Source organism: Bacillus sp. D48C, assembly GCF_053345735.1.
Genome location: NZ_JBKFAQ010000004.1, coordinates 1 through 115,343 on the forward strand (window position 1 = coordinate 1; position 115,343 = coordinate 115,343).

109 protein-coding genes, 4 pseudogenes and 1 other annotated feature (1 of these 114 running past the window's edge) are annotated in these 115,343 nt (G+C 35.7%); of the genes and pseudogenes, 36 read left to right on the top strand and 77 right to left on the bottom strand.

Annotation, left to right across the window (positions count from 1 at the left end; genetic code table 11):
* Nucleotides 1-119: 119 nt before the first annotated feature.
* From ACLBXA_RS11820 to ACLBXA_RS11840, 5 genes are all read right to left on the bottom strand, one after another.
* A complete protein-coding gene (locus ACLBXA_RS11820; protein ID WP_000166354.1) occupies nucleotides 120-1,055 on the bottom strand; it encodes an ABC transporter ATP-binding protein in 936 nt (311 codons plus the stop codon).
* Complete coding sequence (locus tag ACLBXA_RS11825) at nucleotides 1,048-2,091, bottom strand: ABC transporter ATP-binding protein (protein WP_000854341.1); 1,044 nt, start codon at nucleotides 2,089-2,091, stop codon at nucleotides 1,048-1,050. Before ACLBXA_RS11825 ends, ACLBXA_RS11820 begins: the two co-directional genes overlap by 8 nt.
* A gap of 20 nt (nucleotides 2,092-2,111) precedes the next feature.
* Nucleotides 2,112-3,128 carry an oligopeptide ABC transporter permease gene (gene opp3C, locus ACLBXA_RS11830; RefSeq protein WP_000974107.1) on the bottom strand — a complete coding sequence of 339 codons (1,017 nt, stop codon included), beginning with the start codon at nucleotides 3,126-3,128 and terminating at the stop codon, nucleotides 2,112-2,114.
* Nucleotides 3,125-4,054: an oligopeptide ABC transporter permease gene (opp3b, locus tag ACLBXA_RS11835; RefSeq protein ID WP_000534168.1), complete on the bottom strand. Its 930-nt coding sequence runs from the start codon at nucleotides 4,052-4,054 to the stop codon at nucleotides 3,125-3,127. The genes opp3C and opp3b overlap by 4 nt, the downstream gene beginning before the upstream one ends.
* 128 nt (nucleotides 4,055-4,182) lie before the next feature.
* Entirely contained in the window at nucleotides 4,183-5,838 is a 1,656-nt protein-coding gene (locus ACLBXA_RS11840; RefSeq protein ID WP_000727209.1) for a peptide ABC transporter substrate-binding protein, read from the bottom strand.
* A 319-nt stretch (nucleotides 5,839-6,157) separates the two neighbouring features.
* Here ACLBXA_RS11840 and ACLBXA_RS11845 point away from each other — a divergent pair, with 319 nt between their 5' ends.
* Nucleotides 6,158-6,538, top strand: coding sequence for a DUF3899 domain-containing protein (locus ACLBXA_RS11845; RefSeq protein ID WP_001045002.1), 381 nt, complete (start codon nucleotides 6,158-6,160; stop codon nucleotides 6,536-6,538).
* Nucleotides 6,539-6,643: 105 nt separating this feature from the next.
* Nucleotides 6,644-6,860 (top strand) — a binding site (T-box leader).
* A gap of 75 nt (nucleotides 6,861-6,935) precedes the next feature.
* Nucleotides 6,936-7,925, top strand: a complete 990-nt coding sequence (gene trpS, locus ACLBXA_RS11850; protein ID WP_000110979.1) for a tryptophan--tRNA ligase — start codon at nucleotides 6,936-6,938, stop codon at nucleotides 7,923-7,925.
* A 277-nt stretch (nucleotides 7,926-8,202) separates the two neighbouring features.
* On the opposite strand, the gene ACLBXA_RS11855 is transcribed toward trpS, so the two are convergent.
* From ACLBXA_RS11855 to ACLBXA_RS11885, 7 genes are all read right to left on the bottom strand, one after another.
* Nucleotides 8,203-8,949: a YjbA family protein gene (locus tag ACLBXA_RS11855; protein WP_000966119.1), complete on the bottom strand. Its 747-nt coding sequence runs from the start codon at nucleotides 8,947-8,949 to the stop codon at nucleotides 8,203-8,205.
* Nucleotides 8,950-9,092: 143 nt separating this feature from the next.
* Nucleotides 9,093-9,881, bottom strand: coding sequence for a DUF2268 domain-containing protein (locus ACLBXA_RS11860; RefSeq protein ID WP_000538198.1), 789 nt, complete (start codon nucleotides 9,879-9,881; stop codon nucleotides 9,093-9,095).
* Nucleotides 9,882-9,988: 107 nt separating this feature from the next.
* A complete protein-coding gene (gene fabF / locus ACLBXA_RS11865; protein WP_097825786.1) occupies nucleotides 9,989-11,227 on the bottom strand; it encodes a beta-ketoacyl-ACP synthase II in 1,239 nt (412 codons plus the stop codon).
* A 31-nt stretch (nucleotides 11,228-11,258) separates the two neighbouring features.
* Nucleotides 11,259-12,191, bottom strand: coding sequence for a beta-ketoacyl-ACP synthase III (gene fabH / locus ACLBXA_RS11870; protein ID WP_001100533.1), 933 nt, complete (start codon nucleotides 12,189-12,191; stop codon nucleotides 11,259-11,261).
* Between the two features lie 231 nt (nucleotides 12,192-12,422).
* The gene (locus ACLBXA_RS11875) at nucleotides 12,423-12,599 is read right to left on the bottom strand and encodes a ComZ family protein (RefSeq protein ID WP_001003335.1); all 177 of its coding nucleotides are present in this window, start codon (nucleotides 12,597-12,599) and stop codon (nucleotides 12,423-12,425) included.
* Between the two features lie 54 nt (nucleotides 12,600-12,653).
* A complete protein-coding gene (locus ACLBXA_RS11880; protein ID WP_000486171.1) occupies nucleotides 12,654-13,526 on the bottom strand; it encodes an NAD-dependent epimerase/dehydratase family protein in 873 nt (290 codons plus the stop codon).
* A 29-nt stretch (nucleotides 13,527-13,555) separates the two neighbouring features.
* A complete protein-coding gene (locus ACLBXA_RS11885) occupies nucleotides 13,556-14,290 on the bottom strand; it encodes a hypothetical protein (protein WP_000028706.1) in 735 nt (244 codons plus the stop codon).
* A gap of 156 nt (nucleotides 14,291-14,446) precedes the next feature.
* Between ACLBXA_RS11885 and ACLBXA_RS11890 the strand changes: the two genes are divergently transcribed.
* Nucleotides 14,447-14,629: a YjzD family protein gene (locus ACLBXA_RS11890; RefSeq protein WP_001211116.1), complete on the top strand. Its 183-nt coding sequence runs from the start codon at nucleotides 14,447-14,449 to the stop codon at nucleotides 14,627-14,629.
* Nucleotides 14,630-14,667: 38 nt separating this feature from the next.
* Here ACLBXA_RS11890 and clpB read toward each other — a convergent pair whose 3' ends face one another.
* Both clpB and ACLBXA_RS11900 read right to left on the bottom strand, forming a co-directional pair.
* The gene (gene clpB / locus ACLBXA_RS11895) at nucleotides 14,668-17,265 is read right to left on the bottom strand and encodes an ATP-dependent chaperone ClpB (RefSeq protein WP_447617226.1); all 2,598 of its coding nucleotides are present in this window, start codon (nucleotides 17,263-17,265) and stop codon (nucleotides 14,668-14,670) included.
* Between the two features lie 211 nt (nucleotides 17,266-17,476).
* A complete protein-coding gene (locus tag ACLBXA_RS11900; protein WP_000531422.1) occupies nucleotides 17,477-17,656 on the bottom strand; it encodes a YjzC family protein in 180 nt (59 codons plus the stop codon).
* Between the two features lie 490 nt (nucleotides 17,657-18,146).
* Between ACLBXA_RS11900 and ACLBXA_RS11905 the strand changes: the two genes are divergently transcribed.
* From ACLBXA_RS11905 to ACLBXA_RS11915, 3 genes are all read left to right on the top strand, one after another.
* A complete protein-coding gene (locus ACLBXA_RS11905) occupies nucleotides 18,147-18,956 on the top strand; it encodes a Cof-type HAD-IIB family hydrolase (RefSeq protein WP_001041241.1) in 810 nt (269 codons plus the stop codon).
* A 105-nt stretch (nucleotides 18,957-19,061) separates the two neighbouring features.
* Nucleotides 19,062-19,202 (top strand): hypothetical protein, encoded by a 141-nt coding sequence (locus ACLBXA_RS11910; RefSeq protein WP_000516816.1) that lies wholly within the window; start codon nucleotides 19,062-19,064, stop codon nucleotides 19,200-19,202.
* A complete protein-coding gene (locus tag ACLBXA_RS11915) occupies nucleotides 19,203-19,400 on the top strand; it encodes a DUF3813 domain-containing protein (RefSeq protein WP_000527408.1) in 198 nt (65 codons plus the stop codon). It begins immediately after the preceding gene.
* A gap of 25 nt (nucleotides 19,401-19,425) precedes the next feature.
* Here ACLBXA_RS11915 and ACLBXA_RS11920 read toward each other — a convergent pair whose 3' ends face one another.
* Complete coding sequence (locus tag ACLBXA_RS11920; RefSeq protein ID WP_000364431.1) at nucleotides 19,426-20,283, bottom strand: YitT family protein; 858 nt, start codon at nucleotides 20,281-20,283, stop codon at nucleotides 19,426-19,428.
* Between the two features lie 100 nt (nucleotides 20,284-20,383).
* Between ACLBXA_RS11920 and ACLBXA_RS11925 the strand changes: the two genes are divergently transcribed.
* Complete coding sequence (locus tag ACLBXA_RS11925) at nucleotides 20,384-20,515, top strand: DUF3941 domain-containing protein (protein ID WP_001120845.1); 132 nt, start codon at nucleotides 20,384-20,386, stop codon at nucleotides 20,513-20,515.
* Nucleotides 20,516-20,644: 129 nt separating this feature from the next.
* Nucleotides 20,645-21,502 (top strand): peptidylprolyl isomerase PrsA, encoded by an 858-nt coding sequence (gene prsA, locus ACLBXA_RS11930; RefSeq protein WP_001214385.1) that lies wholly within the window; start codon nucleotides 20,645-20,647, stop codon nucleotides 21,500-21,502.
* Nucleotides 21,503-21,556: 54 nt separating this feature from the next.
* On the opposite strand, the gene ACLBXA_RS11935 is transcribed toward prsA, so the two are convergent.
* Nucleotides 21,557-22,411, bottom strand: coding sequence for a CvfB family protein (locus tag ACLBXA_RS11935; RefSeq protein ID WP_000281261.1), 855 nt, complete (start codon nucleotides 22,409-22,411; stop codon nucleotides 21,557-21,559).
* 230 nt (nucleotides 22,412-22,641) lie between these two features.
* Between ACLBXA_RS11935 and ACLBXA_RS11940 the strand changes: the two genes are divergently transcribed.
* A complete protein-coding gene (locus tag ACLBXA_RS11940; RefSeq protein ID WP_001040146.1) occupies nucleotides 22,642-23,133 on the top strand; it encodes a YajQ family cyclic di-GMP-binding protein in 492 nt (163 codons plus the stop codon).
* Nucleotides 23,134-23,985: 852 nt separating this feature from the next.
* On the opposite strand, the gene ACLBXA_RS11945 is transcribed toward ACLBXA_RS11940, so the two are convergent.
* A complete protein-coding gene (locus ACLBXA_RS11945) occupies nucleotides 23,986-24,882 on the bottom strand; it encodes a helix-turn-helix domain-containing protein (RefSeq protein ID WP_000397873.1) in 897 nt (298 codons plus the stop codon).
* A 297-nt stretch (nucleotides 24,883-25,179) separates the two neighbouring features.
* Entirely contained in the window at nucleotides 25,180-26,535 is a 1,356-nt protein-coding gene (locus tag ACLBXA_RS11950) for an alpha-amylase family glycosyl hydrolase (protein WP_003309197.1), read from the bottom strand.
* A gap of 158 nt (nucleotides 26,536-26,693) precedes the next feature.
* Here ACLBXA_RS11950 and ACLBXA_RS11955 point away from each other — a divergent pair, with 158 nt between their 5' ends.
* Nucleotides 26,694-27,926 (top strand): ammonium transporter, encoded by a 1,233-nt coding sequence (locus ACLBXA_RS11955; RefSeq protein ID WP_001055851.1) that lies wholly within the window; start codon nucleotides 26,694-26,696, stop codon nucleotides 27,924-27,926.
* A 264-nt stretch (nucleotides 27,927-28,190) separates the two neighbouring features.
* On the opposite strand, the gene katB is transcribed toward ACLBXA_RS11955, so the two are convergent.
* The 3 genes from katB to asnB all read right to left on the bottom strand — a co-directional run bounded on the left by katB (nucleotide 28,191) and on the right by asnB (nucleotide 32,709).
* On the bottom strand, nucleotides 28,191-29,657 hold the full coding sequence (gene katB, locus ACLBXA_RS11960) for a catalase KatB (protein ID WP_001069166.1): 1,467 nt from the start codon (nucleotides 29,655-29,657) through the stop codon (nucleotides 28,191-28,193).
* A gap of 59 nt (nucleotides 29,658-29,716) precedes the next feature.
* Complete coding sequence (gene hemH, locus ACLBXA_RS11965) at nucleotides 29,717-30,676, bottom strand: ferrochelatase (protein ID WP_000159538.1); 960 nt, start codon at nucleotides 30,674-30,676, stop codon at nucleotides 29,717-29,719.
* 185 nt (nucleotides 30,677-30,861) lie between these two features.
* Nucleotides 30,862-32,709 (bottom strand): asparagine synthase (glutamine-hydrolyzing), encoded by a 1,848-nt coding sequence (asnB, locus tag ACLBXA_RS11970; RefSeq protein ID WP_000333993.1) that lies wholly within the window; start codon nucleotides 32,707-32,709, stop codon nucleotides 30,862-30,864.
* 239 nt (nucleotides 32,710-32,948) lie between these two features.
* Here asnB and ACLBXA_RS11975 point away from each other — a divergent pair, with 239 nt between their 5' ends.
* A complete protein-coding gene (locus ACLBXA_RS11975; RefSeq protein WP_000616051.1) occupies nucleotides 32,949-33,503 on the top strand; it encodes a DUF2777 domain-containing protein in 555 nt (184 codons plus the stop codon).
* Nucleotides 33,504-33,705: 202 nt separating this feature from the next.
* Here ACLBXA_RS11975 and ACLBXA_RS11980 read toward each other — a convergent pair whose 3' ends face one another.
* Nucleotides 33,706-34,071, bottom strand: coding sequence for a YisL family protein (locus ACLBXA_RS11980; RefSeq protein ID WP_000233496.1), 366 nt, complete (start codon nucleotides 34,069-34,071; stop codon nucleotides 33,706-33,708).
* 150 nt (nucleotides 34,072-34,221) lie between these two features.
* Here ACLBXA_RS11980 and rocD point away from each other — a divergent pair, with 150 nt between their 5' ends.
* Both rocD and ACLBXA_RS11990 read left to right on the top strand, forming a co-directional pair.
* Entirely contained in the window at nucleotides 34,222-35,412 is a 1,191-nt protein-coding gene (gene rocD, locus ACLBXA_RS11985; RefSeq protein ID WP_000616660.1) for an ornithine aminotransferase, read from the top strand.
* Nucleotides 35,413-35,522: 110 nt separating this feature from the next.
* A complete protein-coding gene (locus ACLBXA_RS11990) occupies nucleotides 35,523-35,807 on the top strand; it encodes a hypothetical protein (protein WP_000926870.1) in 285 nt (94 codons plus the stop codon).
* Nucleotides 35,808-35,842: 35 nt separating this feature from the next.
* Here the strand turns inward: ACLBXA_RS11990 and ACLBXA_RS11995 are convergent, their stop codons facing one another.
* Complete coding sequence (locus ACLBXA_RS11995) at nucleotides 35,843-36,742, bottom strand: fumarylacetoacetate hydrolase family protein (RefSeq protein ID WP_447617228.1); 900 nt, start codon at nucleotides 36,740-36,742, stop codon at nucleotides 35,843-35,845.
* A 246-nt stretch (nucleotides 36,743-36,988) separates the two neighbouring features.
* Between ACLBXA_RS11995 and ACLBXA_RS12000 the strand changes: the two genes are divergently transcribed.
* The 7 genes from ACLBXA_RS12000 to gerPF all read left to right on the top strand — a co-directional run bounded on the left by ACLBXA_RS12000 (nucleotide 36,989) and on the right by gerPF (nucleotide 39,250).
* Nucleotides 36,989-37,168, top strand: coding sequence for an aspartyl-phosphate phosphatase Spo0E family protein (locus tag ACLBXA_RS12000; RefSeq protein ID WP_000462848.1), 180 nt, complete (start codon nucleotides 36,989-36,991; stop codon nucleotides 37,166-37,168).
* 96 nt (nucleotides 37,169-37,264) lie between these two features.
* Nucleotides 37,265-37,486, top strand: coding sequence for a spore germination protein GerPA (gene gerPA / locus ACLBXA_RS12005; protein WP_001111188.1), 222 nt, complete (start codon nucleotides 37,265-37,267; stop codon nucleotides 37,484-37,486).
* A gap of 14 nt (nucleotides 37,487-37,500) precedes the next feature.
* Nucleotides 37,501-37,707, top strand: a complete 207-nt coding sequence (gerPB, locus tag ACLBXA_RS12010) for a spore germination protein GerPB (RefSeq protein ID WP_001012509.1) — start codon at nucleotides 37,501-37,503, stop codon at nucleotides 37,705-37,707.
* Nucleotides 37,708-37,774: 67 nt separating this feature from the next.
* Nucleotides 37,775-38,389 (top strand): spore germination protein GerPC, encoded by a 615-nt coding sequence (gene gerPC, locus ACLBXA_RS12015; RefSeq protein ID WP_001070761.1) that lies wholly within the window; start codon nucleotides 37,775-37,777, stop codon nucleotides 38,387-38,389.
* A 6-nt stretch (nucleotides 38,390-38,395) separates the two neighbouring features.
* Entirely contained in the window at nucleotides 38,396-38,590 is a 195-nt protein-coding gene (gerPD, locus tag ACLBXA_RS12020) for a spore germination protein GerPD (RefSeq protein WP_001052807.1), read from the top strand.
* A gap of 15 nt (nucleotides 38,591-38,605) precedes the next feature.
* Nucleotides 38,606-38,992 carry a spore germination protein GerPE gene (locus ACLBXA_RS12025; protein WP_000902327.1) on the top strand — a complete coding sequence of 129 codons (387 nt, stop codon included), beginning with the start codon at nucleotides 38,606-38,608 and terminating at the stop codon, nucleotides 38,990-38,992.
* A 42-nt stretch (nucleotides 38,993-39,034) separates the two neighbouring features.
* The gene (gene gerPF, locus ACLBXA_RS12030; protein WP_001141566.1) at nucleotides 39,035-39,250 is read left to right on the top strand and encodes a spore germination protein GerPF; all 216 of its coding nucleotides are present in this window, start codon (nucleotides 39,035-39,037) and stop codon (nucleotides 39,248-39,250) included.
* A gap of 137 nt (nucleotides 39,251-39,387) precedes the next feature.
* Here the strand turns inward: gerPF and ACLBXA_RS12035 are convergent, their stop codons facing one another.
* The 6 genes from ACLBXA_RS12035 to ACLBXA_RS12060 form a co-directional block, all read right to left on the bottom strand.
* Nucleotides 39,388-39,675, bottom strand: coding sequence for an RNA polymerase alpha subunit C-terminal domain-containing protein (locus tag ACLBXA_RS12035; RefSeq protein WP_000255717.1), 288 nt, complete (start codon nucleotides 39,673-39,675; stop codon nucleotides 39,388-39,390).
* 12 nt (nucleotides 39,676-39,687) lie between these two features.
* The gene (gene addA / locus ACLBXA_RS12040) at nucleotides 39,688-43,413 is read right to left on the bottom strand and encodes a helicase-exonuclease AddAB subunit AddA (RefSeq protein ID WP_242297054.1); all 3,726 of its coding nucleotides are present in this window, start codon (nucleotides 43,411-43,413) and stop codon (nucleotides 39,688-39,690) included.
* A complete protein-coding gene (gene addB / locus ACLBXA_RS12045; protein ID WP_242297053.1) occupies nucleotides 43,410-46,925 on the bottom strand; it encodes a helicase-exonuclease AddAB subunit AddB in 3,516 nt (1,171 codons plus the stop codon). The genes addA and addB overlap by 4 nt, the downstream gene beginning before the upstream one ends.
* A 115-nt stretch (nucleotides 46,926-47,040) precedes the next feature.
* Entirely contained in the window at nucleotides 47,041-47,604 is a 564-nt protein-coding gene (gene lepB / locus ACLBXA_RS12050) for a signal peptidase I (protein ID WP_000751896.1), read from the bottom strand.
* A gap of 56 nt (nucleotides 47,605-47,660) precedes the next feature.
* The gene (locus ACLBXA_RS12055) at nucleotides 47,661-48,254 is read right to left on the bottom strand and encodes a TVP38/TMEM64 family protein (protein WP_000347517.1); all 594 of its coding nucleotides are present in this window, start codon (nucleotides 48,252-48,254) and stop codon (nucleotides 47,661-47,663) included.
* Nucleotides 48,255-48,682: 428 nt separating this feature from the next.
* Nucleotides 48,683-49,264, bottom strand: coding sequence for a competence protein ComK (locus tag ACLBXA_RS12060; RefSeq protein WP_000444446.1), 582 nt, complete (start codon nucleotides 49,262-49,264; stop codon nucleotides 48,683-48,685).
* Nucleotides 49,265-49,547: 283 nt separating this feature from the next.
* On the opposite strand from ACLBXA_RS12060, the gene ACLBXA_RS12065 reads away from it, so the two are divergent.
* Together ACLBXA_RS12065 and ACLBXA_RS12070 are read left to right on the top strand one after the other, a co-directional pair.
* Nucleotides 49,548-49,733, top strand: coding sequence for a hypothetical protein (locus ACLBXA_RS12065; protein ID WP_000391375.1), 186 nt, complete (start codon nucleotides 49,548-49,550; stop codon nucleotides 49,731-49,733).
* A gap of 350 nt (nucleotides 49,734-50,083) precedes the next feature.
* The gene (locus ACLBXA_RS12070; RefSeq protein ID WP_000356915.1) at nucleotides 50,084-50,287 is read left to right on the top strand and encodes a hypothetical protein; all 204 of its coding nucleotides are present in this window, start codon (nucleotides 50,084-50,086) and stop codon (nucleotides 50,285-50,287) included.
* A gap of 201 nt (nucleotides 50,288-50,488) precedes the next feature.
* Here the strand turns inward: ACLBXA_RS12070 and cspA are convergent, their stop codons facing one another.
* A complete protein-coding gene (gene cspA, locus ACLBXA_RS12075; RefSeq protein WP_000301518.1) occupies nucleotides 50,489-50,692 on the bottom strand; it encodes an RNA chaperone/antiterminator CspA in 204 nt (67 codons plus the stop codon).
* A gap of 283 nt (nucleotides 50,693-50,975) precedes the next feature.
* Between cspA and ACLBXA_RS12080 the strand changes: the two genes are divergently transcribed.
* Both ACLBXA_RS12080 and ACLBXA_RS12085 read left to right on the top strand, forming a co-directional pair.
* Nucleotides 50,976-51,470 carry a DUF6584 family protein gene (locus tag ACLBXA_RS12080; RefSeq protein ID WP_001060337.1) on the top strand — a complete coding sequence of 165 codons (495 nt, stop codon included), beginning with the start codon at nucleotides 50,976-50,978 and terminating at the stop codon, nucleotides 51,468-51,470.
* Between the two features lie 19 nt (nucleotides 51,471-51,489).
* A complete protein-coding gene (locus ACLBXA_RS12085; protein ID WP_000073811.1) occupies nucleotides 51,490-52,281 on the top strand; it encodes a phosphotransferase in 792 nt (263 codons plus the stop codon).
* Between the two features lie 109 nt (nucleotides 52,282-52,390).
* Here ACLBXA_RS12085 and aceA read toward each other — a convergent pair whose 3' ends face one another.
* From aceA to ACLBXA_RS12140, 11 genes and pseudogenes are all read right to left on the bottom strand, one after another.
* Nucleotides 52,391-53,668 (bottom strand): isocitrate lyase, encoded by a 1,278-nt coding sequence (aceA, locus tag ACLBXA_RS12090; RefSeq protein WP_000787346.1) that lies wholly within the window; start codon nucleotides 53,666-53,668, stop codon nucleotides 52,391-52,393.
* A 23-nt stretch (nucleotides 53,669-53,691) separates the two neighbouring features.
* The gene (gene aceB, locus ACLBXA_RS12095; protein ID WP_000107342.1) at nucleotides 53,692-55,281 is read right to left on the bottom strand and encodes a malate synthase A; all 1,590 of its coding nucleotides are present in this window, start codon (nucleotides 55,279-55,281) and stop codon (nucleotides 53,692-53,694) included.
* 220 nt (nucleotides 55,282-55,501) lie between these two features.
* On the bottom strand, nucleotides 55,502-56,164 hold the full coding sequence (locus tag ACLBXA_RS12100; RefSeq protein WP_012614769.1) for an S-layer homology domain-containing protein: 663 nt from the start codon (nucleotides 56,162-56,164) through the stop codon (nucleotides 55,502-55,504).
* A gap of 241 nt (nucleotides 56,165-56,405) precedes the next feature.
* A complete protein-coding gene (locus tag ACLBXA_RS12105; RefSeq protein ID WP_000727105.1) occupies nucleotides 56,406-57,062 on the bottom strand; it encodes an S-layer homology domain-containing protein in 657 nt (218 codons plus the stop codon).
* Between the two features lie 281 nt (nucleotides 57,063-57,343).
* A pseudogene (locus ACLBXA_RS12110) lies at nucleotides 57,344-57,645 on the bottom strand (EamA family transporter); the annotation flags it as partial.
* Between the two features lie 58 nt (nucleotides 57,646-57,703).
* Nucleotides 57,704-58,657 (bottom strand): methyl-accepting chemotaxis protein, encoded by a 954-nt coding sequence (locus tag ACLBXA_RS12115; RefSeq protein ID WP_413790633.1) that lies wholly within the window; start codon nucleotides 58,655-58,657, stop codon nucleotides 57,704-57,706.
* Nucleotides 58,652-59,431, bottom strand: a pseudogene (locus tag ACLBXA_RS12120) (MCP four helix bundle domain-containing protein); the annotation flags it as partial. The pseudogene ACLBXA_RS12120 and the gene ACLBXA_RS12115, both read right to left, overlap by 6 nt.
* A 136-nt stretch (nucleotides 59,432-59,567) precedes the next feature.
* A complete protein-coding gene (locus tag ACLBXA_RS12125; protein ID WP_001233314.1) occupies nucleotides 59,568-60,836 on the bottom strand; it encodes a M48 family metallopeptidase in 1,269 nt (422 codons plus the stop codon).
* A gap of 362 nt (nucleotides 60,837-61,198) precedes the next feature.
* Complete coding sequence (locus ACLBXA_RS12130; protein ID WP_001006051.1) at nucleotides 61,199-61,498, bottom strand: DUF2101 family protein; 300 nt, start codon at nucleotides 61,496-61,498, stop codon at nucleotides 61,199-61,201.
* Nucleotides 61,499-61,529: 31 nt separating this feature from the next.
* Complete coding sequence (locus ACLBXA_RS12135; RefSeq protein WP_000754347.1) at nucleotides 61,530-61,886, bottom strand: hypothetical protein; 357 nt, start codon at nucleotides 61,884-61,886, stop codon at nucleotides 61,530-61,532.
* A gap of 1 nt (nucleotide 61,887) precedes the next feature.
* On the bottom strand, nucleotides 61,888-62,736 hold the full coding sequence (locus ACLBXA_RS12140; protein WP_001067982.1) for a CPBP family intramembrane glutamic endopeptidase: 849 nt from the start codon (nucleotides 62,734-62,736) through the stop codon (nucleotides 61,888-61,890).
* Between the two features lie 140 nt (nucleotides 62,737-62,876).
* Here ACLBXA_RS12140 and ACLBXA_RS12145 point away from each other — a divergent pair, with 140 nt between their 5' ends.
* Both ACLBXA_RS12145 and ACLBXA_RS12150 read left to right on the top strand, forming a co-directional pair.
* Entirely contained in the window at nucleotides 62,877-63,581 is a 705-nt protein-coding gene (locus tag ACLBXA_RS12145; protein ID WP_000283858.1) for a response regulator transcription factor, read from the top strand.
* Nucleotides 63,582-63,590: 9 nt separating this feature from the next.
* Nucleotides 63,591-65,333, top strand: a complete 1,743-nt coding sequence (locus ACLBXA_RS12150) for a sensor histidine kinase (protein ID WP_086390232.1) — start codon at nucleotides 63,591-63,593, stop codon at nucleotides 65,331-65,333.
* Nucleotides 65,334-65,676: 343 nt separating this feature from the next.
* On the opposite strand, the gene ACLBXA_RS12155 is transcribed toward ACLBXA_RS12150, so the two are convergent.
* The 3 genes from ACLBXA_RS12155 to ACLBXA_RS12165 all read right to left on the bottom strand — a co-directional run bounded on the left by ACLBXA_RS12155 (nucleotide 65,677) and on the right by ACLBXA_RS12165 (nucleotide 67,340).
* Entirely contained in the window at nucleotides 65,677-65,829 is a 153-nt protein-coding gene (locus ACLBXA_RS12155; protein WP_000394945.1) for a hypothetical protein, read from the bottom strand.
* 182 nt (nucleotides 65,830-66,011) lie between these two features.
* Nucleotides 66,012-66,377 carry a VOC family protein gene (locus ACLBXA_RS12160; protein ID WP_000473636.1) on the bottom strand — a complete coding sequence of 122 codons (366 nt, stop codon included), beginning with the start codon at nucleotides 66,375-66,377 and terminating at the stop codon, nucleotides 66,012-66,014.
* 60 nt (nucleotides 66,378-66,437) lie between these two features.
* The gene (locus ACLBXA_RS12165; protein ID WP_000446857.1) at nucleotides 66,438-67,340 is read right to left on the bottom strand and encodes an AraC family transcriptional regulator; all 903 of its coding nucleotides are present in this window, start codon (nucleotides 67,338-67,340) and stop codon (nucleotides 66,438-66,440) included.
* A gap of 168 nt (nucleotides 67,341-67,508) precedes the next feature.
* Between ACLBXA_RS12165 and ACLBXA_RS12170 the strand changes: the two genes are divergently transcribed.
* Nucleotides 67,509-67,952: an RNA polymerase sigma factor gene (locus ACLBXA_RS12170; protein ID WP_098900025.1), complete on the top strand. Its 444-nt coding sequence runs from the start codon at nucleotides 67,509-67,511 to the stop codon at nucleotides 67,950-67,952.
* A 5-nt stretch (nucleotides 67,953-67,957) separates the two neighbouring features.
* On the top strand, nucleotides 67,958-69,082 hold the full coding sequence (locus ACLBXA_RS12175) for an anti-sigma factor (RefSeq protein ID WP_098900024.1): 1,125 nt from the start codon (nucleotides 67,958-67,960) through the stop codon (nucleotides 69,080-69,082).
* A 43-nt stretch (nucleotides 69,083-69,125) separates the two neighbouring features.
* Here ACLBXA_RS12175 and ACLBXA_RS12180 read toward each other — a convergent pair whose 3' ends face one another.
* From ACLBXA_RS12180 to ACLBXA_RS12190, 3 genes are all read right to left on the bottom strand, one after another.
* Nucleotides 69,126-70,103: an HD domain-containing protein gene (locus ACLBXA_RS12180; protein WP_081143837.1), complete on the bottom strand. Its 978-nt coding sequence runs from the start codon at nucleotides 70,101-70,103 to the stop codon at nucleotides 69,126-69,128.
* A 120-nt stretch (nucleotides 70,104-70,223) separates the two neighbouring features.
* Entirely contained in the window at nucleotides 70,224-71,330 is a 1,107-nt protein-coding gene (locus tag ACLBXA_RS12185) for a metallophosphoesterase (protein WP_063675083.1), read from the bottom strand.
* Nucleotides 71,331-71,476: 146 nt separating this feature from the next.
* Nucleotides 71,477-72,394, bottom strand: coding sequence for an alpha/beta hydrolase (locus tag ACLBXA_RS12190; protein WP_000301546.1), 918 nt, complete (start codon nucleotides 72,392-72,394; stop codon nucleotides 71,477-71,479).
* 169 nt (nucleotides 72,395-72,563) lie between these two features.
* Here ACLBXA_RS12190 and ACLBXA_RS12195 point away from each other — a divergent pair, with 169 nt between their 5' ends.
* Complete coding sequence (locus ACLBXA_RS12195) at nucleotides 72,564-73,109, top strand: TetR/AcrR family transcriptional regulator C-terminal domain-containing protein (protein WP_086398432.1); 546 nt, start codon at nucleotides 72,564-72,566, stop codon at nucleotides 73,107-73,109.
* A 157-nt stretch (nucleotides 73,110-73,266) separates the two neighbouring features.
* A complete protein-coding gene (cytK2, locus tag ACLBXA_RS12200) occupies nucleotides 73,267-74,277 on the top strand; it encodes a beta-channel forming cytolysin CytK2 (RefSeq protein WP_017762901.1) in 1,011 nt (336 codons plus the stop codon).
* A gap of 42 nt (nucleotides 74,278-74,319) precedes the next feature.
* Here the strand turns inward: cytK2 and ACLBXA_RS12205 are convergent, their stop codons facing one another.
* From ACLBXA_RS12205 to ACLBXA_RS12240, 8 genes and pseudogenes are all read right to left on the bottom strand, one after another.
* On the bottom strand, nucleotides 74,320-74,484 hold the full coding sequence (locus tag ACLBXA_RS12205) for a hypothetical protein (protein ID WP_000011711.1): 165 nt from the start codon (nucleotides 74,482-74,484) through the stop codon (nucleotides 74,320-74,322).
* A gap of 136 nt (nucleotides 74,485-74,620) precedes the next feature.
* Nucleotides 74,621-75,103, bottom strand: a complete 483-nt coding sequence (locus ACLBXA_RS12210) for a hypothetical protein (RefSeq protein ID WP_001005736.1) — start codon at nucleotides 75,101-75,103, stop codon at nucleotides 74,621-74,623.
* A gap of 209 nt (nucleotides 75,104-75,312) precedes the next feature.
* The gene (locus ACLBXA_RS12215; protein ID WP_000895167.1) at nucleotides 75,313-75,987 is read right to left on the bottom strand and encodes a hypothetical protein; all 675 of its coding nucleotides are present in this window, start codon (nucleotides 75,985-75,987) and stop codon (nucleotides 75,313-75,315) included.
* Between the two features lie 118 nt (nucleotides 75,988-76,105).
* On the bottom strand, nucleotides 76,106-76,570 hold the full coding sequence (locus ACLBXA_RS12220) for a DUF6882 domain-containing protein (RefSeq protein ID WP_017762900.1): 465 nt from the start codon (nucleotides 76,568-76,570) through the stop codon (nucleotides 76,106-76,108).
* A gap of 267 nt (nucleotides 76,571-76,837) precedes the next feature.
* Nucleotides 76,838-77,155 carry a ribonuclease E inhibitor RraB gene (locus tag ACLBXA_RS12225; RefSeq protein ID WP_000671650.1) on the bottom strand — a complete coding sequence of 106 codons (318 nt, stop codon included), beginning with the start codon at nucleotides 77,153-77,155 and terminating at the stop codon, nucleotides 76,838-76,840.
* 76 nt (nucleotides 77,156-77,231) lie between these two features.
* A complete protein-coding gene (locus ACLBXA_RS12230) occupies nucleotides 77,232-77,672 on the bottom strand; it encodes a DUF7832 domain-containing protein (RefSeq protein WP_000487868.1) in 441 nt (146 codons plus the stop codon).
* Nucleotides 77,673-78,162: 490 nt separating this feature from the next.
* Nucleotides 78,163-78,798 (bottom strand): DUF4304 domain-containing protein, encoded by a 636-nt coding sequence (locus ACLBXA_RS12235; RefSeq protein WP_017762899.1) that lies wholly within the window; start codon nucleotides 78,796-78,798, stop codon nucleotides 78,163-78,165.
* A 14-nt stretch (nucleotides 78,799-78,812) separates the two neighbouring features.
* A pseudogene (locus ACLBXA_RS12240) lies at nucleotides 78,813-80,118 on the bottom strand (RHS repeat-associated core domain-containing protein); the annotation flags it as partial.
* 155 nt (nucleotides 80,119-80,273) lie between these two features.
* Here ACLBXA_RS12240 and ACLBXA_RS12245 point away from each other — a divergent pair.
* Nucleotides 80,274-80,861, top strand: coding sequence for a hypothetical protein (locus ACLBXA_RS12245; protein ID WP_000566763.1), 588 nt, complete (start codon nucleotides 80,274-80,276; stop codon nucleotides 80,859-80,861).
* Nucleotides 80,862-81,038: 177 nt separating this feature from the next.
* Here the strand turns inward: ACLBXA_RS12245 and ACLBXA_RS12250 are convergent, their stop codons facing one another.
* From ACLBXA_RS12250 to ACLBXA_RS12265, 4 genes are all read right to left on the bottom strand, one after another.
* Complete coding sequence (locus ACLBXA_RS12250; RefSeq protein WP_001055145.1) at nucleotides 81,039-82,571, bottom strand: fatty acid--CoA ligase family protein; 1,533 nt, start codon at nucleotides 82,569-82,571, stop codon at nucleotides 81,039-81,041.
* Nucleotides 82,572-82,732: 161 nt separating this feature from the next.
* Nucleotides 82,733-83,161 carry a hypothetical protein gene (locus ACLBXA_RS12255; RefSeq protein WP_000832633.1) on the bottom strand — a complete coding sequence of 143 codons (429 nt, stop codon included), beginning with the start codon at nucleotides 83,159-83,161 and terminating at the stop codon, nucleotides 82,733-82,735.
* A 171-nt stretch (nucleotides 83,162-83,332) separates the two neighbouring features.
* Nucleotides 83,333-84,322, bottom strand: a complete 990-nt coding sequence (locus ACLBXA_RS12260) for a lipoate--protein ligase (RefSeq protein ID WP_000897261.1) — start codon at nucleotides 84,320-84,322, stop codon at nucleotides 83,333-83,335.
* 9 nt (nucleotides 84,323-84,331) lie between these two features.
* On the bottom strand, nucleotides 84,332-85,066 hold the full coding sequence (locus ACLBXA_RS12265) for an MBL fold metallo-hydrolase (protein ID WP_000784692.1): 735 nt from the start codon (nucleotides 85,064-85,066) through the stop codon (nucleotides 84,332-84,334).
* Nucleotides 85,067-85,246: 180 nt separating this feature from the next.
* On the opposite strand from ACLBXA_RS12265, the gene yhfH reads away from it, so the two are divergent.
* Complete coding sequence (gene yhfH, locus ACLBXA_RS12270) at nucleotides 85,247-85,375, top strand: protein YhfH (RefSeq protein WP_000567010.1); 129 nt, start codon at nucleotides 85,247-85,249, stop codon at nucleotides 85,373-85,375.
* A 39-nt stretch (nucleotides 85,376-85,414) separates the two neighbouring features.
* Here yhfH and ACLBXA_RS12275 read toward each other — a convergent pair whose 3' ends face one another.
* Nucleotides 85,415-86,431 (bottom strand): LacI family DNA-binding transcriptional regulator, encoded by a 1,017-nt coding sequence (locus ACLBXA_RS12275; protein WP_000103710.1) that lies wholly within the window; start codon nucleotides 86,429-86,431, stop codon nucleotides 85,415-85,417.
* A gap of 194 nt (nucleotides 86,432-86,625) precedes the next feature.
* The gene (locus tag ACLBXA_RS12280; protein WP_000620471.1) at nucleotides 86,626-87,135 is read right to left on the bottom strand and encodes a GNAT family N-acetyltransferase; all 510 of its coding nucleotides are present in this window, start codon (nucleotides 87,133-87,135) and stop codon (nucleotides 86,626-86,628) included.
* Between the two features lie 133 nt (nucleotides 87,136-87,268).
* Here ACLBXA_RS12280 and ACLBXA_RS12285 point away from each other — a divergent pair, with 133 nt between their 5' ends.
* On the top strand, nucleotides 87,269-87,622 hold the full coding sequence (locus tag ACLBXA_RS12285; protein ID WP_001068229.1) for a PH domain-containing protein: 354 nt from the start codon (nucleotides 87,269-87,271) through the stop codon (nucleotides 87,620-87,622).
* 26 nt (nucleotides 87,623-87,648) lie between these two features.
* On the opposite strand, the gene ACLBXA_RS12290 is transcribed toward ACLBXA_RS12285, so the two are convergent.
* From ACLBXA_RS12290 to ACLBXA_RS12305, 4 genes are all read right to left on the bottom strand, one after another.
* Entirely contained in the window at nucleotides 87,649-87,954 is a 306-nt protein-coding gene (locus ACLBXA_RS12290) for a DUF2087 domain-containing protein (RefSeq protein WP_000140302.1), read from the bottom strand.
* Between the two features lie 34 nt (nucleotides 87,955-87,988).
* Nucleotides 87,989-88,204 (bottom strand): hypothetical protein, encoded by a 216-nt coding sequence (locus ACLBXA_RS12295; RefSeq protein WP_002083046.1) that lies wholly within the window; start codon nucleotides 88,202-88,204, stop codon nucleotides 87,989-87,991.
* A 142-nt stretch (nucleotides 88,205-88,346) separates the two neighbouring features.
* Nucleotides 88,347-91,688: a YhgE/Pip domain-containing protein gene (locus tag ACLBXA_RS12300; protein WP_098900021.1), complete on the bottom strand. Its 3,342-nt coding sequence runs from the start codon at nucleotides 91,686-91,688 to the stop codon at nucleotides 88,347-88,349.
* Nucleotides 91,689-91,905: 217 nt separating this feature from the next.
* The gene (locus tag ACLBXA_RS12305; RefSeq protein ID WP_000963381.1) at nucleotides 91,906-92,478 is read right to left on the bottom strand and encodes a TetR/AcrR family transcriptional regulator; all 573 of its coding nucleotides are present in this window, start codon (nucleotides 92,476-92,478) and stop codon (nucleotides 91,906-91,908) included.
* Between the two features lie 327 nt (nucleotides 92,479-92,805).
* Between ACLBXA_RS12305 and ACLBXA_RS12310 the strand changes: the two genes are divergently transcribed.
* The gene (locus ACLBXA_RS12310) at nucleotides 92,806-93,651 is read left to right on the top strand and encodes a hypothetical protein (RefSeq protein WP_000984163.1); all 846 of its coding nucleotides are present in this window, start codon (nucleotides 92,806-92,808) and stop codon (nucleotides 93,649-93,651) included.
* A gap of 54 nt (nucleotides 93,652-93,705) precedes the next feature.
* Here ACLBXA_RS12310 and ACLBXA_RS12315 read toward each other — a convergent pair whose 3' ends face one another.
* Both ACLBXA_RS12315 and ACLBXA_RS12320 read right to left on the bottom strand, forming a co-directional pair.
* Entirely contained in the window at nucleotides 93,706-94,005 is a 300-nt protein-coding gene (locus tag ACLBXA_RS12315; RefSeq protein ID WP_001148894.1) for a hypothetical protein, read from the bottom strand.
* 126 nt (nucleotides 94,006-94,131) lie between these two features.
* Nucleotides 94,132-96,498: a DUF6359 domain-containing protein gene (locus ACLBXA_RS12320; protein ID WP_447617232.1), complete on the bottom strand. Its 2,367-nt coding sequence runs from the start codon at nucleotides 96,496-96,498 to the stop codon at nucleotides 94,132-94,134.
* A 241-nt stretch (nucleotides 96,499-96,739) separates the two neighbouring features.
* Here ACLBXA_RS12320 and ACLBXA_RS12325 point away from each other — a divergent pair, with 241 nt between their 5' ends.
* A complete protein-coding gene (locus ACLBXA_RS12325; RefSeq protein WP_000453727.1) occupies nucleotides 96,740-98,092 on the top strand; it encodes a DUF4026 domain-containing protein in 1,353 nt (450 codons plus the stop codon).
* A gap of 51 nt (nucleotides 98,093-98,143) precedes the next feature.
* On the opposite strand, the gene hemY is transcribed toward ACLBXA_RS12325, so the two are convergent.
* The 4 genes from hemY to ACLBXA_RS12345 form a co-directional block, all read right to left on the bottom strand.
* Complete coding sequence (gene hemY / locus ACLBXA_RS12330) at nucleotides 98,144-99,565, bottom strand: protoporphyrinogen oxidase (RefSeq protein WP_001228109.1); 1,422 nt, start codon at nucleotides 99,563-99,565, stop codon at nucleotides 98,144-98,146.
* A gap of 19 nt (nucleotides 99,566-99,584) precedes the next feature.
* Nucleotides 99,585-100,520, bottom strand: a complete 936-nt coding sequence (gene hemH, locus ACLBXA_RS12335) for a ferrochelatase (RefSeq protein WP_000726782.1) — start codon at nucleotides 100,518-100,520, stop codon at nucleotides 99,585-99,587.
* Between the two features lie 14 nt (nucleotides 100,521-100,534).
* Nucleotides 100,535-101,581, bottom strand: a complete 1,047-nt coding sequence (hemE, locus tag ACLBXA_RS12340) for a uroporphyrinogen decarboxylase (protein WP_000252608.1) — start codon at nucleotides 101,579-101,581, stop codon at nucleotides 100,535-100,537.
* Between the two features lie 177 nt (nucleotides 101,582-101,758).
* Nucleotides 101,759-103,876, bottom strand: a complete 2,118-nt coding sequence (locus ACLBXA_RS12345) for a transglycosylase domain-containing protein (protein WP_042597272.1) — start codon at nucleotides 103,874-103,876, stop codon at nucleotides 101,759-101,761.
* Nucleotides 103,877-104,003: 127 nt separating this feature from the next.
* Between ACLBXA_RS12345 and hmoB the strand changes: the two genes are divergently transcribed.
* Nucleotides 104,004-104,507, top strand: coding sequence for a heme-degrading monooxygenase HmoB (gene hmoB, locus ACLBXA_RS12350; RefSeq protein WP_079245157.1), 504 nt, complete (start codon nucleotides 104,004-104,006; stop codon nucleotides 104,505-104,507).
* A gap of 171 nt (nucleotides 104,508-104,678) precedes the next feature.
* Here hmoB and ACLBXA_RS12355 read toward each other — a convergent pair whose 3' ends face one another.
* The 6 genes and pseudogenes from ACLBXA_RS12355 to ACLBXA_RS12380 form a co-directional block, all read right to left on the bottom strand.
* Entirely contained in the window at nucleotides 104,679-106,094 is a 1,416-nt protein-coding gene (locus ACLBXA_RS12355; protein WP_000278153.1) for a PH domain-containing protein, read from the bottom strand.
* Nucleotides 106,087-106,564, bottom strand: a pseudogene (locus tag ACLBXA_RS12360) (PH domain-containing protein). The gene ACLBXA_RS12355 and the pseudogene ACLBXA_RS12360 overlap by 8 nt, the downstream one beginning before the upstream one ends.
* 206 nt (nucleotides 106,565-106,770) lie before the next feature.
* The gene (locus ACLBXA_RS12365) at nucleotides 106,771-107,712 is read right to left on the bottom strand and encodes a DMT family transporter (protein ID WP_000486852.1); all 942 of its coding nucleotides are present in this window, start codon (nucleotides 107,710-107,712) and stop codon (nucleotides 106,771-106,773) included.
* 89 nt (nucleotides 107,713-107,801) lie between these two features.
* Entirely contained in the window at nucleotides 107,802-108,548 is a 747-nt protein-coding gene (locus ACLBXA_RS12370; protein ID WP_141403426.1) for an SDR family NAD(P)-dependent oxidoreductase, read from the bottom strand.
* Nucleotides 108,545-109,282 carry a 2OG-Fe dioxygenase family protein gene (locus ACLBXA_RS12375; protein WP_000144818.1) on the bottom strand — a complete coding sequence of 246 codons (738 nt, stop codon included), beginning with the start codon at nucleotides 109,280-109,282 and terminating at the stop codon, nucleotides 108,545-108,547. The genes ACLBXA_RS12370 and ACLBXA_RS12375 overlap by 4 nt, the downstream gene beginning before the upstream one ends.
* A 478-nt stretch (nucleotides 109,283-109,760) precedes the next feature.
* A protein-coding gene (locus ACLBXA_RS12380) for a SpaA isopeptide-forming pilin-related protein (protein ID WP_447617233.1) crosses the window boundary here: on the bottom strand, nucleotides 109,761-115,343 show its 3' portion. 909 nt of this gene lie beyond the right edge of the window; the window shows 5,583 of its 6,492 coding nt (coding positions 910-6,492); the start codon falls outside the window, past its right edge; it ends in the stop codon at nucleotides 109,761-109,763.

Genomic DNA, 115,343 nt, shown 5'->3' on the forward strand with positions numbered 1-115,343 from the left:
GGCAAAATTAAAAATGAGCCCGGTACAATACCGGACTCACTTTTATCAAGCTGCCTAATGAAATAACCGTGTCTAACTTTTAGGGGTCACTTCATCCGCAATGGAAGAATGGCTCTTTTTTATTGATAGATTTCTTTATATTTCTTATACTCTGCTTCAGAACATAGTACGAAATGTCCTGGACGAATTTCACGCATTGTTGGCACTTCGCTACCGTAATCATGCTGCGATGGATCGTATACGATACGTTTACGATTACGCTCATAATCTGGATCTGGTAGCGGAATTGCTGATAATAGTGATTTCGTATATGGATGAACTGGATTCGCATATAACTCTTCACTTGTTGTCAGTTCTACAATTTGACCACGGTACATTACGCCGATGCGGTCACTAATGTATTTTACCATCGATAAATCATGGGCAATGAATAAGTATGTTAACCCTTTTTCTTTTTGTAACTTTTTCAGTAAGTTTACAACTTGCGCCTGAATCGATACGTCAAGTGCTGAGATCGGCTCATCGGCAATGATAAATTCTGGTTCTACAGCAAGCGCTCGAGCGATACCGATACGCTGACGTTGTCCACCTGAGAATTCGTGTGGGAAACGGTTTGCGTGCTCTTTATTTAAACCAACTGTGTTTAGTAGTTCATGAACACGGTCCATGCGCTCTTTTTTACTTTTCGCTAATCCGTGAATATCAATACCTTCTGCGATAATATCCCCTACTGTCATACGAGGATTTAGTGATGCGTATGGATCTTGGAAAATCATTTGCATTTTACGGTTGAATTTCTTCAATTCTGTGCGTGATTTCTTACCATGTACGTTTTCACCATCGAATAATACTTCACCAGCAGTTGCATCATATAAACGAATAATCGTTCTTCCAGTTGTTGATTTACCACAACCTGATTCTCCTACAAGACCAAATGTTTCTCCGCGGTAAATATCAAATGAAATATCATTAACCGCTTTGACAACACCACCACTCACGTCGAAGTGCTGCTTTACATTTTTTACTTCAATTAATTTCTCACGTTGTTTAGTCATGTTGTTCACCTGCTTTCATTTGAAGAATACGTTTTTCAACAACTGCCGGCGGTTTTACTTCTGGAGCTTGCTCGTGAAGTAACCAAGTTGCCGCATAGTGTGTATCACTTACTTTAAATAAAGGCGGTTCCATTTCAAAATCAATTTTCAGCGCCTGTGGGTTACGTGGTGCAAAAGCATCACCCTTTGGCGGCTTCAATAAATCCGGAGGCGTTCCAGGAATTGCGTATAACTCTTCCTCTGAACCATCTAAACTTGGCATAGATGCGATTAAGCCCCAAGTATATGGATGTTTCGGATTATAGAAAATTTCATCTACAGTTCCAATTTCAACAACTTTACCAGCATACATAACTGCCACTCGGTCAGCAACGTTTGCTACTACACCTAAGTCATGCGTAATGAAAATAATTGCCGCTTCTGTTTTTTGCTGAATGTCTTTCATAAGTTCTAAAATTTGTGCCTGAATCGTAACGTCTAGCGCTGTTGTCGGCTCATCGGCAATTAATAATTTCGGGTTACAAGCTAACGCCATCGCAATAACTACACGCTGTCTCATACCACCTGAGAATTGGTGAGGATATTGTTTTAAACGTGCTTCTGGATTTGGAATACCTACAAGGTCGATTAATTCTAACGCAACTTTACGTGCGTCTCCTCTACTCATCCCTTGGTGTTTAATAAGACCTTCCATAATTTGATTCCCAATTGTCATCGTTGGATTTAATGATGTCATTGGATCTTGGAAAATCATCGCGATATCTTTACCACGAACTTGCTGCATTTCTTTTTCCGTTAATTTCGTTAAATCACGACCGTCAAATACAATCTCTCCATTTTTAATACGGCCTGGAGGATTTGGGATTAACCCCATTAGCGCTTTAGAAGTAACTGATTTCCCAGAACCAGACTCTCCTACAATCGCTAATGTTTCCCCTTTTTTCAAATCAAAAGTAACTCCGCGCACTGCTTGTACTTCACCTGCATGTGTATCAAAGGAGACTTGTAAATCTTTTACCTCTAACAATGTTTTCATTTTTACTTCTCCCTCCTCATTTACTTACGCATTTTTGGATCTAACGCATCGCGTAATCCATCTGCCATTAAGTTGAATGCTAGAATTAACATACTGATGACAACCGCAGGGATGAACATCATGTGTGGATACGTTTGAATAGATTTATAACCATCATTTACAAGAGAACCAAGTGACGCGAATGGTGGCTGAATTCCTAAACCAATGAAACTTAAGAACGCTTCACCAAACACCGCTGATGGAATTGTGAACATTGTCATTACGATAATAGGTCCCATTACGTTTGGAATTAAATGTTTCACAATTAATTGTGTATTTGTTGCACCTAATGTACGAGATGCTAATACATATTCTTGGTTTTTTAACTTTAGGATTTGTCCACGAACAATCCGCGACATCCCTATCCAACCCGTAATCGCCATCGCGAGTGTAATTGACCAAATACCAGATCCCATAATGATTACCATTAAAATAACGATGATTAAGTATGGAATACCGTTAATAATCTCCATAATACGTTGCATAATATTATCTACTCTACCGCCGTAGAATGCTGAAATACCTCCGTATGCAACCCCAATTACTAAGTCAATTGCTGCTGCTAAAAGAGCGATATATAATGATACGCGTGTACCTTCCCATGTTCTTGTCCATAAGTCACGGCCAAGATCATCTGTACCAAACCAGAAGTACTCTTTAATATCACGTTTTTCATATTGGTCAACACCATATTGATCTGTACCGTCAAATGGTAACCAATGAACATTTTCAATAACTGGAATTTTTGGTGGTAATTTCGCACGACCTAAATCTTGCTCTTTATACGAGTGTTTACTTACCATCGGTCCAAAAATCGCTAATAGCGCAATGATTACTAATAATACAAGGCCAAGCATCGCACCTTTATGTTGGAACAAACGTCTTCTTACATCTTGCCAAAACGTTAAGCTTGGACGGGCAATGACTTCATTATCAACATTATTTTGATTGGCTTGTTGAAATAAATCTGGAGATAATTTTTGTACATCTTTCATCATTTTTTCCCTCCCGCTAAACGAATACGAGGATCAATAATTCCGTATAAAATATCGACAATGAAAATAACTAAAATGAAGATTGCACTATAGAAAATCGTAGTTCCCATAATAACTGTATAGTCATTTAAAGTAATCGATTTAACGAATTGTTCCCCAAGTCCTGGTACAGCATAAATTTGCTCGATAACAAGTGTTCCTGTAATTAATGCCGCAACCATTGGTCCTAAAATTGTTACAACTGGAATTAACGCGTTACGAAGTGCGTGTTTTACAATGATAACGCCTTGACTAATTCCTTTTGCTTTCGCTGTTAAAATATAGTCTGACTGCATAACTTCAATTAATTCTGCACGAGAGAAACGTGCGATTGTTGCGATAACTCCCATCGATAATGCAATTGTAGGCATTACAGTAAACTCTGGTCCTTTCCAGAATGCTACCGGGAACCAACCAAGTTTTACCCCTACGAAATATTGTAGTAATGCGGCGAATACGAATGATGGTACCGACATTCCGAGTACCGAAATAACTGTTGCACTATAATCCACCCACGTATTATTACGAAGTGCGGCAACAATACCTAAAATTAAACCGATAAATGTCCCTAATATAATCGCTTGTAAACCTAATTGGGCTGATGGTCCAATACGATCCACAATCATGTCTGTTACTGGGCGGTTATCATATTGGAATGATACCCCTAAATCACCTTTTGCTAAGTTACCTAAGTAACGTGCGTATTGAACTGGTACCGGATCATTTAATCCGTATTTTTCAAGAATGATTTCTTTTTGTGCCGGTGATAGCTTCTCCTGGTTTTTAAGCGGAGAACCCGGAAGTAATTTCATCAAAAAGAAAGTCAGTGTAGTAATTAAAAATAATGTCAAAGCCATGTACACGAAACGTTTTAATACATAACGTCCCATAGTCAAGCACCTCCCCGTTTTTCTCAAAAGCAATAAGATAGTTTAAAATATTCTTACTTTTATTTTTTTAAAATAAGAGCATATGCCCATCATAGGCATATACCCTTGTAAACGATGGAAAAAAAAGATTATTTTTGTTCAACAGATGCCCATTTGTAAGTTAATTTACCACCATAGTTAATTGGGATAATATCTTTTACGGCACCTTTTACTACATACGCTGAACCTTTTTGGAAGATTGGAGTGATAACTGCATCTTCTTTAATTAACATCTTCTCTACTTCTAGAAGGTTGTTCCAGCGAGCTTGTAAATCTTTTGTATCTGTTTTAGCTTTTAGGATTAACTCATCATACTTCTGATTAGAATACCCTGTTTTATTTTGAGAACCATTCGTAACAAACATATCTAAATATGAGATTGGATCTGGGAAATCTGGTCCCCAAATACCAAACGCAATATCATATTGCTGAGAATCTTCTAATTTATTTTTTTGTGCGAATGGTTGCTGTTTAATTTTAATTGATAAACCTGGTAAGTTCTTTTCTATCTCACCTTTTAAGAATTCACCAACTTTTTTAGCATCTTCATTATCAAAGTTTAAGAATTCTAGTTCGATTTTATCAGTTCCAAGCTCTTTCTTCGCTGTTTCCCAAAGCTTTTTCGCTTCTTTTGGATTTGTTTCAACTAGCTTTCCATTTTCAGCTCGGAAATCTTTTTTATTCGGACCTTCAGCGAAATCTTTTCCAACAAATCCGTAAGCTCCAATTGCACCGTTATTTAAAATAACTTTCGCAATGTTATCACGGTCAAAGGACATTGAAATTGCTTTTCTTAAGTTTTTATTACTTAAGTACTGATTACTTTGATTAAATCTTAAGTAAGCAACCCCTGCTTCTTTTCTTGTTTGGAACTCTGGGCTTTGTCTAAACTTATCAACAAATTCAGACGTTAAAGCCGCACGATCAATCGCGTTTGTCTCATATAAATTTACATCAGTTGCTGTATTTTTTACAATATTAAAGTTGATTTCTTCGATTTTAACCGTTTTATTATCCCAATATGAAGGATTCTTCTTGAATTGGAAACTTTGTTCATGTTTCCAATCACTCATAACGAATGGACCGTTATATAATGTTGTATTTGCCTCTAAACCAAACTTATCACCTTGTGCTTTTACAAAGTTTTCATTTAGCGGGTAAAATACTGGATAAACTGTTAAATCGATAAAGTAAGGAACGGGATTGTCTAATTCCACTTCTAATGTATAATCATCAATCGCTTTTACACCTAATTGGTCAGCAGGTAATTCTTTTTTATGAATTTTCTCTGCATTTTTAATATCGAACATAATGTACGAATACGTTGCTTTTGTATCTGGATTTACGGCTCTTTTCCATGAATACACAAAGTCTTTAGCTGTTACAGGTTCCCCATTTGACCATTTCGCATCTTTTCTTAATTTAAATATGTATTTCTTCCCATCATCTAGCTTTTCGACATCTTCTGCAACGCCAGGCATTCTCTTTTGATCTTTGCCAATACGATATAAACCTTCCATCGTATTATTTAATGCTGTAGAAGATGAAGAGTCAGATGCTAATGATGCATCCATTGACGGAATTTCAGATAACTCTGTTAAATTAAGAATCTGTTTTCCGTTACTACTACTCGTAGCGTTCTCTTTCCCTTTTGCTTTTGCATCATCTTTTTGGTAGCTACACGCGCCAAGCAACATACTTGCAGTTAAAGTTGATGCAAGTAATAACGGTATCTTTTTCTTCATGTTGTGTTGCCTCCCCTAATTGCACTTCCTGTACCCTCACTTGTTAAAAAGTAGAATTGAAAGAATAATCTCCAAGTTTCTACAATTTTCATTATACATATAATACGACGATTGTGAATATAGTTTTTTGTTTTTTTGTTAAAATTTTTAATAAAATGTTTATATTTTTAATTTTTCGTAAAGGGATACGTTAACATTGCTACCATCATCTTAAAATCAGACCTTTAATTGTGTATAATTTTCAAAAAATTATTTCTAGTACTTATTATAGCTTTTATAGTATAATAATTCTAGTAATATTTTGACGGAGGGGAATATTTTGAATAAAGTTTTTTTTCATACTTGTATACTAATTTTTATAGCGATGATTGCTTCTAGTATTGGTGCATTCCTCATTTCATCTCAATTTTTGTTGAACTTTGTCAACATCTCGTTTTATATCGCGCTATTTTTTATTCTGATAGGTGGTTTTTTATTCATATTTCAAAATGGATTTTTCAATGTAACTCTTTACGCTTTCCAGAGAGTATTTGGCACGAACAAAAAGATTGACTCTTTAATTGAAGAAGTCGAGGAACCTACAGATAAGAAAGAACGTATTTATAAAACATATTCATTCAAATGGACATATCCAATTTGTATTACAGGTATCGTTCTTGGGTTGTTCTCGACCCTCATTAGCTTTACTATTTTGATGTAGTTTGCAAACACTATCCCATATGATATAATAATCAGCAAAACATTTTGTTATAAAACTTTAGTTCTTTCATATTAAAAGAGCTCAAGTAACAATAAATAAATTTATATGTATGCGATGATAAAGAAGAGTACATATTGATGCAATTTCAGAGAGCTTGTGGTCGGTGTGAACAAGTAATTGTACAGTATGGAATGGGCTTTTGAGCACCAAACCGAACCGAAAGTAGTAGGCCTTGGCGTTATATCCAGACGTTACTATGGATTAGAGAGATTTCACAGTAGTGAAATAATTAGGGTGGTACCGCGGTCCATTCGTCCCTATAGTTTTTTGGGATGAATGGGCTTTTTTGTTTGCCTTCTCTTCCCTATCACGCATTCAAATTTAGGAGGAAATAATTATGTCAGTTATCTTTTCTGGTATTCAGCCAAGCGGAACGATTACACTTGGAAACTATTTAGGGGCTATGAAGCAATTTACAGAGCTTCAAAACGAACACGATTGCTATTTCTGTATTGTAAACCAACATGCCATTACAGTACCTCAAGATCCTATACAACTTCGCAAAAACATTCGTAGTCTTGCTGCACTTTATGTAGCATGCGGCATCGATCCTGAAAAAGCTACTTTATTTGTACAATCAGAAGTACCTGCACACGCTCAACTAGGATGGATCATGCAATCTGTTGCTTACGTTGGAGAATTAGAGCGTATGACACAATATAAAGATAAAGCTTCAGGTAGAGATTCAGTTCCAGCTGGATTACTTACGTATCCACCATTAATGGCTGCTGATATTTTACTTTATAACACAGAAATCGTACCTGTTGGTGATGACCAAAAACAACATATGGAATTAACACGTGATCTAGCAGAGCGTTTCAACAAACGCTTCCGTGAAGTGTTCATAGTTCCTGAAATTCGTATTCCAAAAGTAGGAGCTCGCGTTATGTCATTAACCGAACCTACGAAAAAAATGAGTAAATCTGATCCGAATCCAAAATCAATGATCAGTATGCTTGATGAACCAAAAACAATTGAAAAGAAAATTAAAAGTGCTGTAACAGATTCAGAAGGTATCGTGAAATTCGATAAAGAAAATAAACCTGGAATCTCTAACCTATTAACAATTTACTCTTCATTCTCAGGAAAAACAGTTGAAGAGATAGAAGCAATGTACGAAGGAAAAGGATACGGCGACTTCAAAGGCGACTTAGCACAAGTAGTCGTAGAAGCAATTCGCCCAATCCAAGACAAATATAACGAACTAATCAGCTCCCCAGAACTAGACGAAATTCTAGACAAAGGTGCCGAAAAAGCAAACCGCGTTGCATTCAAACAACTACGCAAAGTAGAAAACGCAATGGGACTAAGCAGAAAACGTAGGTAACATAAAAAGCGGAGGCGACTGCTTAGCCCTGACGGCTAAAGTTCTTTCCCACAGAAGGTGCTTTTTACCTTCTCGTGGGGAAGGTTCTTAGACGCGAAGGGCTAGGAGCCGGAGCTAAATTACATATAAAGTGGAAGCGGCTCGTTTAGAATGTGAGGGGGATGGAGCTCCTGACGTAAAGGCGCTTTTTGCCTCGCAGGAAGGCGCGAAGCCACCGAACATTCTTGCCGCTGGAGCTGGATTTCACCAAATTAAAAAACCGCCAATTGGCGGTTTTTTAATTTACCTTTTGCTCATTTTCCATTTCCCATAACTTTTCAAAAAACGGCTGTCCTTTTACAAGGCGCTCGCATAATTGTTCGTGCTTCTCAGACCAGCCTGATTTCGCTTCATCATATAGTCTTGCCCAAATATCTTCAAATTCCATATGTTGGACCGTTCCATATGCTGACGGATCCCACTCTGTGTACCAATAGCGAATTTCCGCTGTATTTTTCGTTGTATGTAATTGATCTAACGCCATAAATAATAATTGTTTTAGTTGTCTTTCTTTACGAGTCAAGCCATTCATAATGAAAGGCGATGGTGATAAAATGTGGTGTTCTTTTTCTGTTTCTTCTACTTGGAACTCATACTTTTCTGCTTGTACGTTTTCTACCATCTCATATACCATCTGCTCTTGCCGTGGTATAAGTCTGCTTTTACGAATAGGTACATTGTAACCAATTGTATCAATCGCAATAATTCCTTTTCCATCTGTAACAACAAAGCAATACTCTTGCTGCAAACGTTCATGATTTTTACGAATATAAGCCTTATGATGTACGTCTTCCAACAATTTTTGCGGAAGCTCTAACAATTCGTCCTCGATGTAATGATATAATGTGGCATCTACTTTTAATAATGGCACTTGATCTAATAGCTCAATCGTATCATCTTTCCGCCATTCGTAAAAATGACAAACGTTATACCCATTCTCTTCACCTTCAAACCAATTTACCCATACATCATGTAGATATAACATTCACTACCCCTCACTTCACTACTGTTTGTATCAATCATTATGTTCAATTTTTCTTAACTTTATTCCACCTAAGGAAATATATTCTAATTATTATTTTTTCTTCTATTAATACTAAAAAAACAGGAAATAGAGCTCCTGTTTTTTTATATATGAAATGTATTTGCTTTATTCAATATTTCTTTTGCATCTATAGATAATAAAGAAAGTGTATCTTCTCCTTCCAATGTTACACAATCTTTGACAATATGAAATCCAAGCGCATAGCCAAGCATCTTTGGATAAGAGTGAAATCCATTTAATAAGATGTCGTGCTCCCTTGTTCCTCGTTTTATACTTATTCTTTCATGTACAACATTTTTCCAATAATAAATAGCCTCTTCTTTTGAAAGATACATCGTCCACGGTGCATTGTTTTTTTCTGAATATCTTTCCGTTACCGCTTGCTCAGCTAGCCCTTCCATAATCATCGTATCAAGTAATGTATATTCTGTTTCTTTCGTCTCAATTTGATGTAACCTGCATATGTGATGATATTCATGCGCCAATAACACCTTTAATTCTTCCACCGAATTCCGTCCACATACAAATAAGAAAATAACATGACGCATAGATAATCCAGCCCTACCGTTATACTCTTCTTGTACAGTTCGATTATAGGAATCTGATAATAAAATAAAGACAGGGACATCCGGACCTTTCAACCAATTTTTCAATTTATCATACTCCAAGCTCAACTCTTTCCAAATTTCCTTTTCCTCTAATTCTTTAATTTCCTTTTCCCCATGCATGACCGGACGATACATCCCTTTTGAAATTAAAAAGCGATACAACCTTTCTTTTGGCAACGGAATATACTTCGTAAATTTCTCACAAAGTTTTTCTGGCCGTCCATAATATAAATGTAGCCATTCAGCTGTTTCAATAACCCCCATCTTTATCCCTCCTTTTTTCTTATGTATATGCTACAAGAGAAAAAGACGTAAAAATAAATAAGGAGTTTTTTCGTAATATGCTACGAAAAAACTCCTTATTTCATCTATTATTTATACGATTTAAATACTAATACTGCGTTATGACCACCGAATCCTAGTGAGTTACTTAATACTGCATTTACTTCTTGTTGTCTCGCTTGATTCGGTACGTAATCTAAGTCACATTCTGGATCTGGTGTTTCATAGTTAATTGTTGGAGGGATTACTCCGTCTGTAATTGATTTAATTGAGAAGATCGCTTCAACAGCACCAGCTGCTCCTAATAAGTGACCTGTCATTGATTTCGTTGAGCTAATTGCTACTTTGTACGCGTGCTCACCGAACGTTTCTTTAATTGCCATCGTTTCATACTTTTCATTCGCATCCGTACTTGTACCGTGCGCATTAATGTAATCAATATCTTCTGGCTGTAGACCTGCATCTGCTAAAGCTTGACGCATTGCACGCACGCCGCCTTCACCACCAGGAGCCGGCATTGTAATATGGAATGCATCACCAGTTGCACCGTAACCAGCGATTTCCGCATAAATGTGAGCACCACGAGCTACTGCGTGCTCTAATTCTTCAAGAATTAAAATACCTGAACCTTCACCCATTACGAAACCGCTACGGTTTTTATCAAATGGACGGCAAGCCGTTGCTGGGTCTTCATTAAATGTTAATGCTTTCGCTGAGCTAAATCCTGCGAATGCCATACTTGTTAACGGCGCTTCAGCTCCGCCTGTTATCATTGCATCAGCATCACCACGCTGAATTGCTTTAAATGCATCACCAATTGAGTTTGCACCAGATGCACAAGCCGTTACAGAGCAAGTGTTAATTCCTTTCGCTCCTGTTGCGATTGATACTTGACCTGCTGCCATATCTGGGATCATCATCGGCACGAAGAATGGGCTCACACGGCGCGGACCTTTCTCAGTAAAAATCTTAAATTGTTCTTCGTATGTCTCCATACCGCCAATACCAGATCCAATCCATACACCAATTCGAGGTCCGTTTTCTTCTGTAATTTCAAGCTTTGCATCTGCAACTGCCATTTTCGCTGCTGCTACTGCATATTGTGTAAAGCGATCCATACGGCGCGCTTCTTTTTTATCAATATATTTCTCGACTTCAAAGTCGTTAATTTCTGCTGCTACTTTTGCTGGAAATAGTTCCGGATCAATTCTTGTAAGTCGTCCGATTCCAGATACACCTTTTTTAATGTTTTCCCACGCTGTTTCAACATCTGTACCGATCGGTGTAACAGCTCCTAGCCCTGTAATTACGACCCTCTTTTTTTCCATACAAAATACACTCCTTTTTTTCTCTCAGTCCTTATTTACCCCAACGAAGAGCAACTGCTCCCCATGTTAATCCGCCGCCAAAACCAACAAGTATAATTAAATCACCATCTTGAATACGTCCATTTTGCAATTCCTCTACCATTGCAATTGGAATTGAAGAAGCTGATGTATTACCAAACTTTTCAATTGTCATACTCATTTTTTCTTGTGGTAAATTTAATCTCTCTCTTGCAGATTCCATAATACGAATGTTCGCTTGATGCGGTACTAAGAAATCCACATCCTCTTTCGTAAGACCAGCTTTATCCAGCACGCGAAGACAAGATTCACCAAGTTGACGAACGGCAAATTTAAACACTTCTCTGCCATTCATCATAACATACTCGTCTTGATAAAGATGCTTACCGCCACTTCCGTCTGCTCCTAATTCGAAAGATAGAACGCCTCTTCCTTCTGAAACAGCTCCCATTACGATAGCACCGGCTCCGTCTCCAAATAGTACCGCTGTATTTCGATCATTCCAGTCTACAATTTTAGATAGTTTATCACTACCAACTACTAATACATTTTTATAAGTTCCCGTTTGAATAAATTGCTGCGCTGTAATCATTCCGTACATAAAACCAGCACATGCTGCACCTACATCCATTGCAGCTGCATGTTTCGCTCCAATCGCTTCTTGAATGACACAAGCTACTGCTGGAAACGCACGATCTGGTGTTACTGTCGCCACCAAAATAAGATCGATATCTTCTCCGCTAACCCCTGCATCTTCAAGTGCTTTTTTAGCAGCCTCTACGGCCATATACGAAGTATCTATTGTATCATCGGCAATGCGTCTTTCGGCAATTCCCGTTCTCGTACGAATCCATTCATCGGATGTATCCATTATCTTCTCTAAATCGTGATTTGTGACTACTTTTTCCGGCACATATCTTCCGATCCCTAAAATGCCCACGTTCACATCGCAGCCCTCCGTTTTATATCAATTATTATGACTTGGTACTAATTTTAAAACATAAATGTATTTTTGTCTAGAATATATTTCAGCTAAAACATAAAGCTAGGCATTATTCACTTTATTGTTTATTAAAAGAAACAGAAACATACCTTCCCTGTTTCTTTTGAAATATAAAAAGGCTCGAACCGCTTCTCTCGACGGTTCGAGCCTCTTTCTCCTCAAAAAGAAAGGGTTTTATTGTTGATCTGCTTTCCCAAGCTCATATGCTTCGTTCATAACTTTCATCAATAACTCTAATACTGGTTGTGCTTTCTCCATATCAAGCGCAATTCCATTATCATCTAAAATGGCCTTTGCTTCTGGTAAATGCTTCATTGCGATTTGTAAAAACTGCATGCTTTTTTCGTTCATATTATACTCTTCCTCTCCATTAAAACTTTCACATACAATAGTGTAACACGCGTGCTACCCTTCGTATAACTCTTTATATTTTTTCATGTGTGCCAGTTGCTTATTTAAACCGTATTCTAACGGAGTATTTCTTTTTATCGAAATTACCTCGATAGCCTCATCTCTTACTTCGTTATTATTTTTATTTACTTTATCATCCGCGCGTAAAAGGTTCATACCTTTTTTCCATAATGACTTTTTACCACTAAGCAAATTGTATATACCGAGATGCTGCTCGTTCATTCCATTTTCCCATAAGTATTCACATACATCTTCCACGTACAGTAGATCACTTCCGTTTTCCTCACTCGCATAATAGCACTCTTTCTCATCCAGTTCTGATAAAATGAGCTGATGATACATCATAAAAGACGGTTGCCACGGTCCATATAATGTAGGAACTCGAAATACACTATATTGTAAATCCCCTTTTTTCAATCCTTCTTCTACTTTCAAAAATATGCGCTTATTTTCCGATTCATCTGTACTACCTACTTCAATAGAAGAAATTAAATTTAACTTCAATTTTTGTTCTTCACACATTCTTATAATTCGCTTTAAATATTGTAATATGACTCTTTCATTCCGAAATCCACATTGCTGATTTGGCTCATATAAGCAAAAGTAAACAGTATCGAATCTCTCTTCCTCTACTAATCTCCATCCATCTTCATCTCTTATCGAATAATACGTAAATAACGCATTTCGCCCAATTAACAATAACTTCTCTTCATTAATTTTGGTCATACTATTGAATTCATCAAAATCAAGACCATACACTTCTACTTCTTCTGCGATCATTTTATTCACAAGGTGATAACCTACAAACGTAAGTGCACCTATTATCAGCACGCGTTCCATACCACCAACCCTTTCTCCTTGAAACAAATAGCTCCTCATTTATGTATATGGGAGCTTCACAATTCTTCTTCATATTTTTTAAAGAAATCAGTCGTTTGCCTAACCATTTTATATTTCACATCTTGCAGATGGAACAAGACAGAAGTATCGCATTGATTTAATTGCCTCATTTTCTCATATTTACGCAACTGTTGTTTTCTTCCTCTTTTTTCTTGTGTTGATACGAAAACTTTGACAGGTACACAAGATGGCAGAAGCGTAAATGATTTCTTATTTATTTTTAAATCTAACTCTTCTTCTTTGGCATCATACGCCAAACTTAATTCCTTCACTAATCTTTTGTAAAAAAACTTATGCTCTTTCTCAAATTCCACATATTCTGGTAAATCTAAACATGGATTCAACATAATGACAGAACGAATACATTCAGGGTATTTGTTCATCATTTCAAGTGCTACAAGCGCACCCATACCATCTGCCATTATGTGCATTTTCGCATTTAACGTCTCTTTTCTCAAAACAACATCATATAAACGTTTTGCTAGACGAACAGATTGGTCGTTTCCCCAGTGCCTTCCGTATAAATTAGAAGAAAAGACTGTGTAGCCTTCCTCAATAAGGCCATGTAAAAAATAAGATCTTCCCGCATGCTGTGTCCATAAACTTGTACCATTCTCAATAAAGTAGTTGTAATCACCGAGGAGCATAACCGAAAATCCATTTGGCTTCTCCGGTAAATAAATGACACATGGTTCTTTTTCTAAGTAAAAAAAACGTTCCGTAATACTCATTTTTCCCCCGCCTTATTTTCTAAACATATAAAACCACTCTTTTATAATGTATGAACGGAATGCAAATTTGCGTTGAAAAATCTACAAATATTTTTCTATATTCTTTTTTCAATTGTGTTACAATAAGGACAGATTGAACGAATAGAGGTGTAAAATATGCGTTTCATTTGGGCATTAATTTGGTCGTTCTTACTTGTACATATGATGAGCTATGTAATCGGCTCTATGACTGGCGGTACATACGACTTTAACCAAGCGTCTATTTTCTCAGTTGTTCTTGCTGTATTAGTACTAGCGATTTCAGCTGCAATTCCAAACGAGCCAGTAGAACAACACTAAAAAAAGAGTCCGGATTTTATCCGAACTCTTTTTTATTTTTATTTCACATGAACAACTAATTCGTTATTTTCTACATCGACAACTACGTGACTATTGTCAGTAATTGTTCCTGCAATTAATTCTCGCGCTAATTTCGTTTCCACTTGACGTTGTACGTATCGTTTTAATGGACGAGCTCCATACATCGGATCAAAGCCAGCTTCTACAACAAATTCTTTTGCTGCGTCTGTTAATTCTACTGTAATGTGACGGTCAGCTAAACGCCCTTGTAATTCTTTTACAATTTTATCAACAATACCTTTAATTTCATTCGTTGTAAGAGGTTTAAATAAAATAATTTCATCAACACGGTTTAAAAATTCAGGGCGGAAATGTCCTCTTAATTGCCCCATTACAAGGTCTCTTGATTCCTCTTTAATCGAGCCATCTTCTTCTAATCCATCTAGTAAATGAGCAGATCCAATATTTGAAGTCATAATAATAACTGTGTTTTTAAAGTCCACTGTACGTCCTTGCGAATCTGTAATGCGTCCATCATCTAACATTTGTAATAAAATGTTGAATACTTCTGGATGTGCTTTTTCAATTTCATCTAATAAAATAACGGAATATGGTTTACGTCTTACCGCTTCTGTTAATTGACCGCCTTCTTCATATCCTACATATCCAGGAGGTGCACCAATTAAGCGTGACACTGCGTGTTTCTCCATATACTCAGACATATCAATACGAATCATTTGCTCTTCACTATCGAATAAAGACTGCGCTAACGTTTTTGCAAGTTCTGTTTTACCAACACCCGTAGGGCCTAAGAAAATGAAGGAACCAATCGGGCGGTTCGGATCTTTAATACCAGCGCGAGCACGAAGAACCGCGTCTGATACTAAGCTTACTGCTTCCTCTTGTCCGATGACACGCTCTGATAAGATTTGCTCTAAGCGTAGTAATTTCTCGCGTTCACCTTCAACGAGTTTAGCAACAGGAATACCAGTCCAGCGTGAAACAATATCTGCAATTTCTTCTTCACTTACTTCCTCACGTAATAAACGATTTTCTTGTTTATTATGCGCGCCCATTTCTTCCGCTTCTTTTAACTCTTTTTCAATTGCTGGAATTTTCCCGTGACGAAGTTCGGCTGCTTTATTTAAATCGTAATTACCTTCTGCTTCTTCTAATTCACGGCGCAGACGTTCTAAATGTTCACGTAAGTCACGAACTTTGTGAATGTCTTCTTTTTCTTTCTCCCATTTCGCTCTCATACCACTTGCAACTTCTTTTAAATCTGATAGTTCACGTTGCAACGTTTTAAGACGTTCTTGGCTACCACGATCTGTTTCTTTTCCAAGAGCTGCTTCCTCAATTTCTAACTGCATAATACGACGCGTTACTTCATCTAATTCTGTCGGCATAGAATCGATTTCTGTACGAATTGTTGCACACGCTTCATCGACAAGATCAATTGCTTTATCTGGTAAGAAACGGTCCGAAATATATCGATCTGATAAAACTGATGCTGCTACAATCGCGCGGTCATGAATATTTACACCATGATAAATTTCAAAACGCTCTTTTAAACCACGTAAAATGGAAATTGTATCTTCAACAGTTGGTTCTTCTGCTAATACTTGTTGGAAACGTCTTTCTAACGCCGGGTCTTTCTCAATATATTTACGATATTCATCTAATGTCGTCGCCCCAATACAGTGTAGTTCACCGCGAGCAAGCATCGGTTTTAACATATTCCCTGCATCCATCGCACCTTCTGTTTTACCGGCGCCAACGATTGTATGAAGTTCATCAATAAATAATAAAATACGCCCTTCACTCTTTTTAATTTCATTTAATACAGCTTGCAGACGCTCTTCGAACTCACCACGGAATTTCGCACCAGCTACGAGCGCACTCATATCTAACGCGAAGATCGTTCTATCTTTTAGCCCTTCAGGTACATCTTTTTTCACAATACGCTGCGCTAACCCTTCAACGATTGCTGTTTTACCAACACCTGGCTCACCAATTAAAACAGGGTTGTTTTTCGTTTTACGTGAAAGAATGCGAATGACACGTCGAATTTCACTATCCCGGCCAATAACAGGATCAATTTTCCCTGCTCTCACTTCTGCCACTAAATCACGGCCATATTTTTCTAACGCTTCATAAGTTGCTTCTGGATTTTGACTAGTCACTCTTTGATTCCCCCGAACTGTCATTAAAGACTGTAATAAGTTATCTTTCGTAATATGAAATCTTGTAAATAATTGATTGATATCGCCTTTTTCTTCAGAAAAAGCAAGCAATACATGTTCCACTGAAATGTAGTCATCTTGCAATTTCTCTGCTTCTTTTCCTGCTCTTACAAATAGTTGTTGCAGAGCACCTGTTATATATAATTTGCCTACTTCTGCACCGCTTCCCGTTACAGAAGGCTTTTTCTTAATTAAACTTTCGGCGCCTTGCTTTAACGCTTCTATATCGACATTCATTTTTTGAAAAATACGCACTGCTAACCCATCTTGCTCTTCTAATAATGTAAACAAGAGATGAACAGTATCTACTTCTTGATGATGAGATACCGCTAAAGATTGGGCACTCATAATCGCCTCTTGTGTTTTTGTTGTCATTTGATTTAAGTCCATCTTTACAGCCCTCCAAACGTTTGACTTTCTTTGACCTTTGATTTAATTATACGCCAACTGACTTTTTTATACAATAAATTCGCCTATGCATTTTCAAACTTATTATTGGAAAAAGAAAAAAGGAGCATTCATTATGCTATTAAAAAAAGTACGATAAATGAAACTACATTATGTAACAACAAAAAAGCCGCAATAAAGATTGCGGCTTCTGTTACGGTTTTCTTTTATATGTCCACTGGCGGTTATGATTCGTGTTATCTGGAAACTTTTCACCGGCAGTTAATTGTACCATTTGCGGATTTTTTACCATACTTCCCGTTTCACCAATTTCTACGTAAATGCCATCATTTGGCGCTTTTTGTCCAGAACGAAACCTGCGATTTTGTCCCATCTTCATTCTCCTTCCATGACGTCTTGCCTCATTAGTATATCCATTTTAAAAGAAAGGTTTTCTGTCATGTTTAGGAAACAAGTACTACATCTCATTCTTGTACATATACATGAATGACACAAGCTTAGGAAGGAATTCCTTTCCTATCTGTAGAAAAAAAGAAACCAACCTACTCTAGGCTAGTTTCAAAGGAGAGTCAAACATATACGAGAAGATTACATGTTCATTATATGCCTCATCATACGAGCAATGTAATCCTTTTCACATTTTGTACATAATGAAAGAAACATTATTTGAACTTTCTAAAAAGATGTTGACTTTTCTTAATTTCCAACGAGAAATAGTAGACACCATAGTACTTCGCGACGTAAGATGGATATATAGTGAAACCTCCATCTATGGTGGTCTCACCCAGTCTAACCTCTTATTTCTGCATATTAAAAACGGAAATACAGATAGAAACAAAAAAATTATTATAAGAGGTGAAATTATGAACAAACAACATTTAATCGCATTAGACTTAGACGGCACTTTATTAACAGACAACAAAATAATTTCCACTCGAACGAAACATACAATTGCAAAAGCAAAGGAACAAGGACACGTTGTCGTTATTTCAACAGGACGTCCATTCCGCGCTAGTTATGATTACTATAAAGAACTAGGTCTGAATACACCTATCGTAAACTTTAACGGTGCGTACGTGCACCATCCTCTTGATTCAAACTGGGGTATACATCACTCTCCTCTTGAGCTAGCAACAGCGCAAGAAATTGTACGAGCTTGTTTTGATTTCGGCGTAAAAAATATATACGCTGAAGTTATGGATGATGTGTATGTTCGTGAAATTGATGAAGATAAAAAACACATTTTCGAATTCGGTTCTCCTAAGATTTTTACAGGAGACTTATTAAATATTTTAAATGACCATCCAACTTGCTTATTAATTGACGCACATGACGAGCATTCTACTGCAATTCGTCAACATTTAACTGATATGCATGCGGAAGTAATCGACCATAGAAAATGGGGTGCACCTTGGCCGATTATTGAAATTGTAAAAAGCGGATTAAATAAAGCGGTCGGATTACAAAAAATTTCTAGTCATTACAACATTCCACAAGAGCGAATTATCGCTTTCGGTGACGAAGATAATGATTTTGAAATGATTGAATTTGCTGGTCACGGCATCGCAATGGGTAATGCCATCCCTGAATTAAAATCACTCGCAAACCATACTACGTTAACGAACGAAGAAGATGGTATTGCTTTATATTTAGAAGAGGTTCTTGGGTTGTAATCTAAAAATTCCCTACTTATAGTTTCCTGCCAAATGCCCATACTATAAGTAGGCGCATAAGACATCGCGTCGATTGTTTTCAGCTAAATAAAGGGGGTTTTTCGAATGGGTAAAAAGAACAAATCAAAACGTTTTATCCAACAAGGAGCCGATGCTGTTATGAAGCATGATGCAAGATTCCCGTACAGAGGTACATTAGCTGAGGCAGAAAAGGCAAGAAGTAACTCTTCTTTTGGAGGGGTTTAAATGGGGAACTTACTATTCCAACAAGCTAGAGATGCTGTTGAAAATGCCGTATCTTGTTCAAGCGGTACTGAGCAACAAGATCTCGTATATAGAGCAAAAAATGCTTTGCAATCCGCTTACGCAAACTCTTCAACTGCTGAAAAAGTTCAGCTCCGTGAAATGCAAGAGCAATTGCAAAACATTACGAATGTACATTAAAAAAGAGGACCAACTTTGGTCCTCTTTAATCTTTCCGAAACAATCCGAACACCCCAACTGTTTGCAGTATATTTGTAAATGCACCTGGGTCCACTTGTTTAATAATCCTCTCCAATTCGTATAACTCGTAACGGGTAATAACCATCATTAACATTTCTTTATTTTCATTCGTATAAGCACCTGTTGCTGGTATCGTTGTAATTCCTCTTACTAATCGCGAGTGAATCGCCTTTCTTACGTCCGCCCCATTCTTCGTAACAATTAATGCTGTAATCTTTACATGACGAGTATGAATTGCATCAATAATTCTCGTTGATACATATAAAGTCACTAACGTATATAACGCTTTTTCCCATCCATATACATAGCCAGCAGCGATAATGATAATTGCATTAAAAAAGAAAAAGTATGTACCGACAGGCTTATCTTTTATTTTTGATAAAATCATGGCGATAATATCTAATCCACCTGTAGAAGCACCCCACTTTAAAGCAATCCCTACTCCAATTGCCGAAATAATCCCGCCAAAAATCGCATTTAATATAATATCATTCGAAACCGCTCTAACAGGGATGATTTCTAGAAACAGAGTCATAAATATAACACAAAGAAAACTAAAAAAGGTGAAGGCCTTTCCAACCTTTTTCCACGCTAAAATAACGACAGGAATATTAAATAAGCTAAACAATACTCCCGTAGATATGTGAATCGATAAAAAATCACCTAATATTTGTGATAATAATTGAGACAATCCAGCAAAGCCGCTCGCATACACTTTTGCTGGTGTTAAAAATAAATTCATCCCAATCGCGTTTAATAAACCTGCGATGATTACAACGATTAACTTCTTTATAAGTTCAGTATAATTCAACTTCAAATCCATTTCGAATCCACCTTTACCCTTCATAAATGCACCGCTATACATAGTCTTTACGAAAAAGGAAATGATAAACGTACAACGTTTAGGAATGGAGTTGATACATATGCCACATACGAGTGATAACGACAAAAAAGCACGCGATAATAATGCAAAACGCGCACAAAAAAATGAGCAAGAACAAAAAAATATAGAGCAAGGTAAACGTGCATACTCTAAAAAGACCGATCACCTTTGATTCCACCGTACATCAGCAATTATGTTGATGTACTTTTTTTACATTTCACAGGAAAAAACATTAAAAATTCACTTCATGTTCACTTCTATATTCTACAATAGCGATAACATATTCGGATGAGGTGTTGGCATGAGAGGGAAACAAATTTTCATTATTACTGCACTAATAAGTATATTGATGCTATCTGCTTGCGGACAAAAAAACGAATCAGCTACAGTCGCCACAGCAACAGACTCAACCGTTACGAAGGACGACTTCGAAAAACAGTTGAAAGATCGTTACGGAAAAGACATGCTATACGAAATGATGGCACAAGACGTCATCACAAAAAAATATAAAGTATCTGATGAAGAGGTAAATAAAGAAGTAGAAAAAGTAAAAAAACAATATGGAGATCAATTCAAAAAAGTATTAGAAAATAATGGTTTAAAAGATGAAGAGGATTTCAAAAATCAAATTAAGTTCAAACTTGCTATGAATGAAGCGATTAAGAAAAGCATTACAGAGAAAGACGTAAAAGACCACTATAAGCCAGAAATTAAAGCGAGTCACATTTTAGTAAGTGACGAAAATGAAGCGAAAGAAATAAAGAGTAAACTAGATGCTGGTGCTTCATTTGAAGAATTAGCAAAACAAGAATCACAAGATCTACTATCAAAAGATAAAGGCGGAGACCTTGGATACTTCAATTCAGGTACAATGGCTCCTGAATTTGAAACGGCTGCCTACAAACTAAATGTTGGACAAATTAGCAACCCCGTAAAATCATCAAACGGTTATCACGTTATTAAATTAACTGATAAAAAAGATTTAAAACCTTACGATGAAGTAAAAAAATCTATTCGCAAAAACTTAGAAGAAGAACGTATCGCTGACCCTATATTCAGCAAAAAATTGTTACAAGAGGAATTAAAAAAGGCAAATATTAAAATAAACGATAGTGATTTGAAAGATACATTTACTCTTGTTTCTCCACAAGGAAATTAAAAAAGCACAACCTTATTTTTTTAAAAATAAGGTTGTGCTTTTTAATCTTCTATCTTATTTCTTAAAGTAAGTCCAACCTTCTTCTTGGTAAACTTTTTCTTCTTTCATCAACTTACCAAGTGCGCGCTTAAATGCAGCTTTACTCATGTTAAAGCGTTCTTTAATATCTTCTGGATGGCTCTTATCCCAAAACGGCATTGCTCCGCCTCGTTCTTCCATATATGCATAAATTACTGCCGCATCGTCTTCCATTCCTTCTTCTTTACGAGGAAGAAGTGAAATGTTAATTGTACCATCATCTTTCACGTCAATAATACGGCCCGTTACACGCTCCCCGATGCGGACTTGTTCTTTTCTTTCTGTATGGTGTAAGAAAGCACGGAAATGCTCATCAGTTAGTACGAATGAACCAACTTGAAGAGAACGATATACACGTCCATTTACGTTTTTATTACGCATAGATGGCGTTGCATCTACGATAATTTCTTGCATATCACTGTCTCTTGCCGGAAGAGCAATTAAACGATCACGATTCGTTAATTTTAACGTACAATATAATTCGTCGCCTACTTCTGGCCATACCGGCATATAAATCGGGAACTCATCAGCTGGAATTAGTATATCTTTTGATACACCAATATCAACAAACACACCTAAACTAGGAATGACTTCTACAACCTTTACCCAGTTCCAATCATACGTTGTAATAATTGGCTCCTTCATTGTTGCTGAAATACGATTTTGGTGATCAAGGTATAAGAATACATCAATCGTATCGCCTTCTTCAATTTCTCCAGCTACTTCGTTTTTATGTAGGAAAATTTCTTCTTCTTCATTCCCAACCATATATCCAATTTCCGTTTCGCGTAAAACAGTTACCTGTTCAATCGATCCTATTTGCAAATACATATTTTTTAATTCCCTTCTATATATATAAAATTATCTTTTTTATCATTCCAAACAAAAGTTAATTATAACATGATTTTTCCTGTATTTGTCCAACTGCCCAAAATTCACTATAATAAAGTGAGGTTACATGAATATAAGTATGAAAACACTTAAGTCTAGACTCGTTTTCAGCTATACTTTAGTATGTACAGTACATAACAAGATTAGAAATTTATTTGGAGGTGCTAACTATGGCAAAAGATAGTTCTTTTGACATCGTTTCGAAAGTAGAATTACCTGAAGTAACAAACGCAATTAATATCGCATTAAAAGAAATCCAAAACCGATATGACTTTAAAGGAAGTAAAAGTGATATTAAATTAGAAAAAGAAGTACTAGTTTTAACTTCTGACGACGAGTTCAAATTAGACCAAGTAAAAGACGTTTTAATTTCTAAACTTGTAAAACGTAACGTTCCAATTAAGAACTTAGATTACGGAAAAGTTGAAGCTGCAACTGGCAACACTGTTCGCCAACGCGCAACACTTCAACAAGGTATCGATAAAGATAACGCTAAAAAAATTAACAACATCATTAAAGAAATGAAATTAAAAGTAAAAACACAAGTACAAGACGATCAAGTACGTGTTACAGCGAAAAGCCGTGATGACTTACAAGCAGTAATTGCAGCTGTTCGTAGCGCTGATTTACCAATCGACGTACAGTTCATTAACTACCGCTAAAAAGAAAACTCCTCTTAATTAGAGGAGTTTTCTTTTTAGTTTTGTAGAGACAATAATTACAAGAACAAGCCATAGAAAAAAGGCATCTGCGGTGAAAATTGCTAAGTGAACAGAGTCTAACTATACGAATACTTCACAAGTGAATGCATGATTAAACTAGGCCTTATTGTAGAATTTGTTTCATACATGCATTTAGCAGACCTTATTGAAAATAAAAAAAAAGACAATTTAAGACGTTTCCCCTTCGATTTGAATTACTTTTCTTAGTAATTACATCCTAGGCCAAAGTCATCTTAAAAATCGCTGTAACTTATAATTTCTCTTCCCGCCAAAACGTAACAATTTATGAGTATAAGAATATTTCCCAACCTTTAATATAATGTAAAATTAATAAGGATCTTAAAAAATGTTAATTAAAAAAGAGTTAGAAGTGGTTATATGAAGAAATTAATATTATGGTTTTTATTGGCCACATTCTCCCTAAATACTGTAGGATGTTCTAATAATACGAATACACTAACGGATAAGTCTAACTGTATCAACAAAGCTTGGTACAAAAAAACTATGTCATGTAATCATTTAAAAAACATTAAATAGTTAATGATAAAAGTCATAAGAAAAGACACATCAAAGTGCCTTCCTCCGACTTGAACCATCTTAATTTTAATCATATTTGGATGGAGTTAAAAAGAAGCATAAATTGTTAATAAAGATGCAGACTTCAAAATAAAAAAGTACGTTAAGGACACTCTTATATTAAACACTAATATTTTAGAAGCAAGTTTATAAGTATAAAACCTACAGGGATTTCCCCTGTAGGTTTTATTATATTTCAAGTGATTTCCAAATGAATTATGAGTGGCTTTTTTCAGTTTGATTTTCAAAATATTTTTCTTTAACCATTTTTATCAGAGTTTCTTTTTCTGTTAGTTCAAATATAAATAATGCTTTTTTCATGTTATTTGCAATATCTTCTTCATTCTGTTGTTTAAATCTTAATAAATTCCATCCTTTTAAATAGTACAGTTCACCTAATAAGTATAAAGTATTTAGATTAATAGCTAATTTGATGCCCTTATCAATGTATTTTACCGCTTCTTCATATTGATAGGTCATACCTAAACATTTCGCTAAATTAAAAATGATTTTTAATTTAATCGCTTTATCTCTCGGAAAATCTAACTTATTAAAATTAGTTAAACATCTTCCTAATATAGTAATACTTTTATCATATTCTTTATTTTCCGCATAAAATATAGACATTGTCTGCATAATATCTATTTCTCTTTCTGATAAAAAATCAACATTGGTTAAAGTTAGTTTTAATGCATTATTTAAAAGTTTTAAAGCAGTTTTTATGGATCTGTTCACCTCAAATACAGCAATTGCTTCATGCCATAGGAGAAATTGTTTATCTTCTTTTGCTTGGAAATTTTTTTCATCTTTCTCTTTTTTCACTATTTCATAAAGTTCTTTATATTGTTTTTGCTTTAAGCAATCTTTTATTACGTATTTTACATTTTCTACATATTTAAATTTTTTGTTTTGAGTTAATGCAAATATATTATTCGGGTCAATACCAAGTCTTTCTGATAATTGATATAACAATATACTAGATGGATAAATCATACCTTTTTCTATTTTGCTAATTTGACTTTGCGAACATATTCCATGACATAATTCGGATTGTGATATATTTTTTTTAATTCTAAGCTCTTTAATGGTAATACCCAAATCGTAAAATTCCATTTTCCCACCTACTATTTAGCACTATATTAGTATAAGAGTATTCTCTAATTTTTAATGTAATATAAAATTAATATAGTTGCAATTATCGTTCGTTCCAAAGATCTTTCTCTATCCGTATTGACACAAAAACAGGCTAGGAAAAAGACTTTCTCCCTAACCTGGAACCCCCTCTCATTAGAGAAGTTTTCATTTTCGTATCGTTTCTCTTAAGAAATTTCATATCAACAGAATAAACACTATTGCCCCACCGAACAAACAAATACAATAAGAAGACATGAACATAGAACGAGCAACTTCTCATCTACGTTTCCTTTTAACTGCAATTAAAAACGCAATAAATAATACATTCACACCAACGATTAAGGAGATAAATAACCAATTCACACCTGTTTCTCCGTTAACTTTATACACGTTTGATTCTTCACGCTTTAAAACGAGATAAAATCCCCCATTTTCCTCTCTTATAATTTCATCCTCTAACAATCCTCTTAACTCTTGTTTTTCACCAATCGTACTTGCAGGTAAGGAGACTTTTTGTGTTTCTTTCGTATTATTAATTGCTACTAAAGTTACTTCATTTTTATATTTTCGTTTTAGTATGCTCATCCCGCTATTATCATACAATAGCTCAAACGTACCGCGTCGTAAAGACGGTCTCGCCTGTCTAAGTTCACCTAGTTTTGTTATGTGCTGCATAAATTTTTCGTCTGACTTAAAATCCATTAATCGTCTATTATCGGGTACACTTCCTCCATCTAATGCAATTTCAGTTCCGTAATAAAAATTCGGAATTCCAGGTGATGTTAACAGATATGTAAGCGCCAGTTTTAAACGTGATGGCGGATAATACATATTTTCTTTTGCAATACGCGCATATCTTTTTGTTTCTTGATCATCTAAGAACGTAACAAATTCTCCTTCTTTTTTACTCACATCGTATAACGATTTCACCGATACATCCGCTTTGGAAAACGATTCTACTATTTTTTCGTTGTATTCGCTATCCTCCTTTGTCATAATACGAAAATCTTTCTTTATCACTTGCATATCTTTTTGCGCGTTATCCCAAAAGGAACGCGGCTTTTTTTCACTATGTATAACATAACTTCCGTCTAAATCAACTTCTTTTATCCACCATTTCATTGCGTCAATTACCTGTTGTTCGTTTTCTCCAAGCGGAAATTGAAATACAACTTTCATTCCTTTTGCCTGAGCTTCTTTTACAAGTTCTTTCACATCATTTTCTGTCCCGAAATGTTCATTTACCTTTTTAAAATTTCGCACGTCTAATCCATCGTACTTTCCACTTTCAAAAAGTGGCGAAAGCATAACGGTAGTAAAACCCATTTCTTTTATGTAATCCAACCTTTTTATAATTCCTCTTATATCCCCGCCTTGATACCCTTCTAAATTACCAACTTCTAACTGTTTGTCATTTTTCGGTTCTCCATTATTGAAGCGATCAATCATAATGGAGTATATAACCTCATCTCGCCACTCTCTTTTTTCGTCTGCAAAAGTATGTATTGGTACAAACAAAACAACAGCTAAGCAAAAACAAATGAATAGTTTCCTAGTCCATATTTTTCCCACACGCATCCCCCAATTTTTTAATTGTAAGAATATTATACCAATTATCCAAGTGAAACGCATATGCCGATTTCAATCCTCACAAAATAATCTATGTTAGATTTTATGACATCACGTATATAATTTTCTGAATTTTTAGTTGATTTTTAGTTTTATTTCGAATATGATATGAAACATAACAAATAGATGTTATTTTTTCTAACATTCTAGGAGGAGAGATCATGAATATGGGAGATACGGTTTTTATGTTTGTGACGACAGTAATGGTCATGTTGATGACACCAGGATTGGCACTTTTTTATGGAGGTATGGTTCGTAGCAAAAACGTACTCAGTACAACGATGCATAGTTATAGTGCAATGGCTATCGTTTCGATTCAATGGATTGTTATCGGCTATTCTTTATCATTCGGGCCAGATTGGCACGGACTTATCGGTACACTTGATTGGTTCGGTCTAAACGGAGTTACCTACGCACCAAATCCAGACTACTCATCTACTATTCCTCACAATTTATTTATGATGTTTCAACTCATGTTCGCCATTTTAACTCCAGCTTTAATTTCAGGTGCATTCGCTGAAAGAATGCGATTTTCTGCCTTTCTTATTTTTATCCTTCTATGGACAACAATCGTTTACAATCCTGTCGCTCATTGGGTATGGGGCCTCGGTGGGTGGCTAAGGGAACTTGGTGCACTAGACTTCGCTGGCGGAAATGTCGTTCACATCACTTCCGGAGTTGCCGGTCTTGTATTAGCTATTTTCCTTGGAAAACGAAAAAACATAAATGGTTCTTCTCCTCACCATTTGCCATTTACAATGTTAGGCGCAGGCTTATTATGGTTTGGCTGGTTCGGTTTTAACGTTGGCAGCGCATTATCCTTAAACGACGTAGCTTTAACTGCATTTATTAATACAAATATAGCCGCTGCTGCCTCTGCTCTAACTTGGATGCTTTCTGAATGGTTCTTCCAATCAAAACCGACCGCGATGGGAGCTGCTTGCGGAGTTGTTTCTGGTCTAGTAGCTATTACACCAGCCTGCGGGTTCGTTACACCTTTCTCCGCCCTTCTTATCGGAGCAATTGGTGGTATAATATGCTTCGGCGCCGTTTTCTTCCTAAAAACAAAATTCGGGTATGACGATACACTTGATGCCTTTGGATGCCACGGCATCGGAGGAACTTGGGGCGGTATTGCAACAGGACTATTTGCAACTACTGCCGTAAACGGGGATGGCGCAAACGGATTATTTTACGGAAATGCCGCGTTACTGTTTAAACAACTTATAGCGATTGGCGCAACATATGCATTCACGATCATCATGACGTATGCCATTATTAAAGCGATCAACTTCTTCCTCCCCGTTCGCGTCGATGAACATGAAGAACACATGGGTCTTGATATTTCAATGCATGGCGAGAAGGCTTATGAACATGCAGAGCGAGTAAACTAAAAAAGAGATGCAATCTATTGATAGTAGATTGCATCTCTTTTTTGCGTACTAGGCAACATACCCCACCTAGTATAAATGTAAATATATCAACGGTTTTTTGGATATATCAACGATTTTTCAAATATATCGATTGTTTCTTTCAATATATCAACGGTCCGACACAACATATCGATTTACAAACAAATTCCGACATAATTTACAAGCAAAATACCCCACATAACGTTATACAAAAAAGACGACCGAAACCCGGTCGTCTTTTCCTATTTATTTTGGAGCATTTCCTACATATTGCGTAATATCAACATTTAACGCCTGCGCTAAACGCATACCGTATTCTTGATCTGCACGGAAGAAGTTACAAACAGCTAGTAATTTCGTGCGTTCATTTACGTCTTTCAAGTCATTTGTTAAGTTTGCAATTAAGTTATCTTGCTCTTCTTTAGAGAATGAACGGTAACGCTCACCTGCTTGTTTAAAGTCATTTGGTTTCTCGATTTTTTCACGAGATACATAGCCTTCTACTTTCATAGTCGAATCGCGGTAAGCTTTGTCTTCAACTGGATTCTCTGCATGACGGCTCGGTTCGTAGTTGATTGTAGATGGGTTTTGATTCATTTGCATCGCACCATCACGTTGTTGATTATGAACAGCTGCATATGGGCAGTTTACAGGAATTTGCAAGTAATTTGCACCAAGACGATAACGCTGTGTATCTGGGTAAGAGAATAAACGACCTTGTAATAATTTATCTTCCGATGGTTCAATACCATTTACAGTTGCACTTGGAGAGAACGCTACTTGTTCTACTTCTGCAAAGAAGTTTTTCGGATTACGATTTAACGTCATTGTCCCTACTTCAATTAACGGGAAGCGATCTTCTGGCCATACTTTCGTTGGATCTAGTGGATCAAAGTCTAAAGAATCCATTTCATCTAGTTGCATAACTTGTACGTGTAAATCCCATTTTGGATGATTTCCTTTTTCGATTGCGTCGAACAAATCACGAGTTGCATGATTGAAGTCTTTCCCCTGCACTTCTTGCACTTCTTTCGCATTTAAGTTACGTACACTTTGCTGCGGTTTCCAGTGGTATTTAATATAAACAATTTTACCTTCTTCATTAATCCATTTAAATGAATGGACACCGAAACCTTCCATTTCACGATAGCTTGCTGGTGTACCATAATCAGAAAATACCCATGTCATCATATGTGTAGACTCTGGAGTTAACGTCATGAAATCCCAATAACGATCTGGCGTTTGAATATTTGTATCCGGTGCTGGTTTTAAAGAATGAACCATGTCAGGGAATTTAATTGCATCACGAATGAAGAAAACTGGTAAATGATTACCTACGATATCGTAGTTTCCTTCTTCTGTATAAAATTTAACTGCGAAACCGCGTGGGTCACGAGCTGTTTCCGGAGAACCTTGACCATGAATAACCGTTGAAAAACGAACAAATACAGGTGTTTCAGTTCCTTCATTTTGTAAAAATGCTGCTTTCGTATATGGCTTCATGCTATTTTTCGTTACGAATACACCGTGAGCACCTGCACCACGTGCATGCACAACACGCTCCGGAATACGTTCACGATCAAAGTGTGCAAGTTTTTCTACTAAATGATAGTCTTCTAATAATACTGGTCCACGACGACCAGCTGTACGAGAATTTTGGTTGTCTCCAACTGGAGCACCTTGGTTTGTTGTTAAGCGATTATTTGGATTCATCTAGGGGGATCCTCCTCTTTCTTTCATGGTAATTATTATTAATTTAAAATTATTATAAATTAATTATTATTTAAAACTAAATCTTTGTCAACTATTTCCTTCACTTTTTTGGAAACAATTTCAGCCAAACAGTCGATAAATGCAGATTGTGCATTCGGCATATTTGGTCTAAAATATTTAGCATTTAATTCATCAGTTACAACTTTACATTCATAATCATTGTCATATAAAACTTCTAAATGCTCTGCCACAAAGCCAACTGGGCAATATATGAAAGATTCGTACCCATGCTCTTCATATAAATCTTTCGTTAAATCTTGCACATCTGGACCAATCCACGGATCTGGAGTATTCCCAGCACTTTGCCAACCCGTTGTATAGTTTTGAATATTGGCAGCCCCCGCAATTAAATCTGCTGTATGCTGCAATTGCTCCACATAAGGGTCCCCTGCTGCAATAATTGTTTCTGGCAAACTATGCGCCGAAAAAATTACAACTGTTTTCTCTTTATCTTCAATCTTTGTAAATGTTTCTTTTATTTGATCTGTCCAATACGAAATAAACTTCGGTTCATCGTACCATTGTTCAATTGGTTCAATCACAGGACCACCGATTTCTTTTGAAAGACGAATAGCACGGTCATTATACGCTTTAATGCTAAATGTAGAATAGTGCGGTGCTAATACGATACTAATCGCCTGCTCAATTCCATCTCGCTTCATTTCTTCTACAGCATCTTCTATAAATGGCGCAGTATGTTTTAAACCTAAGTAACAAGTAAATTCATACTCTGTAAATATGTTATTCATTGAATCTGTTAATTTATGCGCCTGCTCTTTCGTAATTTTTGCAAGCGGCGAAATTCCACCAATCGCTTTATAGCGCCCAATTAAATCTTCAAGCGCTTCTTCTGATGGCTTACGTCCGTGACGGATATGTGTATAATATGCCTCTACATCGTCTAATGATTCTGGTGTTCCATACGCCATTACGAGTAAACCTATTTTTTCCTTTGTCATCTATATAACACCTCAATTTTATAAATGAGAATCCTTTTCAGAACGTTTGTTTCAAATTATAACAAGTAATAATAAGTACGTCAAAATAATAATTCTAATTAAGTATTATTTATAAGGTGATTTTGAATTTTATATGACAATTTCTTTAATAAAAGCGACTTACATAATCGCAAGCCGCTTTTCTCCTATTCTTTAATATTTACCCCATACTCTTTAAACCAAACATGAATTTGTGCTAAATGAGCTAAAAGCTGTGGCCCAGTCATCAATTGACCAAACCACGGTGTTTGAAATGCACTGCCACCAGACTGAATCAATCCGCTCAACTGCTCTTTATCAAATAGTTCGTGTAAAATTGAACCTTTATCTGTTAATAGATTTTGAAGCCATACCGTTACTGCCTTTGTATAGTGTGGATTGTGCGTTTTCGGATAAGGACTCTTCTTCCTATATAAGATGTCATGTGGGAGTACATCTTCTAACGCTTTACGTAATAGACCTTTTTCGCGGTTTTTATACATTTTCATTTCCCAAGGAATATTCCACGCATATTCGACAAGACGATGATCTGCAAATGGAACGCGTACTTCTAAACTTGCCCCCATACTCATACGGTCTTTTCTGTCTAATAATGTTGTCATAAACCATACCATATTTAAATAAAATAATTGGCGTCTTTTTGCTTCTAGTGGACTTTCCCCCTCTAAAATAGGAACTTCTTGAATCGATTCCTCATAACGCCTTTGTACATATTGTTGTAAATTTAGTTTATTTCTCCATTCTTTTTTTAGAAGTTGTTCACGTGCCTCTGTAGAACGCATCCACGGAAATGCACTCGATTGTAAATCATCTTCTCTATAAAACCACGGATATCCACCAAATATTTCATCTGCACATTCTCCAGATAAGCCAACGACAAAATCTTGTTTAATTTCTCGGCAAAACCATAATAATGACGAATCGATATCTGCCATACCAGGCAAATCACGAACGAGTACCGCTTCAGTTAAATACTCTGCTAATTGTTCATTCGAAATGACGCAGCGATGATGGGTTGTTTGAAATGTCTCAGTCATTAAATTAATAAACGGAGCATCTGAATTTGGCTGAAACGCATTCGCTTTAAAGTATTTGTCATTATCTTCATAATCAACAGAATATGTGTGTAATTGCCCTTTTCCTGACCTTGCATATTCTTTCGCAGCAATTGCTGTTATAGCGCTCGAATCTACACCGCCTGATAGAAAAGTACATAGTGGTACATCAGAAACGAGCTGCCTTGTAATCGCATCTTGTAATAAAAAGCGTGTTTTCTCTACTGTTTCTTCAAAGGAGTCTTCATGTTTTTTACTTTCCACATTCCAATATCTCCATATACATAAACCGTTCTTTGAAAATGTCATCGCATGACCTGGACGTAATTCTTTTATACCAGCATAAATACCGTGGCCAGGTGTTCTTGACGGTCCGAGTCCGAATATTTCTGATAATCCTTCTAATGTTACTTCTGCCTTCACATCTGGATGCGACAATATCGCTTTTAACTCCGAACCAAATAATAAGCGTCCGCTATCATATTTATAAAAAAGTGGCTTTACACCTAATCGATCTCTCGCAATAAATACTTGTTCTTTCTGTTCGTCCCATACTGCAAACGCATATATACCGTTTAAATGATCGACACATTCTTCTTTCCATTCAATATAAGAAGCTAATAATACTTCTGTATCAGAATGACCTTTGAACGTATATCCTCTTCTTAATAATTCCTTTCGAATGTCTTCTGTGTTATAAAGTTCACCGTTATAACAAATGGCATAATTCGTTTCATCTTTTAAACAAGTCATCGGTTGTTTACCACCCTCAGGATCAACAACGATTAACCGTTTATGCCCAAATGCGACATTACCTTTAATCCAAACTTTATTATCATCTGGACCGCGTTTCGCTAACGTCTCAGCCATCTTCGTAACGACATCTCTTTCTCCTTCTAATGAGCGTTTATAATCCACCCATCCTGTAATCCCGCACATATAAATCATCCTTCCATCTTATTTCTTTTCTTGAACGTGCAGTAATCCCCACCCTGTGAGTGCGGATCAAAAAAATGACAAACTTGACGATAACCTACTATCCACATTTGGAATAGCATTCTCACTCAGTAAAACGTGTTTTATTGTATGCCCACCTATGTTTAGATGTGTCTAGTTATAAAGAATGCACGAACTGTCTATAACAGGAATAACTACTTTTCATAAAGGAGAAATCGTGTATGATACAACGTAAACATATTTTATATAACCAGCCCCGTGCTCATACAGTCGGTAATGTAGAATATATAAACAATGAATGGGTATTCTTTGATGATGAAAATGATGAAGCGTTTTTATTAGAAGATATTGCCGAAGATGGGTTTGAAGTTTTATATAATAACAATTGGCTACCAGCCCGTTTCTATGAACAAGATGTATTACAAATCGCCAACGAACAACACCATTTGCAAAATGGTGAAATGATACGTATTCGAAAAAAGTTACTTCTTAGTTATAATGAATGGCTCGAGGAATTACCTGACTCCGTCTTCACATTATTAACTGAATCATTGCAATCACTTCACTACTCTTTATATGATTGCATGTATTGTCATAATTATTTATCTTTCTTACCGAAAGAGGAGTCACGCGAAGGAGTAAATATTCTTTTGTTTGATAACGAAGAGATGATTTGTACACTGCAGCACCATTTCGTCCGTCACACTACATCCAATAAAAATATGTTCCGTTTTACGAAAGTAAATGGGGAAGAGTTGCATATCGATGCGACATAAAGTGAAACTTTAATCAGTGGGGCAGCCCCACTGATTATTAGCCTTCACCAATCGGGTGTTTACGAGCAGTTGATCTCCCGCCTAACTTCTTTGCTTAAGCTGAATTTTGAGGTGGAAGTTTTACTGCCAGTTAATACGGGATAACGTAAAAAACCACCTTATCTCCCAAGTCTTTGAGATTATAAGGTGGTTTTATTTTTTATTAGAATACTTTCCAGCCAATCGGTAATTTCAGCCCAAGGTAAAATACTGCTACTAGCGCAACAATAAATAAGCCCCAAACCGCCCCTGTTGGTTTGTTTTTGCTCATTTTCACAAGAACCATTTCCATTCCACCGATAACTAAAATACCAGTTAACATTTTTAAGCCATACCACATGTGCATGCTACCTGTTGCTGTCTTCACAATACTCATGTACAACATGAAGCCTGTCACAATAATGATGATATACATTAGGCGAAGCCCCATATGTACACCTTTACCTTTTCTTCCTGCTGAATAAAGTGAATACGCAACGAAGAATAAAATTAAACCTAACGCCCATGCTGTAATATGCATATGTACCATCGTATCCCTTACCTCCTCTTTTCACACTTTTTCACTCTATATGATAACATGTTCATTTATTTTCAGGAAATGTTTCGCTTTTTTACATTTAAATGATATAATATTTAGAGTATTTACAAACTTCTTGTAATAACAAAAGGGGGAACAATCATGATTCAAACTAAGGATATTATCGAACTTACAGACACATACGGAGCAAATAACTATCACCCACTTCCAATCGTTATTTCTAAAGCAGAAGGTGTTTGGGTAGAAGATCCTGAAGGAAACCGCTATATGGACTTATTAAGTGCATATTCTGCAGTAAACCAAGGTCATCGTCACCCGAAAATTATTAACGCTTTAATTGACCAAGCTAATCGTGTTACGTTAACTTCTCGTGCTTTCCATAGCGATCAATTAGGTCCTTGGTACGAAAAAGTTGCGAAACTAACTAATAAAGAAATGGTACTTCCAATGAACACAGGTGCTGAAGCTGTTGAAACTGCAATTAAAACAGTTCGCCGCTGGGCTTATGATGTGAAGAAAGTAGAAGCAAACCGTGCTGAAATCATCGTTTGTGAAGATAACTTCCACGGACGTACAATGGGTTCTGTTTCTATGTCTTCAAATGAAGAGTACAAGCGTGGATTCGGTCCAATGCTTCCTGGCATCGTTGTAATTCCTTACGGTGATTTAGAAGCATTAAAAGCCGCAATTACACCAAACACAGCAGCATTCATTTTAGAACCGATTCAAGGTGAAGCTGGAATTAACATCCCACCAGCTGGTTACTTAAAAGAAGCTCTTGAAGTATGTAAAAAAGAAAACGTTTTATTCGTAGCCGATGAAATCCAAACAGGCTTAGGCCGTACTGGTAAAGTATTCGCTTGTGACTGGGACGATGTAACTCCTGACATGTACATACTTGGTAAAGCACTTGGTGGCGGTGTGTTCCCGATCTCTTGCGTTGCAGCAAACCGCGACATTTTAGGTGTATTTGAGCCAGGTTCTCACGGTTCTACATTCGGCGGTAACCCACTTGCATGTGCTGTATCTATCGCAGCTCTTGAAGTGTTAGAAGAAGAAAAATTAACAGAGCGTTCTCTTCAATTAGGAGAAAAATTAGTTGGGCAATTAAAAGAAATTGATAACCCAATGATCACTGAAGTTCGCGGTAAAGGTTTATTCATCGGTATCGAATTAAACGAGCCAGCTCGTCCTTACTGTGAACAACTAAAAGCAGCTGGTCTACTATGTAAAGAAACACACGAAAACGTAATTCGTATCGCACCACCTCTAGTAATCTCTGAAGAAGATTTAGAGTGGGCATTCCAAAAAATTAAAGCTGTATTATCATAATAATAGAGAGGTTGTCCGGCATGTTGGGACAACCTCTTTCTTTTTATATTCATTTATATTAAGATAAAATCGTAATTTTCTGTATTTTAAAATCGTAAAGGAGGTGCGATATGCTATTAAGATACGGTAAACAGATTAACTATTTAGCTACATCTTTTATTTTAGTTACATTCTGTGGCTTCCTACTTTCCACAACATGGCTTACTCACTACTCAACTCCTACTACATTCACACTACTGAAAGCATCATTTTGGACTGCTGTTATTCTTACTATCATTGGTTTTGGACGAGAAAAAAGTGCACTTACGGTTATACTATTTGGCATTTGTACACTTGCATTCATTGGCCTTTACACTTTTTCCGTTATCGATTACCTCTATAACCCAAGGCCATAAAAAAGAGCTATCTTTTAACAAGATAGCTCTTTTCTTTATTTCACTACATTTCGCAAAGTACCAATTCCTTCTATTGTAATGACCACTTCATCACCAGCATGTAAAAACTTCGGTGGTATAAAACCTTTTCCGACACCAGCCGGGGTTCCTGTTGCGATAATATCACCTGGTTCTAAAGTCATTCCTTTGCTTATCGTTGAAATAATTTCTTCTATCGAAAAAATCATTTTATTTGTGTTGGAAGTTTGCCTTACTTCTCCATTTACTACCGTTTCAATGTGTAATGCATTCGGCGCATTAACCACCGATTTATGAATTAAATACGGTCCCATCGGGCAAAATGTATCGAAGCTTTTCCCAAGGAAAAACTGTTTATGTTTTCTTTGAATGTCTCGAGCTGTTACATCATTTATAATCGTATAACCAAAAACATGCTCAAGCGCTTTTTCTTTTTTAATTTGCTTCCCTCGCTTACCTATAATGACAGCTAGTTCTCCTTCATAATCTAGTTCGTCCGTTGCGTGAGGGTGACCATTAATTTGCTCATTTATGCCAATAACTGTTGTTGGTGCTTTCGTAAAGATCATTATATTTTCTGGAATAGACTCTACTCCGCCCATTTCTACCGCATGCTCACGATAGTTTTTTCCAACGCACAAAATATTCTTTCTTGGCCTTGGAATCGGTGCTAATATTTTCACCTCTGTTAACGGATAATACGCCGCTTCCCCGTTCTCTTTTGCCCAATTTACAATTTCACATACTTTCTCAAAGCACTCAGTCCCTCTTTCAATACACTCTAACATTGTAATAGGGATTGTAACCTTTTCCCCTTTTTGTCTTTGCGCTTCTCTTAAGTGTAATACCTTTTCTTCTTCTTCATCCACAATACCTACAAATACCTTTTCTTCTTTCTTCGCCGTTACAAAACGCAATATTTCCACTCTCCATCCTAAAACTCATACCCTTTAATTGTATTCGCATCCGCAAGAAAAAAACCTTCTCATGCACGCTAATTTTTACAATATTCTTCTCACATCCTATTCGTTACCCCTCTACATTTGGCATAAAATGTAGAATTTTTACTTTTTTTAGCGAAGGTATTTCTTTTTTATGGAGTTTTTGTATAATATGTACTACATATATACTAAAAATTTCATTTAGAGATGGAGCCGATTTCAATGTTTGAGCAAGCGATTGAAAAAAAACGTGAAAAAATGATTTATTTTGCTGAACGCTATGGAATGACTTCTCAAAAAACAGTGGATTGTAGCCAAGAACTGGACAGGCTCTTAAATGTAATTTGGCATGTACATACGGATTTTCACTCAAATCAAACACTCAACACACACACGCAATAATGTGTGTGTTTCTTTTATTTCAAAAAAACACACATTTTATCGGAAACGCCCATACAATAGTAGAAAAGAAAATTTTAAAAACGAAGGGTGTTTTGTATGCCAGCTATGGTCGGACATATTCGTATCGTCAATATTGGATCAAGTGGTATTTTTCATATTGGAGATGTATTTGCGATTAGGCCTATTAGTTACTCACGTGCTTTCGCCGGGGCCGGCTCTTTTAATGTTGGAGATAATGTTTCTGTCTACAATTATCAAAGTGCAACGACTGTTAATGATTCAGATGTCGTTGATCAAGCGATAATTGGTTCAACTTAAAGGGGGCGATTGTATTGAATTTTTACGTAAACCAAAGCATTATCATTAACAGCATTAAAATTGATAGCATTACAACCTCTTCTGTATTCCAAATTGGCACTGCCGGAAGTATTAAAGCCCTATCCAAATTTTCAAATACGGGCGGATTTACGGAGCCGCTTCGCCCATTACAGGCAAACGGACAAATTATTTCTATCAAACCATCAACTAGTTCTTCTTAAGACATCCTTGTCATAAATATATAGCAGGAATATTTTTACCCTCCCTATTGAAAAGGAGGTTTCACAAATGAATCAAGATATATATACTTACTTACACCAACTTCAACAAGCTCTTCAAACACAACAAGCAGCCATCCTCAATTTAGAAGATCAAGTGCGTCAACTCCAAGAAGAGCTTAACGAATTAAAAAATCGCCCCTCCTCTTCTGTAGGAAAAGTGGAATACAAATTCGATCAATTAAAAGTCGAAAATTTAAATGGCACTTTAAATATTGGCTTAAACCCATTTTCAGCAAAAGGACAACAAATTGAAGATTTTCAAGTGGATACAGAAACATTGAAGGTAAATCCTGAAACCGAAACAAACCCAGACTTTTATCAAGGTATCCTCCAAGAAATGCATCGATACTTAGATGAAGAAGCATATAATCGTATTCTCCATTTTGAACAAGAAGAGAGAACACCGCTTGATGAAATGTATCGACAAATGATGGTGGATGACATAAAAAAACAGATGGAGCATCGACTCCCTTATTATTTATCACAAGTTCAATCATATGAAGGTATTTCAACAGATCCAGATTATTTACGAGATATCATTATCCAGGCAATGAAACAAGATATTGACAAAGCCTTTCTCTCATTTATTCAGCACATACCGGGAAATTTCCGAAAGGAGTAAGTATGTATGAACCTTAACGTTGTAAACCGTGAGTTAAAAGTCGGACAGATTAAAATGAACGGTGTATCGTCGTCCGCACTCTTTTTAATTGGAGATGCAAATCTCCTCATTCTATCTTCTATTCTCGATACACCATTTGAAACAGTTACAGAGGGTCCATTTGTACCATTAGTAACAGATGTCCCTCCTACTCCAGGTTAAGGAGACTGAGAAATTATGTTGCATCATGTGTCCATTGTCCAAAATGTTTCTATTATTTCTTTAGGGATTACTGCCGTATTTCAAGTTGGAGATGCAAACCAAATGGAATTAAAAAGTAGAGCTCTTGCCGTCCACCGTGAAATTCCTTGTTATATAAGGGGAGAAGGTCGCTTTGATGCTTTTGAAATCTTTACAGATGAACACATTACAATTCCAAAACGAACGACAGATGTAAAATTAAATATTGTAAATGAATGCCCTTTTATTGAAGTTAATAATGTTGAATTGCGGACACTTTTAAATTCTGGTTGCTTTCAAATTGGAAATGTTGATTATGGTTTTAATAACTCTCGTATTATGCAAATCCGCCAATATATTACGGATGAACCTTCCGCACAATAATTCATATAGTAAGTAAAAAGCTTAGTAAAGTAGGTGGATGGTATGCCTTCGGTTGTAGGAAATCTCGTCGTTCAAAATAGTAACGGCTCTTTCAACTTAGGAGATTTTTATAACGTATCTCCGAAAGAAAACACGAAAGCTTATAACGGATCTGGGGCTTCCAATGTTGGATTTGTCGTAAATACGTTTAACGGTGTTAGTGCAACAAATACGTTTGATTCTGATGTGGCGGATCAAGATCAGATTGGAACAGCGTAAAAAAAGTAGGAGATATTCTCCTACTTTTTTCTTTTATCTAATTCAAAATTATTAAAATGAAATTTTAATAAGAAAGAGCTTTACTGTCCACAAATAGCAGTATAAACAAGTAAGTAGTAAAGAGGCACTATTTCATTTTATTTAAATGATAACCCTCTCTCCTCCAAAGCCTTTCTAAGCTTCGGCATAGACGCAGGTCCCATACCATGCAGTTTTAAAATCTCTTTTTCACTATACTTGGATAGTTCTTCTATCGTGTGAATTCCATGGTGCTCTAGCGCATTTCGTGCTGGTGATGAAAGAAGTGAAAGAAATCCTGTTTTAGGTTTCTTTTCTTTCTCACAAGTCGGGCAAGTTGGGCAATCGCTACTTTTGTAGTATTCATGTCCTTTTTCACAAGTTCTTAACGTTTTTTCCGTTACCATTTTCAAGCCCCTCTATTCCTCAATATTTACAACATGATTCCCATCAAAGAAGTATAAACATTTCTCTTTCACAGGATGTTGTAAGCTTTTCTCCAGCGCTTTTGCATATAACGAAAGCTGTACTTTATATCGATCTTCTAAAATTGGTTTTGCTTGTTCGAATCCGCCTGGGAATTTCCCTTCAATCGTATCTGTTTTGAAGTCGATTAACGTAATGCCGTCTTCCTCTTCAATCATGCAGTCGATAACCCCTTGGACAAGAATCGTTTCTTCACTCTTCCCTTGCCAATCTTGATATGCTTCTTCTGCTGCAAGCATCATCGTAAATGGCACTTCACGCTCAACACTTTTCGCCGCTAGTACCCTTTTACCTAAATCACTGTCAAAGAATGAAATTACTTTTTCAATCGCTATTTCTTCCGCCTGCTCGAATGTTAATAATTCCTTATTTACCATTCCAGCAATTTGCTCTTGCAGAACTTCAACCGTAATCGGCTTCTTCAAATCAACATGCTGCATAACGGCATGGACTGCTGTTCCACGCTCTGCGTACGTTAATCCTTTTTTCTCCATAAAGCGCGGACGTGTTTTAATTGGCGTACGTAGTTTTTTAATAAAGGCATTATCGCTACCTTCTTCAGATTGATAATTTCTCTTTATTTCTGTAACAGATTGCTTCGCACGATAAGATGTTGCATCCTCATATCCGTACTTCCACATTAATCTGTCGTACACTTCTTCTTTCCGTTCACTTTGCAGGGGAACAGCCTTTTTCTCACGAAGCGCTTCTAACAATTCTTGTTTCTCTTCTTGAACTGGCTCTGGTGCAAGTAGCGTGTTACCGTCCACAACTTCTACTTTCCAGTTCGTCTCATACCCGTAAATTTCATCTGGAATACTTCCTTGTCCTAATTCAAGAAGCATTTCACTATCACGGTGTCTATATAATGAAGGTGCAATCCAGTCTAAATAACAAGACGCTCCGGCACGTATGTGATCCGGTAATAACCATTCACTATGTTCCCTCGCATCAAGCCATTTTTCCATCTCCTTATTTGCATCCTTAACTGTTCCGATTAAAATTAACTTCTCTTTCGCACGCGTCAACGCTACGTATAGTACGCGCATTTCTTCCGCAATTAATTCCATTTTCATTTTACGTTTAATCGCAAGCTGTGATAATGTCGTGTATTTAATTCGTTTACGCGGATCGATAAATTGCGAACCGAAACCGAAATCTTTATGGAGTAAGAAACGTTTCATTAAGTCTTGTGTATTAAAACGACGGCCGAGTCCAGCTACAAATACAACCGGGAACTCTAGCCCTTTACTTTTATGGATCGTCATGATGCGAACAACGTCTTCTTGTTCACCGAGGGCCCTCGCCGTCCCCATATCATCACCGCGTTCTAAAATACGTTCAATAAAACGTAAGAAGCGGAATAATCCTCTAAATGATGTTGCTTCATATTGTCTTGCACGGTCATATAGTACGCGTAAGTTTGCCTGCCTTTGCTTTCCAGCTGGTAAACCGCCAACGAAGTCGTAATAACCTGTCTCGCCGTACACTTTCCAAATTAAATCAGAAAGTGATTGTTGACGTGCAAATTCACGCCATCCTTGCAGTAAGTTATAAAACCACTCTAGTTTTTCATGAAGTTCTTGTTCCTCTTCAAGCGGTGCACCTTTTAAGAATGAGCTCATTACTTCATAAAACGAGCCTTTCTTTCCGTGAGCACGAAGCGTCGCAAGGTCTTCATCGTTTAATCCAACGATTGGGGAACGAAGTACAGCTGCAAGCGGGATATCTTGCAGCGGATTATCAATAACGCGGAATACGTTCATCATAATATTTACTTCCGTTGCTTCAAAATAACCAGTCGCAAGGTCAGCATATACCGGAATTCCTTGCAATTTTAACTCTTCCATAATTTGCGGCGCCCACGGCATGGAGCGAAGTAAAATAACGAAGTCGCGGTATTGTACAGGACGCATACTATCCGTTTTACGGTCATACACTTCATAACCGGAATCAACCATCGCTTTAATGCGCTGCGCCATAAGGCGAGCTTCAAGCTGTGCTTTTTCGACTTCTGCACCTTCTTCACCGTCTATTACTTCTTCTTCCGTTTGCTGAATACAGAGTAATTCTGCCGCTACATCTTCACCTTCTGGATAGGTAGCACCTAGTTTTAATTCAGCGTCAGCATCGTAGTCAATCTCTCCAACTTCTTCGCCCATAATTTGTTTGAAAATGAAGTTCGTACCTGCTAGTACTTCATGACGACTACGGAAGTTTTTCGCTAAGTCAATCTTCATTCCGCCGCCCAATCCTTCTTGTGTGAAGCGTTTATACTTTCCTAGGAATAGTCCTGGTTCAGCTAGTCGGAAACGATAAATCGACTGCTTTACGTCACCAACCATGAACAAGTTTCCTTCACTCTCAGAATCTTTCGTTACGAATTTAATAATGGATTCCTGTACAAAGTTCGTATCTTGATATTCATCGACTAATACTTCAGTAAATTTATTACGATATTGGAGCGCCACTGCTGACGGATTCATTTCACCATTTTCACTTTGTTCACTTAAAATTTGTAAACAGAAATGCTCTAAATCTGTGAAATCGACCATTCCTTTATCTCGCTTCATCGCTTGGAAACGCTCTGTAAATACTTTTACAAGTTGAACAAGCTTTTCTAATACTGGGTGCATATCTTGAAAATCTCGTAAGAAACTTTCAGGTTTGCGGCTAAATAACTCTTCTTGTAATTTCTTTACTTCATCTTTCGCTTTATTACGAAGAGAGTCTACTTGTTTTACAACATCTTCATTGTAATCACTTTTCTTAATACGCTTTAACGTTTGCCACGATACGTTTTGCATCGCTTCATACACGCTTGTCCACGACTCACGAGCAGCTGATGATAACGTTCCAAGTAATGCTACATCTGCTTGCAGGGTTTCAACGCGAGGCGCTGGACCGTCAGGAAGCATTGCGAGTTCAGTTGCCTTACGAATATGCTGTTCCGCTGTTTCAAGCTGGAATTTCACATCTTCTAATAAATAAGAAGCATATACTAAATCTTCAATTGTCTTTCCTTCTACGTCATATGCTTCTACTAATTTATCAAGCCATTTTTCCGGATTTGGATGCGCTCTTGACTCTGTATGAAGCGCTAAAATCATACGTTGTAAGTCATCATCACTACGGTCACTCGTATAACGATCAACAAGTTCAAAGAAGATTGTATTATCTTCGATTCCGTACTCTTCTTCTAATATGTCATCTAGCACTTCTTCTTTTAACAATTCATTTTCTGTTTGATTCGCAATACGGAAACGAGGATCAACATCCAGCATGTAGTAATATCCTCTAATTACTTGTAAACAGAATGAGTGAATTGTTGAAATGGAAGCTTTATTTAATAGGCTCAGTTGCTTTCTTACATGCTGAGAGCCTGGTTCATCAATTAATACCTTTTCTAACGCTTCCCCAATTCGATTTTTCATCTCTTGCGCTGCTGCATTTGTAAATGTTACAACGAGCAGGCGGTCGACATCGACTGGATTCTCTTCATTAATAATCTTTTTAATAATACGTTCAACTAATACTGCTGTTTTACCTGATCCAGCTGCAGCCGCAACTAAAATATCACGTCCGTTCGCTACAACAGCTTTCCACTGGTCATCTGTCCATTGACTACCTTCTGGTTTTTTAGGCCAATTTTCTATCATTCTCCGCCAACCTCCTCTCTTATTTTCTCCATCGCTTCACTATCTTTCATATCTTTTAACGTACGGAATTGATTATCTTCAAGTGACTCATCAAATTGACAAACAGATTTGAAGTTACAGAACGTGCACGCTGCTTTATTTCCCATTTTATAAGGAGCAATATCGATAACACCTTCTGTAATATCTTTTCCGATATTTTCAAACGTATGGTGTACATATTTTTGCAGTACGTTAAACTCTTGCTCACTTGCAATACTTGAACGCGCACTAAAGCTACCGTCTTTTTTCAGGCCAGCAGAAATAATATCTGAACTCCCTGTTGAAAGTTTGTTATCCATTAAACGAACAACGTCAGCATCTCCTAATACGAGTCCTTTCATTTTAAATTTCTTTAAAATTTCTTTTTCAATTTCGGCTTCAGATGCGTCACCTTTCATTTCAACAATTGGATTATGGATATGAAAATACAATACACCCGCTGGTGATGCTGCTTGGCCTTTTTTCATCCACGTCTGTGCATTCGAAGTAACAACATCTAAATACGTTAACATTTGAAGTGCTAATCCGTAATACACTTCTGTTAAATCTAACGCTTTTGAACTTGATTTATAATCAATAATACGTAAGAACGTCCCGTTCTCATCTTCTGCCTTATCAACACGGTCAATACGGCCGACTACTTCCATCTTCACACCATTTGGTAGTGAGAATTCCATCGGCGGAAGTGATCCTGTACCGCCCATACCGAATGGCACTTCTAAATCAACTGGTACGAATCCGCTCGACTTCGCATGTTCACGAAGAATGATTGACGTACGGAAAATGATTTGTTGTAGTTTTTGTTTTAAATAGAAATGACGGTTTGAACTTAATAAAATTTGTCGTTGTAATAACGGTGCGATTTCTTCTATTACTAAGACAGAAAGATACTCACACTCTTTTATAGATAAATCCGCCCAAGTGCGGTTTTCACGCAATAACTTATCCGCAATTTTCTTTAATGCCGCATGGAATAATTCACCGATGTCTGGTGCATCAAGCTTGAAAATATCACGCTCTCTAAGTGATAAACCGTGCTGTGCAAAATGAGCGTATGCACAACGGTTAAATAGTTCCATACGAGAGACGCTTCCTTTAATTATATCTCCATATAAATCTCTACTTACTGCTGTACTTAGCTTCTTCGCACGATTTCGATAGAATAAACTTGATAAGACGCGGCTACTTTTTTGTTTCCATTCATCTGAAGTTACGTAGAAGTTGTATACGTCCCACCAAAAGTCTAAATTCCCTTCAAATCCGTATCGCTTCCACGTTTGTAGTTGCTGCATAACGTAAGATAACGTTACTTCTGGCGTTGCTACGTATGAAATTTGTTCTGAACGTGATAAATCATTTACGTCATTCGTAATAAATGAATCTTTCACATTAGGGAACATTCTTTTTATTTTCTTAATAAAGCTAGACGCAAGTAACGTCTTTCCTTCTTCATCTGCAAGCGGGCATGAAATGTATAACCTCTCAGACGCTCTCGTTACCATTTGATACATAACGAACTGTTCTTCTAACAAAGTTTGTCTCGTCGTTGGCGCTAATTCAATCCCTGCCGCACCAAGAACTTCTCTTTCCTCATCAGAAAGCATACCTTCATCCATAGGTGCTGCTGGAATGACCCCCTCATTTACACCTATAATAAACGTTGCTTTCACGTCAGATAACCTGGAGTGATCAATATTAGCAATTAACACTTGGTCTAATGACGGCGGAATGTTAGCAAATTGAAGTGCCTCAAGACCTGTCGACATAACGTCCGTAAACATAGAAAGAGACATTTTCTCTTCACCAAGCATCTCTACAAATGTATCAAGAAGACTCATTACTTCTTCCCATACTTGTTCATGATCTGTCGCAAATAAGAAATCTCCACTTTCTTCTGCACGTATACGTAATTCTTCTAGCTTCTTCGGAACATCCAGTTCTTCTAAAAATAAGTAAACTGCTTCACACATTTGCATAACTGTTCCTGCACGCTTTAACCTTTTTTGCATGCGAATAACAGGTGTTCTTACAACGTCACGTAACATATTTATTTTCTCTTCCATTTCACGTTCACTGTCTGTAATCATCCCGTTCGTATCATCAAGAGAACGATAACGGCGATACATCCATGGATCCTCTGAAGTCCACCTCTTTCCTTGTACACCGTACGCTAAACAGTAATTTTCAAATTCATCCATTTCTTCACGCATCGTTTCTTTTCTTACGTCTAATGGATATAAAAGCTCTGTTTTCACGCAGCGGAACACCGCATCATAACGCCAATTCCCACTAATAATCTCGAGTGCAGAACGAATACATTCTACTAATGGGTGGTGTGACATCGGACGCTTTTCATCGATGAAGTGCGGGATATTGTAATCTGTAAATAACGTGCGCATCACATCGTAATAACTTTCCCCATTACGAAGAAGCACTGCAATATCTCGGTAACGATATTTTTCATTCGCAACAAGTTTACGAATTTCACGAGCAACACCTTCTACCTCCGCTCGTAAATTCGCAGCTGTGCTAATCGTTACACTCGCTTGACCGTTAAATTTTTCATTCGGACGCGCTTCATAATGAGCTTCTAAATGCGCTAATGCCGGAGAATGAAAACGCGGCTGTTCCATAAGTGGAATTGTTTTTTCAATTTCTATTTTCTCTTCACGCGCTACTTGTTTGATTTTTTCATACGTTAACGTCGTTTCATAAAATAAATCGAGTTCATTTACTGGCTGTGCTAACGTTTTTTCATCTATCGTTAACGTGATCGTAACTCTCGCTCCGCAAATCATAAGCTGTCTTACAATCTCTAACTCTTGCGGGGAGAATGAATGAAATCCATCTATATAAATTTCCGCACCATTTACATATTCAGACTGCGGAAGCTTTTCCACTAGCAATTGCAGGTAGTCTTCTGAATCTAAATATTTTCCAATTAAAGCACGTTCAAAATCATCGTATAATAGCTGTACATCATACACTTTATTCGCTAGTAACTTTTGTTCGGCACTGCTACTATGCGCATCCAATTGTTGCCACATTTCATATACGTTAGATGGCGTTACATTGTAACGTTTAAACTCTGCAATCATACTGCCAAGATGTTCAAAGAAACCGTTTTGCTCCGCTGCTTTTTGGAACACCGATAATCCATCTTTACGAGACTCTACAATTTTACGGAGTAACATATGTACACCCGCTTCATCAATATGAAGACGACTCGCTCCGCCAACTTCTTGTAGTACCTTCCACGCTAATCGTGAAAAACTAAAAACTTGTGCCCGAATAGAACCTCTTACATCCTCACTTCCAATTAACGCCTGCTGCGTCTGGAATGTCATCTGTTCTGGCACAAGATATAATATTGTTTTCCCTCTCGGGCGTTGTTTTAACTCTTCTTGCACTTCGCGTAAACAAAGTGTACTTTTTCCACTTCCCGCTCTACCAATCACAAATCGAAGTGACATGTAACCCCACCTTTCACTTACATAACGAACGTTAGTTTGCTACTATAATTGTATTATAGTACACGAAAAAAGACAAACTGAGTTGTTTGTCTTTTCTATACTTCTATCTATTATATCAACCTTTTGAAAAATTCGTTTGCACCTCTTGAATTGGCCAATATCGCAAATCAACTTTACCGACGACTGTATCAGCTTTTACAAAGCCAAAGTGTCTACTATCCCAGCTCCCGAGCCGGTTATCACCTACTACAAAAATAAACCCGGGTGGCACCAGCTTTTCTTTCGTTAACTCTTCTAATTTAAAGTCGCCTGTTAGTTGCCTTCCATTTATCTCTTTCTTATATTTCTCTAGATACGGCTCATCAATAAATTGTCCATTTATATATAACTTATCATGCTTATATTCAATATGATCTCCAGGTAAACCGATAATTCGCTTTACATAGTCCTCTTTTTTATTCGCATGAAACACCACAACGTCAAATCTGTTCAAGTCCCCAACTTGATAACTCACCTTATTTACAACGAGCATATTACCATCTTGCAATGTCGGCATCATTGACTTCCCCTCTACAACATACGTTGAGAAGAAAAACGTTCGAAAAAATACAGCTAATAATACACCAATTAAAATTGTTCGTATCCACTCTATGCCTTCTTTTTTCAAAGTTTTCTTCATCCGCTTCTCCCCTTATCCTTTAATACTGAAGCTTTCCTTTACAAAGAAGACTATTCTTAATGTAGTTCTAACTTTACTTCAATTTTCTTACCGACATACCATAAAATAAAAATACCAATCGCTACAATGACTGATTTCACCGGATTATGAATAAATGACATTAAATCATGACCGATATACGTTAAAATAAAAATCATCACAAGTTTTCCGAATGCTAACGCTAGCCCAAACTGTTTTACACTAATTCGTGATAAACCAGCGACAACATTTATTAGCGCTGACGGTGTAAACGGAAAACAAAATATAACAAAAATCGGTGCGAATCCTTTCCTTTCAATCCACCCCATTGCTTTTCTTACTCTCTCATGCTTATTTACAAACGAAAAGAAACGACTGCGACCAAAATGGCGGATGATGAAAAAGACAAGTAATGCACCCATTACTGATCCAAGCCATGAATAAAGAAAACCGAGCCAAAAGCCAAATGCAACAGCATTCGCCAGTACAAATACAATAAGCGGTAATGCTGGAATCAACGCCTCTATCATCGGTAAACCAATACCAAGAAGTGGTCCGAACGCTTTATAACTCTCAACAATATGATCCATATTTTCTGGTGAAAAATACTCTTTGATTGTCTGAAAATCCATTCTACACTTTACCCCTTTACTCTAAATACTATCCCTACTGTATCATTGCTTATATGAAAGAGGAAATGGTAGATACGACATATGGAGATGTATTTATTAAAGTTTCCATATCTTTCATAAGAATTCCTTCATTATTTAGCTATGATAATCTATCAATATTCGACAGGAAATGTCGTTCGTTTTGTTATTTAGGTGGTTTTCCGATATTTTTATCGGTAAATGAAATTACAACTCGGTTTTTCTAACACATCTCTTTATCTATAAAGATTGATAAAATGAAACTTTAATCAACCCTCACCAATCCGGCTTTTACAGGCAGCAGGGCCCCCACCTAACTTCTTTGCTTTCGCTGAATTTTGATGTGTGCGTCTTACTGCCCGGTAAATAGCGGATAAACAAAAAAGAATGGGGATGATTCCCCCATCCTTTCACACTTCGCCTTCCTTCACAAAATACACTCTCTCATAAGCAGGTCTTAATGTTGATTCCTCTTTTTTATCAATCTCTTTAAAACAAGGGCTCCCTTGTTTTTTCCTACGATCTTCATATTCAGTACGCAATTTCGCTGTACGATTTTGTTGATTTTCAAAACTAGTTTTTGATATTTCTAATTTCACAGCAAAGCCATTTATAAACCTAATAATAAGATTTCCATCTTTTAATTCTTTATTACCTTCAATATAAAAATGAGACAACCAAGCGCACTCTTTTCTAGAGTAAGAATAGGTAGGGAAAAAATAAAGTTGATCTGTAGGACTAATCGCAATCGGTGCTTTATGTGTAATATGAGTTAATTCTTTCGTTCCTTCTTTTCTGCCTAAGAAACTAGAACCATGCTTTCGGCAACTTCTTTCTATAATATCTAGTGGTTTTTGAAATACGAAAAAAGAATCATTCATTTCAACGACTCGCGTAACAATTTTCTTTTCACTTAGAATAACAGGAAGTAAGGCCATCGTATTTTTCGTTACAACATAATTTTCGACATAGCGTTCCACTTTACTTTCCATACTCTATTATCTCCTTTTTTCCATTTATATTAGCAGCTGCATATATAATTTTAGCACCTATGAAAAGAAAACGGATTGCACATTCTACTATTTTACATTAATTTATTATTTATCAAACATTCTTCAAATTTCAAAATAAATATATAAAAATAACAAGATGGCATTGTGCACAAAAAAGCATTTATACTGCTATAAATATTTGAAATCACTTCCTCATTTCACATCATTACAACAATTAACTTTGTTATAATTAAAATGTAAATCCAATATATGGAGGGCCACTATGGAAGAAAAAGAGATCCAACCATCGATTCAAATGAAAAATAGTAGCGTCATTATCGTGAAAAATTCAGCTAGTATTATATTCGGTTTATTTTTTATTCTGCTATTCTTTGCCAAACCGTTTCGTAAATCAAAATGTACAGAATGTAAAAAACGTGAGAAGAAAAACGTAGCGAAAAAAGAGTAAAAGGCCTTCCTTTTTGGAAAGCCTTTTTACATTTGTAGTATCATTTTATTTATTCTTCTTCACCCTTAGAAAAACAACTATATTTTCTTCCAAGGTTCTCTACATCTTTTTTGATTTGTAATATGATCCTTATATAAAACATGAGAAAGAGTATTTGTACTTGTTACCCGCTTTTAATTTTTACTAAAAAATTTAAATTTGTACATCTTTTTCCATCACTAACAATTCGTCAATTAATTAACTTTGTAATATAAGTTTTGTATATAATGTCATTCAAAAACACAATATATATAAGTAGCTATTTATAATTACATTGCTTTTTATCGAATTCTAAAAAGGAGTTGTATACTATGGATAAAGAAAATCTATTAAGTCAGCAGGTTAATAGCATCCCCTCAGATGCTCTGAATACTCCTAGCAAGGAACAAGAACAACTGTTAGAAACATCATCTCAAAACGTACAAAATTCCAATAACAATACTAACAAAAAAGATGAGACTCAAGGTCTATCTGGAAAAGATTCCCCTATTTCAATAAAGAATACAAACTTATAGTTATTTACTATCATACGCAGCAAATGCTCTTGCTGAACTAATTCTTATACAGAAACTAATACGCATTCCCGATAATTTTTTACCAGTTGTAACATAGAAAAAGAGATTTAGATATAAAAACAGGCTCTGAAAAAAATTTCTGCACAACCTAAAAAAAAAGGATGGCATTAGCCATCCTTTTTTCCATCATCAACTATAAAATTATAGTTTGATTACGTTTTTAGCTTGAGGTCCACGGTTACCGTCTTCGATTTCGAAGCTAACTTTTTGACCTTCTTCTAAAGATTTGAAACCGTCAGTTTCGATTGCTGAGAAGTGTACGAATACGTCGTTTTCGCCTGGAACTTCGATGAAACCGAAACCTTTTTCGTTGTTAAACCATTTTACTTGTCCTGTTACTGCCATAATTATTTCCTCCTAAGAAAATACAAATTTTAAATTTTTTAGTCTTCCTGTCTAAAAAAAGAATCCACACATTATCAAATACGAAACATAAACTAGTTCTCACATACTTTTTCTCGTTCGTTTTCAGCACTTGATAACATATGGATTGCTTAATTTAACTATTCAACTGACATCATCATAGCACATTAAAATAAAATGTACAATCTTTTTCTAAAATGGAATTTCTAATTTTTAGTATTTCTTATAAAATATAATTATCTCTATTCCAAATAAGGAGGAATTTATGAACAACAAAATTCCTAGAAAAACATTAAAAAGAATCGAAGAGGATATTGAAAATAATAATCTTGGAAAAGCAAGAGACAGATTGCACGGCCTCATCTTTACATACCCAAATGAATTACATCTTCGAAAACAACTCGGAGATATTTATTATAAATTACAATATCCAGAAATGGCTGGACGTTACTGGTATCTAGAGGAGCATAAAACAGATATTATGCATGAATCATGTTTATTATTTGAGAAATCAATGGGAAATAACCCTCATCATATTGCACGCGCTTTAAAGTTTAAAGGCGATTCTAACCATATAAAAGCTTTGTATAAAGATCAACCTTTATCTTCAGTGCAGAAGAAAGTAGCAGAGGAGTTAATTTATGAGTATAAAGAAACATGGCAAGATAAGCTAGTTCCTTTTGGCTGTCTAGCATTCCTTGCTTGCCTTCTCTTTTCTGCCATTGTTGGTCTATTCACTATTTGGAATTGGATTTTTTAATTATAGGGGGAATTTTCACATGTCAAACTATGATAACGAAGAAAAGCTAACAGGCGGAAACGTTTCGAACGTATATCGTTCTGAAAATACTGTTCGTCGAGAGTTAAAGCCAGATAGCGCAAAAATCCATAAGCTATTACAACACTTAGAAAACAAAGGATTTCATTATACTCCAAAGTTTTTAGGTGTAGATGAAGAAGATAGAGAGGTTTTATCCTTTATTGAAGGAGAAGCTGGGAATTATCCTTTAAAAGAATATATGCGATCTAATGATGTATTAAAAGGAATCGCAAAGATGCTCCGCCTTTACCATGATGCTGTAAGTGATTTTCCGTTATTAGATGATTGGAAACCGATGGATCACACGCCAAATAACATTGAGGTTTTATGCCACAATGATTTTGCCATATATAACATTATTTTTAATAATGAGAAGCCAGTAGGGATTATTGATTTCGATGTTGCTGCTCCTGGTCCAAGACTATGGGATATCGCTTATACACTTTATACTTGTGTGCCTTTAAGTAGAGTGTATTATACAGAATCTGGTGAAGCCATTCATTATGAATCATCGCAACATGCAGATCGTATTAAAGAGAGAGTGAAATTATTCGTTCAGTCCTATGGTAAAAATATGGATGAAGATTACTTAGGAATGGTGTTGCTACGATTAGAAGGGTTATGTACATATATGAAACGAAAAGCGCAAGAAGGCGACTTGAATTTCCAAAGAATGATTGATGAAGGACATCTAGAGCATTATGAGAAAGATATGAAGTTTATTCGTAATCATAGGGCTGAGTGGCGTTGATTTAGTAATAAAGAAAAGTTAGTATCGTTTTTTGCCGATAAATTGATATCTCTTTTCGAATCGTTCACAAAATAACAAGGGGCCCCCTTCAAACAGGTGCCCCTTCCTTTTATTTCGTAAACTGTGCTTCTTCTGTAGATCCTTTTAACGCTGTCGTTGATGAAGTTCCGCCTGTAATCACTTGTGCAACTTCATCAAAGTAACCTGTTCCTACTTCGCGTTGATGACGTGTTGCAGAGTAGCCGTGTTTTTCTGCGGCAAATTCAGCTTGTTGTAGTTCAGAGTATGCTGCCATGCCGCGCTCTTTATAGCCACGTGCTAGTTCAAACATACCGTAATTTAATGAATGGAATCCAGCAAGTGTTACGAATTGGAACTTATAACCGTAAGATGCGATTTCCTTTTGGAAGCTCGCAATTGTTTTTTCATCTAGTTTTTGTTTCCAGTTGAATGAAGGTGAACAGTTATATGCAAGTAACTTTCCTGGATGCTCCTTATGAATTGCGTCCGCAAATCGTTTTGCATCTTCTAAATTTGGTTCCGACGTTTCACACCAAACGAGGTCTGCATACGGTGCATACGCTAAACCGCGCGCAATCGCTTGATCAAGACCTGCATTCGTACGGTAAAATCCTTCTGGTGTTCTTTCTCCTGTAATAAATGCTTTATCAACAGGATCGATATCGCTCGTAATTAAATCAGCTGCATCTGCATCTGTTCTTGCAACGATAATTGTTGGCACTCCCATTACATCTGCTGCAAGACGTGCAGAAATTAAATTACGTACCGCTGTTTGCGTTGGTAGTAGTACTTTTCCACCTAAATGGCCACATTTTTTCTCTGAAGATAATTGATCTTCAAAATGCACACCTGATGCACCTGCTTCAATCATACCTTTCATCAGTTCGAATACGTTTAATTGTCCACCAAATCCAGCTTCTGCATCTGCTACAATCGGTACGAAATAGTCTGTATCATCGCTTCCTTCCATATGTTGAATTTGATCCGCACGTTGAAGTGTTTGATTAATTCGTTTCACTACAGCAGGTACGCTGTTCGCTGGATATAAACTTTGGTCTGGATACATATGTCCAGAAAGGTTTGCATCAGCTGCCACTTGCCAACCACTTAAGTAAATCGCTTTTAACCCAGCTTTTACTTGTTGCATCGCTTGATTTCCTGTTAATGCGCCAAGTGCGTTAATATAGTCTTCTGTATGAAGCGATGTCCAAAGCTTCTCAGCACCGCGGCGCGCTAATGTATGTTCAATATCAATTGATCCGCGCAGGCGAATTACATCTTCTGCCGAATATGGACGTGTGATCCCTTTCCAACGCTCATCTAATTCCCAGCTTTCTTGTAATTTCTCAATTCTTTCGTTTTTCATTTATTCCATCCCCTTTTCATTTTTTATAAAATTTCATAACCTGGTAATGTTAAAAATGGTACGAATTCATCATTTCGAACGAGATTTGTAAACAACATTGTCGCCTCTTGGAATCTCCCTTTCTTAAAGGCTTCCTTACCAATCTCTCTTTCTATTTTTGCTAATTCTTCTTCTTTTAGCTCTTCCATTAATTCAAGCGTAATATTACGACCATCATTTAGTTTTCCACCTTCATGACGAATCCATTGCCATACTTGTGCTCTTGAAATTTCAGCAGTTGCCGCATCTTCCATTAAGTTATAAATGGGTGCTGCTCCCCGTCCGCTTAACCAAGATGCAATATATTGAATACCTACGCTAATATTCATGCGAAGGCCCTCTTCTGTAATCGTTCCCACCGGTACCTCTAGTAAATCGTTTTCTGTTACACATATTTCTTCACGTTTTCTGAAAATTTGATTTGGTGTTTTCATAATGTGATTAAATACTTCCATTGCAACCGGTACAAGTCCAGGGTGAGCAACCCAAGTCCCGTCATGACCGTCTAAAGCTTCGCGCTCCTTATCAGCACGCACTTTTTCAAAAGCTGCTTCATTCGCTTCTGGATTATTTTTAATCGGAATTTGTGCCGCCATTCCTCCAATTGCTGGTGCATTACGGCGGTGACACGTTTGAATTACTTTCAAAGAATACGAACGCATAAATGGCGCTGTCATCGTGACTTGTGCTCTATCTGGTAGTAAGAATTTATTATGATTACGGAAACTCTTTAAAAAGCTAAAAATATAATCCCATCTTCCACAGTTTAAGCCAGCAGAATGATCTTTTAGCTCATACAAAATTTCATCCATTTCAAACGAAGCGTGAATCGTTTCCAGTAACACAGTTGCTTTAATCGTTCCATTTGGAATGCCGATATATTTTTGAGCAAATACGAATACATCATTCCATAATCTCGCTTCTAAATAACTTTCCATTTTCGGTAAGTAAAAGTATGGGCCGCTCCCTTTTGCTAAAAGAGCTTTCGCATTATGGAAAAAGTACAAGCCGAAATCTACTAAGCTACCTGACATATTTTCCCCATCAACTTGCATATGCTTTTCCTCTAAATGCCATCCTCTTGGACGTACAATGAGTACAGCTGTTTTCTCATTTAATCTATATTCTTTCCCTTTATCATTTTCATGTGAAATCGTTCCCTTTACTGCATCTCGTAAGTTGATTTGACCTTCCACTGCATTTTCCCAAGTTGGTGAATTCGAATCTTCAAAATCCGCCATAAAAAGATGCGCTCCTGAATTTAAAGCGTTAATGACCATCTTTCTATCTACCGGTCCAGTAATCTCTACGCGGCGATCCTCTAAGTCTTTTGGCAGCTTGGCAATTGTCCAATCCGCTTCACGTATGTGTTTTGTTTCTTCTAGAAACTTCGGAAACTCCCCTGCATCAATTCTCTTTTGTTTTTCTACACGTTTTTGTAAAAGTTCTATGCGGCGCTCATTAAAATTCTCATGTAGTTCCTTCAAAAAACTAAGCACCTCAGGTGTCAATATTTCGTTGTACGCTGGTAACATTTCTCCAACGAGTGTAACCCGTGAAGTTTGCGTCGACATATTAGCATCCCCTTCTTAAACTGTTTTATAACAGATTTGATTTCATGTTTTATATTATATAACAAATCTTCAGAAAAGGAAGTTTTTTTTGAAAATTCACTTCATTTTTTTTCAAAACGCCATTCTTTCGCGCTTTATTTCATACAAAAAAAGGCCGCTGTTATACAACAACGACCTTTTTGTATTATTTTTAAATTTAACTTTGACTAGTTAAACTTTATTACTGCCCTTGTTCCATATCATGCAATATTGCTCTATGTAAAAACTGTGCGTATTGTTCTCTCGTTACCTTCATAGACGGACCAAATTTACCTTCTCCGATTCCCATTGTAATACCATTTGTTTGTACTGCACTAATTGCATTCGTTGCCCATGAATTTGCTGAAACATCATTAAAGTTATGAGATCCCTTTGCCTGTAAGTCAAAAGCATTCGTAAGAACTTGTGCCATTTCCGCACGCGTTAACGTCGCCTTCGGTCTAAAGTTTCCATTCTCGTCTCCCTGGAAAATTCCCATTTCCGTTAAAGCCAATATTTCCTCGATAAAGCTTGTTGAATTTTCATCGATATCTCCATATGGGTTTTCATATTCATCTTGTTCTTCCATATCAAACACACGGTAAATTAAAGCTGCAACTTGCTCACGTGTTACATTATCCCCAAAACCGAATATTCCATCGCCATATCCCAAAATAATTTCTTGTTCCGCTAAATCATGAATCGCCTCATATGCCCAATGCCCTTTTGGTACATCTTTAAATACAATTGTATTTGTTTTTTGCAACGGTGCACTTTCCGCTTTTACATTGTTACTCTCTGCTGAGAATAACACCCCACCCATAATTGTTAATGCTGTAGCTGTTTTTAATAATTTTTTGCTCATTACATTTCCTCCCCAATATGTATATGTTTTTTCAAATATACATAACAAATAGTATAGTAACAATATATTTTCCGACACATTTCGTGACGGTTTTGTGAATCATATTACACATCATGTCTTTTTTATGGGGTTGATTATAAAGCTTATGTATAACATTAAAAATACATAAAAACGAATAATAATTCTTTTTTAAACAAACAAAAAAGCACAAATATTTCTATTTGTGCTTTCATATTTCACTCTATCTCCAATCCTCTTTCAAATGATAATTAATAATCGCATTATTAATAAATTGAGCATATTGTTCTCTAGGTACAGGGCGATTTAATTCATACATGCCATTCCCAGTTCCTCTTACAACATTATTAGATTGTAGCGCACTAATTGCATCTTCTGCCCAGTGGCCTTTTGGAATATCTTTAAATGTATGTTTTTGCTTCGTTTCAAAAGTAAATGCTCGTTTTAAAATGACAGCCATTTCCGCTCTAGAGACTGGTGCTTTCGGCCTAAAGTTCCCTTGCCCATCCCCTGTAAAAACACCACGTTTTGTTAACGCCAAAATTTCCTTTTTAAAAGTTGTTGTACTATCAGAAATATCTTTATACGGATTCGCTACTGATCCTTCTTCTTTCATTTCAAGTGTTCTGTAAATAATACCAGCTACTTGTTCACGTGTTGTAAGATCACCAACACCATACTTCCCGTTTCCATACCCTAATATAATTTTATGATATGCTAAATCCATAATAGCGTCATATGCCCAAAACCCGTATGGAACATCTTCAAACACAATCATTTGTGGATACTCTTCCGCTTTTACAGGCGTCACATTCGTCCCTGCAAATATCCCTCCTGCCATTGTCGCAATCATCATTACACCCAATATTTTTTTCTTCATCGTCCTCTCTCCCTATTTCATTCAAATAAAATGAACTTCATTGTTTCAGGAGTACTATTTTTTGGTGAATGTAAGATAAAATGCAAATCTTCTAGAAGAAATATTTCCACTACCTTTCTGCTTTATGCCTCCTTCTTCCTTTTTCAAAAAGGAAGTTGTCACATCTAAGGTGTTATATACTAAAACATTCTACAATCTCTTTATAAACTCCTTTTCACTTTACAACTTCCCTTTATTGGCGCGTAAAGGAGATGCCTAATGAAGGTTACTATATTCATGATTTATATTTCAGAGGTAGCATTCCTCTCCACTGATAACTCGCCTTCTCTTCCCTTGCGAAAAGTTAGCGCCATCCCTACAAATATAAGGATAATCCCTACTACTTGCATACTAGTTGGTCTAAATCCGGTAAAAACAGTATCTAATAATATTGCAACAGCAGGATCTAAAAACACTAATACAGAAATAATTCTCGTCGATAAATGTCTTAAACTGTCAAAAAATAAGTAATATACAAATCTAGTATGTACAGATCATCACCTTGAAAATGCTCGAAATCTAAGAATAGTAGTAATAAAAAAAGCATCCTTTTTTCTTAAAAGAGGATGCTTTTTTATATTTATTAACACTCAAATATGCTACTACTTTTGAAGAGTAAATTGGCCAACTATTTGTTTTAATTTTCCTGCTGCGTTATGCATATGTTCAATTGAAACCGAAATCTCTTGAACAGATTTTTCTTGCTGTTGAATAGACTCTTTTACCCTATCAGTTCGGTCAGATGATCTTTGGGAAATTTGAGCCATGTCTTCTGCAGAAGCCGAGATTTCCTCACTACTCGCTGCAATTTCATCTGTAGACATAGATACCGTTTGAATTTGCTCAGATACTTGCTGTACTTTTTCTGTAATTGTTCCAAATACTTTTTCTGTGTGCATTACTACTTGTGTACCTGCCTGTACCTCATTATCTACTTTCCCCATCATATGTACCGTATGGTTCGTTGTTCCCATAACTTGAGTAATAAGATTCTCAATTTGTTTTGCAGAATCACTAGATTGTTCTGCTAATTTCCGCACTTCATCTGCCACAATTGCAAATCCTCTACCACTTTCACCAGCACGTGCAGCCTCAATTGCGGCGTTTAATGCTAATAAGTTAATCTGAGAGGTAATACCTTGCATAACATCAATGATTTTAACAATTTCTTCTGATTGTTCTTTCATAGTCTCTACTTGTTTCACACCGCTATGTACCGAATTTTGGATTGTATCCATCTGTTGAATCATTTGTTTCATTAATTTGTTACCATTCTCTGCATCTAATGCTGATTGAGCAGACAATTCATTTACAGAGGACGATGTATTGACTATACTCTGCATTCCTTGTGTCAATTCTTCCATCGCACCCGCAGTTTGTTCCATTGCTTGCATTTGACTCTCTGCACCATTTGCAACTTCTTCAATATCCATAGTGATTTTCTTCGCTGCACTACTAGATACTTCTGATGCAGATGCTACTCCGTCTGCATGTTGGAATAAAAGCTGAATATTATTCTCTACTTCTTGCATATTTGTTCTTAGCCCTGCAATCATCTCGTTAAAATTACTTACTAATACACCTAATTCATCCTTAGCATTATAATCACCATGTACAGTTAAATCTCCTTCTTTCGCTCTTTCCATCATACGACTAACCGTTTGTAACGGAGCAACTATAAGCCTACTAATAATATAACTTACTATACATATAACGATTGTAGTAACTACTACAAGAATGATAAAGGTAATAACGGATCGATCAATCATTTTTTGAGAATCTTTAAACACTTGATCAGCTAAGTTTGAAACATACGATTCTAGATCCACTGCATAACCAGCTAACTCTATTCCCTTCGGTTTTAATTCCTTCTGAAATTCATTTACCATTTGTGACTCATTTGTTGCCTTCGCCTTTTCAAATAATTTTTTATATGTATCTTTATAACTTGGCAAAGATTTCTTCATCTTCTGAAACAGTTCATCCTCTTGCTTACTTAAATTAAAACCATCATCATATTCTTTTAATAAAGAATCATATTTTTTAAGATCCTTTTCAATATTATCAATTATCCCCTCTTTATTTGCCACTTCATTTTGTGATGCAGTAATTAATTCTAATAAGTTATATTCTAGTGAATTTTGTGTGCGAAGCATTCCTTCTAATAAAATTGCAGAATATTGATAATCATCTACTACAACCTCTGTATCGTGCTTAATCTTATTAATGGAATTAATTGCTACACTGCTCATAATTACCATACCTAAAACTGCTAATGAAATAAGCGATAATAATTTATATTTCACTTTTAAATTTTGTAAAAAATACATTTTTCCACCTTTATTCCTTTATATATAGATTTTTAGAATTTTATAGCTTATTATTTACAAAATCTCAATAAAAAGCAATGATAAATATTCCCAATATCAAACTTATATCTCTATAAAAAAAGAAGTAGCTATCATGCTACTCCTTTTTGCTTTGTTTCTCATATTGTTCAAACGTGTGAATTCTTTCAAAAATTGGTGGGTGGGTGTATAAGAAAAACTTCACTAACGCAGGCGGATTTACTTGGCTTAAACTTGTTTTTGATAAATATTGAAAAGTTTTCACACCAGATTTCCCGTCCTTCGTCATATTTAAAGCATATTGATCTGCCGCTCTTTCTTCTATACGTGAAACGTAGTTTGTTGCTGGTTGTGCTGCAAAAGAGAGTATAGAAGAAATTAAGAAAAATAAAGGTAAAATGGAGAAACATGCCACTTTTGAAATTTGCAATGTATCTCCCCATTTGCGAATACACATATTTATAATACGACTAATTAAAAACATACCTATAAACGATAGCAATACATAACTTGCAACGCCAAAGTATATATGCTTCATAACATAATGTCCCATTTCATGAGCCATGATAAATAATATCTCTTTATCTTTTAACTGCTTAAGCGTTGTATCCCACATTACAATACGGGCGTTAGGACCAATTCCTGTTACGTAAGCATTTAATGCATTCGTTTTTTCTGACATATTTACTTCATATACGTGTTTAGCAGGAATGTCAGCTTTGTCTGCTATCGCTAAAATTTTCGTTTCTAATTCTTTATTTTTCAGCGTTGAGAAGTCGTTATAAAGCGGATCAATAACGACAGGCTGTATGAATGTTAAAAAGATTGTAAATGGAACAGAGAGCGCCCACCCTGCTAGCCACCACCTCTTCGGAAATTTACGGATAAGCCATAATAGAACGGTAACTACGATTAACATAGTCGCATAACTTTCCCAAAAACCGATAACATGATCTTTTATCCAGCTTTGTGTACTTTGTGTTGAAATGCCGTAATCAACGGATACTTTCCGGCCAATCCATTGCATCGGTAAGGCAAGCACTGTTGTCAGTAATGATAAATAAAAGAAATAAATCGCAACTTGCAAGACACTTATTTTAGTCGTTTCCTTCGACCATTTCTCAAACTTTCTTGAAATACCTAGCACAAGTACAAATAATAAAATAATCCATTCAAGAGGCGTCGCTAAAAAGTATAGTAAATTTTTCACGCGCGAATAATCTTGGCTTAGCGTAAGCTCTCTAGCACTCATAAACGTTTCTGGATCTGCACTTGTTCCTTTATACATGTCCGGAATAAGTTCATGATTCCATCCAAATAAATACCAATATATAAGTAACGCAAATCCAACGTACAAAAAAAGCGACCAACCAATAACCTTCCTCACGCTATTCCCTCCTCTATGCTGCCTGTCTATTATTATTGTAAGTTCGTACACGCTAAATTAGAACAAGCTTATTATGTGAATTGCTATGGATCTTTTTATTTACATAAAAAAACTCTTCTACATAAGAAGAGTTTTACCTATCTTTAAACACTTTCTTCGGTTCATAATCCGGAAGCACTTACAAACCAACGCCTTTTACATATCAAATATACTCATAGTCTTGAAAGAATAGCGTCGTTATAATAAAACGAAACTTTAATCAGTGGGGTCTTACTGCCCGGCAAATAGCGGGATAATCTTAAAAAATCCGATTAAAACTAGTACGTACCCTACTTGCTTTTTAGATAACATAAAGAGCCTCTTTAAGGAAGTACATCTATTAATAAACTAAAATCTTGTAAAGAGAAGGAACTATATTTCATAATACCCTGTACAGCTAAAAGTAAAATAAGACCGATCACACACATATAGTTAACGCTTTCTTCACTCTTTTTTTCAGTAACGACTCCACCACTTATACATAAAATCCCCAACAAATGGAGCGCTAAATACATGAAAAAGTAAGCTTCCTCCCAGCGCAAAATAACATTCACTGTCGTTATTAACACTAGACTAAGTAAAATCAAATAAAAAAACTTATTTGATGATATCGTTTCATTCATATAATTTTATACATCCCTTTCAAATTTAGAATTAATGATGTTTCAAAGCTATAAAGTAAATAATTGTTTTCATACTATAAAACAAAAGGAAAGCCACTATTACTTTCTCGAATACTTTATGAACCCACATATACTTCTCTCCATTTTTTCTGAAGATGCGCTTCATCATTTCTTCTACAATTAGACCAAATATTAGTACAACTCCTAATACAATAAGAAGAGAAATAATATTTTCTTTTAAATGATTACTAGAAAACAAATAATACTCTGGAAACACAAACGTATCTACTACAGGTTGAATCCAATTACAAAAGCTTTTATCACACATATCTGCAATAGACGTAGCATCTATAATTTCTTTTAATATTTTTTCAACCGTCTTCTTCATCTTATTTACTCCCGACTACATCTGAAAAGCTCTTTTCCTGCTCTGCATATATAACTGGCACTTCTTTACTCCAATACTTGCGATTAACAAATAAAAAGATAAGTACTAAGTTTAATCCCGTTATAAATATAATAAGTCCAGGAAAGAATGTCGTATAATTTGAGAAGTCTGCAAAACTCATAATTTTTTCTCTACTTATTAAAAAAGACGCGCCCATTACAAATGCATTGTTTAACATATGTATTGCAATTGGCATGAGTAAACTTTCCGTACGAATATATACGATCGACAATACGATGCTGAATATGGCTGCACCGAGGAAATCAACATGTAACAATGCAAACAATATTGCTACAACGATGGTCGCTATGCTCGTTCCCCATTTTGTTGCAAAGCGTTGAAGTAAAAATCCGCGAAAAACAAACTCCCCGATAATTGGTGCGATGAATACAACCCTAATGACTTGATATACATATCCCCCAGTACTATCTATAATCGGTTCATGCAATGCATTCATAATAAAGTCTGGTGTGATCCATGCAAAACTATACATATACAAAATAAGATACCCGTAACTAAATATGCATAACATAACCGTAATGTATAAAACTTGCACCAAGTTAAATGTTTCATTTTTATTAACAAACAATGAAAATGAAATGCGATGCTTTTTATACTCATAAAAAATCCATACCATCGGAAGGATATAGAATATAAGGATATTTATAAAAGAAGAATTTTGTATATGAAATATACTTGTTAGCAAATCGCCACTACTTCTCGCTATTAAAATTAATAGTGCAAATACAATTAAAAAATATCTAGCTCGCATCACTTGAAACGGATTCACACTCATCTCCTCCCCTATGTTACTTTTATCATATCATTTGATTCTTAATTTTTTGCGAAAGAAAACCTTAAAATTTCCTTAAAAATTCCATAAGTTACAAAAGGATGATATGATATTCGAGAAAATTAGGAGGGATTTTTATGTACCAAGCAAATATTTTACTCGTTGATGATGAAACAGCAATTTTACAATTACTAACTACCATTCTTGAAAAAGAAGGTTTTTCTCATATTACAACTGCAACATCAGCTGAAATAGCTTTATCTCTAACTAAGGAAAACAATTACGATTTAATTATTTTAGATGTAATGCTTCCTGGACAATCTGGTTTTGATATTTGTCCAATCATTCGCCAACAAACAGATTGTCCCATTTTCTTCCTATCAGCAAAAGCATCTGATTTAGATAAAATATCTGGATTTTCATACGGTGCGGATGATTATATTACGAAGCCCTTTAATCCATTAGAAGTAGTAGCACGCATGAAAGCACAGCTTCGGAGACATATGAAACAAGCAGTACCGCACGAACAAAAATCACACTCGATTTCATTTGGAAGATTTGAAATTGATCAACACTCTGCAGAACTGACAGTGGATGGTCACATTGTCGAATGTTCCGCTCAACTCTTTCAACTACTACTCTTCTTTTGCGAGAATCCGAACTACGTATTTTCGAAAGAGGAAATATACGAAAAAGTTTGGGGAGCACCTGCCTATAATGGCGATGACAACACTGTTATGGTCCACATTCGAAAACTACGTGAAAAAATTGAACACGATCCAAGTAAACCAGAATATATAAAAACTGTTCGCGGCCTTGGTTATAAGTTCGTTACAAAGTAGGGTGACGATATGAATTTTAATAAACGACTTATTATTCAATTTATCATGCAACACGTTTTTGTTTTAGTTACATTACTTATCGCTGTAGTTGCTGCTTTTACTTATTTAATTTTTCTTCTTACTAGTACTTTATATGAACCTAACATTCCAGATTCTGATAGTTTTACGATTTCAAGATACATCTCTTCAGAAGATGGGCATATTTCATTACAATCTGAAGTGCAAGATTTAATAAAGGAGAAAAATGATTGGCTCCAAGTTGTAGATGAAAACGGAAAAATCCTCTACCACTTTAATACACCAAATGATGTTCCGAATGCTTATACGAAGACATCTTTAGTCGCATATATACAACATCATATCGAAAGTAATTATAAATTTACATATTGGGAAATTGAATTAGAAGAAAAGAAAGTACTTGTTATTTATGGTGGTATGTTAAAAAGCAATGCTTTATTAACAGCAATTCAAAAGGAGCATTCCTCTTTAACAATGGATTCGTTCACATTAACAGATCAAGAAAAACAGTTACTGTCTAAAGAAAAAGCAGCACTTCAAATATTTAATCAAAATGGCGAAGAGGTTTTTTCTTATACAACCGGAAAGAAAAAAACATTTTCAGCAATACAAATCGCCCTTAATGAAAAAGAACCTTGGAATCATAAAGAAAACACGTCTAGCTTTTACGATGCAAATAGTGGCAACCTTCTCGTTGTAACTGCAAAAAATGATCACTACTACCCAGATGACGAAATTGAAGATGTATTTACTAAGAAGTTTCTCATTGGATGCGGATTAATCCTTCTTATCGTATTTGTTTATTTAGTCATTCTTTCTATTTGGTATGGTAATAAATTCGGGAAACCGTTATTACATGCGATGCGCTGGCTTAAAAATATCGCTGGTGGAAAGTATGAAGAACCTATTAGTAAAAAAGGAAAGCCTGTCAGGTTCCGGCGATCTGGTAAAGAAAAATGGTCATTCCGTTTGTTTAGAGATGTGACAAGTTCACTAGAACACCTTTCTATTACACTCAAGAAAAATGATGCGATGAGGCAAGTACTTCAGCAAACACGAGAAGAATGGATTACCGGTCTAACGCATGATTTAAAAACACCACTTAGCTCTATATATGGCTACGCATTATTACTAGAATCAAATCAATACAACTGGACCGATTGTGATATTCAACAATTTGGTAGTGTTATGAAAGAGAAATCTCAATATATGACGACATTAATTGATGATTTAAGCTTAACGTATCAATTAAAAAATAATAGCCTTCCTGCACAGCACGTAAACGTTGAAATCAATCATTTCGTCCAAAAAGTATTATTGCAATTTATTAATAATCCAACACTTCAAAATCAAAATATTGAATTCGTACCGAGCTCAAATAAAATTCAATATTTCATTGAAGAAAAATGGTTCCAGCGTATTATCGAAAACTTACTCGTAAATGCTGTAAAACATAATAACGAAACAACTACTGTCATCGTAAAACTATCACAAAACGCCAATTCCTTTATACTCTCCATTTCGGATGACGGAAAAGGAATGGATGAAAAAACGAAAGAACTTCTATTTGAACGATATTACCGCGGAACAAACACAGAAGAAAGCAACATCGGAACTGGACTTGGCCTAGCCATTACAAAACAGCTCGTTCATGCTCATAACGGGACAATTTCCGTTGATAGTGCACTCGGAAAAGGAACGACGATTATTCTTGTGTTTCCGTTTCGTTCGTAGGAAAGACGCTATGTGGCGTCTTTTCTTATGGGGAAGTTTGATGGTACATGAAATTATGTTACTCGCCTTTTATTCTAGCTTATTGCGATAGTTCGGCGGTATATGAAGTTATATCAGCGATTTTTAAGATATATCGAATTGCCAACAAAAACCAACAATACCAGTCTACTTCCCCTACTATACAAAGTAAAAATAAAACTATTAACAAATACATTTCTAAACTGTTATACTATAAATAGAAGTATAAACTAAATAAGTTTTGCATAAAATGAAGTAGACGAGGTGCTTCCAACACCCCGTCACTGCAACTAATTACCGCGAGGTGGAAGGTTGCAACTAAAGCTTATTTGCGCTTAGAAGACTTCCCACGCTTCGCAGGCAGACGGGTGGTCTTCTTTTTGCGCTTTTTTGCCGTTAATTTCTTAAATCCCAAAACTATACCTTCTCTAGCTATAGTTTTTGTGATTTCCAACAAAATTTGCAAAAGAAATTCCATACGATTACACCTCCTTACTCCATTAAATGAAGAAAGGGCATAACCTTCCACCCGCAATATTTAATTGCTACTTTATTTTACCATTTTTAAATGTATTACAGATGAGGCAATACAAATTTAACAATCTACTCGTAAAAATAACCTTTCACAACTCACTATGAAAGGTCATCTCCATATTTTAGCTATTTCCCTACTAACACAAACACATTCTCATCAGGTGCTTCCATTACTGCAACATGTCCTGATTCCGTTGGAAATGGTTCGCGAATCCATTTTACATCTTTATTATCTTTTAAACTTTCATACGTTTGTTGTACATCTTCTACTAATACTTCCACTTCCGTAAAATTAATATCCGGATGATTGCTTATTACTAACTCCGAACTTTTCTCATCTGGAAATTTCAATCCTATTAACGTCCAAATAGCTCCTTCTTCTATTTCTCTTTCTATCATCCAGTTTTGCTTCATTCCCATTTCTTTATAGAAAGAAACTGATTTTTCTATATCTTTCGTATGTATAGATACACATTCTAGTTTTTTGAACATTTTCCTATTTCCCCCTTCATGAAAAAGCGAACCATCTCCCAATGATTCGCTCTTACCCTATTATTTTTTCTTCACCGGTATCCAAAGCTCTACTTGTGCAAACTCACTCTTATCTTCGTGGCAACGCTCATCGTACAGTTCAAACTCTGTAACTCCGCAATGTTCATATCCTGAATGCGGGAACCATTCTGAGAATACTGCATTCCAAGTTTGGTGAATAGACGATACCATTTCTTCATGAGGAACTTTCGGCGTTGTAAATACTGCATATGTTGCTGCCGGGAAAGTACGCTTTGCAATTTCATTTGGTACATTTTCAAAATCTGTAACTTCCATTCCGATAATATAAGTGAAGTCTCCTGTTTCTAAATTAAAATCAGTACATAATCCAAGCTCTACCCATTGGCTCGTATCTTTACGATTCGGAATCGTTGTCCCAAGATCTTTTTGTAAATATTCTTGCCAAAATACTGGAATGTCTTGATGGTTTTTCCCTTCTTTACTTGTCGTCTTCAATTCATAACCCGCCACTAAAAATTCTGGTTTATTTACAATACGATATTCCATTTGTATGCCCCCTAAATACGGATTTAATTTTCTTTGCTTTACATTCACTCTGTAATACATCGGTGTTTCGATTTCTTGTTTTCGATATTCACTCGGTGTCATTTGAAATAATTTTTTAAAGGCTCTCGTGAACGTTTCGTGAGATTGAAAGCCATGTTCAAACGCGATATCAATAACTTTTTCATCCGTATGAGAAAGTTGATAAGCTGCCCGGGCTAACCTCCTCTTTCGAACATACTCCATTACTGTATCCCCTACTAACGCCTGAAATACACGATGAAAATGCGACTCAGAAAAACCTGCAACCCGCGCTAAATTACGCAGCGTTTGTTTTTCCATTACATCTTCCTCGATATAATCAATTGACCTTTGAATTTGTGTTTCATAGCTTTCCATCTCTATTCACCCGCCTTATATGTATTATGATAAAAGAGAATCCTATCCAATTCTTGACGTTTTTTACTATAATTCCATAAAAAATTGTAACTTTTTTATATGTATTTCGTTGTTATGTATGAAGGGAGGGAAATGTAGTGAAACGTAAACAATATTTACTCAGAACATATGCAAGATTTATTTCGCTATCTTCTCTCCCTAACCGGAGATTCCCCCTATGCGGAAGATCTCATGCAAGAAACATTTTACCGAATGCTCGTCCATATTGACTATTATAAAGGGGAAGAAATTAGGCCGTGGTTATTTACAATTGCCTACAACGCCTTTATCGATTGGTATCGAAAAGAAAAAAAATATAAAACAACTACAGTGGAAGAATTCCATTTACCAAACGCGCCAAGTACAGAACATGAATATTTCGTAAAATTTGAGATCGCTAGTTGGTTAGAAAGTTTATCTTCTCTTCCGCTCGAAAGACGAAATGTCCTGCTACTACGAGATTACTATGGATTCTCCTATAAGGAAATAGCAGAAATGACTGGTCTCTCATTAGCGAAAGTAAAAATTGAATTACACCGCGGACGAAAAGAAGCGAGAAACATAGAGGAGTGATACAGATGGGTTGTGCAGCATTTAAAAAACTATGGGAGAAGTACGAAAACGGAACACTCACGCATGATGAACAAGAACTGTTAGAAAGTCATATTGAGTCATGTGAAGCGTGTGAAGCTTACTTAGATGAGCTGTTAACAAAGACAGAACCAATTAAGAAAAAGTTACCTCCAAAAGATTTTAAAGTTCCTTTTTGGAGAATTAAGTGGAAACATCGTTTACAAACGTTTGGTTTTATATTATCAATTTGCATCGTTATCTATATAATCGGCGGGGTATTATCAGCCTTTTATTTTCAAGCTAATAATGATAAAAGGCTAGAAGAAATTAGAGAGGTTCCTTCGCTTACACTTGAAGCAACGATCCCAAATAGCCGTGTTATGGGAGGCGGAACAAGTGTAGAAGCTTTTTTCCGTACGAATAGCCAATTTGATTTAGTACGAACCGTGGGTAAAAAAGAAATCCCCCTCGGTACAATAGAAACAAAAAGCTTCTTATCATCTGTAGATGTTACGAAGCGAACTTGGATGAATCCGTTCTATCAACCAAAACTCTTCTTTGTTCATCCAAAAACAGAGCAGGGTGATTATTTAAAGGATTCATCAAAAAAAGTATGGGATACACTTGCAAAAGTACATGATGGAACCGTTGCAGAAGTAGCAATTTCTTTTGATAAAGCTTACACTTTAAAAGAATTAGAACCGCTTTTATATAGTATATTTGAGGCACAAGAACTCCCTCCAACTCCTGTATGGTACGCTTTAGATACAGGGCAAGAAAGAAAAAATGTAGATAACTATATCCTACATGGCGGAGAAGCTATAGGGTTTCCAGAAAATGTAAGATTCCTCGATAATGAAACTGACGGGCAGAAAACGCAAGAAGACAAAGTAACCGAAATGATGCGCGTCCTTTCTATCCATAAAAAAACGGTAAGCAAAATAGCAGCGCTTTCTGAGAAAGAACTAAACTTAGATAAACGTTATCAATATGTAAAAGAGAATGGCGTAAAAGTATACGGCATTGTCATTACTGGCCCGTCGAAAGAGTTATTAAAATTACAAAACTCCCCGCACGTACGTTATGCGACTCTTGGAGATATTGAGATTTGGAATTGGTTTAATAATTAATAAAAAAGAAGTAGCGCTCTAAAAAAGATGCGCTACTTCTTTTTTATTCCGAAATCAATTTCACATACATCCCTCTCACCGCTTTTTCATAAGCAATATCATTCATCTGTCTTATGCTTTCTGACACAACAGACGAGTGAATAACTTCATCTTCACAAAGTAACGGCGGATCAATAAGACGCACTTTATTTTTCTGATGTAAATCATAATCGTTTCTATCTTCTTTTACTTTTATATTTGGATGAACTTTGCTTAATAAAACTTCTACTTCGGGGTCATTACATTGCTGTAATTTCGAAATAAGCTCATCATCTTCAAGAAGAAAATCATCTGCATGAATAATCCTTTTATGAAGAGCTACCTTTAACGTTTTCGCTAACATATCATTTCCGTAAATATTCATTGGTTGCATAAAGAAATCAATTACTTCTTTGTAATACGTTTCTGTAAACCACTCTGCCATTTCGATACTTTGAAGAACCATTCTCTTCTCTACTGCAATGACATCCTCTAAAAAACTGTGAACTTCTTCTAAAGAAATATAACCATATGTATACATATCTCGTAATGTATAATCCACTCGATCTGCGCATAATTCGGGCGCTGATCTTTCCAGTAACGTCCACTTCGAATCATCTAATAAAATATCTTCATAGTTATAACCATGCTTCGCAAGGATCGCTGGAATTTCTGAGTTTTTCACAACAGAACTAAATATCTCTTCATGATAACTTTCATCTTTATTATCAAAAACGTAATCAATCACGTGGGAAAAAGCAGTATGTGATACGTCATGTAGTAAACCAGCAATCTGTTCTTCTACTGAACCACCTAGTTTTTTCACTAATAACATAACACCCACTGAATGCTCAAAGCGAGTTACATTCCATTTCTCGTTCATTAAGTAACTTGCGCCTGCTTGATGAATTCCCTTTAGTCTTTGCACAGACTTACTTAAAATTAATTCTTCTACTACTTGATCCACTTCAAATTCTCCGTATAGTACATCTGATATGATCACTTACAATCCCCCTTTATTTTAATCGAGTCTCTTTTATGAAATTAGCACCAACATAAATATTTATTGTTATTTGTTTTTATTGAAAAAATAGAGAGCCATCAGCTCTCTATTTCATAACCCCTATTCAAATGTAACTTCTACCTGCACAATCTCCGACCTACTACCAAGTCTAAGCGGTGGTCCCCAAAATCCAAATCCAGAAGAAACAATTGCGTGGAACGCGCCTTTTTGTGCGTATCCCCAGTCTAGCTCGTACATTCTTCTCGTTACAATATGATTGGGCGCCATTTGTCCGCGGTGCGTATGACCGGATAATAATAAATCTACACCTGCCGCTGCTGCTTGTTTCAACTCAAATGGCTGGTGATCCATTGCGATAACAGGCATCAATTTATCTACCGTACTCATTAATTGTTCAAAGCTTTGGCGATCTCGCTCTGTTTTATCTCTTCTTCCAACGAGATAAAAGTCATCTTCAATTGTAATCACTTCATCTAAAAGAATACGAATATCAATCTTATCCATCTCTTGTAAAAACTCTGGAACTGCTCTGCCGTAGTATTCATGGTTTCCTAAAACGCCATATACGCCTAATGGAGCTTTCATTTGTTTCATGATCGGTCCCATATTCTTTTGAATGAACACACCTGGATGATCATCGATAATATCACCTGGCAGTAAAATAATATCAGGTTCCATCTCATTTACATGACGAACAAGTCTTTTTAAATGCGAAACGCCAGACAGTTTACCGAAATGCATATCAGAAGCCATCGCAATGCGTAAACTTTTACGCCCCTCTACCTTTTTCGGTATGTGCACCTCGTACTTTCTTACTACCGGACTATACGCATTAAATACTCCATACGCAAAGATAAAGATAAATGCAGCTATCACAGCCGCCCCTGTCCAAATAATTGCCGCTTCTTTCTCTACTGAAAACTGTAAAAGAAAGACCATAATATCAGCTAATGGCAACAACATAAGCGCATATTGTATAACCGCAAACCAAATCGAACCTATCGTTCGCAGAAATGGCAAAAACTTAAACACTTGCACGAGAATGTACGCATATGAAATAAATGCAACTATGAAAGCATAATATCCCCAAGATTCCCAGCCAAATACCGCATGAAGCCAAACCCATCCGTTCCAGCCAATGTAAAACATAAGTAGTGTGTATATAATTAATATGGTAAATATATTGAGATAACGAAGATTCTTCACAGCCAGCCTCCTTATTGATTTCTTCTATTATAACTTGTTATGCACTTATAACGTAAATATTAAGCACTTCGCTCATCATAGTAAAAACCTATAGTTGTTAGACTTGTATCTAACAACTATAGGCACCATTTATATCAACATTGTTTTTACAAATGCTCTTTATAAAAACTTGTTAATTTTTCAACTGCAATTCTTACTGGTTCTGGTTGGTCGTATAAATCGTAATGACTCGCACCTTCCACAACAAGTAAATCTTTTTTCTCTGAAGCTGCTTTCTCATACAGCTCATGACCATCTTTATAAGAACCGAATGCGCCTTGCTTACTGCCGACAATAATTTGCAGCGGCTGCGTTAATAACGTATCTGCTAAATGGAACGCATCAAAACCGATTACGGATCCCATACTCGTAAAGTTTAACTTATTTGGCGAGTTCACACTTTGACCTCGCGGCGTTGTGTAATACTCAACTGCTTCTACAATATCTATATCCGTCATACCCGCTGCTACTAACTCTTCCTGATTTTTAGGAATCCAATTTGTAATCAGTTCCTCTGCTCCGCGTGCTTCAGCAGTACGTTGTTTACCAATCGCCTCTAACACCCCAATTGGATCAGCTTCACGATTTAATCGGCCAATATTTGCACCAACAACTGTGCCAACCGCTTTAATGCGGCGCTCTGTCATCGCAGCATTTACTGCATAACCACCACCTGCACACACGCCTAACACACCGATACGTTCTTCATCTATATAAGGAAGGGTAGTTACATAATCTACTGCTGAGCGAATATCCTCAACTCGCGCAGCTGGCTCTTCAATATACCTCGGCGCACCTTCACTTTCACCTTGATATGATGCATCAAACGCAAGCGTTACATATCCTTGTTCCGCTAACTTCTCGGCATACAATCCTGCTGTTTGATCTTTACAGCTACTACCTGGATGCACACAAACAATCGCTGCATTTTGTTTCTTTTCCTCAGCACCTTCAGGAATGTTCAAAATACCTGCAACTTGTAAACCTCTTGCATAAAATCTTACATTTTTCTTCGTAACTGCCATATATAAAACCACCCTTATCTTATTTTTAATTTTACACTTGTGAGAGTTATTACTCACGTGTATATTTATAATAAAGCGAGCAACCACTTGTTTCAATGACCACATTTACGCATTTGGGTGATAATACACACGTAACGAAATATGTGTATCAACAACGGAGGAACACCATATGGAGAAAATCGATAGAAGAATTATAAAATCACAAAAAGCCATTCAATCCACATTTATAGAGATGTTAATTACAGATGGTTTTGACGAAATTACAGTAAAAAACATTACAGAAAAAGCAAACATCGGGCGAAAAACTTTTTACTTACACTATCTAGATAAGTACAATTTATTAGATAAAATTGTGGATGATCATTTAGACCAACTAAAAGAAATATGCTATGAGAAACAAAACAAAGGTTATATAGAAGGAACTGTTATATGGTTTGAATACTTCAAAGAGCACAAACCATTTTTCGCGGCACTATTTAGAAGTAACAGTACATTATCATTTCAAAAAAAATTACTAACTTTCATCATGGGTGAAATAGAAAAAAAATTAAACACAAACACATCAGTAAATAAAAACATCGATAAACATATCGTCTTAAAATTTTTAGGAACAGCTGTAATGGGCATTTTGGAATCGTACGTATTGGATGAAATTGATAGTGATGTTGCGTTTGTTGCGACGCAAGTTGGGGAGTTGATGAGGAGGAATATATAAACAATACAGCGGCGATTCCCTTGAGAAGGATTCATAAAATTTCACTATCCAAAACTCACCTATGCAATTATGCATAACTATCCCTTCCGTTTTATTTTCATGTTACGATATAAACGAAATACGACATATATCGACAAAGATAAAAGGAAGTGATTGTATGAAACGCTCTAAAACATACTTAAAATGTTTAGCATTATCCGCTGTTTTTGCTAGTAGCGCTGTAACTCTTTCAACACCTGCTGCTTACGCACAAACGACGTCACAAGTTGTAACAGATATCGGGCAAAATGCAAAAACACATACGAGCTATAATACATTTAATAATGATCAAGCTGATAATATGACAATGTCTTTAAAGGTAACTTTTATCGATGACCCTAGCGCTGATAAACAGATTGCCGTTATTAATACAACTGGTAGTTTTCTAAAAGCAAATCCTACTATAAGTGATGCACCTATTGATAACTACCCAATCCCTGGCGCTAGTGCAACATTACGTTATCCTTCACAATATGATGTTGCATTTAACCTTCAAGATAACAGCGCTCGTTTCTTTAACGTAGCACCTACAAATGCTGTAGAAGAAACGACTGTAACATCTAGCGTATCTTATCAACTTGGTGGCTCTGTTAAAGCTTCTGTAACGCCTAATGGCCCTAGCGCTGAAGCGGGTGCAACTGGTCAAGTCACTTGGTCGGACTCTGTAAGCTATAAACAAACTAGTTATAAAACAAATTTAATTGACCAAACAAACAAAAACGTAAAATGGAACGTATTCTTTAACGGATATAACAATCAAAACTGGGGTATTTACACACGTGATTCCTACCATTCTTTATACGGAAACCAACTGTTCATGTACTCTCGCACATACTTATATGAATCTGATGCAAAAGGTAATTTAATACCGATGGATCAACTTCCAGCATTAACAAATAGCGGTTTCTCTCCTGGTATGATTGCTGTTGTTATCTCTGAAAAAAATACAGATCAATCTAACTTACAAGTCGCTTATACAAAACACGCCGACGACTACCAACTTCGTCCAGGCTTCACATTCGGAACTGCAAACTGGGTTGGAAACAACGTAAAAGACGTTGATCAAAAAACATTTAATAAATTGTTCACACTAGATTGGAAGAATAAAAAGTTAGTAGAGAAAAAATAAGTAAAAAAACGAAGGGACTATTTAGACTCTTCGTTTTTTTACTTATTCATAATAAGATCCCGCGAGTAATACCGTCGCTATGAAATTCCATGATATATTTTTAGGCATCTCTTCACCTTTATTTTGAAAAGCATCCATTAAAATATCAATGCTTTCGTCACTTATAATCAATTTATCCCCTTTTATTTCCTTTTTATAAAAAGACATATTTCCTCTCCTTTACTCTCTTATACATATCCCTTGAAGACTCTCTTTTTCTTTCTATCACACTAAACCACGCACCACTTCTTCTAATAATAAATTCAACCATTCATCCAATTTGTTTTAAAACACTCTAATACACTCAGCTTTCTTTCCATAGTACTATCTCGACATTATACTCATTCTTTAGAAAAGAAAAAGCACTTCTCATTGCTTCATCTACTACAATAAGGCTAGAATAAATTAATCCTCTTTGAGCATCGTCATATCCAATGAAATGTAATACTTCTTTTGTATATAACATGAAATCTTCTAATTCTAATTGCACACCAAAGTCCCAATTTTCATGTGCATACCATACAATAATCTTCTTAGACAATAAACTAGTTAATTCACGTTCAAATTCTTTTATTTCATTGATAACTTGTTCAGCATTTAATTCACTCATAACTTTGATAGGATTCGGTGTTTCATCAATTAAAAAGTTTACTAATGAAGCAATTTTCTTCCCGCTAATAATCTCAAATTCTTTTATAGACGGACATAACATTAAAAACTTTTCTCTAGTAGCCTTTTCCTCTACCTTTTCTCTTAACATTGCAATTTTCTTTAGACGTTCATTCACATTTATCACCTCATACATTCAGTAAATTAACATAATAAAGCCTATCATCCGTTTGAAAATACATAACCGATCCGCGGCTATAATAATTAACAAATTGAATCGGCTCTCCAAAATGTTCATAGTATTTTTTCTGAATGTCACTTAATTTATTTTTTCGAAAAAAATTCATTTATGCTCTACAACCCTCTTTCTACTATACAACCTTGTTATTAAAGATAGATTTCTTCTTTCCAACTACTGGATTTAGATTGAACTACTATTAGATTTTCACTTTCCCATTTTAAGGTACCCAAAAATCTTGCATACACCATTTCATTTCCTACTTCTTCCACCAATAGTTGATCTCGAATCTTTAATCCCTTTTCATCATACACTTCACATCGTAGTTGGAAACCTTTAACACGATGAATTCCTTTTAATATCGCTATCCTCTTACGGCTTGGGCTTTTCTTAGGTGTCTTCCCAACTAAAAATATTCCTTCATAGTTTTGCTTCACAATTTCATCTAAAGATTCCTCTATATACCCTTTAACAACAGATGATGAAAGAGTAGAGTTTTCTTCAAGTCCAGGGACAACATATTGGCGTACTAATTTGCAAAACTCTTTGTATTTCTCTTCAACTGAATTTAATGCTAAAAAGTCCATAAAATCATATGGAACATATATACGAATTTCACCCAAAGCTCTATTTACTTCATATGAAATATCAGTGTTTTCGTTAGCTAAACAAAAGACAGTTACTTTTTCAATCTCTCTTAATCCCATCTCAAACTCGCTAACTTTCTTTGAGAAAATTAGCTCAAAAATTCTAATTTCATGTACAAGCAAATAATGTTTTTTAGGACGTTTTTTTTTCCAATCGTAAAACTTTACTTCAAGCAATATAATTCACTCCTTTAAATTTATCACCATGGCATCAGGGACCTATGATACCTTTTATTAATTTATTAAACTGTACTCCTTTTTCATTCTACCTTATCTATATTTTTAATATGCTTACTCACAACGCACGCGGTGACATAACAGCCATAAATACATCACTTCTCTCACCTGGTGCTATATACACTCCTTCTGCATCTAAATATTCAATGGAAAAGGCTGCTAGCTCATACGCCATTTCTTGATCGCATTCAAAAAGTGGATTTATAAAAACCTCACTTCCTGTAATCTTTTGTAAATCTTTCAAACAGTTAGACTTACTTCTTGCATAATCAGCCACATTCTCATTAACCCAAGACCACATCCAACTGTTACTCTTTTCAGACCAAGAACCTATAAAAACAACACTAAATTCAAGTAATACTTGACCATTTTTTTTAAACTGTAATATACATTGATCTTGATCATACCAATACTCATCAAAGTTATAGATATTATAATCCGAAATGAATTTTTGCTGTTTACTTTCTAATTTGTCATAACACATAACAAGATAATTCTCGAATTGTTCATCCGTCATTGCCAATTATCACACGCTCCCTTCATTCAAGATCTCCACTACAAACAATATATCTTATATCTTACTCTCTCAAAACCTATATAAAGTGAAACTTTAATTAGCCCTTACCAATCGGGCTTTTACCAATAGCCCCCCGCCCACATATCATATACGTTTCTATCACTAAGATATCTTAATATATACAAAGAAAGAAGAACTTATATAAGCCCTTCTTTCCGTAAATAGTTTCTTTACTCCGTCTAATTTATTTTATCACGATAAATAAATTCAACATTACACAAATGCACCCCAACCATCTGTATATCCACCAAACTCTTCACCCAGTTTATTCAATTCCTTTTGCATCTCTACAATATCCTCATAAATTAAGAACATTTCTTTAGAACAAGTACATGTCCAATCTTCAAATTCTTCATTATAATCTAATTCACAATTTAAGCCCAGCTCTTGTAGTCTGCCAATTATTTTTTCTCCATTACCTTGATCAGGAATTGCAATAAAGAAATCTACTATATGTTTTTTATTAAAATCTATACCTTGTTTATATAACATATTTAATACTTGTCCATCTTCATCTTTTGGGAATTTCATTATTTCTCTCCTTTTTCTACAGCATATAATAAACCTTCATTTGGAACAAAAAATATTCCATTACTTAAAGTCCTCTTTACCCGTTATTTTTAAGTTTTTTCCATTCTGTATACCTAATATCAATCACTTCTTTTAATTTAAAGTAATTTTCCCAAGTATCTTGCACTTGATATAATGTATCACACTCTAAAAATACATCATCATAATCATCTAAATATAAACCTTTTTCAAAATCAAAATAATCTATTGCAAATTGATTCCCTTCATCATTTAACATGTCATCGCTTAAAACCCCATCCCAGAACATATAAACTTGAGTTCCAGTCATTTTTCTAAGCTTAAATTTATTAATTTCCTCTTCAGTCTCTTCTAAGAATTCATCACTAAATAAATTATTATCAATAATCCAACCTAAGAACATTCCAGTATGTACAAATGCTTGCTCCATCGGTAGTTCTTGTGGGAAATCTCCTTCATAATGATATTTAGCTTTATCGTAAATTATCGTTTGGAACAAAATTCTCACTCCTATTTCACATAATATAATTGAACTCAAATAAATTAAATTAATAAAAAGCGTCTCTCTAGCATTTTATAATAATACTTCTTTTTCATAATCGAAATAATGGTTCTTAATCATTTAATTTATAAAAATAAATAATTCTTTGATACACTCTTTAAAAAGGTAAGTTGACTAAACTCTGTGGGGGTTTTGCTATTAAAGGCTAAGTCTATCGCTACTGCTCAAGGTTACAGTGCACCATCATCACTCGCAGGCACTAAAATTCGATATGGACTTTCCAGCATTATAAAACCTGTAAATAAAAACCCCTATAAGTTACATTCGAAGTTTATGTCTAATCATAAAAACGTCGAATGTTTCCTTCTAGGGGCTACTAATATTTATAATTAATAGAAAATCTAGAGTTTAATGTTTTTCCAGCCAGAAAAACCAGATATAAACAATTAACCCCACTATACTCACGAAAATGAATAACTAACCTTGTTTATCCTAGATTCATATTAGAAAGAAAGTTTTCAAATAACTCCAATTCAAATTTATCCCTCGTCTTTAAATACTCTTTCTTTTTCTCAATGATTTGTTCTAACATCTCTTCTTTATTTAATAACAAGGCTAATCCAATAGCATTTTTTGCTCGAGCCCCATCAAATATTGTCCCTATTAATCCAGCCTCATCATCATCTCTTACACATAAATCAAATACATTTTCCACATCTACATACTTATCAATATATGGAATGAAGTATTCCTTAACTTCTTTTAAAATATCCATAGTAACAGGTAAAATATCTTCTTCCTTTTCAACACGCCACCTTTTTTGCTCCCTATGGACTAAATTCCCTAACTCAACCCCAATCGTATAGGTTTCCTTTTTCTCTTTAATTGTTAAACCTTCATCCCATTGATTTTTCATATTTTCTAATTCGTCAAACCGAATTCCCACATCCACCGTCACATGAAAATCTTCTGGGTGATTGATAAAGGCTAAATGTATACTGATTTTTCCTTTATCAAATTTTTTCACCAGGTCTTGTTGTGTAGTTCTAGTCTTATAACCGTTTTCTTTTAATGCTTCACCTAGACCTTGCAATAACTTTAATTTTAGTTCTTTTTTATTCATAATAACTATCCTCCTTACTTAGGGGTGACAACAACGGTTCGTATTTTACGAACTTGGTCTTTCAATCTACGAGGGGCATTCTTCCCTATAATCTTTCCTCCCTGTTTCCTCATTAGCTTATCCTTTTTTAACTGCATCGCAGTTCCTCTAGCATTACCAGCTTTAACTTCTACCGCCAGTAATTTGCCACGAGGTGTTCTAACTAAATGATCAACCCTTCTAATACCTTTAGAAGTACGAACACTAACTTGACTTCCTAATACATCATATCCCTTTTTCTTTAATGCCGATTTTGCAAGTTCCTCAGCCCTTGCTCCTGCTCTTTTATTAGCTGCTAATGTAGCTCTTTTTTTCGCTTTTCTTGCTGCTTGTTTTGCTGCTTGTTTTGCTGCATAACGTGCTATATGAGGGGCAGCCATCCTTGCACCCGCTATTACAAGTGGAGCAACAGGTATATTACCATCTGGATCTATCAACATTACTGGATTATTATCACCATAAGTATACCCATTCATTGTAACCGGATCATCTTCATCACCCGGATCAGGATCCACCGATAAGAACACACCATGATCTGGATTATAATAACGCGCAATTAGATAATACATGCCGATCTCTTTATCATACATGTATCCCGCATATCCAAACGGATTATCTGCGGCGATACCTTTTGCGTCGCTTTTTAATACGTTACCCCATGAATCATATTCATACGTTGCTACAACTTCTCTATTTTGATCTGTCATCGCAACGACATCACCACGTGGGTTGTAGTGGTAATATAATGTTTGTCCTTTTGATTTCATGGCTAGTCGTACGCCACTTGTCGAGTATACATATTGACGAAGAACATTTCCACTACCAATCTGTCTCATATAATGGGTTAATGCTGTCTCCATCATAGAAATAACGTGTTACTTGACCATTTACACTCTTTTCAATACGACGATTATCCTCGTCATACTTATAAATTGCGAATGCATTGCTCTCACCTTGTTTTGTAATCGCTACAATTTGGTCGTCTTCATTCCATGTATACTTATACTTTCCATCAGACGTACGATTTCCATTCGCATCATACGTTAACGATTCGTTTCCGAATTTTACAAGTTGATTTCCTTCATTAAATGTTGCCGCTATAGATTTTGTTTCTTTTCCATTCTCTACAACTTTCACACTTGTACGGTTTCCAAATCCATCATATGTGTATGATTTAGTTGTTCCGTTTGGTAGTGCTTCATTTAATAATTGGTTAATGGGGTCATATACAAAGTTTGTTTCTGTTACTTTTCCGCCCGCACCTTCATGTTTAATCTTCGTATTGAAGTTTAAAGATAAATACATTTAACAATTGATAAAATAAAACAAGGGCTTTTTTGGAATCATCGGTTAAACTTGCAATTTAGTTGAAGAAGGCACAAACTGATGATGCGGAAAAACGTAGTATATAGAAGACTATGTAAGGAGTTTTTCATATGATTGATAACAGAATTTCGAAAGATTATGACCATGAAATAGATGATTCTTTAAAAGAAATTACAGATACAACCATCTTACTTAATTTTCAAAAAGCGATTGTAAGTTTATATCCTCATCTAATACCAATTCATGCTTTTGCCTATGACGCATGGGATGATATTGTAATGCCATTGTTTTATGAAATGGTATATAAAACCTTTGCTTTTAAATACGGGATAGATATTAACTTTAAAGAAACTCATACCTATATGTTTTCGCTTAATAGTTATAAAGGGATACATCACATCGAGTGTGTTCCAAAGTGCACGACATTTAAGATTTATATTAACGAAGAATGGATTGAAATGGATAATAAAAGTTTGAAAGAAAATGTATTTGTATTTAAGTCATTTGGGGATGGATTGCATTTTCTAACTGGTGGAATTGAAATTGCAGATGCTTATCGTGTAGGATTTGACCTTGTTGAGGTTGATATTGTTTCTACCATAACAGGTCTTCCATCTAAAACAAGTATTTTTATTGATAAAGAGCATGTAGACTTTGTGTTTGTTGCAGAAACATATGATACAAATATCCAAAATTAAAAATTTCATGTAAGAAAGTAGGAAGAATATCTTCATTACTACTAGTACCAAATAGTTATTTGAACACGCTCCGCTATTATATATACAAACTTCCTACTACATTTCATATGAGAAAAAGTTATTACGATAAACAAAGAAAAGGTCTCCTAAAATATATTTTAGGAGACCTTTTCTTCATTACACTTGCATCGCTTTCTCTCTCAATGCTCTTCTTAACAATTTACCCGTCGTATTCTTCGGTAATTCTATTAAAAACTCAATGCTTTTCGGCACTTTATATTTCGCTAAATGTAACGTACAGTAATGCATTAGTTCTTCTTCTGTTACGTTTGCTTGCTTCAAAACGACGTACGCTCGCACAGCTTCTCCTAAGTTTTCATCAGGAACACCGATTACAACAACTTCAGCTACTGATTGGTGCGTATATAATACTTCTTCTACTTCACGAGGATATACGTTATAACCGCCAACTAGGACGATATCTTTTTTACGATCAACGATATAGAAGTAACCTTCTTCATCCATTTTCGCTAAGTCACCTGTATATAGCCAGCCGTCTTTCAATGTCGCAGCTGTATCTTCTGGTGCATTATAGTATCCTTTCATAACGTTAGGTCCGCGAACGATTAATTCGCCGACTGCGCCGACAGGTACTTCTTCCCCAAGTTCATTTACAATTTTATTTTCTACATGCCAAATATTTGTGCCAATTGATCCTGGTTTACGAGGACGATCTAGCGGGTTGAAACAAGTAACTGGTGATGCTTCTGATAAACCGTATCCTTCTGAAACAATAACGTTAAAACGTTTTTCAAAGTTTTGCAGAAGAGCAACAGGCATCGATGCACCACCGGAAATACAAAGGCGAAGCGTCTTCACATCTTCTGCGCTTGCTTCTTCAAATAAATATAAATAATTGTACATCGTCGGTACGCCAGCAAAGATCGTTGGTTCGTACGTACGACAAATACGGAATACTTCTTTCGGACTAAATTTCGGTAACATTAAAATCGTTGCTCCGTTCACAATCGGTGCATTTACCGCAACTGTTAAACAGAATACATGGAACATTGGCAGTGCCGCAACGACGCGATCGTCAGCAGTAAATTGTAAATAAGACGCAACATCATTCGCATTACTATATAAATTTTTATGTGTGAGCATAGCGCCTTTCGGTTTTCCAGTTGTACCTGAAGTGTATAGGATAACCGCTACATCCTCTTCATCTAGTTCAGGGCCTTCGTATTGTAAATCTCCAGCCCCCACAAAACTAGTAAACGTTTTCATTTTTTCGGTTTCTGTATGGTTAAAATCTGATGAGGTTTCGCATATGATGATGTTTTCTAATGAAGGAAGTCTTGTTGTAAGAGATTGTATAACAGGTAGAAGGACGTCGAGTACGATGATTGTTTTTACATCTCCATTTTGTAAAATGTAATGCATTTCGTCTGCTGTATAAATTGGATTAACTGGAATAACAGTTGCTCCGGCTTTCATTGTTCCGTATAAACCGACCAAAAAATGTGGTGAGTTCCCAACAACTAATGCGACATTGTCCCCTTTTCCAATGCCCATTTCTGCTAAATTGCCAGAAAACCTTGTGACCATTTTGTTTAATTGGTCATATGAGACCGACTGATCCATAAATATATAAGCCGGTTTATCCCCCTTCTTTTTTGCCGTTTCAGCCAAAGATTGAACGAGATTCACAAAAACCCCACCTTTATAAAATTTAGAATATTTAAAAATTCTAAATTAATTATATTAAAAGAAAATTAAAGTGGCAAGTGATATTCTATTAACTGCATATAGACAGATCACCTACTCTTAGTTTACTTTGGAAGAATAAGGGGATTTTGTTTGCAAGTAATTTATGAAACTAGACCAGAAATCATTTTAGGATAATATGCATTCATCTTTTCTCTAAGTTTATTAAGTTCCTCTTTATTTAACGTCGTATGCTCTCCAAACAAGTTGATCGCGTCCGCTCCATTTTCATGAAAATACACGGTAACATATAACGTCGGTAACCCTTTGTTGTTTTCATCTATTGATAAGACGACATCTGGCGTTTTATTAACAGTGCTGAATGTTTCATTTCTTTTCCACTTCTTATTTTGAAACATGTCTTGTATATCATGTATCTTTCGTTTGTTATCTGTATGCGTAAAATATATAACATTATCCTCCGCTGGTTTTCCGATAGACAAAATTGTACGACTTGAGGGCGATCCACTGTTACACGCTGTCATTCCGATGACAAAGCTGAGTAATAATACAACGTACATTACCCTTTTCATATCAATCCGCCTCCTTTTGAATATATATATTCCTTTATAAGAGGCAGATGTCCTGTGATTTTATGGTGAATGAAATTATATCCGCGATTTTTCGAATATATCGACTTACCGAAAAAACGCGACAATCTACGCAAAAAAAGAGGCTGCCCGTTATGGCAGCCTCCCTCATTTTTAGAAGAATAAATGTAAGAAATCTTCAGTTGTAATGTTACCGAAGTAGCGTGCGATATCTACGCCTTCTAAAGCTGCAGTGAATGTATCTTTATCGAACTGAACGCCTGTTAGACGCTCTTCGATATCATGAACATCTAGTGAACCGAAGAAGTCGCCGTAAATTTTGCATTCTGTTACTGTTCCTTTTTTCACTTCCAGACGAACGTCAACTTGTCCAACTGGGAAGCGGTGTGAATGTTGTAAGTTGAACTTCGGTGATTTTCCGTAGTTCCAGTCCCAATTGCGGTAGCGCTCTTCAGAAAGTTTATGGATTTCTTTCCAATCCTCTTCTGTTAATTCATACGTTGGGATTTCTGTTTCTCCTTCGAAAATTGTTTCTAGAAGAAGTTGTCTAAACTCTTCTGTCGTCATTTCTTCGTTTAGGAACTCTGTAATGTTCGCAACGCGGCTACGGATTGATTTAATTCCTTTTGATTGGATCTTATCCATTTTTACTTTCAGTGCTGATACGACGTGATCGATTTCAGAGTCAAATAGTAACGTACCGTGACTGAACATACGACCTTTCGTTGAGAACTGCGCGTTACCTGAAATTTTTCTTCCTTCAGCTAAAATGTCGTTACGACCACTTAGTTCTGCATTTACACCTAATTTACCAAGCGCTTTCGTTACAGGCTCTGTGAATTTTTTGAAGTTGCTGAAACTATCTCCATCATCTTTCGTGATAAAGCTGAAGTTTAAGTTTCCTAAATCATGATATACTGCGCCTCCGCCTGATAGACGACGAACGACATGAATACCTTTTTCTTTTACGTAATCTGCATTAATTTCTTCTACTGTGTTTTGGTTTTTACCAATGATAATCGAAGGTTCGTTAATGTAGAACAGTAAATATGTTTCGTTAATATCTAAATTTTTCACACAATATTCTTCAATCGCTAAGTTTATTCTAGGATCTGTAATTCCTTTATTATCAATAAATAACATCGTATCACCTCATGAGTTCCATACGTAGCCACTATGCGCTAGCGTAATATGGCCACTGAAAATTTGTTTTGCTTCTGTTACTAAATTAGATGGGTTTCCTGTATGCGGTAAGTGCGTTAATAAAAGTTCTTTTACATTCGCATCTTTTGCAATACTTGCTACTTCTGTACTATTCATATGCCCTGCTTTTGCAGCCTCTTGATGTGCATACATATTACACTCACAAATGAAAAGATCAGCATCTTTCGTGAATGGAATGAATTCAGGAATATAACTTGAATCAGCGCTGTATACTACAGCACCATCTCCAGCTGTAATACGCATCGCAAAGCATGTAACAGGATGAACAGTTTTTAAGAACGAAATCGAGAACGGTCCAACTTGAAGTGTTTCTTCTGGATTGTACGCGATTCCTTTCGTATGTGGTTCATGTGTTAAAGAATGGAATCCATTCTCGTCAAACGTATGACCGTATATTGGTAATTCCGGTAGTTGCCTTGTTGTTGCACTCGTAATTAATCTCGCATATTGCAATACCCCAATGTCCGCAACATGATCGTGATGATAGTGTGACAGTACAACTGCATCTATATGAGATGGTGTTATATATTTTTGAAGCTGTGCTAGTACACCACTACCACAGTCTACAAGTAAACGAAAACCATCGTGTTCAAACAAATACCCCGACGTTGCTTCTCCCGCTTCTGGAAATCCGCCCCAAAAGCCGACAACAGTCATTTTCATATGTATCCATCCTTTCTAAAACCGAGTAGGAATGCATGTTTCACTTACATTCTACATTGTTAACTATAATCCATTTCCTAAACTTTTTCATTAATTTTCAATTTTGTTATAAAACAGTTGTTGACTTTTATTTTTTGTACTAATACAATAATAGTAAGAAATGGAAATGGAGGGATTGACATGATTGATCAACCAATGGAGTTTTTCAGAAATTTACCGACGAAAACTTGTGCGCACTGTGGGAAAGAAATTGATGAGCAACACGAAGCATACCATAACAAATGTGATGACTGCGTTCACGAAGAATAGTAGTTTATGAACATAAAAAAACCTAGCAGACATAGTCTACTAGGCTAATAACATCGTATCCTTCTTCATCGTTGAACCTTTCACCAAGAGCTCCAGTTCAAACTCATACAATTCTTTTTGTCGATAATTTTTCGTATGGATTTTATCCATCATCAGGTCGACAACTTTTCGGGCCATCTCATCGATTGGCTGTTCAATTGTCGTAATACCTGGCTCTGTAATCTGTGATAATATTTGATTATCAAAACCGATAACAGCGAGATCATCTGGAATGCTCCAGTTATGGTGCTTCGCCTCTGAGATAATTCCAGCTGCTACCTCATCGCCTCCTGCCAAAATCGCGGTAGGATTTTTTTTGTCCTTTAATACTTCATGGAATATTCGTTTTCCATCCTCCCAAGAGAAAGCGTTTTCAAGAAAATCAATCGCTTCTACTTGGCGGCTCTTCTCAGTTATTGCACGTAAAAAGCCCATTTTTCGCTGCTGGCTAACTAATTTGGTTTCGTTACCACGGCAAAAAATAAGATTGCGATATCCTTGATCTAACACATGCTTCGCAGCTATGTATGCTCCTTGCGCATGATCAAACTTCACTGTTGGAATATTTGCTTCCTCAATATATTCATTACATAACACGATTGGACCGTGCTGTAAGTATGGCTCTACATCTTCCCACGGATTTTCTAGTGAACATAGAATAATCCCATCTACTTGTTTCGTAGATAATAATTGTAAATACTCCATCTCTTTTTCAGGTAAATATCTTGTTTGACAAATAATCAGTTTATATTTATGTTCAGAAGCTGCAATCTCGATTGCTTCAATAAATCTACTGAAAAAAGGATTTGTAATCCTTGGAACTAGCACCGCAATTGTTTCCGTTTTTTGTTTACGAAGCCTTCTCGCCGCAGAATTAGGAACAAAGCCTAAATGCTTCATTGCTAATTGAACCCTTTTTTTCTTCTCATCTGAAACATATGGATGATTATTAATCACCCTAGAAACCGTTGTCCTTGATAACCCCGCTAATTTCGCCACGTCCTCTATAGTCGACACGAAATTCTCCCCCTTTGCATGAAAACGTTTTCTTAAATTGATTATATAGTATATTATTGGAAACTGCAATATCGGTTGTTATGATTTTACTATATTAATATTATACATAGGTAAAAGTCTGTTAATGGAGGGGCAATATACTGCTTTTAGACATTTACGGTAGGTACATTCCTTTTCTTAATACCATATATCCTTTATTCAATATAAAAGCCCATCAATACGTCGTCTCCATATGATCCATCTTCATACTTTATTTGCTTTCGTTGTCTCCCTTCTTCTACAAAACCCATACGTTTGTACACTTTAATTGCCCGATCATTAACAGAAACTACACCTAAGCAAATTTTCTCTAAACCTTTCTGCTCTTTAGCCCAACTAATAAGAAATTCAATTAATTTCGTGCCGATGCCTTGATTACAATACGCCTCTTTAATCCCCATTCCCATTGTGCCTGCGTGTTGTAACCGTTCTAGTTCATATCGGTTGAAAAGTAAAAAGCCAACTACCTTCCTATCTACTTCATACACGATATAGAGATTACCTTTCTCATTGCTTTTCCGTATCTTTTCTCTTTCTGCATTACTATCATTCGGTAACTTCTTTGGGGATACTATGAAAAATTTTGTAGTAGTTTCCGATAATATAATTTCTTTTCTAATATTCATAATTGCTTCTGCATCAGTCTCTTTTACTAACCGTATCATTGAATCACCTCGTACTTTTTCTTTTTAAAAATAATATTAAAACTATAAAACGTCCAATATGCAATATTACATATTGAGAATCTTTTTACTCTTGATACAATATTCATAAATCAAAATAAAAGGAATGTATGGAATGAACCCAATCTTAACAGATGCAAAACAACTATTACATAAAGAAGAAAAAATTTTATCTACTTTAAAATGTTCACTTACTGGCTATATGATTACGCATAAAGTCCCGTATCCTGGCATGTTACTTGCTACTAATCAAAGACTTCTCTTTTTTAGCCAATATAAAAACACATTCATTGCCGAATTTGATTATGAAAAAATTCTATCCATAGAAACGAAGAGAAGAATCTTTGACAAAAAAATAATATTTTACTATGAAGATGAATATATAACGCTTGGATACATTACAAGTTCGAATGTTGAAGCGTTCATAGACTTACTACAAAGAAACAGCAAGACTAGCACAGGCTTATAATCAGCGGGGATCCCCTCGCTGATTCATTATTTTAACTCCTCCCACTTCGTCCAAACTTCTCTCCCGTTTATACGGTACATACTATCCTCTCTATCCATAAACCTATGTACAATAAATTCACGTCTAATTGTACAAAAATCATCATGATATTGTTTTATAAATGTATTAATTTCTTTTTCTGTATATTGATTTTCAGCATTTAACTTGCTAATTAAATGCTCTAACAATACTAATTTTTTCTTCTTTTGACCTGGAATCGATTTTAAACGATTCTCTTTATCAAAAAAGTTACGAATGGTCGTATCACGGAATTTCATCTCACTTTCAGTCATTTTTTATCCTCCATCGGTTTTTATACAATAAAATTTATCGTTTATCTTTACTATCCTTCTTCATTCTTTCACTTACAACATCCATAAAGTAATATCCACTAATTAGCACATAGTAAAATAAAAGTATCCCTAGTATATCTTTCATACTCGTATATTCTTTTTTCTGAAACAAGATAGGTGAAAGAGAGAAAACGAGAAAGAAGATTAATGGATATAAGATAAAATAGTAAGTAGGATTGCCTTTCATCATATCAACTCCTCTACCCTATGTTTCTCTGTAAATTGTTGTAATTCCTTTTCTTTCGTTTCTATAGCTTTTAGAAAGATTTATAGATGAACCAAGGAAAAGATGCCCTCTATTAAAATAAAAAAGCACCAAAAAGGTGCTTTTTTTACGCTTCAACCGATTGATTTTCAGCAACATTTTTAAATTGTCGTTTGTGCATCAAAGTTAAGGAGGCGATTGTTCCAAGTGATAATACAACGATAAAGATCATGAGCATTCCTATGTTTTGCCACATGAAGTTAAAGTCTCCGCTTGATACGACTGCTTTCAATCCTGATACAGAGTATGTCATCGGTAACCAAGCATTAAATGGTTGTAAAAACTTCGGAATTAACTCTAACGGGAATGTTCCAGCACTTGTTGTAAGCTGAATAATTAATGTGATGATGGCGATGAAACGCCCTGCATCACCGAATGCTGTTACTAAACATTGAATTAATGCAATAAACGCTAAACTTGTAACGATGCTAAAGAGTATGAAGTACGGAATACTTTGTACTTCTACACCTAATCCGAACAGTAATATAACATCTGCTACTATCGCTTGAATAATACCGACTGATAGTAACACGCCGAACTTACTAATAAACCAACTAAATCCTGATTTTGGAACGCCAACTGTATCACGTAATGGATATACGATTGATAATAGTAATGCCCCAACGAATAAACCGAGTGATAAGAAATACGGTGTAAATCCAGTTCCGTAGTTAGGAACTTCCGCCATTTTCTCCGTCTTCACCTTTACAGGACTTGCAAACATATCATACGTTTTATCTGTCCCTTTTACTTCCCCAGTTTTCTCTGCCCCTTCCCCAAGTTTCTCAGCAAGTTCACCTGAACCATCGTTTACTTTCACTAGTCCATCAGTTACTTTTCCTGAGCCGTCTGCTAGTTTATTTACGCCGTCGATTAGCTGGGTTGAGCCTGTTGACATTTGATTTAGGCCACCATTTAGAGTACCTAAGCCAGTTGTTACTTGGCTTGAACCGTCTGTTAATTGCGTTATTCCTCCTGACATTTGATTTGCTCCCGCGGATAATGTACCTAAGCCGCCTGTTACTTTGCTTGAACCATCTGCTAATTGGTTTACTGCTACAGATACTGTTCCTAAACCACCTGTTACTTGACTTGAGCCATCTGCTAATTTGGATACTCCTACAGATACTGTGCCTAAGCCGCCTGTTACTTGACCAGACCCATCTGCTAATTTGGATACTCCTACAGATACTGTGCCTAAACCGTCTGTTACTTGACCAGACCCATCTGCTAATTTGGATACTCCTACAGATACTGTGCCTAAACCGCCTGTTACTTGGCTTGAGCCGTCAGCTAATTGATTTATTCCACCTGCCATTTGGTTTGCTCTTTCAGATACTGTTCCTAAACCGCCTGTTACTTGAGCAGATCCATCTGCTAATTGATTTATTCCACCTGCCATTTGATTTGCTCCAGCATATAATTCACCTAATCCTGCTGTCACTTTTCCAGATCCGCTTTGTAATTGCGTTACTCCATCAATTAATTGAACTGATCCATCTTTTAATTTGTTGGCACCTATTTTTGCTTTATCTAATCCCTCACCAAATCCATGAAACTTACTAACAAATTCATTTTGTGCGTTCGTCAGTTTCTCAATACCACCTGCTAGCGTTTTTACCCCTTCTGGATTTGGTAATTTATTTTGCAATCCATTTGTTGTTTGATGTATTTCGCCCTTTAATTGTTTTACTTCTTCATTTAGTTTATTTGTTCCACCTGCTACTCCGGCAGCCTTTTGCTGAACTGTCGCTGTACTTTTTACAGCACTTGTTATGAACGGTTGTAACTGCTCTTGATATTCTTTTGGTAAACTTTCAATTTGCTTTTGTAAATTCGCTACATCTTGCGCTGCAGTTTTAGCATCTCCTGCTGTTGATTGCGTAAGTTCATTTAACTGATTTACATTCGCCCCAGCTCCATCTATTTTTTCATTTACTGTATTCAATATAGAAGGAACTTTCGACTGCATTTCCTCTAAGCCTGCAGCAGACTTTTGTACGTTACTATTTAAATCTTGCAATCCCTTTTGAATTTCTTGAGACCCTTTTTCTAATTGACTTCGCCCTTCAACAAGTTTTCCCATACCATTTGAGAGATCAGTTGTTCCTGTTTTTAAATCACCGGATTTACTTACTAATTCGTTCAAGCCACCGGTCACTTTCTCAGATCCATCACGCAATTCGCCAATTCCTTTTTGCATTTCACCCGTTTTGCTATTTAGCGTATTTAAACCGTCTGTTACTTTGCCTGACCCAGATACTAATTTTCCGATACCTGTTTGCATCTCACCTGTTTTACTATTTAACATGTTTAAACCATTCGTTACTTTCCCGGAACCGTCTACTAATTTCCCTATACCTGCATTGCTATTTAATGCATGTAAACCATCCGTTACTTTTCCGGAGCCATCTACTAGTTTCCCAATACCTGCATTGCTATTTAATACATGTAAACCATCTGTTACTTTGCCTGACCCAGATACTAGTTTCCCAATACCTGCATTGCTATTTAATACATGTAAACCATCTGTTACTTTGCCTGACCCAGATACTAATTTTCCGATACCTACATTGCTATTTAATACATGTAAACCATCTGTTACTTTTCCAGATCCGTCTACTAATTTCCCTATACCTATCTGCATTTCACCTGTTTTGCTATTTAGCGTATTTAAACCGCTTGTTACTTTTCCTGATCCATCTACTAATTTATTAGATCCATCTGCTAATTTCTGAGCTCCATCCTTCATCTCTCCAGACTTCCCTTGAAGTGTATGAAGGCCATCCGTCACTTTACTGGAACCATCATGCAGCTCACTTGATCCGTCGTGTAGTTTATTTGCTCCTTCCGCCCCATCTGCTAATCCTTTTGAGACGTCTTGAATAGAATCAAACATTTTCTCTGCATATGTTTTCGTTAACGTACTTGATACTTCACCTTTAATTTTTTCAATGGCTGTTCCGCCAATTTGTGAAGATAAGAAGTTTAAGCTTTCGTTTGGAATGTATTCTAAATTTAATGGTTTTGGATCATCTTTTAATAACGTTGTAGCGTTACTTGAGAAGTCATCTGGAATGCGTACTAACATGTAATACTTTCTACCTTCCATTCCTTTTTCCGCTTCTTTTTCACTTACAAATTCCCATTTGAAACTTGTATTATCTTTTAAGTTATCAACGAGCCCTTTTCCGACCTCAATTGGTTTCCCATCAAATACTGCACCTTTATCTAAATTGACTACCGCAACTGGTAAATCATCTAACTGTTTATACGGATCCCAAAAGGCCCATAAAAACATACCTGCATATAAAATTGGCACGAATAAAACCGCGATAATTGGAATTAATATTTTTTTACTTTTTATAATTTCAGTAAACTCTTTACGAAGTAACTGATTCCATTTCATCATTTCTCCCCCTTTTCTAAATGACCAAATTGTTCATTTGGTCATTTTCACTCAAACAAAAAGGCTATACTTGTTCATACATATGCCTTATCCCCGAATTTATTACTATGCAACTTTTTCTCATTATAATTATAATTTTTCTATAACTCCTCCTCAAATTAAATATATGACCTCATTATTAATTTGGTCATTTTTTTATAAAATTAAAAGGATCATCTTAGTTTGACAATCCTTTTAGTAAATAAAGTTCAAATAACTCTGCAATTTTTTCTTTTTCTAGCGGTTCATGATTTTTTTCCCAATCAAAAATAAGCGATACATATAGACGAAGCATAATAAATGCTGTAATTTCTGGATCACATTTGCTAATTTCACCTTTTTCAATCGCAATCTTTAAATACGATTGAATAACAGAAACAATTTCCACATCAACTTGTTGCATGACTTCTTGTACTTCTTTCGTTCCCATATCGCGCTCTTCTTGAATTAATTTAATCATGAGCTGATGTTCTTTTCTAAATTCCAAGATGCTATATAATGCTCTATGTACATTTTCAAAAAATGAAACATCTGAACGAATTGCACTTTCTGCAACTTGCTTCATTTCTGTAATTAAATTAGAAATAATTTCACCAAATAGCTCTTCTTTATTTTTGAAAAAAGTATAAATCGTTCCTTTTCCTACATTCGCTAACTTCGCTACTTGATCCATCGTTGTTGCTTTATAACCGAACGCTGAAAAAGACTTTGTTGCAGCTTCAATAATAGAACGTTTTCGATCTATCGCCACATCTTCACCTCCAAAAATGACCAATTGGATAATATAGTCAATCAGTACACCTTTGATATTACCACACGCTTACATTCTAGACAAGTTCTCTTTTTTATTATTTCCAGTATAAAAAAATTCCAGTCAGTGTATATCATACTGTCCATAGTTTATCAGAAGAAAAGAGAAAAGGAAAAGGTGTTCTTAAGATATATGATTAAACCTTACTTCACAACAACAAAATTCCTCTTTTTCAAATAATCAAATAAAAAAACAAGAAAATCTTTACAATTAATAGTAATATAGAAAATAGACAAGTTTATCAAAATAGTGGAGGCTTTTTCAGTCATGATGCGTGCGCTTCGTTTAAATATAAAGCAAGCTTTTTGTAATCGTGTTTCTTTAATTATTATGTTTAGTGGACTAGCTCTTATTTTTATTTACCATTATTATTATGTAATTCGTTACATTGGGGATGGAACGGATGCGTTTGTAACAACAGCTTTTAAATGGATTGGATTTCGCGACAATGAAATGGATGTTTATTTATTATTAATGCCCGTTATTGCTAGTTTCCCCTTTAGTACAAGTTACAATTCGGATAAATCAGATGGTTTTAAACCGTTTGTAAGTAAAGGGATTTCTTTGTTCCCTTATTCAGTAACGAAATATATCGTTACATTCTTTTGTGGCGGACTTCTTTATACATTTCCATTCATCTTATCGTTATTATTTTGCAAATTAACCATTCCAGACGGAGAACCGACGGCTGGTTCAGGCATTATAAATGATAATGGGATGTTTGCAAACTTATATTACGAATCTCCCCTCACTTACATTACTGTATATATCGGAATTAATTTTTTATTTGCAGGTTTAATGGCCCTTTTAGGACTTGCAGCATCTGCGTGGTCACAAAAGGACTATATGGCGATTCTCTTCCCATTTGCAGTTGCCTCCATTCCATACGTCCTGCTAAATACGATATTCCCTACAATAGGCGGAGCGCCTTTTCATTTATATGACCCAAAACAACCGTTGCATGGCATGTCGCCGTATATTTTAACGATGCAATGCACTTTTTTCCTTCTCGTTAGTTTATTCATGTACATACAAGGAGTAAAGCGTGATAGAAAAAAATATAGAAGAAGGTTGCAAAGAAGAGAGCGGTGTAGAAAGGCTTTTCAAGTATAATAAAACCCTAATTTCCTTACTATATTGGAAATTAGGGTTTTATTTACTATTCATTTACGGTGTACCAGCCAATCCCCATAAAATAACAACCGCTACAAAATAAATTGCTTTAATCGCCACTACTAAACATAATGAAGCAATTGCATATTTACTTAATTCTCTTCTTGCACCTATTAAAGTGAAAATAACCGCCAAACTAAATGTTATATAAGAAGTTGCTGTATGTATTAAGTTATACGTAATGTCTAAATTACTTGTAAGTCCTGTTATATCAGCTACAAACTGAAGCATGACGATCGTACTAAAAAAAATTGCAAACTGATTCATTAATTTTCCATTTATTCGTGCTTGCATCGCTGCCCTCCTAACGACTGAATATTCAATTAATTTTATCATCAGATTACAAAAAAAGGAATCATCTCTTTATACTATTGATGCAGAAACAAAAAAGAACGCTCAGTCACCTAAGCGTTCCTTTCTTTAAGAAGCTTTCTTCAAATCAATTTGAGCAAGTACTGGGTCATGATCGCTTACACGTCCGTGCTCTTTCATTATGTTTGAGTTTAAGTGCACTGGATCTACAATTGTGTGTGGTGCGATGTTGTTTGTTACTAAAATATGATCTAACACTTGTGCATTTCCTTCGTGAATGTACGTGTAACGATTCTCTTTCGGCACTGTGTTTAACATATTCTTTAAGTTTGTTCCTTCTAGTGCTTTTAGTGGTTTAGCAAACTCAAAATCGTTCATATCTCCTAACACAACAACTGGTGCATTTGTGTTCTTTTTCTGAATTCCTTGTACAAATTGATTTACTTCTTGTGCTAACTGAATTCGTTTGTCTTCACTTTTTAATACGAGCGGTTGCACTTTTCCAAATGGCGTTGCATCCCCTATTTTTGAGTTTAAGTGATTTGCAACGACAACAACGTTTTGTCCTTGGAACGTAAATTCTGCCGCTAACGGTTTACGTGTACTTTCAAATAATGAACTTTCGTCTCCAATGCGAACCACATTTTTATCAAGTAACTTCGGTACTGCTGCTAATTTCACGCGTGATGGGTTGTAGAAGAAACCGACGCGAATATTCGCTCCTGGTGCTCCTCCGTCTAGATTATTGTTTGGAGCAATTTCTACATACTCATACTTCGGTCCACGAATTTCTAGAACTGCATCAATGATACGTTTTGCGCTCAATGACGCATCTGTTGTACCGTCATTAATTGATCCGTTATTATCTTGCATTTCCTCTACACCGATAATATCTGGCATTTTTAAATTGTATTTAATAGAATACGCTAACGCTTTTACCTTTTCATCTGTTGTTTCTTTTTTATTCGCCGAGAAGTTTTCAATGTTATATGTAGCAACTGTTAACTTATCAAGACGAGGCTGAATATTTGCCCCTACTTGCTTAAATCCACCATCCACTACAGCTGGCAATTCTGTTATTGGCGAAATACGGAAAGAACCGTAATCATATCCTACTACCCCTGTTATATCTCCAGTGAAAGTATCTCCTACTTTTGCTACATAATCGCGAGGCACTTTTACAGAAAGACGCTCTGGGTTTAATTGATTTTCATCTAATAGAGGTGTGCCATATTGTGTTACTATTTTATCTCCACCATTTTTTACTGTTACATATAAATTTCCGTTTTTCTGAGGTGCAATAATTTTTGGTGTTGGCATCGTAACACGCATACCTTCTATACTCTCATAGAAGTCGATTGCATCTTCATTTGGATCAAATAAACCAAATGCATCATTATCAATAATCTGATCCGGGATTTTCACACCGTTTTCCCCAAGTACAATCGGTGCTGGTAAAGATTGATCTTTTGCGATTACAACAACGCGACTCGCCTTAATTTCTGTCGTCGTTAAGTCTGTTTCAAATCGCTCTGCATATCCTGGTCCAACATATTCTTCTACTACTCCATCAACTTGAATAAGATCTCCTACTGCTACATTCGCATCTTTTTTGTATACGTACATACCTTCTGAAGTAGCTGGATCATTATCTAGCTGATTGTCTTCTATATAAAAGCCGTTTTTATCAAGCGCTGTGACAACGCCTTCCACATTGTATACTTTCTTCCCGTTGTAAGGAGACATATGTGATTTTCCTTGAATGTCATGAATACGAACCTGTTCATTATTTACGATAATAAACGAAAACGTCGAAATTGCTGAAGAAGTAAGCCCTTCTTTTTCTGCGATTGCTTTCACTACACTATTTTCATTCACTACAATTTGTCCATTATAACGAACGCTTTTATTAGTAGGATTAGAGCCATCTAACGTATAGTAGATTGTTGCCCCTTCTGTATTCGTCGTTAATGTTACCGCTGTTCCTTTAGCAACTTCTCCACCGTTCGGTGAAGCTACTACATCGCTAACACGGTTTTGGCCTTCACCTTGAAACTTATAAGCTGTTACTGATTTTAAACCTGGGTTACTAAAATATAATTCAAGAGTCCCAGTCAAACTAACTTTCTTCCCGATATTTTCAGGATGATCTTTTACATTCACTGCCGTTCTCACATCACCTTTTGGCAACTGAACAGGCACGATTTTGTCTGGATTCGTTTCGTTTGGCGAATCTGCAATTGCTACGTTTGTATCATCAAACTTAGCTGGATCCTTCGTATATTTAGAAGAACTTTGCGTATATCCAACAATGTACCCTTCCACTATCCCCTTCGTTTTCCCTTGCTGCTTAAATACTTGAATTGCTTTTTCTACTGACATAGAAGCAGTTTCTTCTGCTTGCGCTAAAGTTCCAGTAAATGAAAGCAATAGCAAGAATGATAAAAAGACACTTAACAATTTCTTCACAGCCATTTTCCTCTCCATATTTCATATTTTCTCAGCATTTCTATCATAACAAATGATTCGTTATATAGAACTATTTTTCGACAAATTTTACAAAAGATTTATTTAATTTACAAGCTTTCAACCTATAATACAAAATAATAATTTTACACCTTCTACAAATGCACTCTATAATGTTAGAGAGAGAAAACAGAAAATATCGACATTTGATTGGCATGTAAAATGGATTCATTTGAATAGGAGTGATTGGATGGAAGTGCAAACAGAAACATACCGCGCAGCTATGAATGGAACATTAGAACGTCATTTTTCAGATATGATTGCTGTTATACCAACTAGAATTACAATTGAGCAGTTAAAACAGCGGCTAGAGACTATCGCTACTAAAGTTGATGAGTTAAAAATTGTTTATAGTGATGAGACAAGCCTTATTTTTGAGTTACATATGGATGAAGCAATCATACCGTATGAACTGCATATTGATGAGGCGAATGACCCAGAAGAATACAAAATGTACAATAGACAAGATTCTACAATCGTAGATCGTAATTTTGAAGATGCGGCTTTCGGCACTGAAATTTTCACTCGTACGCTATTTGTAGGCGATGTACTGGACTGCTTTTTCCAGCAGTTACAGTTTTTATGGAATCTCGCCCCAGATTTGTTATTTGTAATCGATTCAAGTGCAGCAATGAAAGTGATATCTAGAAGCTATATTGAATATCACGTTGAAAATGAATTATTACCTGACATTCCTGACTTGTACGTTATTCATTCTGTTTATGAAGACGATAAAGATGATGAGCCTACGCAATATTGGTTTCATACACACGGTCTTTTAAGAGCAGGCGTAACTGAAATAGAGTTAATTATTCCAAATCGCATTTCTTCCTACTACGGCATTAGCGATCTCTTTCAAACATTTGCTAATAATGCGGTTGAAAATGGACAAGTCCCTATGAATGAGCCTATCGTTATCGCGCATAGTCAGCAAGGTTCTATACATACAGTCGCTGTTCCGTGGGAAAAAGGATTATCTTATATAGGGCATAAAACGAGTATGGACCAATTATCTTCAATCGAGGATGAAGAAGTGAAACTACAACCAATAGATGCACAAAATACATTCTTAGGCGGAATGGATGCCCGAGATGAATACCATCAATCTCCATCCGTTCTCTTATTCAAATTTAATACTTCAGAAGAATATATTGAAAGTTTTTTCAAAGAACACGAGGAAGCTACAGGGCTCATGTTCTATAAAACAAATAGTGAAACCAATCGTATGGCTTACAATGCGAAAAATACTTTCGGGTATTTCAGCAACATTTTTCACATTGAACAATCAAATGAAGATTTTCGTTTCCTTGCTAAGTTTGGTGTCTCCTACGAAGAAGGAAAAAGTGAACATATGTGGTTTGAAATGCAAAATATTACGGAAGATTTCATTCAAGGAATACTCATTAATGAACCATATTTTATAGAAGATATGAGTGAAGGAAATAGTTATCATTTAGATTTTGATAACTTAACAGAGTGGGTTATTTATGCAGGAGATGCCGTTATAAAGCCAAATAACTTATATATGTTTATTGGCGAATAAGTATTTTATACAATAAACGAAACGCCTTCAATATAATTGAAGGCGTTTCGTTTATTGTGCGATTAATTCAGCATCTATTACTTTCTCCAAATGAGATAATACACGCTTTGCAGCTTCCTCACCTTGATTAATACAATCTGGAAGTCCAGCACCAGCATAGGAGCTACCTGCCAAGTATATACCAGGCAACTCTTTCTGCATAAATGTTGTGAGCTTTTTCATTCGCTCATTATGGCCTACTGTATATTGAGGCATCGCTTCTTTCCAGCGGCTTACGATTGTAAATTCTGGATCCTCTGTAATATCCATCGTTTTTCTTAAATCTTCTAGTACGAGCTGAACGAGTTCTTCTTCAGTTTGTTCTACAACCGCTTCATCACCAGCACGTCCAACGTAACAGCGAAGGAGTGTTTTTCCTTCTGGCGTTGTATGTGGCCATTTTTTATGCGTCCACGTACATGCTGTAATCGTGTAATCGCTATTTCGTGATACGACAAATCCTGTACCATTAATATCGCGCCGGATTGCTGACTTTTGGAAAGCAAGTGCCACATTCGCAACGGATGTGGCCGGAATATTACGGAAGAAACGAAACTGCTTGTACTGAGCAAACATGGACGGCAATACTTTATGCGAAGTTGCCACTACGATGGCGTCCGCTTCTATTTCTTTTCCATTACTAAGAGTAATTGTATAACCATCACCCTGTTTTGCAACTTTTTCAATGCGAGTTCCCTTTATTATCGTACCTTCATGCATCTTTACTTCGAGAGATTCTACGATAGATTCTAAACCTGTTTTCACTGTTTGGAAGATTCCTTTTTTCGGTTTAGCTTTCTCTTCTTTCGGAGCGAGCGTACGCATACCGAGTGAAATACTGCGATGTTTCTGCTCAATCTGATACATTTGCGGGAATGTTGACATTAAGCTCATTTCATCAATATCCCCTGCATAAATACCCGATAGTAACGGTTCTATTAAGTTTTCAACCACTTCGTTTCCGAGGCGATGTCTGAAAAATTGTCCGAGTGATTGGTCAGATACTGGCTTTGACCTCGGCATTAATAGATCAAAGCCAGCTCTTAGTTTACCAATTGGGGAGAACAGCCCGGAAAATAGAAACGGCGTAATTTGCGTTGGAATTCCCATCATTGATCCGCTCGGCATTTTATGTAACCGATTGTTTACGAGGATAAATGATTGACCGGCTTGATTATTTACAAGTTCATCGCCAAGACCTAATTCTTTCACTAATCTAGCTGCACTTTCTTTTCGTGCTAAGAAAGAATCCGGTCCGCGTTCAATTGTAAATCCATCTTTTCGAACGGTTTGAATTTTTCCGCCAAGTTTACCCGATGCTTCTATAAGTAATGTATCAATCGGCAAGTTTTTTTCATGAATATTTTTTTGTAAGTTATACATTGCTGTTAATCCCGTTATGCCTCCGCCGACGATCACAACTTTTTTCCTCAAGCAGGCTCCCCCTTTCTTCTTACAGTACAGATTCTTTTTTCTTTAATACAACATCTGTTAAACAATCAATAAATGCGTCCGATGCATTTGGCATTTCTGGACGATAATATTTCGCACCAATTTCATCCGTTACAACTTTACACTCAAAGTCGTTGTCATATAAAACTTCTAAATGTTCAGCAACAAATCCAACTGGTGCATATACGAATGAAGTATAACCGTGCCTTTCATTTAGTTCTCTCGTTAAATCTTGTACATCTGGACCAATCCAAGGATCTGGTGTGTTTCCTGCACTTTGCCAGCCTACTGCATAGTTTGCTACTTCAGCTCCGCGCGCGATATAATCAGCTGTTTCATTTAATTGATCTGGATATGGATCGCCCATTGCAATAATTTTCTCTGGTAAGCTATGTGCAGATACGATTAATACTGCTTTTTCACGCTCTGCATCTGACATACCGTTATATATACCTTTCACTGCATCAACCCAGTACTGGATGAATTTCGGCTCTTTATACCAGCTATCGATGCCGTGAATTGTTAAGTTCCCAAGTTTCTCAGCTTCTTCTTGTGCTCGTCCAACGTATGATTTCACGCTAAACGTAGAATAGTGAGGTGCAAGAACAAGTGCGATTGCATCTTGTATTCCGTCGTTATGCATATCTTTCACCGCATCTTCAATAAACGGTTCAATATGTTTTAAACCAAGATACATATGGTACTCTACTTCATCTTGCACTTCATTTAAACGCTTCTCTAACTTCTTAGCTTGCTCTAATGTAATAGTAGCTAAAGGAGAAATACCACCAATTGCACGGTAACGCTCTGTTAAATCTTCCAGCATTTCAGGACTTGGCTTTCTTCCTCTGCGAATATGTGTATAGTAACGTTCAATATCTTCTTCTTTATATGGCGTTCCATATGCCATTACAAGCAAACCAATTTTCTTTTTCATACAGCAATTCTCCTTTACTTCGCTAACTGCCCTTTAGAGTATTCATGAATAAATGTAGTTAAACGTTTTAATGTATCTGGATTTACTTCTGGGAATACACCGTGTCCTAAGTTAAAGATATAACCAGGCTCTTTCATCCCTTGATCTAAAATACCTTTTACATGTTCTTCAATAACAGACCATGGCGCAAGTAAGAATGAAGGGTCCATATTTCCTTGTACCGCCTTATGAACGCCGCGTGCACGTGCTTCTTCAATTGGTAAACGCCAGTCTAAGCCGACTACATCAAGCGGTAAATCGTGCCACTCATTCACTAAGTGTGCAGCTCCTACGCCGTGCATAATCATCGGTACACCCATAGGGCGAACTTCTGCAAAAATACGCTCCATTGCTGGTTTAATAAATACGCGGTAATCTGCTACATTTACTGTTCCAACCCAAGAATCGAAAATTTGAACTGCTTTTGCTCCTGCGTTAATTTGCGCTTTTAAATATGTAATAACCATATCTGCTAGCTTATCCATTAAAGCAAACCAAGCTTTTGGCTCTGCATACATGAACGCTTTCGTATTATGGTAGTTACGAGATGGACCGCCTTCAATCATATAGCTCGCTAATGTAAATGGAGCTCCTGAAAAACCGATTAACGGTACGTCTAACATTTCTGTCGTTAATAAACGAATTGTATCTAGTATGTACGGTACATCATCTTCTGGATTGATTTCCCCTAGTTTTTCTACGTCTTGTAAAGAACGGATTGGGTTATCGATAACTGGGCCAATACCTGATTTAATTTCTACATCCACACCAATTGCAGGTAGTGGTGACATAATATCTTTATAAAGAATTGCTGCGTCTACGTTATATTGATCAACCGGCAATTTTGTAACGTAAGCACATAACTCTGGATTGTGTGTAATTTCAAATAAAGAATACTTTTCTTTAATCTTTCTATATTCCGGCTGTGAACGACCTGCTTGACGCATATACCATGCTGGTACATAATCGGTACGTTCCCCCCTACATGCTTTTAAAAATGTCTCATTTATAGTTCTTACCAAGACCCTTGCTCCCTTCCTTACCAATGCTTCGAATACGTTCGATATTTATCTTTTTTTACTATACAGCTTGTAAAAACAAAATGCATAATATTATGTACGTTGTTCATTAAATTGACACAAACATTCGTAAAAACGCTTACTATTTTCACAACATTCTTATTATAACACAGAGAAAAACTATGGTTTAGCTACTTTTGACTTTTCTCCTTCGCGATTCGTTTGTGAATTATATGGTACAACGTAAAAGCTCGGTTTTGAAAATATGTTAACGAACTTTTCCTCATATTCTCCAGCACCATTTACAGTGCTAACATGCGTATGAATTCCGTTCTCCACTCTATAGATTCGGTACATAATTCTGTTATCTGGAAGTGGCGTCCAACTTAATTTTGCTTTAAATAAACCGAAAGGGCTAAATGATAGTTTCATTTTTACATCTTCAATTTTGCGCAGCCGAATCGGAGCACCGATTGTTTCCACACCTTCAGGCTTCATAAACTTCTCTTTATGTTCTACATTAGCCTTCGTTAAAATTTTCTTAAACAATTTTGTCGCAGATGCACTTTCTCCTTGCAACTGATGTTCCTTATCCGTACGGTCATAACCAATCCAAACAGCGCCTACTAAGTTCGGTGTATAGCCGACGAACCACATATCTCTTGCTCCCTTATCGTCATTTGGCAATGAAGTTGTACCCGTTTTTCCAGCTAGCGCACCGTTATATACACCTGCTCTCGCTGTCCCCTCCTTCACAACTCCTTCTAACATTTTCGTCATATACCATGCCGTCTGTTTCGAAAAAATTTTCGTCTCTACTTTCGGTGATTCCCCAATGACTGCACCGTGTCTATTTAATACTTTATCAATAACGTGCGGCTCGATAATATTTCCATTTGCTAAAAATGAACGATACATTTTTACAAGATCAAATGTTGAAACGCCATTTTTCAATCCGCCAAGCGCTGTACTTAAACCAGCATCTGCAATATGGACATTTCCTTTTTCTAAATATTGCTTTCCTTCTTCTACCCCTAACTCATTTAATAAAGAAACTGCCGGTACGTTTGCCGACTCTAAAATCGCATCATACATCGTCATTTCTTTTGAATACTCATGATTATAATTTCGAGGTTCATACCCTTCAAAAGAATTTCTTTCATTCGTTAATAAAGAATACGGATTATACTTTTTCGTTTCTAGTGCTGGTGCATAAACGATAAGTGGTTTTAAAACAGATCCGGGCTGCCTTTTGGCAAAAACACGATTAAATCCTCTCGGGACGTACTTTCTTCCCCCAATCGCCGCTTTAATCCCTCCCGTATGATTATCCATTAATAAAAATGCACCTTGTGCCCCTTCTTCTTTCCCAGGAAAATTCCTTGCATCTTGAAACTGGTTATACGCTACCTTTTGAATTTTTTCATCCATAGGTACGACAAACGTATATCCTCCGCGAAGTACTTCTTGATGAGACAATCCGTATAAACGAGCTGCTTCATCTATGACCATATCAATATACGGCATATATGCGAGCTCATTTTCGTCTAAGTTTTTATATAAAGCAATCGTCTTTCCTTGATAACGTACGCTATCTTCGGCAGTCAAATAGCCTTGTTTATGCATAAGTGACAATACTAGATCGCGGCGTTCCTTACTCTTCTCTGCAGAATAGTACGGTGAATATCCGTTTGGTGACTTCGGAAGGCCTGCAAGCATTGCCCCTTCCTCTACTGTTAAATCCTCAACATTTTTATTAAAATACAGCTTTGCTGCTGCTTGAATACCGTAAGCCCCATGACCAAAATAAATATGATTCATATACATTTCAAGAATTTGTTGCTTCGTATATTTTTGCTCTAATTGAAGAGAAATTGCAACTTCCTTCAATTTGCGCGTAAATGTTTTTTCACGAGTTAAAAAGACATTTTTAGCGAGTTGCTGCGTAATGGTACTACCGCCCTCTAGCTTTTCTCCAGCTAACGTATCTTTATAAAGAGCACGGAATATAGACGGATAATCAATTCCTTGATGCTCATAAAAACGAGAATCTTCCACCGCAACAAACGCCTGCTGCACATACTTCGGAATTTGCTCGATCGGTACGAGCTCCCTATTTTCTACGTATAATTTCGTAATTTCTTTCCCTTTCTGGTCAACGATACGTGATGAAGAGTGGAAAACGAGCTGCTTTTCATCCATCATATAGCCACCAGCTAACACGATAAGTTTATAGAGTACAATCGCTACTATAAACGTTGCGACGCCACCTAATAAAGTCCACTTTACTTTCTTCATACATCGGCCTTCTTTCCAAATGATGGTACATTTATTATTTGAAAAAGAAGTATCTTTATGTATATAATCTTCGAAGTTTTTTAAGAGAGTTGATATAATAGAAACAAACTATTAAGGGGGCATTAAAATGAAGGCTATTATTTCATACGAAACACCTCTAGAACAAGCACATTTCACTGCAAAAAATGATGAGAAAAATATGTTTTATAAAGAAAATACAGAAGAATCTGTAGAAGGCTCACTTCAGTATGACGTACTAGATGCTGTCGGTGAATTTAAAGGACAACCTGGCTATATCGTTTGTAACAATATTTCTGTAACAGACGAAGGTCGCCCAGTATTTGAAAACCGTTTTAAAAACCGTGCAGGCCTTATTGAAAACGAACCAGGATTCCAAGCGATCCGTGTTCTACGCCCATTAAGTAACGATACATATGTCATCTTAACGATGTGGGAAACGGAGCAAAACTTTAAAGATTGGACAGAATCACGTTCATTCGAAAACGCTCATAAAAAACGTCCTGCACAAGCAGAAGGACAAGCACAGGCACAGGCGCATCCACATGCCGAACAGCAAAAGAGTATTTTCTCTCGTCCGTCGTTCGTGACTACTTTTGATGTGTTAGTTTAATTAAAAAGTAATACAACACTAGCAGTACGTGAAATTATATTAACGATTTTTCGAATATATCTATCACATCTTTGAATATATCAACGATTTTTTCGAATATATCTATCACATCTTGAAATATATCAACGATTCGACTAAAGGTATCCATTTAATAACAAAAAGGAAACACCACTACACATCGGTGTTTCCTTTTTCTTTGTACCAATTATATATACGAAGCGAATCTTTTTTTCTCATATGCTTTACTTCATAACCGCGCCCGGCTACCGCTACAAGAGTTGTACATAATTCATCTTTTCTTTGAAAATACGATTGATTATAACCTACTGCTTGAACATGTCTTCTTCGCATTATTCCTGTATATTTCGAAAAATTACGATATACAACCGTTAGTTGATTTTCTCTTAATTCATAACCACCACTTTTATATCTAGCATACGCAAGTAACGAAAACACGATAAATAACGGTAAAATAACAAACAACGCAATATATTGTTTAAAATATATACTCACGCTGGCAATTAGAACTGTGAGTATGATACTTATTAACCAGCCCATAATGAAATAACGACGCAACGCTGTTTTTGGTAAGTGAACGATCTCCGCTTCAATTTCATAAGGTAACTCTAAATATGTGAGCAGGTGCTGTACATCTTTTTTCTTCATAAATGGATGCAACATTACTTCGTTACTTGCTGCTCCAATACTTTGAATTGCTTCCACTTCAACAGCACAATAGCCAAACGGCTGGCGAAGCATACCTTCTTTTACAGTAATCGCTTGAATGCGGTGCAATTTTAAGACAAACTCTTTCTTTTCAAATAATCCTTGAACGATACGAATCTCTTCCCCTTTTCGCCCAATTTTAAAGTTTGCATATTTCAACACATATCCAGCCGTGGAAATAATCCATGAAATTGCCATTAAAATTAATGCAATTACAATTAGTTTATAAACACCGTTTCCCATCACATACGCTTCTACTTTACTTGTGAATCCTTCAGGAAGAACAAAATCAAACTTTGTGTAAAGAAGTACTAGTCCAGAGAACACTAGTCCGAACCGACCAGATGTAATCGCTGCGGCTAAAACCTCTTTCGCTGTTAACTGATAAACCGTCTTGCTTTCTTCCTCTTCTATTTCTTCTTTTACAGTAGTTTCTTTCTTATGTAATACAGAGATTAAATGTTTTGCCTCGTCTTCTTTAATACCAGCCAACATCACTTCTGGTTCATTACCACCACCGGCTACTTCTATATTTAACTTCATGAGTCCGAGCATTTGATAAATGAAGTTAGAAGACGTACTAATATTTTGTACACGCTCTTTATTTAAATAGCTTTCCTTCTTTACAAAAACACCGTGCTTTACATGTAACATATTATTCTCAATCCAGTACACTTTAAAATACCATTTAATTGCTGAAAAAATAGCCATGATGAATAAAACAACCAGAAGGAAAAGATAAAATAAATACCAAGGTTCCACTTGTTCATCAGGTTTAAATAAAACAAGAATAATAAGTGGCAACAAACTCGCAACCCTAATACCTAACAATATCGTGATCGGATGTTGCCTCTTATACATCCTCATCACTCACTTTCGCAAGTTCTCCAATTTGTCTTTTCAGCTGTTCTGCTTCTTCTTTCGTTAAACCTGGGATACTATGAGAAGTTGCGGCTGTTGAAATGTGTAATTCTGCTAAAATTATACTTTCTCATAATCGGCCCTTGCTCAATCGTTACGTGCTGCACACGGATCATCGGAATAAGTACGCGTTCTACAACAAACATTCCCTTTTGAATCTCAATCTCTTCTTCATTTAATCTGTAACTATAATAGCGCTGACGTAAATTTGGAAACACAAAATAATCAAGTGGAATAAATGTAATGGCTCCTGTTACTAATAGTCCAAACAACCACCCCCACCAGTTAAAGTTAATCATGAAAAAGAAATATGCAATTACGACTGTTAGTATAACTGCCGCCCCAATTAAAGCGTGAATCCTCCACACTTTCAGCATATTAGAATGAATCTCCCTTTCTAACGGCTGCATCTCATCACTCCAATTCTATGAATTTATTACTTATATATTATCAAAAAATAAGGTTTTATATACATTTTTGTAAATTTATAGTCAAATAAATATAAGTGAATCAAAAGCATGTTAAAAAACATATATTATAAATATGAATTATATTAGACCAAATAAACCCTGCATGATTCATGCAAGGTTTATCGTTTTATACACAATATATTTCATTATTGTTGAGATATACTAGCATCGCTTTCAATTCGCTTTTCTTTTTGGCTCAGTTTTTTATCTTTAGATTTTTTTAATGTTAAAGTCATGCCAATAAAAATAAATAGAATTCCTGTTATTTGCATTAAAGTTGGACGGAATCCAGTAAGTACAGTATCTAATAATATTGCCACTGCCGGATCTAAAAAAACTAATATTGAGATTGTTTTTGTAGACAAATGGCGTAAACTATCAAAAAACAGATAATACACTATCCCTGTGTGAATAAAACCAGTAGCTATAATATATGTCCAATTACTTTGAGTGAGGCCACTAAAAGCATCTAAATCTATAAATGGTATTAAAAGAAATATCCCCAAGAATGTTTGTAAAAATGTCATTGCATACGCACTCATTTTGTTAATCCCTTTACCAAATAAAGTTGTAAATGCATAAAAGAGAGCTGCAAGAAATCCCCATATCATACCTGAAGACATTAATGAGCCTACAGAGAAGCTTCCATCGATACCAGCAATTAATAAAGCTCCCACAAAACACACAACTATTGAAATGATAGATATTAATGTTAATTTTTCTTTAAAGACGATACTTCCAATTAACAATACAATTACTGGTGCAAGATGATAAACTGAGATAGCAATTGTAACTGACATATTTTCAAAGGCTTTAAATAAGAAAACCCAATTAAATACTAAGAAAAACCCACATATTAAAACTTGAATAACTTCTTTTCGTTCCCATTTATCTTGTTTATATTGCCCTGTAAGCAACCAGCATACACTTAAAAATATTGTCGCAAAAATACACCTTACAAACACTAATTCAAACGAAGGTAAGTTTGTTTGAACAGAAAAAAATCCAACTGATCCAAAGATAACCATTGATGCTATCATCTTTAAGGCCGGTACCGTTTTCTCTTGCTTAAAACTTTTTTGAAACAAATTAATCCCCCTCCAATAAAAAAATCTGTTTATAGTGAGAAAAACACCAGCCTAAAAAAGGACAGGTGCTTTTCCTCAAAAACACTCAACTACAAGTTTTTCCCAGCAGTCCAACCACCATCAATTACAAAATTAGAACCAGTAATAAAGCGGGCCTGATCAGAAATCAAGTACTCAATACATGAAACAATATCCTGCGGCAATCCCCAAGTATCTAAAGATTGATTGCTTTTTATCATAGACATCAATGCTTTATTACTAAAGTATTCTTCTGTAAGTTCAGTTCTAATAATACCGGGAGAAATGCTATTTACCCTTATATTTTGCTTCCCAAATTCCATAGCCATCTGTTTAGTCAATCCGATTAAGGCATGCTTTGATGCCACATAAGCAGCTCGCTCTGGTTCAGCCATTAATCCAGAAACCGATGCTATATTCACAATACAACCTTTTATTTTCGATTCACACCATCGCTTCGCTACTTCCCTAGAAAGTATAAATGGGGCTACTAAATTTACATCAATTACTTTTTTAAACATGTCATCGGATAAATTTAAAACAGGTGTTATCTCTCGAATACCAGCAGCATTTATTAATATATCAGGAGAAAGCTTTTCTAAATCTAATTGAGTAAAAAGATTATGAATCGCTTCACTATTACTTAAATCAATTTGCACTACTTTCAAAGGCATATCTGTTTTCATATAATCTATTAAGTTATTATTATTAATATCAAGAGCTATTACATGAAAGGATTTTTCTAAAAAGTATTTTATACAAGCATGACCTATACCGCTATTGGCTCCAGAAATCATAATTATTTTATTCTCTCTCATTTTGTCTCCTTATAAGAAAATGTTACTAATAAAATATCACGAAAAGCTTCAGTACTACATTCTGTTCCAAGTGGAGTTACGGCATGGAAAACCTTTTGTCCAAATACTAAAGTTTCTAAAGGCTCCTTCAAACTTATAAACTGATTAATTTCCCTTGGAGAATTAGCTATTAAATTATCTCCGCCAATAGCTGTATTACTTAAATTCATAAGGTGTAAAAACACTACTGGTTCATCATCTTTATGTAACCAAATAGGTGAACTAAAAGATGGTCTTTCTTTAGTAGCTTTATATCTTACTTGATGTAAACCTATAATTAAATCTTTACTTGTATCTATTATATTTGTTTTAAATGCAAATTCAGTATCGAAACGCACGATATTTTGAATTAAAGGATTATATAAAAAACTATCATTTATGCTATGGAACTGTCTAACTTTACCGCCATCATCATAGTTATATTCTTTAGATTGGAAGTAATCATTACTATTATCTAAAATATAATCTGGTGAATCAACATACTTTATATACCTTGAATAAGATCTAGCACGGCATTCACCGTACGCATCATCTTCCAAATTATAATAATCTAACTGTGCTTGTGTTAATAAACGATGATTCTCTTCCTCTTGTAAAAAGATTTCATTTGAGATTTCAAGGAATCCCTTAGATTCAAATTCATGTACCTTTTCTTCTATGCTAAAGCCACTCATTTTACTAAGAACAAACGTCATTATAAAAACCTCCACACTATTGTATTTTTCTTTCTCACCCTATGTTAGAAATGCAATAAGTAACCGAGATTCTTGCTTAATAAAATTAAAAATTATGATATTCAATTAATACACCAAATGAAATATATGTAATCCATTAAAACTATTTCTTAAGCAATATTATATATCCTCTTGGTTATTTTTTCTAATTATCTGAAGATTTTTCAACATTAGTCTTAATATTCAAAATTAAAGAAATGTATTTTTCAGAAAGAGAAAACTGCGAGTATTGCAATTATTTATGTATATAACTTTTTTTAAAATTATATTTTAAATATAACTAGTTTTTTATAATTTTTTTGATATAATTACATACGGGAAACGGGAAGAATTTTGTCTTCCCAAGTGTTTTTATTTGCATCTAGTTCTTTTGCTAGATGCCTTTTTTTATGTTAAAAAAGGTATCCTCAAATACTTTGAGGATACCTTTTCACTTTTATTATCTCTGCTGTTTTCTACCTAATACGAGTAATCCAAAACTCATCATTACAAGAAGTGCTCCCATATATGGTTCCACAGGCATTTTCTGCCCTGTCTTTGGTAATTCTTTTTCCGGTTTTTCTGGACCCGGTGTTCCAGGCTTTTCTGGACCTGGTGTTCCAGGTTTTTCTGGATTCGGTGTTCCAGGTTTCTCTGGATCTGGTGTTCCAGGTTTCTCTGGATCTGGTGTTCCAGGTTTCTCTGGATCTGGTGTTCCAGGTTTCTCTGGATCTGGTGTTCCAGGCTTTTCTGGATCTGGTGTTTCTGGATCTGGTGGTGCTAAATGATTCAATTTGTTTAATACTTCTAATTGAACTGCATTTATCATTCCATTTGTAATTTCAAATGGAATTGGATTAGTTAATTTTTCATATCCTTTTGGTGCTTCTACTTCTACTAGTGTGTAGTTACCTACAGATAAATCTGCGATTTTTGCCTTTCCATCTTTATCTGTTGTTACTTTCACTACTACTTTGCCCGCTTCATCATGAACTTCAAACACAGCTCCTGATAAGACTTCCTTGCTTTCAGCAGCCATTTTTGTAATCTCCACTGAACCTTTGTCTAACTGTTCATTCTCTACTTTCAATGATAAGACTTTCGTCATACCTTTTTTAATTTCGAATGATACTGGTTCCGTTAACTTCTTATAACCTGGTAAGCTCTTCGTCTCTACTAATTTGTATTTTCCTACTGATAGATCTGAAACGTTTGCTTTTCCTTCTTTATCTGTCGTTATTTCAGTTACTATTTTGCCTTGCTCATCTTGTACTTCGAAGACTACGGCTTCTAATGCTTTTTGGCTATCTTTATCTACTTTTGTTACTTCTACATTTCCCTTGTCTAACATTTCATTTTCTACTGTTAAAGCAAGAGATTTTGTCATACCCTTTTCAATTTGGAAAGTAATTGGATCTACTAATTGTTTATATCCTTTTGGTGCTTTTACTTCTACTAACTTGTATGTGCCAACTGATAAATTAGTGACTTGTGCTTGTCCTTTTTTATCTGTCGTTATTTTAGCGACTACTTGTCCTGCTGCATCTTGAATCTCAAATACTGCATCAGCTAAAGCATCTTTATTTTCTTTATCTACTTTTGTAATTTCTACATTTCCTACATCCACTAATTCATTTTCTACAGTCAATTGTAATGCTGTAACTCTACCTTTTTCAATTTCGAATGAAACTGGCTTTTCTAGTGGTTTGTATCCTACCGGTGTTTCTACTTCTACTAACTCATACTTTCCAATAGATAAATCTGAAACTGTTGCTGTTCCTTCTTTATCTGTCGTTACTTTCGCAACTACTTTTCCTTTTGAGTCACGTACTTCAAATACAACATTTTCTAATGGTGCTTTACTGTCTTTATCTATTTTTGTGATTTCTACATTCCCCGTATCTACCATTTCATTTTCTACAGTGAACGTTAAAGATTTTGTCATACCTTTTGTAATTTCAAATGGTACAGGCTTTTCTAATTTTTTGTAGCCTGGTAAACTATCTACTTCTACTAGCTTGTACTTTCCTACTGATAAATCTGAAACTGTTGCTTTTCCAGCTTTATCTGTCGTTACTTTCGTTACTACCTTGCCTTTGTCGTCTTGAACTTCAAAGACTACCCCTGCTAACGGTGCCTTATTATCTTTATCTATTTTTGTAATTTCTACATTTCCCGTATCTACCATTTCATTTTCTATTTTTAATGATAGAACTTCTGTCATTCCTTTTTTGATTTCAAACGATACTGGTTCTGTTAATTGTTTGTAACCTGGTAAGCTTTCTTTCTCTACTAATTTGTACTTTCCTACAGATAAGTCTGAGATTTTTGCTTTACCATTTTTATCTGTTTTTACTTCCGTTACTACTTTGCCTTTTTCATCTTGCACTTCGAAGACTACATCTTCTAATACTTTTTTACTATCTTTATCTACTTTTGTAATTTCTACTGAACCTTTATCTACTAGTTCATTCTCTACTTTTAATGATAAGACTTCTGTCATACCCTTTTTAATTTCGAATGATACTGGCTCTGTTAGCTTTTTGTAGCCTGGTAAGCTTTCTACTTCTACTAGTTTGTAATTTCCTACAGATAGATTTGAAATTTTCGCTTTTCCTTCTTTATCTGTTGTTACTTTCGTTACTACTTTGCCTTTTTCATCTTGCACTTCGAATGTTACGCCTTCTAATAACGCGCCACTTTCTTTGTCCACTTTTGTAATTTCTACTGAGCCTTTATCTAACTGTTCATTCTCTACTTTTAATGATAAGACTTCTATCATACCTTTTTTGATTTCGAATGATACTGGCTTCGCTAGTTTTTTATATCCTGGTAAGCTTTCTACTTCTACTAGCTTATATTTTCCTACTGATAAATCTGAAATTGTTGCTTTTCCATCTTTATCTGTTTTTACTTTCGTTACTACTTTGCCTTTTTCATCTTGCACTTCGAATGTTACGCCTTCTAATAACGCGCCACTTTCTTTGTCTACTTTTGTAATCTCTACTGAACCTTTATCTAACAGTTCGTTCTCTACTTTCAATGATAAAACTTTCGTCATACCTTTTTTGATTTCGAATAATACTGGTTCTGTTAATTTTTTGTAACCTGGTAAGCTTTCTTTTTCTACTAATTTATACTTTCCTACTGATAAATCTGAAATTGTTGCTTTTCCTTCTTTATCTGTCGTTACTTCTGTTACTACTTTGCCTTTGTCGTCTTGAACTTCGAAGACTACGCCTTCTAATAATTTTTGACTATCTTTATCTACCTTTGTAATTTCTACATTTCCCTTGTCTAACATTTCGTTTTCTACTGTTAAAGCAAGAGATTTTGTCATGCCTTTTTCAATTTGGAAAATAATCGAATCTACTAATTGTTTATATCCTTTTGGTGCTTTTACTTCTACTAACTTGTATGTGCCGACTGATAAATTAGTAACTTGTGCTTGTCCTTTTTTATCTGTCGTTATTTTAGCGACTACTTGTCCTGCTTCATCTTGAATTTCAAAGACTGCATCAGCTAAAACATCTTTATTTTCTTTATCTACTTTTGTAATTTCTACATTTCCTGTATCTACTAATTCATTTTCTACTGTTAGCTTTAATGCTGTTACTCTACCCTTTTCAATGTCGAATGAAATTGGCTTTTCTAGTGGTTTGTATCCTGCCGGTGTTTCTACTTCCACCAACTCATACTTCCCAATAGGTAAATCTGAAACGTTTGCTTTTCCTTCTTTATCCGTCGTTACTTTCGTAACTACTTTTCCTTTTGAATCACGTACTTCAAATACAACATTTTCTAATGGAGCTTTACTATCTTTATCTATTTTTGTTATCTCTACATTCCCTGTATCCACCATTTCATTTTCTACTTTTAATGATAGAACCTCGGTCATGCCTTTTTTGATTTCAAATGATACTGGTTTTTCTAGCTTTTTATAACCAGGTAAACTTTCTACCTCTACTAATTCATACTTTCCTACAGGTAAATCTGAAACATTTGCTTTTCCATCTTTATCTGTCGTTACTTTTGTAACTTCATTACCCTTTTCATCTTGGACGATGAATGTTACTCCCGCTAACGGTGCTTTATTATCTTTATCTATCTTTGTTATCTCTACATTTCCCGTATCTACCATTTCATTTTCTATTTTTAATGATAGAACTTCAGTCATGCCTTTTTTGATTTCAAATAATACTGGATCTGTTAGTTTCTTATAGCCTGGTAAACTTTCTTTCTCTACTAATTTGTACTTTCCTACTGATAGATCTGAGATTTTTGCTTTACCATCTTTATCTGTTTTTACTTCCTTTACTACTGTTCCAGCTTCATCTTGCACTTCAAAGACTACGCCTTTTAATGCTTTTTTGTTGTCTTTATCTACTTTTGTAATTTCTACTGAACCTTTATCTAACTGTTCATTTTCTACTTTCAATGATAGGACTGTTGTCATACCTTTTGTAATTTCGAATGATACTGGTTCTGTTAGCTTTTTGTAGCCAGGTAAACTTTTCGTCTCTACTAATTTGTACTTTCCTACTGATAAATCTGAGATTTTTGCTTTACCATCTTTATCTGTTTTTACTTCTGTTACTACTTTTCCTTGCTCATCTTGCACTTCGAAGACTACGCCTTCTAATACTTTTTGACTATCTTTATCTATTTTTGTAATTTCTACTGAGCCTTTGTCTAACTGCTCATTTTCTACTTTTATTGATAAAGCTTTTGTCATACCTTTTGTAATTTCAAATAGTACTGGTTCTGCTAGATTTTTGTAACCTGGTAAGCTTTTCGTCTCTACTAATTTGTACTTTCCTACTGATAGATCTGAAACGTTTGCTTTTCCATCTTTATCTGTTACTACTTTTCTTACTACGCCATCTTTCTCATCTTGGACTTCAAATTCGACACCGGCTAATACTGCCCCGTTTTCTTTGTCCACTTTTGTAATTTCTATATTCCCTTTGTCTACCATTGCATTTTCCACTTGTATTGGGAATATGCCGTCCCCTGTTACATTTACTTCCAACTCTGTTTCTTTTAATTGGTAGCCTTCAGGTGCTTTTGTTTCTTTTAAAATATATTTTCCTGGTGCTAACGGTTTAGAGATTGCCTTACCATCTTTATCTGTAACAATATGTTCGACTACTACACCGTCTTTTACTATATCAAACTCTGCATTTTCCAATGGTTTTTCACCATTTTCCGAATCAATTTTCTTTACTTCAATTTGACCCTTTTGCATAGTATTTTTAATTTCAATTGTTTTTGTTTCTCCAGCTTGAAGTGTAACCTCTACTGGGCTTGTTAATTTTTGATATCCTTCTGGTGCTACTGTTTCATAAACTTTATACGTCCCAGGAGCTAAAGTTTGAGGTACTGAAAAACCTTTTTCGTCCGTTTTTAGTTTTGCAACAACTTCATTTGCACTATTTCGAACTTCAAATTCGGCACCTTTTAACCCTTTATTCGGATTCTCAGAATCTGTTTTATGAATCAGTACTGTACCATCTTTTGGAGCTTCAGGCGGCGTAATAGTTACTTCTTTTGATGTTAATGTTTTATCATCAAAATGCAATTCCGCTTTATTAGGAATCTTCTTATCTACGTAAGAAGATAAGTCTGCATTATTTTTTATTTTCGCCTTGATACTGAGATTGATTATCTGGTCTTCATATGACTTATAGTCAAAACTCTCACCAAACGTAAATGTTACTTCACTTCTTTGTTTATCTATATTTAACGTTCCTTTAGAAGTAATATCTTGGCCATTTTGATCATACACTTTTGCCTCTAATACTTCTAAAACATCTTCTAAATCATCACTAATTACCATAGATGTGTATTTAGGAGGATCGTTCGGTATATGTGTACCAACTTGGTATTGAATAACTTGATCCATTTGTGTTAACTGCTCATTCTCTACAAGCTTGCCATTCTCATCAACTATATTTTTTTCAATGCTAGGTGGATTATTGTCACCTGAACCGGATCCTCCTCCACCACTTACAAATACTTGTCCTACTTTTTCTTCAGTTTT

Excerpts from the sequence above, each read along its gene's own strand:
- yhfH (WP_000567010.1), top strand. The coding sequence starts at position 85,247 with ATGATTGATCAACCAATGGAGTTTTTCAGAAATTTACCGACGAAAACT.
- ACLBXA_RS11945 (WP_000397873.1), bottom strand. The coding sequence starts at position 24,882 with ATGGAATTTTACGATTTGGGTATTACCATTAAAGAGCTTAGAATTAAA.
- ACLBXA_RS12100 (WP_012614769.1), bottom strand. The coding sequence starts at position 56,164 with ATGAGCAAAAAATTATTAAAAACAGCTACAGCATTAACAATTATGGGT.
- fabF (WP_097825786.1), bottom strand. The coding sequence starts at position 11,227 with ATGGAAAAAAAGAGGGTCGTAATTACAGGGCTAGGAGCTGTTACACCG.
- hmoB (WP_079245157.1), top strand. The coding sequence starts at position 104,004 with ATGAAGGCTATTATTTCATACGAAACACCTCTAGAACAAGCACATTTC.
- addB (WP_242297053.1), bottom strand. The coding sequence starts at position 46,925 with ATGTCACTTCGATTTGTGATTGGTAGAGCGGGAAGTGGAAAAAGTACA.
- addA (WP_242297054.1), bottom strand. The coding sequence starts at position 43,413 with ATGATAGAAAATTGGCCTAAAAAACCAGAAGGTAGTCAATGGACAGAT.
- ACLBXA_RS11825 (WP_000854341.1), bottom strand. The coding sequence starts at position 2,091 with ATGAAAACATTGTTAGAGGTAAAAGATTTACAAGTCTCCTTTGATACA.
- lepB (WP_000751896.1), bottom strand. The coding sequence starts at position 47,604 with ATGAAGAAAACTTTGAAAAAAGAAGGCATAGAGTGGATACGAACAATT.
- asnB (WP_000333993.1), bottom strand. The coding sequence starts at position 32,709 with ATGTGCGGGATTACAGGATGGGTGGATTATAAACGCTCATTAGAAGGA.
- gerPF (WP_001141566.1), top strand. The coding sequence starts at position 39,035 with ATGCCTTCGGTTGTAGGAAATCTCGTCGTTCAAAATAGTAACGGCTCT.
- ACLBXA_RS12225 (WP_000671650.1), bottom strand. The coding sequence starts at position 77,155 with ATGAAATTCCCAAAAGATGAAGATGGACAAGTATTAAATATGTTATAT.
- ACLBXA_RS12255 (WP_000832633.1), bottom strand. The coding sequence starts at position 83,161 with ATGAAAAGGGTAATGTACGTTGTATTATTACTCAGCTTTGTCATCGGA.
- ACLBXA_RS12295 (WP_002083046.1), bottom strand. The coding sequence starts at position 88,204 with ATGATGAAAGGCAATCCTACTTACTATTTTATCTTATATCCATTAATC.
- ACLBXA_RS11990 (WP_000926870.1), top strand. The coding sequence starts at position 35,523 with ATGCTATTAAGATACGGTAAACAGATTAACTATTTAGCTACATCTTTT.
- ACLBXA_RS12315 (WP_001148894.1), bottom strand. The coding sequence starts at position 94,005 with ATGCAAGCACGAATAAATGGAAAATTAATGAATCAGTTTGCAATTTTT.
- ACLBXA_RS12055 (WP_000347517.1), bottom strand. The coding sequence starts at position 48,254 with ATGGATTTTCAGACAATCAAAGAGTATTTTTCACCAGAAAATATGGAT.
- clpB (WP_447617226.1), bottom strand. The coding sequence starts at position 17,265 with ATGGACTTAAATCAAATGACAACAAAAACACAAGAGGCGATTATGAGT.
- hemH (WP_000726782.1), bottom strand. The coding sequence starts at position 100,520 with ATGAAAAAGAAAATTGGTTTGCTTGTAATGGCATATGGAACGCCATAT.
- ACLBXA_RS12060 (WP_000444446.1), bottom strand. The coding sequence starts at position 49,264 with ATGGAAAGTAAAGTGGAACGCTATGTCGAAAATTATGTTGTAACGAAA.
- ACLBXA_RS11925 (WP_001120845.1), top strand. The coding sequence starts at position 20,384 with ATGCCACATACGAGTGATAACGACAAAAAAGCACGCGATAATAATGCA.
- rocD (WP_000616660.1), top strand. The coding sequence starts at position 34,222 with ATGATTCAAACTAAGGATATTATCGAACTTACAGACACATACGGAGCA.
- aceB (WP_000107342.1), bottom strand. The coding sequence starts at position 55,281 with ATGTCGACGCAAACTTCACGGGTTACACTCGTTGGAGAAATGTTACCA.
- ACLBXA_RS12345 (WP_042597272.1), bottom strand. The coding sequence starts at position 103,876 with ATGAAGAAAGTAAAGTGGACTTTATTAGGTGGCGTCGCAACGTTTATA.
- ACLBXA_RS11955 (WP_001055851.1), top strand. The coding sequence starts at position 26,694 with ATGAATATGGGAGATACGGTTTTTATGTTTGTGACGACAGTAATGGTC.
- ACLBXA_RS12145 (WP_000283858.1), top strand. The coding sequence starts at position 62,877 with ATGTACCAAGCAAATATTTTACTCGTTGATGATGAAACAGCAATTTTA.
- ACLBXA_RS11875 (WP_001003335.1), bottom strand. The coding sequence starts at position 12,599 with ATGAACGAAAAAAGCATGCAGTTTTTACAAATCGCAATGAAGCATTTA.
- ACLBXA_RS12135 (WP_000754347.1), bottom strand. The coding sequence starts at position 61,886 with ATGAAGAAGACGGTTGAAAAAATATTAAAAGAAATTATAGATGCTACG.
- ACLBXA_RS11900 (WP_000531422.1), bottom strand. The coding sequence starts at position 17,656 with ATGGGACAAAATCGCAGGTTTCGTTCTGGACAAAAAGCGCCAAATGAT.
- gerPC (WP_001070761.1), top strand. The coding sequence starts at position 37,775 with ATGAATCAAGATATATATACTTACTTACACCAACTTCAACAAGCTCTT.
- ACLBXA_RS12265 (WP_000784692.1), bottom strand. The coding sequence starts at position 85,066 with ATGAAAATGACTGTTGTCGGCTTTTGGGGCGGATTTCCAGAAGCGGGA.
- ACLBXA_RS11950 (WP_003309197.1), bottom strand. The coding sequence starts at position 26,535 with ATGCGTTTCACTTGGATAATTGGTATAATATTCTTACAATTAAAAAAT.
- cspA (WP_000301518.1), bottom strand. The coding sequence starts at position 50,692 with ATGGCAGTAACAGGACAAGTAAAATGGTTTAACAACGAAAAAGGTTTC.
- ACLBXA_RS12070 (WP_000356915.1), top strand. The coding sequence starts at position 50,084 with ATGGATAAAGAAAATCTATTAAGTCAGCAGGTTAATAGCATCCCCTCA.
- ACLBXA_RS11840 (WP_000727209.1), bottom strand. The coding sequence starts at position 5,838 with ATGAAGAAAAAGATACCGTTATTACTTGCATCAACTTTAACTGCAAGT.
- ACLBXA_RS11915 (WP_000527408.1), top strand. The coding sequence starts at position 19,203 with ATGGGGAACTTACTATTCCAACAAGCTAGAGATGCTGTTGAAAATGCC.
- ACLBXA_RS12150 (WP_086390232.1), top strand. The coding sequence starts at position 63,591 with ATGAATTTTAATAAACGACTTATTATTCAATTTATCATGCAACACGTT.
- ACLBXA_RS12175 (WP_098900024.1), top strand. The coding sequence starts at position 67,958 with ATGGGTTGTGCAGCATTTAAAAAACTATGGGAGAAGTACGAAAACGGA.
- ACLBXA_RS12260 (WP_000897261.1), bottom strand. The coding sequence starts at position 84,322 with ATGTTATTTATTGATAATAAAGGAATTACAGATCCTAGAATAAACTTA.
- ACLBXA_RS12280 (WP_000620471.1), bottom strand. The coding sequence starts at position 87,135 with ATGATACGGTTAGTAAAAGAGACTGATGCAGAAGCAATTATGAATATT.
- ACLBXA_RS12190 (WP_000301546.1), bottom strand. The coding sequence starts at position 72,394 with ATGGCAGTTACGAAGAAAAATGTAAGATTTTATGCAAGAGGTTTACAA.
- ACLBXA_RS11935 (WP_000281261.1), bottom strand. The coding sequence starts at position 22,411 with ATGTATTTGCAAATAGGATCGATTGAACAGGTAACTGTTTTACGCGAA.
- ACLBXA_RS11920 (WP_000364431.1), bottom strand. The coding sequence starts at position 20,283 with ATGGATTTGAAGTTGAATTATACTGAACTTATAAAGAAGTTAATCGTT.
- ACLBXA_RS12290 (WP_000140302.1), bottom strand. The coding sequence starts at position 87,954 with ATGACTGAAAGTGAGATGAAATTCCGTGATACGACCATTCGTAACTTT.
- aceA (WP_000787346.1), bottom strand. The coding sequence starts at position 53,668 with ATGAAAAACGAAAGAATTGAGAAATTACAAGAAAGCTGGGAATTAGAT.
- ACLBXA_RS12370 (WP_141403426.1), bottom strand. The coding sequence starts at position 108,548 with ATGAGAGAGAATAAAATAATTATGATTTCTGGAGCCAATAGCGGTATA.
- ACLBXA_RS12165 (WP_000446857.1), bottom strand. The coding sequence starts at position 67,340 with ATGGAAAGCTATGAAACACAAATTCAAAGGTCAATTGATTATATCGAG.
- ACLBXA_RS12235 (WP_017762899.1), bottom strand. The coding sequence starts at position 78,798 with ATGAATAAAAAAGAACTAAAATTAAAGTTATTGCAAGGTCTAGGTGAA.
- hemH (WP_000159538.1), bottom strand. The coding sequence starts at position 30,676 with ATGACAAAGGAAAAAATAGGTTTACTCGTAATGGCGTATGGAACACCA.
- ACLBXA_RS11975 (WP_000616051.1), top strand. The coding sequence starts at position 32,949 with ATGATACAACGTAAACATATTTTATATAACCAGCCCCGTGCTCATACA.
- ACLBXA_RS12320 (WP_447617232.1), bottom strand. The coding sequence starts at position 96,498 with ATGGCTGTGAAGAAATTGTTAAGTGTCTTTTTATCATTCTTGCTATTG.
- ACLBXA_RS12155 (WP_000394945.1), bottom strand. The coding sequence starts at position 65,829 with ATGGAATTTCTTTTGCAAATTTTGTTGGAAATCACAAAAACTATAGCT.
- ACLBXA_RS12310 (WP_000984163.1), top strand. The coding sequence starts at position 92,806 with ATGATGCGTGCGCTTCGTTTAAATATAAAGCAAGCTTTTTGTAATCGT.
- ACLBXA_RS12285 (WP_001068229.1), top strand. The coding sequence starts at position 87,269 with ATGAACCCAATCTTAACAGATGCAAAACAACTATTACATAAAGAAGAA.
- ACLBXA_RS12115 (WP_413790633.1), bottom strand. The coding sequence starts at position 58,657 with ATGATTGCAGGGCTAAGAACAAATATGCAAGAAGTAGAGAATAATATT.
- ACLBXA_RS12325 (WP_000453727.1), top strand. The coding sequence starts at position 96,740 with ATGGAAGTGCAAACAGAAACATACCGCGCAGCTATGAATGGAACATTA.
- opp3C (WP_000974107.1), bottom strand. The coding sequence starts at position 3,128 with ATGATGAAAGATGTACAAAAATTATCTCCAGATTTATTTCAACAAGCC.
- ACLBXA_RS11980 (WP_000233496.1), bottom strand. The coding sequence starts at position 34,071 with ATGGTACATATGCATATTACAGCATGGGCGTTAGGTTTAATTTTATTC.
- ACLBXA_RS12355 (WP_000278153.1), bottom strand. The coding sequence starts at position 106,094 with ATGTATAAGAGGCAACATCCGATCACGATATTGTTAGGTATTAGGGTT.
- ACLBXA_RS12375 (WP_000144818.1), bottom strand. The coding sequence starts at position 109,282 with ATGACGTTTGTTCTTAGTAAAATGAGTGGCTTTAGCATAGAAGAAAAG.
- ACLBXA_RS11885 (WP_000028706.1), bottom strand. The coding sequence starts at position 14,290 with ATGAGTATTACGGAACGTTTTTTTTACTTAGAAAAAGAACCATGTGTC.
- ACLBXA_RS12130 (WP_001006051.1), bottom strand. The coding sequence starts at position 61,498 with ATGAATGAAACGATATCATCAAATAAGTTTTTTTATTTGATTTTACTT.
- ACLBXA_RS12065 (WP_000391375.1), top strand. The coding sequence starts at position 49,548 with ATGGAAGAAAAAGAGATCCAACCATCGATTCAAATGAAAAATAGTAGC.
- ACLBXA_RS12025 (WP_000902327.1), top strand. The coding sequence starts at position 38,606 with ATGTTGCATCATGTGTCCATTGTCCAAAATGTTTCTATTATTTCTTTA.
- trpS (WP_000110979.1), top strand. The coding sequence starts at position 6,936 with ATGTCAGTTATCTTTTCTGGTATTCAGCCAAGCGGAACGATTACACTT.
- cytK2 (WP_017762901.1), top strand. The coding sequence starts at position 73,267 with ATGAAACGCTCTAAAACATACTTAAAATGTTTAGCATTATCCGCTGTT.
- ACLBXA_RS12085 (WP_000073811.1), top strand. The coding sequence starts at position 51,490 with ATGTCAAACTATGATAACGAAGAAAAGCTAACAGGCGGAAACGTTTCG.
- ACLBXA_RS12000 (WP_000462848.1), top strand. The coding sequence starts at position 36,989 with ATGTTTGAGCAAGCGATTGAAAAAAAACGTGAAAAAATGATTTATTTT.
- katB (WP_001069166.1), bottom strand. The coding sequence starts at position 29,657 with ATGAATCCAAATAATCGCTTAACAACAAACCAAGGTGCTCCAGTTGGA.
- ACLBXA_RS11890 (WP_001211116.1), top strand. The coding sequence starts at position 14,447 with ATGCGTTTCATTTGGGCATTAATTTGGTCGTTCTTACTTGTACATATG.
- ACLBXA_RS11820 (WP_000166354.1), bottom strand. The coding sequence starts at position 1,055 with ATGACTAAACAACGTGAGAAATTAATTGAAGTAAAAAATGTAAAGCAG.
- ACLBXA_RS12300 (WP_098900021.1), bottom strand. The coding sequence starts at position 91,688 with ATGAAATGGAATCAGTTACTTCGTAAAGAGTTTACTGAAATTATAAAA.
- ACLBXA_RS12245 (WP_000566763.1), top strand. The coding sequence starts at position 80,274 with ATGATTGATAACAGAATTTCGAAAGATTATGACCATGAAATAGATGAT.
- ACLBXA_RS12035 (WP_000255717.1), bottom strand. The coding sequence starts at position 39,675 with ATGGTAACGGAAAAAACGTTAAGAACTTGTGAAAAAGGACATGAATAC.
- ACLBXA_RS12080 (WP_001060337.1), top strand. The coding sequence starts at position 50,976 with ATGAACAACAAAATTCCTAGAAAAACATTAAAAAGAATCGAAGAGGAT.
- opp3b (WP_000534168.1), bottom strand. The coding sequence starts at position 4,054 with ATGGGACGTTATGTATTAAAACGTTTCGTGTACATGGCTTTGACATTA.
- ACLBXA_RS11860 (WP_000538198.1), bottom strand. The coding sequence starts at position 9,881 with ATGGGGGTTATTGAAACAGCTGAATGGCTACATTTATATTATGGACGG.
- ACLBXA_RS11905 (WP_001041241.1), top strand. The coding sequence starts at position 18,147 with ATGAACAAACAACATTTAATCGCATTAGACTTAGACGGCACTTTATTA.
- gerPA (WP_001111188.1), top strand. The coding sequence starts at position 37,265 with ATGCCAGCTATGGTCGGACATATTCGTATCGTCAATATTGGATCAAGT.
- ACLBXA_RS12160 (WP_000473636.1), bottom strand. The coding sequence starts at position 66,377 with ATGTTCAAAAAACTAGAATGTGTATCTATACATACGAAAGATATAGAA.
- ACLBXA_RS12170 (WP_098900025.1), top strand. The coding sequence starts at position 67,509 with ATGCAAGATTTATTTCGCTATCTTCTCTCCCTAACCGGAGATTCCCCC.
- ACLBXA_RS11940 (WP_001040146.1), top strand. The coding sequence starts at position 22,642 with ATGGCAAAAGATAGTTCTTTTGACATCGTTTCGAAAGTAGAATTACCT.
- ACLBXA_RS11910 (WP_000516816.1), top strand. The coding sequence starts at position 19,062 with ATGGGTAAAAAGAACAAATCAAAACGTTTTATCCAACAAGGAGCCGAT.
- ACLBXA_RS11855 (WP_000966119.1), bottom strand. The coding sequence starts at position 8,949 with ATGTTATATCTACATGATGTATGGGTAAATTGGTTTGAAGGTGAAGAG.
- prsA (WP_001214385.1), top strand. The coding sequence starts at position 20,645 with ATGAGAGGGAAACAAATTTTCATTATTACTGCACTAATAAGTATATTG.
- ACLBXA_RS12105 (WP_000727105.1), bottom strand. The coding sequence starts at position 57,062 with ATGAAGAAAAAAATATTGGGTGTAATGATGATTGCGACAATGGCAGGA.
- ACLBXA_RS12205 (WP_000011711.1), bottom strand. The coding sequence starts at position 74,484 with ATGTCTTTTTATAAAAAGGAAATAAAAGGGGATAAATTGATTATAAGT.
- ACLBXA_RS12195 (WP_086398432.1), top strand. The coding sequence starts at position 72,564 with ATGGAGAAAATCGATAGAAGAATTATAAAATCACAAAAAGCCATTCAA.
- gerPD (WP_001052807.1), top strand. The coding sequence starts at position 38,396 with ATGAACCTTAACGTTGTAAACCGTGAGTTAAAAGTCGGACAGATTAAA.